This is a genomic window from Aeromonas enterica, from assembly GCF_054052465.1.
On the sequence record NZ_JBSTYL010000006.1, the window covers coordinates 114,262 to 205,621 of the forward strand.

Annotated in this window: 83 protein-coding genes and 3 tRNA genes (1 of these 86 cut by a window edge); 48 read left to right on the plus strand and 38 right to left on the minus strand. The window is 60.8% G+C overall.

The window, feature by feature from the left end; all coding sequences use genetic code 11:
• From cysG to ACW5XD_RS09155, 5 genes are all read right to left on the minus strand, one after another.
• Window positions 1-141 carry the beginning of a siroheme synthase CysG gene (gene cysG, locus ACW5XD_RS09135; protein ID WP_456494628.1) on the minus strand. It extends 1,266 nt beyond the left edge of the window, so the window shows 141 of its 1,407 coding nt (coding positions 1-141); its start codon is at window positions 139-141; its stop codon lies beyond the left edge, outside the window.
• Window positions 142-153: 12 nt separating this feature from the next.
• Window positions 154-966 (minus strand): nitrite transporter NirC, encoded by an 813-nt coding sequence (gene nirC / locus ACW5XD_RS09140; RefSeq protein WP_456494629.1) that lies wholly within the window; start codon window positions 964-966, stop codon window positions 154-156.
• Window positions 967-1,017: 51 nt separating this feature from the next.
• Window positions 1,018-1,335 carry a nitrite reductase small subunit NirD gene (gene nirD, locus ACW5XD_RS09145; protein ID WP_456494698.1) on the minus strand — a complete coding sequence of 106 codons (318 nt, stop codon included), beginning with the start codon at window positions 1,333-1,335 and terminating at the stop codon, window positions 1,018-1,020.
• Entirely contained in the window at window positions 1,335-3,881 is a 2,547-nt protein-coding gene (nirB, locus tag ACW5XD_RS09150) for a nitrite reductase large subunit NirB (RefSeq protein WP_456494630.1), read from the minus strand. The genes nirD and nirB overlap by 1 nt, the downstream gene beginning before the upstream one ends.
• 300 nt (window positions 3,882-4,181) lie before the next feature.
• Window positions 4,182-5,102, minus strand: a complete 921-nt coding sequence (locus ACW5XD_RS09155) for a LysR family transcriptional regulator (protein WP_456494631.1) — start codon at window positions 5,100-5,102, stop codon at window positions 4,182-4,184.
• Between the two features lie 196 nt (window positions 5,103-5,298).
• Here ACW5XD_RS09155 and ACW5XD_RS09160 point away from each other — a divergent pair, with 196 nt between their 5' ends.
• Window positions 5,299-6,687: an MFS transporter gene (locus ACW5XD_RS09160; protein WP_456494632.1), complete on the plus strand. Its 1,389-nt coding sequence runs from the start codon at window positions 5,299-5,301 to the stop codon at window positions 6,685-6,687.
• 70 nt (window positions 6,688-6,757) lie between these two features.
• Here the strand turns inward: ACW5XD_RS09160 and hslU are convergent, their stop codons facing one another.
• From hslU to argS, 4 genes are all read right to left on the minus strand, one after another.
• Entirely contained in the window at window positions 6,758-8,086 is a 1,329-nt protein-coding gene (gene hslU, locus ACW5XD_RS09165; RefSeq protein WP_456494633.1) for an HslU--HslV peptidase ATPase subunit, read from the minus strand.
• A 64-nt stretch (window positions 8,087-8,150) separates the two neighbouring features.
• A complete protein-coding gene (hslV, locus tag ACW5XD_RS09170; protein WP_139406081.1) occupies window positions 8,151-8,684 on the minus strand; it encodes an ATP-dependent protease subunit HslV in 534 nt (177 codons plus the stop codon).
• A gap of 190 nt (window positions 8,685-8,874) precedes the next feature.
• The gene (locus tag ACW5XD_RS09175; protein ID WP_456494634.1) at window positions 8,875-9,693 is read right to left on the minus strand and encodes an SPOR domain-containing protein; all 819 of its coding nucleotides are present in this window, start codon (window positions 9,691-9,693) and stop codon (window positions 8,875-8,877) included.
• 3 nt (window positions 9,694-9,696) lie between these two features.
• Complete coding sequence (argS, locus tag ACW5XD_RS09180) at window positions 9,697-11,442, minus strand: arginine--tRNA ligase (RefSeq protein ID WP_456494635.1); 1,746 nt, start codon at window positions 11,440-11,442, stop codon at window positions 9,697-9,699.
• Between the two features lie 312 nt (window positions 11,443-11,754).
• Here argS and ACW5XD_RS09185 point away from each other — a divergent pair, with 312 nt between their 5' ends.
• The 3 genes from ACW5XD_RS09185 (at window position 11,755) to ACW5XD_RS09195 (ending at window position 13,695) form a co-directional block, all read left to right on the plus strand.
• Window positions 11,755-12,321 carry an LON peptidase substrate-binding domain-containing protein gene (locus tag ACW5XD_RS09185; protein WP_456494636.1) on the plus strand — a complete coding sequence of 189 codons (567 nt, stop codon included), beginning with the start codon at window positions 11,755-11,757 and terminating at the stop codon, window positions 12,319-12,321.
• A gap of 134 nt (window positions 12,322-12,455) precedes the next feature.
• Complete coding sequence (locus tag ACW5XD_RS09190; RefSeq protein ID WP_042035936.1) at window positions 12,456-13,025, plus strand: sigma-70 family RNA polymerase sigma factor; 570 nt, start codon at window positions 12,456-12,458, stop codon at window positions 13,023-13,025.
• Window positions 13,018-13,695 carry a ChrR family anti-sigma-E factor gene (locus tag ACW5XD_RS09195; RefSeq protein ID WP_456494637.1) on the plus strand — a complete coding sequence of 226 codons (678 nt, stop codon included), beginning with the start codon at window positions 13,018-13,020 and terminating at the stop codon, window positions 13,693-13,695. Before ACW5XD_RS09190 ends, ACW5XD_RS09195 begins: the two co-directional genes overlap by 8 nt.
• Before the next feature lie 60 nt (window positions 13,696-13,755).
• On the opposite strand, the gene bacA is transcribed toward ACW5XD_RS09195, so the two are convergent.
• From bacA to galE, 6 genes are all read right to left on the minus strand, one after another.
• Complete coding sequence (gene bacA, locus ACW5XD_RS09200) at window positions 13,756-14,571, minus strand: undecaprenyl-diphosphate phosphatase (protein ID WP_456494638.1); 816 nt, start codon at window positions 14,569-14,571, stop codon at window positions 13,756-13,758.
• A 138-nt stretch (window positions 14,572-14,709) separates the two neighbouring features.
• The gene (locus tag ACW5XD_RS09205) at window positions 14,710-15,711 is read right to left on the minus strand and encodes an aldo/keto reductase (protein WP_456494699.1); all 1,002 of its coding nucleotides are present in this window, start codon (window positions 15,709-15,711) and stop codon (window positions 14,710-14,712) included.
• Between the two features lie 144 nt (window positions 15,712-15,855).
• Window positions 15,856-16,884, minus strand: coding sequence for a galactose-1-epimerase (locus ACW5XD_RS09210; protein ID WP_456494639.1), 1,029 nt, complete (start codon window positions 16,882-16,884; stop codon window positions 15,856-15,858).
• The gene (gene galK, locus ACW5XD_RS09215) at window positions 16,881-18,029 is read right to left on the minus strand and encodes a galactokinase (protein ID WP_456494640.1); all 1,149 of its coding nucleotides are present in this window, start codon (window positions 18,027-18,029) and stop codon (window positions 16,881-16,883) included. The genes ACW5XD_RS09210 and galK overlap by 4 nt, the downstream gene beginning before the upstream one ends.
• Entirely contained in the window at window positions 18,026-19,084 is a 1,059-nt protein-coding gene (locus ACW5XD_RS09220; protein WP_456494641.1) for a UDP-glucose--hexose-1-phosphate uridylyltransferase, read from the minus strand. Before ACW5XD_RS09220 ends, galK begins: the two co-directional genes overlap by 4 nt.
• Before the next feature lie 107 nt (window positions 19,085-19,191).
• Window positions 19,192-20,205 (minus strand): UDP-glucose 4-epimerase GalE, encoded by a 1,014-nt coding sequence (gene galE / locus ACW5XD_RS09225; RefSeq protein ID WP_456494642.1) that lies wholly within the window; start codon window positions 20,203-20,205, stop codon window positions 19,192-19,194.
• Window positions 20,206-20,408: 203 nt separating this feature from the next.
• Between galE and ACW5XD_RS09230 the strand changes: the two genes are divergently transcribed.
• The 6 genes from ACW5XD_RS09230 to ACW5XD_RS09255 all read left to right on the plus strand — a co-directional run bounded on the left by ACW5XD_RS09230 (window position 20,409) and on the right by ACW5XD_RS09255 (window position 30,305).
• Complete coding sequence (locus ACW5XD_RS09230; RefSeq protein ID WP_456494643.1) at window positions 20,409-21,413, plus strand: substrate-binding domain-containing protein; 1,005 nt, start codon at window positions 20,409-20,411, stop codon at window positions 21,411-21,413.
• Window positions 21,414-21,631: 218 nt separating this feature from the next.
• On the plus strand, window positions 21,632-24,697 hold the full coding sequence (locus tag ACW5XD_RS09235) for a beta-galactosidase (protein ID WP_456494644.1): 3,066 nt from the start codon (window positions 21,632-21,634) through the stop codon (window positions 24,695-24,697).
• Window positions 24,698-24,931: 234 nt separating this feature from the next.
• The gene (gene mglB / locus ACW5XD_RS09240) at window positions 24,932-25,918 is read left to right on the plus strand and encodes a galactose/glucose ABC transporter substrate-binding protein MglB (protein ID WP_456494645.1); all 987 of its coding nucleotides are present in this window, start codon (window positions 24,932-24,934) and stop codon (window positions 25,916-25,918) included.
• Between the two features lie 54 nt (window positions 25,919-25,972).
• Window positions 25,973-27,493 carry a galactose/methyl galactoside ABC transporter ATP-binding protein MglA gene (gene mglA / locus ACW5XD_RS09245; RefSeq protein WP_456494646.1) on the plus strand — a complete coding sequence of 507 codons (1,521 nt, stop codon included), beginning with the start codon at window positions 25,973-25,975 and terminating at the stop codon, window positions 27,491-27,493.
• A gap of 16 nt (window positions 27,494-27,509) precedes the next feature.
• Entirely contained in the window at window positions 27,510-28,520 is a 1,011-nt protein-coding gene (gene mglC, locus ACW5XD_RS09250; protein WP_042870254.1) for a galactose/methyl galactoside ABC transporter permease MglC, read from the plus strand.
• A gap of 51 nt (window positions 28,521-28,571) precedes the next feature.
• Window positions 28,572-30,305, plus strand: a complete 1,734-nt coding sequence (locus ACW5XD_RS09255) for a methyl-accepting chemotaxis protein (RefSeq protein ID WP_456494647.1) — start codon at window positions 28,572-28,574, stop codon at window positions 30,303-30,305.
• 600 nt (window positions 30,306-30,905) lie between these two features.
• On the opposite strand, the gene ACW5XD_RS09260 is transcribed toward ACW5XD_RS09255, so the two are convergent.
• From ACW5XD_RS09260 to ACW5XD_RS09270, 3 genes are all read right to left on the minus strand, one after another.
• On the minus strand, window positions 30,906-31,274 hold the full coding sequence (locus ACW5XD_RS09260) for a CopG family transcriptional regulator (protein ID WP_456494648.1): 369 nt from the start codon (window positions 31,272-31,274) through the stop codon (window positions 30,906-30,908).
• 1 nt (window position 31,275) lies between these two features.
• Complete coding sequence (locus ACW5XD_RS09265; RefSeq protein WP_456494649.1) at window positions 31,276-31,923, minus strand: AAA family ATPase; 648 nt, start codon at window positions 31,921-31,923, stop codon at window positions 31,276-31,278.
• A 100-nt stretch (window positions 31,924-32,023) separates the two neighbouring features.
• The gene (locus tag ACW5XD_RS09270; protein ID WP_456494650.1) at window positions 32,024-32,200 is read right to left on the minus strand and encodes a hypothetical protein; all 177 of its coding nucleotides are present in this window, start codon (window positions 32,198-32,200) and stop codon (window positions 32,024-32,026) included.
• A 747-nt stretch (window positions 32,201-32,947) separates the two neighbouring features.
• Between ACW5XD_RS09270 and arcA the strand changes: the two genes are divergently transcribed.
• The 4 genes from arcA to ACW5XD_RS09290 all read left to right on the plus strand — a co-directional run bounded on the left by arcA (window position 32,948) and on the right by ACW5XD_RS09290 (window position 37,769).
• Window positions 32,948-34,168: an arginine deiminase gene (gene arcA, locus ACW5XD_RS09275; protein WP_065403489.1), complete on the plus strand. Its 1,221-nt coding sequence runs from the start codon at window positions 32,948-32,950 to the stop codon at window positions 34,166-34,168.
• 62 nt (window positions 34,169-34,230) lie between these two features.
• Window positions 34,231-35,157: a carbamate kinase gene (gene arcC, locus ACW5XD_RS09280; RefSeq protein ID WP_456494651.1), complete on the plus strand. Its 927-nt coding sequence runs from the start codon at window positions 34,231-34,233 to the stop codon at window positions 35,155-35,157.
• Window positions 35,158-35,235: 78 nt separating this feature from the next.
• On the plus strand, window positions 35,236-36,240 hold the full coding sequence (gene argF / locus ACW5XD_RS09285) for an ornithine carbamoyltransferase (RefSeq protein WP_043142722.1): 1,005 nt from the start codon (window positions 35,236-35,238) through the stop codon (window positions 36,238-36,240).
• Between the two features lie 122 nt (window positions 36,241-36,362).
• Window positions 36,363-37,769, plus strand: a complete 1,407-nt coding sequence (locus ACW5XD_RS09290; RefSeq protein ID WP_042870240.1) for a YfcC family protein — start codon at window positions 36,363-36,365, stop codon at window positions 37,767-37,769.
• Between the two features lie 205 nt (window positions 37,770-37,974).
• Here ACW5XD_RS09290 and ACW5XD_RS09295 read toward each other — a convergent pair whose 3' ends face one another.
• From ACW5XD_RS09295 to ACW5XD_RS09315, 5 genes are all read right to left on the minus strand, one after another.
• Window positions 37,975-38,466, minus strand: a complete 492-nt coding sequence (locus tag ACW5XD_RS09295; RefSeq protein WP_456494652.1) for an arginine repressor — start codon at window positions 38,464-38,466, stop codon at window positions 37,975-37,977.
• A 201-nt stretch (window positions 38,467-38,667) separates the two neighbouring features.
• Window positions 38,668-39,132, minus strand: a complete 465-nt coding sequence (pyrI, locus tag ACW5XD_RS09300; RefSeq protein ID WP_005318436.1) for an aspartate carbamoyltransferase regulatory subunit — start codon at window positions 39,130-39,132, stop codon at window positions 38,668-38,670.
• 17 nt (window positions 39,133-39,149) lie between these two features.
• Complete coding sequence (gene pyrB / locus ACW5XD_RS09305) at window positions 39,150-40,070, minus strand: aspartate carbamoyltransferase (protein WP_165484211.1); 921 nt, start codon at window positions 40,068-40,070, stop codon at window positions 39,150-39,152.
• Entirely contained in the window at window positions 40,051-40,293 is a 243-nt protein-coding gene (locus ACW5XD_RS09310) for a hypothetical protein (RefSeq protein WP_456494653.1), read from the minus strand. The genes pyrB and ACW5XD_RS09310 overlap by 20 nt, the downstream gene beginning before the upstream one ends.
• A gap of 51 nt (window positions 40,294-40,344) precedes the next feature.
• The gene (locus tag ACW5XD_RS09315; RefSeq protein WP_456494654.1) at window positions 40,345-40,887 is read right to left on the minus strand and encodes a hypothetical protein; all 543 of its coding nucleotides are present in this window, start codon (window positions 40,885-40,887) and stop codon (window positions 40,345-40,347) included.
• A gap of 201 nt (window positions 40,888-41,088) precedes the next feature.
• Between ACW5XD_RS09315 and ACW5XD_RS09320 the strand changes: the two genes are divergently transcribed.
• Window positions 41,089-41,165 (plus strand) — tRNA-Trp (locus ACW5XD_RS09320).
• Between the two features lie 319 nt (window positions 41,166-41,484).
• Complete coding sequence (locus ACW5XD_RS09325; protein ID WP_456494655.1) at window positions 41,485-42,855, plus strand: phophatidylserine decarboxylase associated domain-containing protein; 1,371 nt, start codon at window positions 41,485-41,487, stop codon at window positions 42,853-42,855.
• A 53-nt stretch (window positions 42,856-42,908) separates the two neighbouring features.
• On the opposite strand, the gene ACW5XD_RS09330 is transcribed toward ACW5XD_RS09325, so the two are convergent.
• The gene (locus ACW5XD_RS09330; protein ID WP_456494656.1) at window positions 42,909-43,427 is read right to left on the minus strand and encodes a class IV adenylate cyclase; all 519 of its coding nucleotides are present in this window, start codon (window positions 43,425-43,427) and stop codon (window positions 42,909-42,911) included.
• 363 nt (window positions 43,428-43,790) lie between these two features.
• On the opposite strand from ACW5XD_RS09330, the gene ACW5XD_RS09335 reads away from it, so the two are divergent.
• On the plus strand, window positions 43,791-45,680 hold the full coding sequence (locus ACW5XD_RS09335) for a methyl-accepting chemotaxis protein (RefSeq protein WP_456494657.1): 1,890 nt from the start codon (window positions 43,791-43,793) through the stop codon (window positions 45,678-45,680).
• Window positions 45,681-45,740: 60 nt separating this feature from the next.
• Here ACW5XD_RS09335 and ACW5XD_RS09340 read toward each other — a convergent pair whose 3' ends face one another.
• Window positions 45,741-46,253, minus strand: coding sequence for a lipocalin family protein (locus tag ACW5XD_RS09340; RefSeq protein WP_456494658.1), 513 nt, complete (start codon window positions 46,251-46,253; stop codon window positions 45,741-45,743).
• Between the two features lie 18 nt (window positions 46,254-46,271).
• Window positions 46,272-47,174: an AraC family transcriptional regulator gene (locus ACW5XD_RS09345; protein WP_456494659.1), complete on the minus strand. Its 903-nt coding sequence runs from the start codon at window positions 47,172-47,174 to the stop codon at window positions 46,272-46,274.
• Between the two features lie 145 nt (window positions 47,175-47,319).
• Between ACW5XD_RS09345 and yqhD the strand changes: the two genes are divergently transcribed.
• The 8 genes from yqhD (at window position 47,320) to ACW5XD_RS09385 (ending at window position 58,090) form a co-directional block, all read left to right on the plus strand.
• Complete coding sequence (gene yqhD / locus ACW5XD_RS09350) at window positions 47,320-48,483, plus strand: alcohol dehydrogenase (protein WP_456494660.1); 1,164 nt, start codon at window positions 47,320-47,322, stop codon at window positions 48,481-48,483.
• Window positions 48,484-48,979: 496 nt separating this feature from the next.
• Window positions 48,980-50,503: a Re/Si-specific NAD(P)(+) transhydrogenase subunit alpha gene (locus ACW5XD_RS09355; protein ID WP_456494661.1), complete on the plus strand. Its 1,524-nt coding sequence runs from the start codon at window positions 48,980-48,982 to the stop codon at window positions 50,501-50,503.
• An 11-nt stretch (window positions 50,504-50,514) separates the two neighbouring features.
• Window positions 50,515-51,999, plus strand: coding sequence for a Re/Si-specific NAD(P)(+) transhydrogenase subunit beta (pntB, locus tag ACW5XD_RS09360; protein WP_456494662.1), 1,485 nt, complete (start codon window positions 50,515-50,517; stop codon window positions 51,997-51,999).
• A gap of 96 nt (window positions 52,000-52,095) precedes the next feature.
• Window positions 52,096-52,848, plus strand: coding sequence for a substrate-binding periplasmic protein (locus tag ACW5XD_RS09365; protein WP_456494663.1), 753 nt, complete (start codon window positions 52,096-52,098; stop codon window positions 52,846-52,848).
• A gap of 186 nt (window positions 52,849-53,034) precedes the next feature.
• Window positions 53,035-53,703: a helix-turn-helix transcriptional regulator gene (locus tag ACW5XD_RS09370; protein WP_456494664.1), complete on the plus strand. Its 669-nt coding sequence runs from the start codon at window positions 53,035-53,037 to the stop codon at window positions 53,701-53,703.
• Window positions 53,704-53,727: 24 nt separating this feature from the next.
• On the plus strand, window positions 53,728-55,035 hold the full coding sequence (locus ACW5XD_RS09375; protein WP_456494665.1) for an L-cysteine desulfidase family protein: 1,308 nt from the start codon (window positions 53,728-53,730) through the stop codon (window positions 55,033-55,035).
• Between the two features lie 238 nt (window positions 55,036-55,273).
• Window positions 55,274-56,674 (plus strand): L-cystine transporter, encoded by a 1,401-nt coding sequence (locus tag ACW5XD_RS09380; protein WP_456494666.1) that lies wholly within the window; start codon window positions 55,274-55,276, stop codon window positions 56,672-56,674.
• Window positions 56,675-56,761: 87 nt separating this feature from the next.
• On the plus strand, window positions 56,762-58,090 hold the full coding sequence (locus ACW5XD_RS09385; protein WP_456494667.1) for a CoA-disulfide reductase: 1,329 nt from the start codon (window positions 56,762-56,764) through the stop codon (window positions 58,088-58,090).
• 126 nt (window positions 58,091-58,216) lie between these two features.
• Here the strand turns inward: ACW5XD_RS09385 and ACW5XD_RS09390 are convergent, their stop codons facing one another.
• A complete protein-coding gene (locus ACW5XD_RS09390; RefSeq protein WP_456494668.1) occupies window positions 58,217-58,972 on the minus strand; it encodes an outer membrane protein assembly factor BamD in 756 nt (251 codons plus the stop codon).
• 117 nt (window positions 58,973-59,089) lie between these two features.
• Here ACW5XD_RS09390 and rluD point away from each other — a divergent pair, with 117 nt between their 5' ends.
• From rluD to ACW5XD_RS09410, 4 genes are all read left to right on the plus strand, one after another.
• On the plus strand, window positions 59,090-60,070 hold the full coding sequence (gene rluD / locus ACW5XD_RS09395; protein WP_456494669.1) for a 23S rRNA pseudouridine(1911/1915/1917) synthase RluD: 981 nt from the start codon (window positions 59,090-59,092) through the stop codon (window positions 60,068-60,070).
• Between the two features lie 126 nt (window positions 60,071-60,196).
• Window positions 60,197-60,934, plus strand: coding sequence for a peptidoglycan editing factor PgeF (gene pgeF / locus ACW5XD_RS09400; protein ID WP_456494670.1), 738 nt, complete (start codon window positions 60,197-60,199; stop codon window positions 60,932-60,934).
• A gap of 188 nt (window positions 60,935-61,122) precedes the next feature.
• A complete protein-coding gene (clpB, locus tag ACW5XD_RS09405) occupies window positions 61,123-63,696 on the plus strand; it encodes an ATP-dependent chaperone ClpB (RefSeq protein WP_456494671.1) in 2,574 nt (857 codons plus the stop codon).
• 60 nt (window positions 63,697-63,756) lie between these two features.
• A complete protein-coding gene (locus tag ACW5XD_RS09410) occupies window positions 63,757-64,581 on the plus strand; it encodes an MBL fold metallo-hydrolase (protein WP_456494672.1) in 825 nt (274 codons plus the stop codon).
• A gap of 325 nt (window positions 64,582-64,906) precedes the next feature.
• Here ACW5XD_RS09410 and asnA read toward each other — a convergent pair whose 3' ends face one another.
• Window positions 64,907-65,899: an aspartate--ammonia ligase gene (asnA, locus tag ACW5XD_RS09415; protein ID WP_456494673.1), complete on the minus strand. Its 993-nt coding sequence runs from the start codon at window positions 65,897-65,899 to the stop codon at window positions 64,907-64,909.
• A 154-nt stretch (window positions 65,900-66,053) separates the two neighbouring features.
• On the opposite strand from asnA, the gene asnC reads away from it, so the two are divergent.
• Entirely contained in the window at window positions 66,054-66,515 is a 462-nt protein-coding gene (gene asnC, locus ACW5XD_RS09420; RefSeq protein ID WP_042035982.1) for a transcriptional regulator AsnC, read from the plus strand.
• A gap of 104 nt (window positions 66,516-66,619) precedes the next feature.
• Here asnC and ACW5XD_RS09425 read toward each other — a convergent pair whose 3' ends face one another.
• A complete protein-coding gene (locus tag ACW5XD_RS09425; RefSeq protein WP_456494674.1) occupies window positions 66,620-67,384 on the minus strand; it encodes a substrate-binding periplasmic protein in 765 nt (254 codons plus the stop codon).
• Between the two features lie 85 nt (window positions 67,385-67,469).
• On the opposite strand from ACW5XD_RS09425, the gene ACW5XD_RS09430 reads away from it, so the two are divergent.
• Window positions 67,470-68,006, plus strand: coding sequence for a DUF2301 domain-containing membrane protein (locus ACW5XD_RS09430; protein ID WP_456494675.1), 537 nt, complete (start codon window positions 67,470-67,472; stop codon window positions 68,004-68,006).
• Here ACW5XD_RS09430 and ACW5XD_RS09435 read toward each other — a convergent pair.
• A complete protein-coding gene (locus ACW5XD_RS09435) occupies window positions 68,003-68,407 on the minus strand; it encodes a CBS domain-containing protein (RefSeq protein WP_456494676.1) in 405 nt (134 codons plus the stop codon). The genes ACW5XD_RS09430 and ACW5XD_RS09435 overlap by 4 nt on opposite strands.
• A 133-nt stretch (window positions 68,408-68,540) precedes the next feature.
• Between ACW5XD_RS09435 and ACW5XD_RS09440 the strand changes: the two genes are divergently transcribed.
• Entirely contained in the window at window positions 68,541-69,245 is a 705-nt protein-coding gene (locus ACW5XD_RS09440; protein WP_456494677.1) for an SDR family oxidoreductase, read from the plus strand.
• A gap of 4 nt (window positions 69,246-69,249) precedes the next feature.
• On the opposite strand, the gene ACW5XD_RS09445 is transcribed toward ACW5XD_RS09440, so the two are convergent.
• A complete protein-coding gene (locus ACW5XD_RS09445) occupies window positions 69,250-69,765 on the minus strand; it encodes a 2-amino-4-hydroxy-6-hydroxymethyldihydropteridine diphosphokinase (RefSeq protein ID WP_456494678.1) in 516 nt (171 codons plus the stop codon).
• A gap of 131 nt (window positions 69,766-69,896) precedes the next feature.
• On the opposite strand from ACW5XD_RS09445, the gene cydH reads away from it, so the two are divergent.
• From cydH to ACW5XD_RS09465, 4 genes are all read left to right on the plus strand, one after another.
• Window positions 69,897-69,989 carry a cytochrome bd-I oxidase subunit CydH gene (gene cydH / locus ACW5XD_RS09450; RefSeq protein WP_017409791.1) on the plus strand — a complete coding sequence of 31 codons (93 nt, stop codon included), beginning with the start codon at window positions 69,897-69,899 and terminating at the stop codon, window positions 69,987-69,989.
• A 104-nt stretch (window positions 69,990-70,093) separates the two neighbouring features.
• The gene (locus ACW5XD_RS09455; RefSeq protein WP_456494679.1) at window positions 70,094-71,494 is read left to right on the plus strand and encodes a sensor histidine kinase; all 1,401 of its coding nucleotides are present in this window, start codon (window positions 70,094-70,096) and stop codon (window positions 71,492-71,494) included.
• Between the two features lie 8 nt (window positions 71,495-71,502).
• Window positions 71,503-72,018: a hypothetical protein gene (locus tag ACW5XD_RS09460; protein ID WP_456494680.1), complete on the plus strand. Its 516-nt coding sequence runs from the start codon at window positions 71,503-71,505 to the stop codon at window positions 72,016-72,018.
• Window positions 72,015-73,295 (plus strand): sigma 54-interacting transcriptional regulator, encoded by a 1,281-nt coding sequence (locus ACW5XD_RS09465; protein WP_456494681.1) that lies wholly within the window; start codon window positions 72,015-72,017, stop codon window positions 73,293-73,295. Before ACW5XD_RS09460 ends, ACW5XD_RS09465 begins: the two co-directional genes overlap by 4 nt.
• A gap of 55 nt (window positions 73,296-73,350) precedes the next feature.
• Here ACW5XD_RS09465 and ACW5XD_RS09470 read toward each other — a convergent pair whose 3' ends face one another.
• A complete protein-coding gene (locus ACW5XD_RS09470; protein ID WP_456494682.1) occupies window positions 73,351-73,833 on the minus strand; it encodes a DUF1097 domain-containing protein in 483 nt (160 codons plus the stop codon).
• Between the two features lie 372 nt (window positions 73,834-74,205).
• Here ACW5XD_RS09470 and msrP point away from each other — a divergent pair, with 372 nt between their 5' ends.
• Together msrP and ACW5XD_RS09480 are read left to right on the plus strand one after the other, a co-directional pair.
• A complete protein-coding gene (gene msrP / locus ACW5XD_RS09475) occupies window positions 74,206-75,210 on the plus strand; it encodes a protein-methionine-sulfoxide reductase catalytic subunit MsrP (protein WP_456494683.1) in 1,005 nt (334 codons plus the stop codon).
• Window positions 75,201-75,833 (plus strand): protein-methionine-sulfoxide reductase heme-binding subunit MsrQ, encoded by a 633-nt coding sequence (locus tag ACW5XD_RS09480; RefSeq protein WP_456494684.1) that lies wholly within the window; start codon window positions 75,201-75,203, stop codon window positions 75,831-75,833. Before msrP ends, ACW5XD_RS09480 begins: the two co-directional genes overlap by 10 nt.
• 50 nt (window positions 75,834-75,883) lie before the next feature.
• Here the strand turns inward: ACW5XD_RS09480 and ACW5XD_RS09485 are convergent, their stop codons facing one another.
• On the minus strand, window positions 75,884-76,132 hold the full coding sequence (locus tag ACW5XD_RS09485) for a PepSY domain-containing protein (protein ID WP_456494685.1): 249 nt from the start codon (window positions 76,130-76,132) through the stop codon (window positions 75,884-75,886).
• 63 nt (window positions 76,133-76,195) lie between these two features.
• Here ACW5XD_RS09485 and ACW5XD_RS09490 point away from each other — a divergent pair, with 63 nt between their 5' ends.
• The 4 genes from ACW5XD_RS09490 (at window position 76,196) to ACW5XD_RS09505 (ending at window position 79,246) form a co-directional block, all read left to right on the plus strand.
• Entirely contained in the window at window positions 76,196-76,528 is a 333-nt protein-coding gene (locus ACW5XD_RS09490; protein WP_456494686.1) for a PepSY domain-containing protein, read from the plus strand.
• 84 nt (window positions 76,529-76,612) lie between these two features.
• Window positions 76,613-77,269 carry a response regulator transcription factor gene (locus tag ACW5XD_RS09495; protein WP_005318517.1) on the plus strand — a complete coding sequence of 219 codons (657 nt, stop codon included), beginning with the start codon at window positions 76,613-76,615 and terminating at the stop codon, window positions 77,267-77,269.
• A 37-nt stretch (window positions 77,270-77,306) separates the two neighbouring features.
• Window positions 77,307-78,656: a sensor histidine kinase gene (locus ACW5XD_RS09500; protein WP_456494687.1), complete on the plus strand. Its 1,350-nt coding sequence runs from the start codon at window positions 77,307-77,309 to the stop codon at window positions 78,654-78,656.
• 128 nt (window positions 78,657-78,784) lie between these two features.
• Window positions 78,785-79,246, plus strand: coding sequence for a hypothetical protein (locus tag ACW5XD_RS09505; protein ID WP_456494688.1), 462 nt, complete (start codon window positions 78,785-78,787; stop codon window positions 79,244-79,246).
• A gap of 150 nt (window positions 79,247-79,396) precedes the next feature.
• Here the strand turns inward: ACW5XD_RS09505 and torA are convergent, their stop codons facing one another.
• Both torA and ACW5XD_RS09515 read right to left on the minus strand, forming a co-directional pair.
• Complete coding sequence (gene torA / locus ACW5XD_RS09510; protein WP_456494689.1) at window positions 79,397-81,877, minus strand: trimethylamine-N-oxide reductase TorA; 2,481 nt, start codon at window positions 81,875-81,877, stop codon at window positions 79,397-79,399.
• 23 nt (window positions 81,878-81,900) lie between these two features.
• Window positions 81,901-83,031, minus strand: a complete 1,131-nt coding sequence (locus ACW5XD_RS09515) for a NapC/NirT family cytochrome c (protein WP_456494690.1) — start codon at window positions 83,029-83,031, stop codon at window positions 81,901-81,903.
• A gap of 366 nt (window positions 83,032-83,397) precedes the next feature.
• Here ACW5XD_RS09515 and ACW5XD_RS09520 point away from each other — a divergent pair, with 366 nt between their 5' ends.
• Window positions 83,398-85,368: a DNA topoisomerase III gene (locus tag ACW5XD_RS09520; protein ID WP_456494691.1), complete on the plus strand. Its 1,971-nt coding sequence runs from the start codon at window positions 83,398-83,400 to the stop codon at window positions 85,366-85,368.
• A 73-nt stretch (window positions 85,369-85,441) separates the two neighbouring features.
• Here ACW5XD_RS09520 and ACW5XD_RS09525 read toward each other — a convergent pair whose 3' ends face one another.
• Entirely contained in the window at window positions 85,442-86,797 is a 1,356-nt protein-coding gene (locus ACW5XD_RS09525) for a TrkH family potassium uptake protein (RefSeq protein ID WP_456494692.1), read from the minus strand.
• Complete coding sequence (locus ACW5XD_RS09530) at window positions 86,794-87,447, minus strand: potassium channel family protein (protein ID WP_456494693.1); 654 nt, start codon at window positions 87,445-87,447, stop codon at window positions 86,794-86,796. The genes ACW5XD_RS09525 and ACW5XD_RS09530 overlap by 4 nt, the downstream gene beginning before the upstream one ends.
• Before the next feature lie 127 nt (window positions 87,448-87,574).
• Between ACW5XD_RS09530 and murB the strand changes: the two genes are divergently transcribed.
• On the plus strand, window positions 87,575-88,612 hold the full coding sequence (murB, locus tag ACW5XD_RS09535) for a UDP-N-acetylmuramate dehydrogenase (protein ID WP_456494694.1): 1,038 nt from the start codon (window positions 87,575-87,577) through the stop codon (window positions 88,610-88,612).
• The gene (birA, locus tag ACW5XD_RS09540; RefSeq protein ID WP_456494695.1) at window positions 88,609-89,574 is read left to right on the plus strand and encodes a bifunctional biotin--[acetyl-CoA-carboxylase] ligase/biotin operon repressor BirA; all 966 of its coding nucleotides are present in this window, start codon (window positions 88,609-88,611) and stop codon (window positions 89,572-89,574) included. Before murB ends, birA begins: the two co-directional genes overlap by 4 nt.
• A gap of 77 nt (window positions 89,575-89,651) precedes the next feature.
• Here birA and coaA read toward each other — a convergent pair whose 3' ends face one another.
• Window positions 89,652-90,590 (minus strand): type I pantothenate kinase, encoded by a 939-nt coding sequence (coaA, locus tag ACW5XD_RS09545; RefSeq protein WP_043142624.1) that lies wholly within the window; start codon window positions 90,588-90,590, stop codon window positions 89,652-89,654.
• A 261-nt stretch (window positions 90,591-90,851) separates the two neighbouring features.
• On the opposite strand from coaA, the gene ACW5XD_RS09550 reads away from it, so the two are divergent.
• From ACW5XD_RS09550 to ACW5XD_RS09560, 3 genes are all read left to right on the plus strand, one after another.
• Window positions 90,852-90,936 (plus strand) — tRNA-Tyr (locus tag ACW5XD_RS09550).
• Between the two features lie 38 nt (window positions 90,937-90,974).
• Window positions 90,975-91,049: transfer RNA gene (locus ACW5XD_RS09555), tRNA-Gly, on the plus strand.
• A 172-nt stretch (window positions 91,050-91,221) separates the two neighbouring features.
• On the plus strand, window positions 91,222-91,360 hold a 139-nt coding region (locus ACW5XD_RS09560), incomplete at its 3' end, for a GTP-binding protein (protein ID WP_256702863.1).

Below are 91,360 nucleotides of genomic sequence, written 5' to 3' on the forward strand. Positions count from 1 at the left end.
AGGATCGAGCGCGGGAGAGACCACCGTCAGGCGGGCACCGGCGTCCAGCAGCAGGCGCGCCTTGCGCTCTGCGACTTCGCCGCCGCCAACCAGCAGCACGGGTTTGTTGTCGAGTCGGCAAAAGATGGGCAAGTAGTCCATGGGGCCTCCGGATCAGGCGGTTTGGGTCTGGCTGGCAGTAGTGGTGGCGTCGCTCACGGCAACCGGGCGCTCCGCCTTGGGGGTGGCATACCAGTAGCCGAGGCCCATAAAGAGGGCGCCGGAGACGGTGTTGCCCAGCGTCACCCACAGCAGGTTGTGGCCGATGCCGCCCAGGGTGTAGGCGTCTGAGTGAGCGCCGAACCAGGAGAGGGCAAACAGGGTCATGTTGGCGACCGAGTGCTCATAACCGGAGGCGATGAAGGCCAGCAGGCACCACCAGATGGCGATGAACTTGGCGGCACCCTCGGTGCGCAGCGCCATCCAGATGGCGAGGCAGACCAGCCAGTTGCACAGCACGCCCTTCATGAACAGGGTCAGCGCCGGTGCCTGGGTCTTGGCCAGCGCCACCTTGTGGGCCAGGCTGCCCGCGTCCGGCAGCAGGCTGCCGCCGTAGGAGTAGATCAGCGCCACCGCGATGGAACCGAGCAGGTTGCCGGCCCAGGTCTGCGGCAGGATGCGCAGCAGATCGGCCATGGTGATCTTGCCCGTCTTCACCCCGAAGGTGAGGAACATGGTATGGCCGGTGAACAGCTCGGAGCCGGCGATGATCACCAGGGTCAGGGCGATGCCGAAAGTGGCCCCCATCACCAGCGGACGCACGCTGGGATCCACCAGGTTGCCCAGAGTGAAGATGAGGATGATGCCCAAGCCCACATAGGCCCCCGCCATGGCGGAGCTGAGCCAGAAGCCGAGCTTGTCGCTGCGCTCGAAGCGGTTGATGCGGGCCGCGTTGGCGGCGCACTTGTTGATGGTGTCGGTATACATCTTTGTTTCCTTCAAGAGGGCCGCCCGCAGGCAGCCCTGATATGCATGGTGTTAGACGGCGACCCAGACCTGCTGGTCGCGTACTTCAACGGGATAGCTTTGCACCGACATGGCGGCGTTCTCGAGGCAGTGGCCGTCGCGCAGACGGAAGTGCTGCTTCTTGAGCGGGCTGGCAACCCAGAGCTCACCCTCGTGTTCACCTACGATGCCGCGCGACAGCACGTTGGCGGCGAAGAAGGGATCCCGGTTGTCGATGGCGAACACCTCGGCCGCCGCGCTCGGGCGGAACAGGGCGATCTGGCGACCTTCAATGAGTGCGCACACGCCGGTTCCCGGCATGATGTCGTTGAGTTGGCAGGTTAATTTCATCATTTGGTCTCCACCTCGATCTGGTAGACGGGGATGCGCTCGGCCGGGGTGGCTGGTCTGTGCTGGTCGCGCTCGGTGACAAACTGAACGTCCGGGTCACGCTTGTCGCTGTTGATGAAGTGGTTGAAACGCTGTAACGCCTGCTCTTCATTGAGGGTGCGCGACCATTCGCACTCGTAGCTGTCGATGAGGGTCTGGATATCGCGCTCCAGGGTGTCGGCCAGCCCCAGCTTGTCGTCGACGATTACCTCGCGCAGGTAGTCGACCCCGCCCTCCAGGTTGCCGAGCCAGACCGAGGTGCGCTGCAGTTTGTCGGCGCTGGTGACGTAGAACATCATGAAGCGGTCGATCAGCTTGATGAGGGTCTCCCGATCCAGGTCGGAGGCCAGCAGGTCGGCGTGGCGCGGCTTCATGCCGCCGTTGCCGCCCACATAGAGGTTCCAGCCCGCATCGGTGGCGATGATGCCGACGTCCTTGCCCTGAGCTTCCGCACATTCGCGGGTACAGCCGGAGACACCGAACTTCATCTTGTGGGGGGTGCGAATGCCCTTGTAGCGGTTCTCGAGGAAGACCCCGAGGCCAACGCTGTCTTGCACGCCGAAGCGGCACCAGGTGCTGCCGACGCAGGTCTTGGCCATGCGCAGCGCCTTGGCGTAGGCCTGACCGGTCTCGAAGCCCGCCGCCAGCAATTTCCGCCAGATGGCGGGCAGATCGTCCTTCTGGGCCCCGAACAGGCCGATGCGCTGGGCGCCGGTGATCTTGGTGTAGAGCTGGTAGTCGCGGGCCACTTCGGCCACCGCCAGCAGCCCTTCCGGCGTCACTTCGCCACCGGCCATGCGCGGGATGACGGAGTAGCTGCCATCTTTTTGCATGTTGCCGAGGAAGATGTCGTTGGTGTCCTGCAGCTGGGTATTGAGCGGGCTCAGCACATAGTCGTTCCAGCAGGAGGCGAGGATGGAGCCGACGGTCGGTTTGCACACCTCGCAGCCATAGCCGTGTCCGTGCCTGGCCAGCAGCTCGTCGAAGCTCTTGATCCCCTCCACCTTGACCAGATGGAACAGCTCCTGACGGGAGTAGGGGAAGTGGCCACAGAGGTGGTTGTTGACCTCGATGCCCTGCTTCACCAGCTCGGCGTTGAGCACCTGGCTGATGAGCGGCACGCAGCCGCCACAGCCGGTGCCGGCCTTGGTGTGCTGCTTGATGGCGGCCAGCGTGGTGTGACCCTCGGCCACCGCCTGGGCGATGTCGCCCTTGGAGACGTCGAAGCAGGAGCAGATCTGGGCGGTGGACGGCAGGGCATCCACCCCTAGCGTCGGCTTGGCACCGGCGTAGGCGGGCAGGATCAGGGTGTCCGGGTGGCTCGGCAGCGGCATGGCATTGAGCATCAGCTGCAGCAGGTTGCCGTAGTCATCCACATCGCCAACCAGCACGGCGCCGAGCAGGCGACTGTTGTCTTCGCTCACCACGATACGCTTGTAGACGCCGGCCTGATCGTCCTGGAACACATAGCTGTGGCTGCCGGGTGTGCGGCCATGGGCATCGCCGATGGAACCGACGGAGACGCCGAGCAGTTTGAGCTTGGCGCTCATGTCCGCCCCTTTGAAGCGGCTGTCGCCACCGAGCAGGTGGTCGACCGTGATCTGGGCCATCTTGTAGCCGGGGGCCACCAGCCCGAAGAAGCGGCCCTGCCAGGCGGCGCATTCGCCGATGGCATAGATGTCGGGGTCGGAGGTGAGGCAGTGATCGTCGACAGCTACGCCGCCACGCTCGGCGATGGCCAGTTCACAGTAACGACCGAGGGTATCCTGCGGGCGGATGCCGGTGGAGAAGACCACCACGTCCACTTCCAGCTGGCTGCCGTCGGCGAAGGCGAGGCGGTGCTGGGCGTCGCGCCCGCCGTGCATCAGGATCTCGCTGGTGCTCTTGCTGGTGTGCACCTGCACGCCCATGGATTCAATCTTGCGACGCAGCAGCTGGCCACCCTGGCCGTCGAGCTGTTCCGCCATCAATACCGGGGCAAACTCCACCACGTGGGTCTCGAGACCCAGCGCCTTGAGGGCGCCGGCGGCTTCCAGGCCAAGCAGGCCGCCCCCGATCACCACTCCGCTCTTGCCGCTCTTGGCAGCGCTGCGGATGGCCTTCAGATCCTCGATGGTGCGATAGACGAAGCACTCGTGGTGCTGACTGCCCGCAATGGGCGGCACCCAGGGGTAGGAGCCGGTGGCCAGCACCAGCTTGTCGTAGCCGACCACTGTGCCCTTGTTGGAATGCACTTCGCGGGCCGCCCTGTCGATTTTTTTCACCGCTTCGCCGAGCAGCAGGCGGATGCCGTTCTTCTCGTAGAAACCGGGTTTGACGAGGGAGAGATCTTCGCTGGTGTGGTGGGAGAAGTAGGAGGAGAGATGGACACGATCGTAGGCGGGACGCGGTTCTGCACCGAAGACGGTGATCTCGAACCGGTCCGGATCGGCCCGCTCGATCAACTCTTCGATGAAGCGGTGCCCCACCATGCCGTTCCCTATGACGGCCAGCCTGACTTTGCTCATGATTGCCTCTAGTTTGGAGTAATAAAACATCATTCTGGGGCTAGGCTACCCAGTCGCAGGGACGGGGCGATTGATGCAAATCAAGTGTCTATTTATATATCTCCTCAGGGGTAATTCGATACAATTCAAGGCTATATATAAATAGGTATACCAGTGGTGCATTCTGGGTTTTGGCTTTTATGGGGAAAGGGGGGCAAGAGGGGTCGCCCGTCTGGCCAGGCATCATGAAAGAAAACACCTCGGCAGAGGTGCTTTCACAGTGTTGTATCTGGGTAGCGCGTCTGGCTATGGCGGTACAGATCACCGCTCTTTCGGAGTGGCTTGATAGGGGGCGCGGGCGCAGGTTTCGCGGATGAGGGTGCGCAACCAGCGGTGGGCCGGGTCGGCGTCCAGCCGTGGGTGCCAGAGCAGGGCCAGGGTGATCCCGGGCAAGGGGAAGGGCAGGGGCAGGGTCACCAGATCGGCGTGCAGGGAGGCGCAGTGCAGGGCGGGCACGGTGGCCACCAGATCACTGTCCCGCACCAGCGCCAGTGCAGTGGCAAACCCCGGCACCAGAGTGGCGATGGCTCGCTCCAGTTTCAGGGTGGCGAGCGCCTCGTCGACGGGGCCGTGCTCCTGCCCGCGCCGCGACACCAGCACATGGCGGGCGGCGGCATAGCGGACTGCGGTCAGGGGGCCCTCGCACAGTGGATGGCCCGGCCGCACCACGACGACGAAGCGATCCTGGAACAGGGCCTGGGTATGCAGCTCGGGTGCCGTATTGGTGCCGATCACGCCGGTTTCAAAATCCAGCTCACCGCCGCGCAGGGGCTGGCTCTCCTTGTCGGGCTTGGCCATGAAATGCAGCCGCACCCCGGGCGCCTCGGCGGCGAGCCGCGCCAGCAGGGCGGCCCCGACACTCTCCACGAAACCGTCGCTGGATCTGAGACGGAAGGTGCGCACCAGGCTGGCCGGATCTATCTCCTGCTGGGGGCGCAGTACGGCTTCGGCCTCCTGCACCAGCTGGCTGACCCGCTCGCGCAGGGCCAGGGCGCGCGGCGTGGGCACCAGTCCCCGGCCCGCACGTACCAGCAGCGGATCCCCGGTCGTTTCACGCAGGCGGGCCAGCGCCCGGCTCATGGCGGAGGGGCTGAGGCGCAGCCGTCTGGCGGCGCCGGCTACGCTGCCCTCATCGAGCAGCGCATCCAGAGTGATCAGCAGGTTGAAATCGGGGATGCTCATGGTCGTGCCCTCGCCGGTCTGGTATGCGGGGTGATCAGCCGATGGCGATCATATCTGTGTGTTGACTCATTATACGCGAGAATCCATGGCTTCATATGGCGTGCCGTGCAGCTATAAGCTGCATGTCGTGCGTCTTCCGCCGGATCAGCGTCACGGCTAGCCTTGTGGTCATCCTGATTCGCTTGAGGTCACACCCATGTCATTTTCTGTTCCAATCCCGTCTCCCTGGACTCGCCGTGCCGGCTTGCTGGCGCTCGGTTTGGCCACCCTGTTGCCCATGCTGGCGGGGAGCATGGCCAACATGGCGCTGCCCGCGCTGGGACAGGCGTTTGCCGTCCCTTTCGCGAGCCTGCAGTGGGTGCTGGTGGCCTACCTGCTGGGGATCACCTGTCTGACCGTGGTGGCCGGTCGGCTCGGCGACAGGTTTGGCCGGCGCCGCCTGCTGCTCCTGGGGCTTGGGCTATTTGCGCTGGCCTCATTGCTGTGCGCCCTGGCGCCAACCATCGGCTGGCTGATCGCGGCCCGTGCCCTGCAGGGTATCGCTGCGGCCTGCATGCTTTCTCTGGCGCTGGCCATGGTGGGGCAGCTTGTACCTGCGGCGCAGCGTGGTTGGGGCATGGGGCTGCTCGGCTCCCTGTCGGCCTGCGGCACAGCCCTTGGCCCCTCGTTTGGCGGCCTGCTGGTCGGCGGGTTTGGCTGGCAGGCCCCTTTCCTGCTGCTGGTGCCCGTCAGTCTGCTGGCGCTGGGGGCCGGCATGGTCGGCCTGCCATCTGAAGGGGGGTTGCCACAAAGAGAGAGAGTGAGCCTGGTTAGCCTGTCACTGCTGGTGGTGGCATTGCTCTGCTACGGGCTGGCGCTGACTTCGGGGGGCGCTCTGTCGCTGGGGCTGTGGGCGGGGGCGCTGCTTGTCACTGCCTTGTTCATGGGTCGAGAGCGCCGCGCCCAGATCTCTCTGTTGCCGCTGGCACTGCTGGCCGACTCCCGGCTTCGCAATGGCCTGCTCGCCAGTGCACTGGTGGCCAGCGTCATGGTGCTGACCCTGCTGATCGGCCCCTTCTACCTGCACGGCGTATTCGAGCTCGACATGGCGACAGTCGGGCTCATGATCTCGGGCGGACCCTTGCTGGCAGCCTTGACGGGCATGCCTGCCGGCTGGCTGGTGGACCGGCTGGGTGCGCGGCCGGTGGTCTGGCTGGGGCTGATAAGTATGGAAATTGCAGTCCTCGGCCTGGCCGGGGCGGCGGGGCAATTCGGCCCGCTTGGCTATCTGCTGCCCATACTGTTGCTGACCGCAGGTTATGCCCTGTTCCAGACCGCCAACAACAGTGCCGTGGTGGGCGGCGCGAGTGAGCAGACCCGGGGCGCCGTGGCCGGCCTGCTGACCCTGTCGCGCAATTTTGGCCAGTTGACGGGGGTGGCTGGGCTCGGCGGTCTGTTCGCCACTCTGGTGGGAGAGCAGGGCCTGGCCATGGCCAGCGAACTGGTGTTCGGCACCCAGGCCCTCTTTGCCCTGAGCGCCCTGTTGATTGGTACCGCGCTCTGGCTGGTGGGTCGCCGTCGGGAGGGGGCGCTGGCCACGGCATGAACTTGAGCCGGTGCGCATAAAAAAACGCCTCCGCGAAGGGAGGCGTTTCGTGTTCGGGAAGGGGGCGAGCTTACAGAATATAGCGGCTCAGATCCTCGTCCTCGATCAGTGCCCCTAGGTGGGCGTTGACGTAGTCGGCGTCGATGACGAAGGTCTCGCCGGACTTCTCGGAGGCATCGTAGGAGATATCTTCCATCAACCGCTCCATGACGGTGTGCAGGCGGCGGGCACCTATGTTCTCGGTGCGCTCGTTGACCTGCCAGGCCGCTTCGGCCAGACGGCGGATGCCATCCTTGGTGAACTCGATCTTGACTCCTTCGGTGGCCATCAACGCCTGGTACTGATCGGTCAACGAGGCGTTCGGCTCGGTCAGGATCCGCTCGAAGTCATCTGTGGTGAGCGCGGTCAACTCGACCCGGATCGGCAGACGGCCCTGCAGCTCTGGGATCAGATCCGACGGGCGGGCCACCTGGAAGGCGCCGGAGGCGACAAACAGAATGTGGTCGGTCTTGACCATGCCGTGCTTGGTGTTGACGGTGCAGCCTTCCACCAGTGGCAGCAGGTCGCGCTGTACCCCTTCGCGGGAGACGTCGGGGCCGGAGCTCTCGCCCCGCTTGCAGATCTTGTCGATCTCGTCGAGGAAGACGATACCGTTGTTCTCGACTGCGGCGATCGCTTTCTGCTTCAGCTCTTCCGGATTGACCAGACGGGCGGCTTCCTCTTCGATCAGCGCCTTCATGGCCTCTTTGACCTTGATCTTGCGCTTCTTCTTCTGGTTCTGCCCCAGGTTCTGGAACAGCCCCTGCAACTGGCTGGCCATCTCTTCCATGCCCGGCGGGGTCATGATGTCGACGCCCATGGGGCTGGCTGACAGTTCGAGTTCGATCTCCTTGTCATCCAGCTGGCCTTCCCGCAGCTTCTTGCGGAAGATCTGGCGGGTGTTGGAGTTGTCGGCCTTCTCCTCCTCGCCCCAGCTGTTGCGCGGGTTGGGCAGCAGGGCGTCGAGGATGCGCTCTTCGGCGGCTTCCTCGGCGCGGTATTTCATCTTCTCCATCTCGGTCTCGCGCACCAGCTTGATGGCGACGTCGGTCAGATCGCGGATGATGCTGTCCACCTCCTTGCCCACATAGCCCACCTCGGTGAACTTGGTGGCTTCCACCTTGATGAAGGGTGCGTTGGCCAGCTTGGCCAGACGGCGGGCGATCTCGGTCTTGCCGACCCCGGTCGGGCCTATCATCAGGATGTTTTTCGGGGTCACCTCGTGGCGCATCTCTTCATCGAGCTGCATCCGGCGCCAGCGATTGCGCAGAGCGACGGCGACGGCGCGCTTGGCGTCGGCCTGACCAATGATGTGTCGGTCCAGCTCGTGGACGATTTCTCTCGGGGTCATCTCGGACATGATGGAGTTCCTGTATCCGGGGCGGGCAGGGCCCACCCCTTGGAGAATGGGTTACTTGGCTGGCTTATTTAGCCGAATAGTCCAGCACTTCAATGGTGTGGTTGCCATTGGTGAAGACGCAGATGTCGCCCGCAATCTTGAGGGACTTCTCGACGATGGTTTTGGCATCCAGCTCGGTATTTTCCAGCAGGGCGATGGCGGCGGACTGGGCGAAGTTGCCACCCGAGCCGATGGCGATCAGGTCATGCTCCGGCTGCACCACGTCACCATTGCCGGTGATGATGAAGGATTTGTGCTCGTCGGCCACGGCCAGCAAGGCCTCAAGGCGGCGCAGGGCGCGATCGGTGCGCCAGTCTTTGGCCAGCGCCACGGCGGCGCGCTCCAGATTGCCCTGATGGGCCTGCAGTTTGGCTTCGAAGCGCTCGAGCAGGGTGAAGGCATCGGCAGTGCCGCCGGCGAAACCCGCCAGCACCTTGCCGTTATAGAGGCGATGAACCTTGCGGGCATTGCCCTTCATGACGGTATTGCCAAGAGAAACCTGGCCATCGCCACCGATGACGACCTGCCCGTTGCGGCGAACTGAAACTATGGTAGTCACTTTACTTACCTCGCTTGAGCCGAATGACGGCCTGACTGTGCATGGCAAGAAAGATGGGGATGGGCGCGGCGCTTTTCAACCCTGGCGGATTATCCGCCACGGGGCGACCTCTGTTGAGATGCCGTGGCGCAGAAAAGAAAAAGAGCCGGGTTTTCAACCCGGCCCTGCTCACTCATCCGCTGGCGGCAAGTCACCCCTTCTTGGGGATGCAGCCACTGATGCCGGAGCCTTGCAGCTTGCGGTTGGCCGCATCGACGGCCGCCTTGCCGCTGAAGGGGCCCACCATCACCTTGTAGACGGTGCCGTTGGCGCCATTCACCACCTGCAGGCTGGAGGAGAGGCCGGCGCCAAAGGCGATACGTGCCTTGAGCGACTCGGCAGAATCCTGCGAGCGCAGGGCGGCGCACTGCATCATGTAACGACCGCTGTCGGCCGCCGCCGTCTGGGACTTGGCGGCTTCGGCCCGCTCCCGTTCCAACTCGGCCCGCAGTTCACGTTCCATCCGCTCCCGCTCGGCCTTGCGGTCGATCACCTGCTCCTGGGCGCTGGCCACGGGAGCCGGCTTGGCGGGTTGAACCGGTTGCGGCTTGTAGGGCTGAACCTGGCCGATAGGCGTTCCCGGCTGGGGAATGTCGGTCGGCACAGGTTGCGGCAGTTTCTCCGGCTGCAGGGTCAGGGTCTGGGCAGGGGGCGGTGGCAGCACACCCGGTTGGGGTGGCGGCTCCGTGATATCGACCTGCTTGTTTTCCAGCCGTTCGATATAGCTCCACTTCTCCTGCGGCAAGCCGTTGTTCTGCGCCTTGGGCTTGTTGGCCTTGACCTGCTCTTCAATGGTGGGGGCGTCGTTGCCCTTGCCATTGATCATGTAGAGGAAGCCGCCGAACCCGGCCAGCAGCGCCCCGGCCAGCAGGGCCGGGATAACAGGAAAGCGGCGAGGTGCCGCTTTCTTGGTGTTGCGACCACCCGCCCGACGTCGCGGGCGGTTGCCGACATAATCCCGGGTCGCCATCTATTACATGCGCTCCAGGGTGTGGATGCCCAGTACGCCCAGACCCAGCTTGAGTACCTTGGCCGTGGCGGCACACAGTAGCAGACGGCTCTGGCGGGTCGCTTCGTCGACGCCATCCTTGTTGATCGGGCAGGCTTCGTAGAAGGTCATGAAGTTGCCGGACAGCTCGTACAGGTAGGTACAGAGCAGGTGCGGCATGCCTTTATCCGCCACGCCGTTGATCGCGTCGGAGAACTGGATCAGCTTCTGGGCCAGCACCTCTTCGGCCTCTTCGTTCAGGGTTACATTACCGCCAAGAGTCTCGGCATCGATGTTGGCCTTGCGGAAGATGGACTGGATACGGGTGTAGGCGTACTGCAGGTAAGGGGCAGTGTTGCCTTCAAACGACAGCATCATGTCCCAGTCGAAGATGTAGTCGGTGGTGCGGTTCTTGGAGAGATCCGCATACTTCACCGCGCCCATGGCGATGGCGTTGACCACGTTGGCCTTCTCTGCAGCGGAGAGGTCGCTGTTGCGGCTCTCCAGCAGGGCGGCGGCGCGCTCCTCGGCTTCGTTGAGCAGGTCAACCAGCTTGACGGTGCCACCGGAGCGAGTCTTGTAGGGACGGCCATCCTTGCCCAGCATCATGCCGAAGGCGTGGTGCTCGAGGGGCACTGATTCCGGCACATAGCCCGCCTTGCGAGTGATGGTCCAGGCCTGCATCAGGTGCTGGTGCTGACGGGAGTCGATGAAGTACATGACGCGGTCGGCGCCCAGAGTCTCGTAACGATACTTGGCACAGGCGATGTCGGTGGTGGTGTAGAGGAAGCCGCCATCGCTCTTCTGGATGATGACGCCCATGGGCTCGCCATCCTTGTTTTTGAATTCGTCCAGGAAGACGACGGTAGCGCCTTCGCTCTCGACCGCCAGCCCGCGGGCTTTCAGGTCGTCCACGATTTGCGGCAGCATGTCGTTGTACATGGACTCGCCCATGATGTCCTTGTTGGTCAGGGAGACATTCAGGCGGTCGTAGTTGATCTGGTTCTGCTCCATGGTCATGTCGACCAGCTTCTTCCACATGGTGCGGCAGTACTCATCGCCACCCTGCAGCTTGACCACGTAGTTGCGCGCGCGCTCGGCGAAGGCTTCGTCTTCGTCGTAGCAACGCTTGGCCTGGGTATAGAAGGCTTCGAGATCCTTGAGCGCCATGTCGCTGGCGTGCTCGTTGGCCATCTTCTCCAGATAGGCGATCAGCATGCCGAACTGGGTGCCCCAGTCACCTATGTGGTTGGCGCGCACCACCTTGTGGCCGAGGAATTCCAGAGCACGGGCGGCTACGTCACCGAGGACGGTGGAACGGATGTGGTGCACCGCCATCTCTTTGGCTACGTTCGGCGCCGAGTAGTCCACTACCACTGTCTGTGGGGCGGGCAGCTTCACGTTGGCATTGGCGGAGGTCACCATGGCCTCGACTTGGCCGGCCAGCCAGCGCTGGTCGAAGAAGAAGTTGATGAAGCCGGGGCCGGCGATCTCGACCTTGGCGATCAGGTCCGAGGCGGGCAGGTGCTCTATGATGGCAGCGGCCAGCTCACGGGGATTCTTGCGGGCCGGTTTGGCCAGCAGCATGGCCAGGTTGGTGGCCAGGTCACCGTGAGCCTTCTCCTTGCATCGGTCTACTTGCACCCGGGCTTCCAGGTCCGCCGGCAACACGCCTGCTGACTTGAGATTGGCTACCGTTTGTTCAAGTAGATGATGAATATGCTCTTTCATAACTGACCACCAAGGTTGTGCGTCGAAAAATGACTGATATACAAGGGCGTGAATTTTACCCGCATCGGCCCGAGAAAACTATAGGGACGGCCCGCCAGAGTGGGTTGGGCGGATATTTCACTGCATTTGCCGCCATTATCCAGAATATTCAAGGGGATAAATGGTGCTTATCCATTTCTACTGCATATCGAAGCAGCTTGTCCAGGCTATTTCCCCTGATTGTTAACGGTTTTTTTATTCCAACTCGATCTGAATGATCTGCCCTTCTGCGGCGGTCGTATTAGTAGTCATCTTCTAAAGAGGAATATCCCGATGAAACTGGCGCTGTTTCCGCTCTCGGCTCACCTGCTGCCCGGCGGCATCATGCCGCTGCGTATCTTCGAGCCCAGATACCAGCGCATGATCGCCGAGGCGGGAGATCAGGGCTTTGTGCTATGCATGCTTGACCCTCGCCAGCCCGATGCGTTGCGCAACATGTACCCCATCGCCACCCGAGTGCAGATCATCGATTTCGATCAACTGCCGGATGGTCTGCTGGGCATCACGGTGCTCGGCATGGAGCGGGTCAGGATCACCGATCTATGGCAGGAGCCCGACGGGCTGCGGGTGGGCGAAGTGGCGCTGCTGCCACCCTGGCGTGCGGGTCGGCTCAATGCCGATCAGCACTCGCTGGCCAGGGTGTTGCAGGAGGTATTCAACGACTACCCGGAATATGCGGCCCTCTATCAGGATCCCGACTGGGAGGACGCCAGCTGGGTGGCACAGCGCTGGCTGGAGGTGTTGCCCATTCCCGTAGAACAGAAGCAGTGGCTGTTGGCGGCGGATGACAACCAGCCCGCCCTCTCCCTGCTGAGTGGTCTGCTGGTTGCCAGCCATTGAGCGAATATTTTCGGCCCAGCCTTGTGATCCTTTTTTCGCGCCCGGCGTAATGGTGATGACCACAACATTCAAGGCATGGCGCAATGGCATATACTGGCCAACCCCAATCGACTCAGCGCAGGATATCGCCCCCCATGGATAACCCAGATGGCGATCTGAAGTCCCTTCTCATCCGGGTCGCCGAGCAGGCCGACAAGGCAGCCTTTGCCCGCCTGTTTCATCACTTTGCGCCGCGTATCCGCAGCTATGGGCTGCGTCACCTCGGCAGCGAGGCCAACGCCATGGAGCTGGTGCAGGAAACCATGCTGCTGGTGTGGCAGAAGGCTCGCCTCTACCACCCCGAGAAGGGGGCACCGACCACCTGGATCTACACCGTCATGCGCAACCAGAGCTTCGACATGCTGCGCCGCCGCCGCGCCAGCAAGGAGGACCTCTGCGCCGAGGAGTTGTGGCCCATGCTGGAATTCAGGGCGGAAGAGGAGCACCTGAGCGGTGGTGAAGATGCGGTGCTGACCCGTCAGATGGCGCACTACCTTGCCACCCTGCCGGAACCACAACAGCAGGTGGTGCGCGGCATCTATCTGCAGGAGTTCTCCCAGCAGGAGCTGGCCGAGCGACTCGGCGTGCCGCTGGGCACCATCAAATCCCGCCTCAGACTGGCATTACAGAAATTGAAAGAGCAAGTGGAGCAAGGCCATGATTAAAACCCATCCGACTCACGCCATGTTGCGCGCCTTCGCCGCCGACGAGCTGCCCTTGCCGCTGGCCGTCGGCGTCTCTGCCCATTGCGAGCTTTGCCCCGAGTGTGCTGCCAGTCTGCGAGCCTGTGAAGAGGAACTGGCTCGCCAGTATCTGGAGCCGGCAGATAAGCCCGCAGCGATGAACGAGACCATGCCGGTGGAACTTGACGCCATGCTGGCCGGCATACTGCAACAGCCGGTGGCCAGCCCGGCCGAGCTCAGCCAGCCGGTGCGAGCGGCGCCCGAGTTGCAGGTGGCGGGCCAGTCATACCGGTTGCCCAGGGTGCTGGCGCGCCACCATGCCCCCAAATGGCGCCACATCGGCGCCATTCGTCAGCACAGCCTGCCGCTGGACGAGCTGGGGGCCCGCGCCAGCCTGCTCCATATCGAGGCGGGTGGCCGCATTCCCGAGCACACTCATCAGGGCTATGAGTTGACCCTGCTGCTGGCGGGCAATATTCAGGATGGTGATACCTGTTATCAGGCGGGGGATTTCATCTGGCGTGATGCCAGCCACGCCCACAGCCCGCACACGCCGGACGGCTGCCTCTGTTACACGGTGCAGGATGCACCGGTGCAGTTCACCAAGGGGCTGTCGCGGCTGCTCAACGGCATCAGCCATCGTCTCTATTGAAGACGGGCGGCAATAGAAAAAGGGACCGAAAGGTCCCTTTTTGATGGGCGCTCGGCCGGATCAGGCCACAAACACCAGGTAGACGGCGAAGGCCACCACGAAGCGGTAGATGGCGAATGGGATGAAGTCGAGGCGACGGATCAGCGCCAGGAAGGTTTTGATCGCAATCATGGCGACCACGAAGGCGGTGACAAAGCCCACCGCAAACATGGGGAAGTCGGCCAGGGAAAGCAGGTCGCGGCTCTTGTAGAGATCCAGCCCGCTGGCGGCCACCATCATGGGCACCGCCAGAATGAAGGAGAACTCGGCCGCCGCCTGACGGCTAATCCCCATCAGCATGCCGCCGCTGATGGTGGCGCCGGAGCGGGAGAAACCGGGCCACAGCGCCAGGCACTGGAACAGACCTATGCCGAACGCCTGCTGGTAGCTGATGTCATCCAGGGTCTCGGAGCGTACCGCCGGGCGACACTTCTCGGCGATGATCAGCAATATGCCGCCGGCGACCAGGGCATACATCACGGTCTCGGGGCCGAACAGGTTGGCCTTGATCCAGCTGTGGATGGCGAGACCTATGATCACGGCGGGCAGCATGCCGAGGATGATGTGCACCAGAGAGAGAGTGGCGTGTCCCTGCGCCGGTTTTTGGCCAAAGTGGATGCCGATCAGGCCAAACAGGCGGCGCCAGAACACGGCGACCACCGCCAGGATGGAGCCCATCTGGATCACCACTTCGAAGGTGGCAGCCTTGGGGCCGTCGAAGCCAAGCAGGTGGCCGACGATGATCATGTGGCCGGTGGAGGAGACGGGGAGGAACTCGGTCAGGCCCTCCACTATGCCCAGCACAAATGCGACAAACAGGGCGTAAGACTCTGTCATGTTTCAGATCTCTTGATTATTGGTCCGGATGAGGTCAGCCCCGAGCCGAGCCGGGGGCGACCAATGATGGAGGAAAATCGGACGGGCAACCAGTGAATATTGGAGCCTCCCCCTTGCAATGGGGAGGTTGCGAGCGGGTCAGGCCAAGGTTGCTTCTATCTGTCGTTGCAACGTCTCGTCCAGCGGGGCCAGGGCCAGGGCCAGGGCCTCGACCGCGCTCACTATCTGCAGGGGGCTGCTGGCGCCGATCAGGGCGCAACTCACCACGGGATCGCGCAGCACCCACTGCAACGCCAGCTGTGACAACTCCTGCCCTCGCTGTTGTGCCAGGGCGTGCAGGGCCTGGATCCTGGCCAGCTTGTCTGCAGTTATCTGCTCCGGCTTGAGGAAAGGGCTGCCGCTGGCGGCGCGAGAGTCCGCCGGTATGCCAGCCAGATAGCGGTTGCTGAGCAGGCCGCCCGCCAGCGGCGAGAAGGCCACCACTCCCACCCCCTGCTCGCGACAGACCGGGAGGGTCTCGGCTTCGATGTCGCGTTGGAACAGCGAGTATTTGAGCTGATTGACCAGACAGGGTGTGCCGAGTTCGGCCAGCCGGGCTACCGCCTGGGCGGCCAGTCTGGCCGGGTAGTTGGAGAGGCCGACATAGAGCGCCTTGCCCTGACGCACCATGAGCGCCAGCGCTTGGCAGGTCTCCTCCAGCGGGGTGCGGGGATCCGGCCTGTGGTGATAGAAGATGTCCACATAGTCGAGGCCGAGCCGGCGCAGGCTCTGGTGCAGGCTGGCAAACAGGTACTTGGCGCTGCCGCCATCCCCGTAGGGACCGTCCCACATCACATAGCCCGCCTTGCTGGCGATGATCAGCTCGTCTCTGTAGGGGGCCAGACTGCCCTTGAGTACGCGGCCGAAGGTAGTCTCGGCGGAGCCGGGGGGTGGTCCGTAGTTGTTGGCGAGATCAAAGTGGGTGATGCCCAGGTCGAACGCCTGGTGCACCATGGCCTTTACCCTGGCGGGATCGCTCCCCTCGCCGAAGTTGTGCCAGAGCCCGAGCCCTATGCTGGGCAGGCGCAGGCCGTGGCGGCCCACGGGTCGATAGGGCTGGCGCTGATAGCGGTCGGGCGCGGCGAGGTAGTGTTCATCCATGTTCATCAAGACTCCTGGGTCGGTGCGATAACGGGTGTGGTCATGACTTGCGTCGGTGGCGAACGCATCTATCCCTTGCCGGGGGGGCGAGCAGGCTCCTCTGGCAACGGGGGAGCCGGAGGGTGACGCCGCGGCCCCGCCGTTTTAGCTGGCGAAGATGAAACGGTAACGGGTCTGGTGGTGATAGTAGTGCCCAGGCAGCAACCAGGGATTGCCGAGCTCGGGTCGGTTGGGGCTGTCCGGCAACTGCTGCGCCTCCAGGCAGAAGCCGTCGTAATCCCGATGCGGCTGGCCGCTGCGGCTCGGCGTGTTGGCCAGCCAGTTACCGGTGTAGAACTGCAGCGAAGGCTGGTTGGTGTAGACCTCCATCGCCAGCAGCCGATCGCCGGATAGCACTCGTGCGGCCCATGTCTGTTCCGGGCCATCGAGCAGTAAAGCGGGATGATCCTGGCCGTCATGCTGCAGATGATTGAGCAGGAAGGCGTGATCGTACCCTCTGGCCTGCCGTTGCTGGGGATGGCCCAGCCAATCCAGGCCCATGGGATGCGGGGCGCGCAGATCGAAGGGGCCTTCCACCGGCGCAATGGCCAGCGGCAGACCGCTCTCATCGGTTGGCAGAAAGTGATCGGCGTTGAGGCTGATGGTGTGGTCGCGCACATCGCCGCCTCCATCCAGGTTGAAGTAGGCGTGGCTGGTGAGGCTGACCGGGGTCGGCGCATCCGTGCTGGCCCTGAAATCGACCACCAGATCACACTGTTCCAGCCGGTACTCCAGGGTCACCCGCAGGTTGCCGGGAAAGCCCTGATCGCCCGCCTTTGACAGCAGGGCTAGTTTGACTCTGTCTGTCTCCTGCTCCTTGATCTGCCAGCGCAGGCGATGAAAGCCCTCCCGTCCGCCGTGCAGGCAGTGGGGCGCCTGATTGGCATCCAGCGGCCAGTGTTGACCATCGCGAACCAGTTCGGCGCCGCCGATGCGGTTGGCAAACCGCCCGGCGACTGCGCCCAGCCACACCTGCTGTGCAGGATAGGCCTCATCGGCACAGCCCAGCAGCACCTCGCGGTGCTTGCCTGCGACCGGCAGGGTGAGGGAGGTGAGAGTGGCGCCAAAGTCGAGGCCGCGCAGGCGTAGCCCCTCTTCGTTTTCCAGCTCGAACGGGATCATGGCGTTGCTCATATCTTGCCTGCCCCGGCACTGGCGCGGCAGACATAGCTGTCGGCCTTGAGGCCGAAGCGGGCCGGATACTCGGCGTCGACGGCGGCAATCACCTCGGCGACCTGCGCCGGGCGCAGCAGGGCAACCACGCAGCCGCCGAAGCCGCCGCCCGTCATCCGCACACCGCCCTCGCGGCCGAGCCTGGCCTTGATGATCTCCACCAGACCGTCTATGGGGGGCACGGTAATCTCGAAGTCATCGCGCATGGCGGCGTGGGATGCGGCCATCAGTTCGCCGAGGCGCACCAGATCGCCGGACTCCAGCGCATCGGCGGCGGCCAGGGTACGGGTATTGTCGCCCACCACGTGGCGAGCACGGCGGTAGCAGACCTCATCCAGCCCGGCTTTGCCCGCTTCCAGCGCAGCCATGTCGAGGTCGCGCAGCGCCTTGACCCCGTAGTGGCGAGCGGCGGTTTCACACTGCTGACGGCGGGTATTGTATTCGCTGTCCACCAGGCCGCGCCGCACGTTGGAGTTGACGATCAGCACCGCCAGATCGGGGGGCATGGGGATGAGGCGGGTCTGTAGCGAGCGACAGTCGAGCAGCAGGGCATGATCCTGCTTGCCGCTGGCGGAGATCATCTGATCCATGATGCCGCAGTTGCAGCCGACGAACTGGTTCTCCGCCTGCTGGCCGTTAAGCGCGATCTCGGCCTGGCTGATGTCGAGCCCCAGCGCCTCCTTGAAGGCCTGGCCTATGGCCACCTCCAGCGAGGCGGACGACGACAGGCCGGTGCCCTGCGGCACGTTGCCCGAGACCACCAGGTTGAGGCCGCGCAGCGCATGGCCGCGCACCTGCAGGTATTTCACCACACCGCGGATGTAGTCGCTCCAGCGCTGATCGGCATGGTGGGTGATGGGCTGGTTCAGATCGAACAGGTCGCGCTGATTGCCATAATCGGCGGCGATCACGTGCACCAGGCTGTCATCGCGCAGGCCGATGGCGACGCAGGTCTCGTAGTCGATGGCGCAGGGCAGCACGAAGCCGTCGTTGTAGTCGGTGTGCTCGCCGATGAGGTTGACGCGGCCGGGGGCGCGCACCAGCAGGTCGGGTTGCTGCTCAAACTGCTCTGCAAAAACGGCGCTGACGCGTTGGCTGGGGGTCATAGGGCCTCCTCATTGGCTTGGCTGGTCTGGTTGTAGTGAATGGGGCTCAGGGCGCGAAGTCGTTCTGCCGCCTGTTCCGGCGTCAGGTCCCGCTGGGTTTCTGCCAGCATCTCGAAGCCCACCATAAATTTGCGCACTGTGGCGGAGCGCAGCAGGGGGGGATAGAAGTGGGCGTGCAGTTGCCAGGCTTCCGGGCAGTCGGAGTGTGGCGGCGCGAAGTGCCAGCCCATGGAGTAGGGGAAACTGCACTCGAACAGGTTGTCGTAACGGCTGGTGAGCTCCTTGAGCGCCACCGCCAGATCCTGCTGCAGCTCGGGGGTGAGGCCGAGCAGGGAGGGCACATGGGTCTTGGGCAGCAGCAGGGTTTCGAACGGCCAGGCGGCCCAAAAGGGAACGACGGCCAGCCAGTGTGCTGTTTCCACCACGATGCGGGTGCGATCCGCCAGCTCCCGCTCCACGTAGTCCACCAGCAGCGGGCGACCGTGCTCGGTCAGCCAGTCGCGCTGGTGCTGCTCTTCGCGGGCAATCTCGTTGGGCAGAAAGTCACTGCCCCACAGCTGGCCGTGAGGGTGGGGGTTGGAGCAGCCCATGACGGCGCCCTTGTTTTCAAACACCTGCACCCACTCCCACTGGGCTGACAGCTCGGCCACCTGTTCCATCCAGGTGGTGATCACCGCCTCTATGGCGGGCAGCGGCAGCTCGGGCAGTGTCTTGCCGTGATCCGGCGAGAAGCAGATGACCCGGCTGGTGCCGCGGGCGGCCTCCAGTTTCAGCAGGGGATCCTGGTCGCCGCGGGCGGCCGGGGTGTCCTGCATCAGGGCGGCGAAGTCGTTGGTGAAGACGAAAGTGCCCTGATAATCCGGGTTCTGGTCGCCGGTGACGCGCTGGTTGCCCGCGCAGAGGAAGCAATCCGGATCGTGGGACTGGCTCGGTGCCTGACTGACCTTCTCGACCTGGCCCTGCCAGGGGCGCTTGGCTCTGTGGGGGGAGACCAGCACGTATTGACCGGTCAGCGGGTTGAAACGACGGTGGGGGTGATCAACCGGGTTGAACATCATCACTCCTCAAGCTCAATAAAAGGAATTGCGGGCAGTGATGAGGGCGGGGGCGCCTCTCATCTGTGGCCCCTCTCCCGCGACGGGAGAAGGGAGCAAAACGGACATCACGCCTCATACCCCTGGGGGTTGGCGGACTGCCAGCGCCAGCTGTCGGTGCACATGGTTGCGAGATCCCGACTGGCACGCCAGCCCAGCTCGCGCTCTGCCTTGGCGGGATCGGCCCAACACTCGGCGATGTCGCCTGGGCGCCTGGGTTCGATGCGATAGGGCAGCGGCCGACCGGAGGCGGCTTCGAACGCTGCGACCATCTGCAACACGCTCTGGCCCTGACCCGTGCCCAGGTTGTAGACGTGTACGCCCCCCTGCCTGGCGCAATGTTGCAGCGCCTTGACGTGCCCCTCGGCGAGATCCATCACGTGGATATAGTCGCGCACCCCTGTGCCATCGATGGTGGGGTAATCGTTTCCAAAGACGGAGAGCGTGTCGCGGCGGCCGATGGCGACTTGGGTCAGGAAGGGCATCAGATTATTGGGTATGCCCTGGGGATCTTCTCCCAGGGTGCCCGATTCGTGGGCGCCGACCGGGTTGAAGTAGCGCAGCAGCGTCATGCTCCAGTGGGGTTCGGCCCGCTGCAGATCCTCGAGGATCTCCTCGATGATCTGCTTGGATCGCCCGTAGGGATTGGTGGCGCTGCGCGGGAAGTCCTCCCGGATGGGCGTGCTGGCCGGATCGCCATAGACGGTGGCCGACGAGCTGAACACCAGGCTGCTCACCCCGGCGCGTTTCATCGCCTGCAACAGGGTGAGGGTACCGCCCAGATTGTTCTCGTAGTATTCGAGGGGGAGACGGGTGGATTCACCGACCGCCTTGAGGGCGGCGAAGTGGATCACGGCGGCTATCTGTTGCTCACCGAAGATGCGATCCAGCAGGGCCGGATCACGAATGTCCCCCTGATAGAAGAGGGGCTCACGCCCGCTGATGGCGGCGATGCGAGCCAGTACGCCCGCCTTGCTGTTGCAGAGGTTATCCACCACCACGGGTTCCATTCCCGCGGCCTGCAAGGCCAGACAGGTGTGGCTGCCGATGTAGCCGCAGCCGCCGGTGACCAGTACTTTCATCCTCTTCTCCACGCTAAAAAAGCCTGTGAAGGAGTCTAGCCGAGGCTTCGACGGGTAAACTGTGAACTGGTTAACAAATATGTGGAAACGATTACACTTGTTGGCGTGGTCATAAATGCAGCTATGTGGCTTTTTCTCCTGTTATCAGTGACATTGCTCGGTATAATGGCGCCGTCTTGAACCGTGAAATAAGTGAAAACAGCATGAGCACCATCAAGGATGTCGCCCGTTTGGCCAAGGTATCTGTGGCAACGGTTTCACGGGTGATGAACAACTCACCCAAGGCCAGTGCCGCCTCCCGCGAGGTGGTGCAAAAGGCCATGGCCGAGTTGGGCTACACCCCCAATGCCAATGCTCGCGCACTGGTCAGCAGAACCTGTGACACCATGGGGGTGCTGGTGGGTGATGTGGCGGATCCCTTCTTCGGCGCCCTGATCAAGGGGGTCGCGGTGATTGCGGTGGAACAGGGGTTACACCTGTTGATGGGTAATGGTTTTCACAGGGCGCAGCAAGAGCGGGAATCCATCGAGCTGCTGATCGGCAAACGCTGCGAGGCGCTGGTGGTGCACAGCAAGGCGTTGAGCGATGAAGAGCTCATCGACTACGCCTTGCGGGTGCCCGGCATGGTGTTGATCAACCGCGACATCCCGGCCCTGAAGGGGCGCTGTATCGCCCTCAACAACCGGCAGGGTGCCGCCACGGCGACCCGTCATCTGCTGGATCTGGGCCACCGCCACATCGCCTTCCTCAGTTCGGATCACGTCATTGAGGATGCCACCTTGCGGCTGCAGGGTTATCAGGATGCGCTGGCCGAGGCTGGGCTGTTCGCCGATCCCGAGCTGGTGGAGAGCGGCATGCCCAACGAGGAGGGGGGAGAGCGTGCCATGCTCAACCTGCTTGCCAAGGGGCAACCCATCACGGCCGTGGTGGCCTACAACGATGCCATGGCGGCCGGCGCCATCTCTGTGCTGGCCGACAACGGCCTCAAGGTGCCGGAGGAGGTCTCAGTGGTGGGCTTCGATGACATCATCTACGCCAGATACCTGAGACCCAAGCTCTCCACCATGCGCTATCCCATTGAGCTGATGGCAGCCCAGGCAGCCAAGCTGGCGCTGCAGCTGGCGGCGGGTGAGTGCGAGTCGGTGCAGAGCCGTATTTACACGCCGACCCTGATCAATCGTCACTCCGTGGCCCCCGTGCGGGCCTGACCCCCTCCATTCACGCCGATTTCCTCCCCCGGATCGCCGTTTTTCAGGCCTGTGATCCGGGGGCTCGGTCTTTTACCTTCATTTAGCTCATTTTTACCCTGTTTTACTTAACAAAATCAGTGTAATCGTTTACATCTGTGTGAGCGGGATCGCCGATCACCGGGCAAAACTCCCCTACACTGCATACGTTTTCGGCGTTCATGCAGGGAGAGAGAAGAATGCTCAGGGAGATAGTGGCCCGTCAGGATTGGCAGACCCAGGCGATTACATCGGTGAATCGTCTGGCTGCCCATACCCCCTTGTTCAGCTGGCGCAGCGAGGCTGACGCCCGTGCCGATCTCGCTTCGCCGTCCCGCCGGCTGCTGGATGGCGAATGGCGCTTTTCCTTCTTCGAGGCGCCCGAGCGGGTGCCCGATGGCTGGCTGACGCAGGATCTGCCGCAGGCGTGTGCCATCAGGGTGCCGGGCAACTGGCAGCTGGATGCCACCTACCCGGCGTCGCGTCCGCTCACGGACGGCCCTATCTACACCAACATCAAGTATCCCTTCCCCTGCGATCCGCCCAGGGTGCCGGCTGCCAATCCGACCGGCTGCTACTCTCGCGAATTCGAGTTGCCTGCCGACTGGCTGGCCGGCGGCCAGACCCGCATCATCTTCGACGGGGTCGACAGCGCCTTCTACCTGTTCTGCAACGGCAGCTGGGTGGGTTACTCCCAGGACAGCCGGCTGCCTGCCGAATTCGATCTGAGCCCCTTCCTGCAGGCCGGCGGCAACCGGCTGGCTGTGCTGGTGCTGCGCTGGTCAGATGGCTCCTATCTGGAGGATCAGGACATGTGGCGCCTGAGCGGCATCTTCCGCTCCGTCAGTCTGCTGCACAAACCGGCCCGTCATCTGATGGATATCCGGGTTACGCCCGTGCTGGATGTCTGCTATCGGGATGCTCGTCTCAAGATCGAGCTGCAGGCCGCCAACGCAGCGGGCCTGTCGGTGGAGGTCAGCCTCTACGACGGCACAGAGCGGGTGGCCAACCTGCGCCAGCGGCTCGGCACGGCAACCATCGACGAGAAGGGGGCCTATGAGGATCGCAGCGAGTTGTGGCTGGCGGTCACGGCCCCGCGCAAGTGGAGCGCCGAGACCCCTCACCTCTATCGCCTCACCCTGACCCTGCTGGACGAGCAGGGGGAACCCATCGAGAGCGAAGCCTATGACGTGGGCTTTCGGGCGGTGGAGATCCGTGGCGGCCTGCTGCGGGTCAACGGCCAGCCGCTGCTCATTCGCGGTGCCAACCGTCACGAACACGATGCGGCCGGCGGTCATGTGGTGACCCCCGCCGCCATCGAGCAGGATCTGCTGTTGATGAAGCGGCACAACTTCAACGCGGTGCGCTGCTCTCACTACCCCAATCACCCCGAGCTTTACCGGCTGTGCGACCGGCTCGGCCTCTACGTGGTGGATGAGGCGAACCTGGAGACCCACGGCATGACCCCCATGGGGCGACTGGCGCGGGATCCCGCCTGGAGCAACGCCTTCCTGGAGCGGGTGACCCGCATGGTGGCGCGAGACTTCAACCACCCCTCGATCATCATCTGGTCCCTCGGCAACGAGTCGGGCTACGGCCCGGCCCACGATGCCATGTATGGCTGGGTCAAGCGGGCGGATCCGAGCCGTCCGGTGCAGTACGAAGGGGGCGGGGCCGATACCCCGGCCACCGACATCATCTGCCCCATGTATGCCCGTACCCATCAGGACCAGCCCTTCCCGGCGGTGCCCAAGTGGGCGCTGGCCAAGTGGATCGGCCTGCCGGAGGAGACCCGGCCGCTGATCCTCTGTGAATACGCCCACGCCATGGGCAACAGCCTGGGGGGCTATGCCCACTACTGGCAGGCATTTCGTGATCATCCGCAGTTACAGGGTGGTTTCGTCTGGGATTGGGTCGATCAGGGATTGGACAAGCTGACCGATGACGGCCGTCATTTCTGGGCCTATGGCGGTGATTTCGGCGACAGCCCCAACGATCGCCAGTTCTGCTGCAACGGCCTGCTGTTCCCCGACCGCACCCCGCATCCCGCCCTGTTCGAAGCGAAGCGGGCCCAGCAGCCGTTCGTGCTGACGCTGCTTGAGCACCAGCCGCTGACGGTCGAGATCCGCAGCGAATATTTGTTCCGCCCGACGGACAACGAGCGGTTGCAGTGGCGGCTGTGCGAAGACGGGATGGTGGTGAGCCAGGGTGAATGGCCACTCACCCTGGCACCTCAGGGAAGTGTGACGCTGACTCTGCTGGAGCGGTTGCCTGCCTTTGCGCCGGGGACACTCGCCTGGCTGGATCTCGCCATAGTGCAACCTGCAGCCACGGCCTGGTCAGCGGCCGGTCACGAGGTGGCGCGCCAGCAATGCAGGCTGCCTGCGCCTCTGACGCTGCCTGTTGCCCGCCCGCCGGCCACCTTTATCGAGCTGGCGGATGGCTGGCAGATCCGGGCGGCCGCCAGCGAGTGGCGGCTGGACAAGGCCAGCGGCCGCATCCACAGCTGGTGCAAGCTGGGGCGCGAGCAACTGAAAGAGGTCATCGCCGATCACTTTTATCGGGCACCGCTCGATAACGACATCGGTACCAGCGAGGCGGACCACGCCGATCCCAACGCCTGGATCGCTCGCTGGCAGGAGGCCGGGCTCAATGAGTTGCAGCACCGCTGCCTCGAACTGGTAGTGAGCCCTGACCAAGGCGTTGTGACGGTACGTCACGGCTACTTCGTCGGTGAGGATCTCAAGCTGTTGACCTGCTGGCGGCACGAATTCGACCAGGATGGCGCCATGCACCTCGCCATCGAGGTGGAGGTAGCGGCCGACATGCCGTCACTGCCCCGGATCGGCGCCCTGCTCTGGTTGGTTGACGAGGTGGTAGAGGTGAGCTGGTTGGGTCTGGGTCCTCACGAAAACTATCCGGATCGTCTGCTCGGCGCCGATCTCGGCCGCTGGCAGTTGCCGTTGGCTGACCTGTATACCCCTTATGTCTTCCCGACCGACAACGGGCTGCGCTGTGATACCCGTCAACTGCAACTGGGGGAGATCGCTGTCGAAGGGCGGTTCCATTTCAGCGTTAGTCGCTACAGCCAGCAACAACTGGCTCTGGCACGTCACCAGACAGATCTGGTGGCCGAGGGGGGGCTGTATCTCTGCCTTGATGGCTTTCACATGGGGATTGGTGGTGATGACTCCTGGAGTCAGAGCGTGAGACCGGAATATTGGTTGCAGCCGGGAGGCTACTATTGGAACTGTGTTCTACGCTGAATCTGAGCAATTAATTAGTAGTAGAGGGCTGCCATCAGGTCTCTATAACAAGAAAATAATCACAACCGCATGTTTTTTAATGAATTTGTTGCTATGTAACAGAGTGTAAACGTTTTCATTTTGTTGTCATGATCACAGAACGCCATACAACAAACTGATTACATTAGGCTGGCGCCAGTTCAAATGGCGTACAGCATTCCCTACAAAAACAGATAGAGAGATCGGAGCATAACAATGAAAAAAATCACGACCGTTGCCGCCGTACTGATGAGCTTGATGGCAGGAGCCACTGCCCATGCCGAAACCCGTTTGGGGGTGACCGTTTACAAGTATGACGACAACTTCATGGCGGTTGTACGCAAGGCTATCGAGAAGGAAGCTGCGGCGAACCCTGGGGTGGAGCTGTTGATGAATGACTCCCAGAATGACCAGTCCAAGCAAAACGATCAGGTCGATGTGTTGCTGGCCAAGGGGGTGAAAGCTCTGGCAATCAACCTGGTTGACCCGGCAGCCGCCCCTGTCGTGATCGAGAAGGCCCGTGGTGAAGATGTGCCCGTGGTGTTCTACAACAAGGAACCGAGTGCTGCCGATCTGGCCAGTTATGACAAGGCCTACTACGTGGGTACCGACTCCAAGGAGTCAGGCATCATTCAGGGTCAGCTGATCGCCAAGCACTGGAAAGCCAACCCGGCCTGGGATCTGAACAAAGATGGCGTCATCCAGTTCGTGTTGCTCAAGGGTGAGCCGGGTCATCCGGATGCGGAAGCCCGCACCACCTATGTCATCAAGACCCTGAACGAGGGTGGCATCAAGACCCAGCAACTGCACATGGATACCGGTATGTGGGATACCGCCATGGCGAAAGACAAGATGGACGCCTGGATCTCCGGTCCCAACGCCAACAAGATCGAAGTGGTCATCGCCAACAACGACGGCATGGCAATGGGTGCTGTCGAGTCACTGAAGGCTCAGGGCAAGACCGCCATCCCGGTATTCGGTGTGGATGCGCTGCCCGAGGCGCTTGCCATGGTCAAGAGCGGCGCCATGGCCGGTACCGTGCTGAACGATGCGGCCAACCAGGCGAAAGCCACTTTCGAGCTGACCAAGAACTTGGGTGAAGGTAAGCCGGCTGGTGAAGGCACCAAGTGGAATATCGTCAACAAGGTCGTGCGTGTTGCTTACGTGGGTGTAGATAAAGACAACCTGTCCAAATTCGAGTAATTCCCTCCTCCAGGGCAAGGGAGATCCCCTTGCCCTTTTTTTCAACCAGATGTGATGGCTGATATGACAACACAGCAACAATCAGAATGGCTGTTGGAGATGATTGACGTCAGTAAGAGCTTTCCCGGCGTCAAGGCACTCGATAATGTCAATTTACGGGTCCGTCCTCATTCTGTGCATGCGTTGATGGGCGAGAACGGGGCGGGGAAATCCACCCTGCTCAAGTGCCTGTTCGGCATCTACGAGAAGGATCAGGGCAAGATCTTCTTCAAGGGGCAGGAGATCAATTTTACCTCCTCCAAAGAGGCGCTGGAAAATGGCGTCTCCATGGTGCACCAGGAGCTGAACCTGGTGTTGCAACGCACCGTAATGGATAACATGTGGCTCGGTCGCTATCCCACCAAGGGCTGGTTCATCGACCACTGCAAGATGTATGACGACACCAAGCATATCTTCGACGAACTGGATATCGATATAGATCCCAGGGTCAAGGTGGGCACGCTCTCTGTGTCCCAGATGCAGATGATCGAGATCGCCAAGGCGTTCTCCTACGATGCCAAGATCGTCATCATGGATGAGCCGACCTCCTCTCTGACCGAGAAAGAGGTCAATCATCTCTTCAAGATCATCAACAAGCTGAAAGAGAAGGGCTGCGGCATCGTCTACATCTCCCACAAGATGGAAGAGATCTTCCAGCTGTGTGACGAGATCACCATATTGCGGGATGGCCAGTGGGTGGCAACCCAGCCGCTCAAGGGCATGACCATGGATCAGATCATCGGCATGATGGTTGGCCGTGAACTGACCCAGCGCTTCCCTGAAAAAACCAACCAGCCAAAAGAGGTCATCCTCGAGGTTGAGCATCTGACGGCCAAGAACCAGCCCTCCATTCAGGACATCACCTTCGATCTGCACAAGGGGGAGATCCTCGGCATCGCCGGTCTGGTGGGCGCCAAGCGGACCGATATCGTCGAGACCCTGTTCGGGATTCGCGACCGCAACGAGGGCTCCATCAAGCTCCATGGCAAAGAGGTGGCCAACCACAACGCTCACGAAGCCATTCGCAACGGTTTCGCGTTGGTGACGGAAGAGCGCCGCTCCACCGGTATCTACTCTCGTCTCGATATCGCGTTCAACTCCCTGATCGCTAATATGGACAGCTACAAAGGCTCGATGGGGCTGCTCAGCGACAACAAGATGAAGAGTGATACACAGTGGGTCATCGACTCCATGCGGGTCAAGACGCCGACCCAGCAGACCCAGATCGGCTCGCTGTCCGGTGGTAACCAACAGAAGGTGATCATCGGCCGCTGGTTGCTGACTCAGCCGGAGATCCTGATGCTGGACGAGCCGACCCGCGGGATTGACGTGGGGGCCAAGTTCGAGATCTACCAGCTTATTCTGGAGCTGGCCAAGAAGGACAAGGGCATCATCATCATCTCCTCAGAGATGCCGGAATTGCTGGGGATCACGGATCGCATCATGGTCATGAGCAATGGCCGGGTCGCCGGGATCGTCAATACCAAAGAAACTGACCAGAGCGAGATACTGCGCCTGGCATCTCTGTACCTTTAGAGACAGGAAGACATTTATGGAGTCGGCTAAAAATTTCAATCTGATGCAGGCGCTCAAAGAGAACGGCATCTATGTGGTGTTGCTGGTGTTGCTCATGATCATAGTGATCAAGGAGCCCTCCTTCCTGAGCCTCACCAACTTCAGCAACATACTGACCCAGTCTTCGGTGCGGGTCATCATAGCGTTGGGGGTGGCAGGCATCATCATCACTCAGGGTACGGATTTGTCGGCCGGCCGTCAGGTCGGTCTGGCGGCACTGATTGCCGCTACCATGTTGCAGGCGCTGACCAACGTCAACAAGGTGTTCCCAAGTCTGGGGGAGGTGCCCATTCCCGTGGTGATCCTGCTGGTATGTGCCGTGGGAGCTCTGATAGGCCTGGTCAACGGCCTTATTGTGGCTTATCTGAACGTAACCCCGTTCATTACCACCCTGGGCACCATGATCATCGTCTACGGCATCAACTCCCTCTATTTTGATTCCGTGGGTGCCTCGCCGGTGGCCGGTTTTGACCCTCGCTTCTCGAGCTTCGCTCAGGGCTTTATCAAGCTGGGAGGGTTCAAGCTATCCTACCTCACCTTCTATGCTGCCATCGCCAGCGTCTTTGTCTGGGTGCTGTGGAACAAGACCCGTTTTGGCAAGAACATCTTCGCCATCGGCGGCAACCCCGAAGCGGCCAAGGTTTCTGGCGTCAATGTGGCGGTCAACCTGGTGATGATCTATGCCCTGGCGGGTGTCTTCTACGCCTTCGGCGGTATGCTGGAAGCGGGCCGCATTGGCAGTGCCACCAACAACCTGGGTTTCATGTATGAGCTGGATGCCATCGCGGCCTGCGTGGTTGGCGGTGTCTCGTTTGCCGGTGGCGTGGGTACGGTTGCCGGGGTGATCACGGGTGTGCTTATTTTCACCCTGATCAACTACGGTCTGACCTATATTGGAGTCAGCCCGTATTGGCAGTTCATCATCAAGGGCGGCATCATCATACTGGCGGTGGCCCTGGACTCCATGAAGTACGCCAAGAAGAAATAACGATTGGCAGAGAGGGCTGGCCATGCCGGCCCTCTCTTCTGGAGGGATCCCATGCCATTCAAGGTCAAGATTTACGTCTTGCTGCTGCTGGCCATCTTGGTCACCATCGGCACCGCATGGCTCAGTGTGAATCACTTCATCAGTGGCTACATTCGCACTCAGGCCACCCAGAACATCAACGAGCAGATAGCCTTGGTCAAAGAGAAGCTGGCGGGGGACATCAATCAGAAAATCCTGTTGGCGGCCAATCTCAACTTCGGGGTAACCAACGTCAAGAAGACTCTCGAAGAGACAGGATTTCACAACATCGTCAAAGTGATCGGCGACATGGCGTTCGACGTGAGCGGCGTCATCAACGACACGGCCAGGGTCGATGCGCTGCGCAAACTGATCCCTGAAGCCAACAACCGGATCACCGTCAGCCCGCTGCAGCAGGTGGATGGCAAACCCGTCATCTCCATTCTGGTGCCGCGAGGGGCCGACTCTGCCTACCTTTATTACCTCGACATGAGCGAGTTCAAGAACCTGCTGGAGAAGGTAAGCGGGGAAGGCCGTTACTTCTCGCTTGCCGACAATCAGGGCAATGTGCTCTACAGCAGCAAGCCACAGGGGGAGAGCGAATCACGCCCCAACCAGCTGGATATTCGCGGTAGCAACTGGGTACTGACCGGCTACATAGATCTTGACTACATCCGTACCATGACCCAGGCGCTCAATAGCCAGATCGTCATGGCCCTGCTGGCGGTAGCCGTGCTGGTATTGTTGTTGGCCATGCTGGCGCTCAATGTCGCCTATCGTCCCATCCTCTCGCTGCGGGATCTGGTGCTGGAACTCTCCCGTGGCAGCGGCGACCTGACCCGCCGCCTGACAGTGACGAGCAAGGATGATCTTGGCCAGATATCGGCCGGTATCAACTGCTTTATCGAGCGTCTGCAAGAGATGATGGGGGAGGTGCGCGAGGCCAGTGGCCAGCTCAATACCGGTATCGAGGGGCTGGCCAGCCAGACTGGGGCTGCGCAGTCCCTGCTGGCGGATCATGTGCGTGAGACCGAGCAGGTGGTGACGGCCATCAACGAGATGAGCCGCACCGCCGTCTCCGTGTCGGAAAGTGCTGCCAGCACGGCCCAGCTGACTGGTCAGAGCCAGCAGCTGGCAAGCCAGTCACGCCAGGTGGTTGATCAGGCCATGGCTAGCGTGATGGCATTGGTGGACGAGGTGGAGGAGACAGCCCGCTCCATCGAAGCCATGCAACAGGATGTGCAGCAGATTGGCTCAGTGCTTGGGGTGATCGGCAGCATTGCCGAACAGACCAACCTGCTGGCGCTCAATGCCGCTATCGAGGCGGCTCGCGCCGGTGAACAGGGACGCGGTTTCGCTGTGGTGGCCGACGAGGTCCGCTCGCTAGCGGCTCGCACCCAGAAGAGTACCGCCGAGATCCAGACCATGCTGGCCAGTCTGCAGCGAGGCACCCGCACAGTAGTGGAGGCCATGAGCAACACCAAGCAGAGCTGCCAGGGCGCCGCCGAGAACACCACCAAGGTCAACGAATCGTTGGATCTGATGGCAGGCGAGGTGGTGGAGATCAACGATCTCATCAGCCATATCGCCACGGCGGCGGAGCAGCAGAGTGCGGTAGCGGAAGAGATTAACCGCAACATGAGCGCCATCGCCGAGGTGATTCGTCAGCTGACGCACAATGGAAAAGAGACAGTAACCAGCGCTGCTTCGATGCAGCAGACCTATCACAGGCTGAGGGAAATCGTAGGGCACTTCCGCTTGGAGTAACGGCATCTGGAGTGTGGCCCAGATAAAAAAGCCAAAAAGATGGGGGCGACTTGCGTCGCCCCCGATAGTCTTATCGCTCATGTCCTTGAACGAAGTTGCTCCCTGCAATCCCTGACTATACCTCTTCCTTTAGGTTTCCCCTTCCCAATCCTTTGGGGTGTCCTTTAGCCATCATGGCCTGACGAGTCATCCGTTCCCGTCGCACTTTCTCCATCCTGGGAGGTGTCCTTTACCACATCCTGTGGTGAGTCCATTTGCCCAACCCTGGCAGCCAGTCTTCCTGACCGACTTCATTGCGTCCGTGCATGAGTAACTATAAGGATTTCGCAGGGGACGACAATGACAGCATGAAAAACGTTTTTATGTATCTCGTTACACAAGAAACTTGTTGCGATTTTTATCATTTAAAATCATATGGTTGAGTGTTTTAAATTCAAATTATTTGATCCTATCTTCCGACTATCGCGGGATCTTTTCAGGTTCCTGGCTTACAGGATCAGTGGCTAATATCTCACACACCATTTAACTCGGGTTCAGAAAAGGAGGCAGAGGCAGATGGGTGGTTGCCGGAAAGGTGAGAATGACTACCAATATGGTGGGTCAGCTGCGTTCCTGCAGCCGTTCATAGATGGTTTGACGCTCTTCCGGGCTCAGTGAAGAGAAATAGTGGGTAAACAGACGCAGCAACAGGGATTTGTTCATGCCATCCTGCTGGGTCAGGCTGCCGAGCTCGTCGATGGCGACAGTGCTCAGGGAAAAGGTAGCTTTTTTATAGCTGGGCTTCAGGTATTCACCGCTCTCGATAAAGGCGAGTGCCGTCAGGGCTTCGTCCCGATGCAGGTTCAGCTCAAGACTGACCACCTTGGGTTTTCCCTTGGCATAGAAGTCCGCATCCTCGATGAACTCGTCGATAGTGAACTTCTTCTGATGATGCAGATTGTGTTTTTTCTTCAGATCGGCAAGGCCCATCTCACACCTCCAACTCCAAAAACTCCTTGGCGATGGCCCGGATTTCCTCGGCCGACTTGCCATCGGGTTCGATCTCCATGACGGAAAGGCCTTTCTCTTCGCTGTCGTCATAGACATTGCGACCATAAGTGATGGCATTCAGTACATCGACCCCGAACGAGGCGCACACCTCCTTGGCCTCCAGGATCCGTTTTACCTGGTTGGGCAGGGCCGGGCATTGGGTCAGCACAACGGCTGCCCGCAGGCTGGGATTGACCATCTTGCAGGTGGTGATGAGATCTTCCATGTGCGGCAGGGTCTTGAGATCGCGGCGTTTGGGCCGAAGCGGTATCAGGCCATGGGTGGCCACCGCCATGGTGGAGCGTAGCGCCCGGTTGTCCTGGCCGCCACAGTCAACGATGACGTAGTCATAGCGGTTCTTCAGGCTGAGCAGGTCGTTGCGAATATTACCGTAGAGCTGAACGCAGTTTATCTGGGGCAGATCCGGGTTGTCGTTGCGTTCCTGGATCCAGTCCGAAGTGGTGCGCTGCGGATCACAATCGACCAGCAGCACTTCGCCATGAAACCGGGTTCTGAGGTAAACCGCCAGATTCTGGGCAAGACAACTCTTGCCGCTCCCTCCCTTCTCACCGCCGACCAACAGGATCATGACTATCTCCTATCCCTATGAAAAATAGCTGCCTTGAGTATAGGAGGGGGTTGAAGCATGACAAGCCAAGAGGAGGTGACCTCCTCTTGGGCTCTCACTTTCAGTAGTGCTGGCTGCCGCCGTACCACTGGCACACGTACTCGGGGACCAGCATCTGGGGGGCCTGGTCGACATGGCAGACTACCATGGGTATGGCGGGGGCTCCCTCAGCGCTGACCAGCGATGGGGTCATGGGCAGGATCAGGGCGGTGAACAGGAACAGTGACTTGATCTTCATGGCTATCTCCTTGGTGACAGAACACGGCGTGATCTGGATCACTTTCTGAGTTAAGCCGAGCCGGCCTGCGACGCAAGGTTATGAAATAAATTCAACGAATGAAAAAAGTTTGAAAAGAGGGTGCGGCGGGACCGCCGAGAAATACATGACCAAGATGCGGGCTTTGTGCATATCCATATAACAGGCATGTTGCTGACAACTTGTACCGTGGGCTTGTGCAGGCGGGTTTGGCACAATGCCATGATCTGGGACAAGAAGCAGATTATTCAGCACCTCGCCTGCTTATGACTATTTATCTCGGTGTCCATCCCTTAAAAACCAGTGAAAAATTCAGTTTCATGCATATTAAATTCAAATGACGTGGCTTTGTTTTATATCGCATTGAAAATGATGGTTTTTTGTTTTTTGATATCTCCCTCGGTAGATATGCAGCGTGAATGAAATAGGATGAAATATGAAATAAAATCGTGGATTAATGCGTTTTAATGCATTGTTGCTGAATGAGAGATTGTCAGTTCTGTTACCCTCATCAAAGAATAAACCGTGATTCTATTCAGTTCAGAGTGAATGTGATCAATGTCTAAGTTTATCGTGATTGGCAGGTCTAACCTCGGTCTCGAAAGGCAAGGGCAGGATAGAACACAAGCTGAGTACCCTACATAAAGAATATCCCGCCTTAGCCACGAGCATGAATAGAAGGAATCTATTCAATCACTCGCAGGGACCACTGCTAGACGGAATATAATCATGAGCAAATTTTATGTAGGTTCTGAAGTTGGCCAATTGCGCCGTGTCATGTTGCACCGCCCCAACCTCAGTCTGAAGCGTCTGACCCCTTCCAACTGCCAGGACCTGCTATTTGATGATGTCCTGTCGGTTGAACGCGCCGGTCAGGAGCATGACAAATTCGCTCAGGTACTGCGCGATCAGAATGTCGAAGTTTTCCTGCTGACCAACCTGCTGGCCGAGACTCTGGATGTGCCGGAAGCCAAAACCTGGCTGCTGCAACATCAGGTGTCCGATTATCGCCTCGGTTCTTCCCTTGCCAACGACGTGCGCTGCTTCCTGGCTGACATGCCGCACCGCGAACTGGCCCGCATTCTCTCCGGTGGTCTGACTTACTCTGAGATGCCTTACAGCGGCGTCAACATGGTAGTTGGCATGCATGCCCCGACCGATTTCATCATAGAACCGCTGCCCAACCACCTCTTCACCCGTGACACCTCCTGCTGGGTTTATGGTGGCGTCTCCATCAACCCCATGGCCAAGGCCGCCCGTCGCCGCGAAACCAATCATGTGAAGGCCATCTACCGCTGGCACCCGCAGTTTGCCGGTCAGGACTTCATCAAGTACTTCGGTGACGAGGATCGTGACTACGACAACTCCACCATCGAAGGGGGTGATGTCCTGGTTATCGGCCGCGGCGCCGTGCTCATCGGCATGTCCGAGCGCACCACGCCGCAAGGGGTCGAGCACTTGGCTCGCGGCCTGTTCAAACACGGTCAGGCCAAACAGGTCATCGCCATGCAACTGCCGAAACACCGCAGCTGCATGCACCTGGATACCGTCATGACCCACATGGATATAGATACCTTCTCCGTCTATCCGGAAGTCATCCGCAAGGATGTGAACTGCTGGAGTCTGACTCCGGGCGGTGCAACCGGCATGAACATCAAGGAAGAGGGTTACTTCGTGACCGCCATCGAGAAGGCGCTGGGAGTGGATCAGCTCAAGCTCATCACCACCGGCGGTGACAGCTTCGAAGCCGAACGCGAACAGTGGAACGATGCCAACAACGTGCTGACAGTGCGTCCTGGCGTGGTGGTGGGTTATGAGCGCAATACCTACACCAACGAGAAATATGACAAGGCCGGTATCACAGTTCTCTCCATTCCGGGTGAAGAACTGGGTCGTGGCCGCGGCGGCGCCCGCTGCATGAGCTGCCCGATGGAACGTGACGGCATCTAACAAGACGGCGTGGCGCCGGCAGAGGCTGGCGCCACAGATACCAAGACTCGAGATCAACACTCATGAAAAAACCAACTGTCGTCGTCGCCCTGGGTGGCAATGCCCTGCTCCGTCGTGGCGAACCCCTTGAAGCTGATATTCAGCGCAAGAACATCGCCACCGCCGCCAAGACCATCGCCCTGATCGCTCAGGAATACAACGTGGTGCTGGTGCACGGCAACGGCCCGCAAGTCGGCCTGCTGGCCCTGCAAAACAGCGCCTATACCAAGGTCGCTCCCTATCCGCTGGATGTGCTGGGTGCCGAGTCTCAGGGCATGATCGGCTACATGCTGATCCAGGAGCTCAAAAACCTGATGCCGAGTCGCAACGTCACCGCGCTGCTGACCCAGGTGCAGGTCGATCCCAAGGATCCGGCGTTTGCCAATCCGACCAAATTTATCGGTCCCGTCTATGACGAAGCCGAAGCTCGCATCCTGGCCGAAGAGAAGCGCTGGGTGGTCAAGGCCGACGGCAAGTTCTTCCGCCGCGTGGTGCCGTCTCCGTTGCCCCAGCGCATCGTCGAAGGCGATGCCATCGAAACCCTGATAGCCCAGGGACACCTCATCATCTGTACCGGTGGTGGTGGCATTCCTGTGACCTGGGATGGCCAGTGCCTGACCGGTATCGAAGCCGTCATCGACAAGGACATGTCTGCCGCCTACCTGGCCAAGCAGATCAAGGCCGATGCCCTGCTGATCCTGACCGACGCCGATGCCGTCTACCTGGATTGGGGCAAACCGACCCAGCACCCGCTGCGAGTCACCAGCCCGGCCGAACTGGCTGGCGTCAAGTTCGACGCAGGCTCCATGGGGCCCAAGGTCGAAGCGTCCTGCGAATTCGTCAAGGCGACCGGCGGCATGGTCGGGATCGGTTCTCTGGAAGATGGCCTGGCCATCCTCAAGGGCGAAGCCGGCACCAATATCGTTGCCACCCGTACCGTGAATGCGTAATTACCGAAATCTGTACTGAGAATGCGTAGTCAACACTACTGCCCAAATTGGTCTGAACAAATATAGAGAGAACTCATCATGGCTTTTAATCTGCGTAACCGTAACTTCCTGAAACTGCTGGATTTCACCCCGCGCGAAATCCAATACATGATCGACCTGGCCATTGACCTGAAGAAAGCCAAATACGGTGGCTATGAGCGCAAGCATCTGGTCGGCAAGAACATCGCCCTGATTTTCGAGAAGACCTCCACCCGTACCCGTTGTGCGTTTGAAGTGGCGGCCTTCGACCAGGGCGCTCAAGTCTCCTATCTCGGCCCAAGTGGTTCCCAGATCGGTCACAAGGAGTCAATGAAGGACACCGCTCGTGTACTTGGCCGCATGTATGACGGCATCGAATACCGTGGCTACGGTCAGGAGATCGTGGAAGAGCTGGGTGCCTATGCCGGTGTCCCTGTCTGGAACGGCCTGACCAACGAATTCCACCCAACCCAGATCCTGGCCGACTTCATGACCATGCTGGAACACGGCAAGGGCAAGCGTCTGGATCAAATCAAGTTCGCCTACCTGGGTGATGCCCGCAACAACATGGGCAACTCCCTGATGGTCGGCGCCGCCAAGATGGGCATGGACATCCGTCTGGTCGCACCGAAAGCCTTCTGGCCGGAAGAAGCGCTGGTTGCCAAGTGCCGCCTGATCGCCGAAGAGACCGGCGCGCGCATCACTCTGACTGAAGATGTGAAAGAGGGCGTGCTGGGTACCGACTTCCTCTATACCGACGTCTGGGTCTCCATGGGCGAAGCGAAAGAAGCCTGGGATCAACGGGTGAAACTGATGACCCCGTACCAGATCAACATGGATGTCATCAACGCCACCAAGAACCCGGATGTGAAGTTCATGCACTGCCTGCCGGCGTTCCACAACGATGAGACCACCATGGGCAAGGAAGTGGCCGACAAATATGGGATGAAAGGTCTGGAAGTAACCGAGGACGTGTTCGAATCCGAGCACAGCATCGTGTTTGACGAGGCCGAAAACCGGATGCACACCATCAAGGCAGTGATGGTTGCTACGCTGGGCGACTAAGGTCGCAGTAGTGGTGCCGGGGGGCAACCCCCGGCTTTTCGACCATGTAACAGCGGCATAATACCTCTAACCCTACGACCCGCAGCTTGCATGGATACCACACCACAGAAGGAAGCTGGACCATGACCAAATTCAAGTTCCCATCAGCCTACACCATACTGTTTGTGCTGATCGCCTTGGTGGCCGCCCTGAGCTGGGTAGTGCCAGCCGGCAAATACGACATGATCATGAACGACGCCCTCGGCAAGGAAGTGCCGGTGGCCGGAACCTACAAGCTGGTAGAGGGGAATCCCCAGGGGATAGTCGACGTGCTGCTGGCACCCATCGATGGCCTCTACAACCATGACACCTATCAGGCAGGCGCTATCGACGTCTCCCTGTTTATCCTGATCATCGGTGGTTTTCTTGGCATTGTGACCAAGACTGGCGCCATCGATGCCGGTATTGAACGCGTGACCGACCGCCTGCGCGGCCGTGAAGAGTGGATGATCCCGATCCTGATGGCGTTGTTTGCCGCCGGGGGCACCATCTACGGGATGGCGGAAGAGTCGCTGCCTTTCTATACCCTGCTGGTTCCCGTGATGATGGCCGCTCGCTTCGACCCCGTGGTCGCCGCCGCGACCGTGTTGCTGGGCGCTGGTATCGGTACCCTGGGCTCGACCATCAACCCGTTTGCGACCGTGATCGCCGCCAACGCCGCCGGCATCTCCTTCACCGACGGTATCTGGCTGCGCGTCGCCATGCTGATTGCAGGCTGGCTGCTGTGCGTGGCCTACGTCATGCGTTATGCCAAGATGGTGCGCAACGACCCCAGCAAATCCCTGGTGGCTGACAAGTGGGAAGAGAACCGTGCCCATTTCCTCGGCAACAAGAGCGACCAGATGCTGGAGTTCACCCTGACCCGTAAAATCGTGTTGGGTATCTTCGTCGCCGCCTTCGCCGTGATGATCTACGGGGTGGCCGTGCTCGGCTGGTGGATGGCGCAGATCTCCGGCGTCTTCCTGGCCGCTGCCATCATAGTCGGCGTCATCTCCCGCATGAGCGAAGAGGAGTTGACCTCCAACTTCATCGATGGTGCCCGTGACCTGCTCGGTGTGGCCCTCATCATAGGTATCGCCCGCGGTATAGTAGTGGTAATGGACAACGGCATGATCACTCACACCATTTTGCACAGCGCAGAAGGGATCGTGACCGGCCTCTCCACCGTGGTGTTCATCAACGTGATGTTCGTGCTGGAGCTGGTGCTCTCCTTCCTGGTGCCGTCCTCCTCCGGTCTGGCCGTGCTGACCATGCCGATCATGGCGCCGCTGGCCGACTTCGCCAACGTGGGTCGCGAGCTGGTGGTGACCGCTTACCAGTCCGCCTCCGGTCTGGTGAACCTGGTGACACCGACCTCCGCCGTGGTCATGGGTGGCCTGGCGATTGCCAAGGTGCCTTATGTACGCTGGCTGAAGTGGGTCGCGCCGCTGCTCGGCATTTTGACAGTGCTGATCGTGGTCTGTCTGAGCCTGGGTGCAGTGCTGGCATAACAGGTGTAAAGACGACATGAAACGGGAGCCAGTGGCTCCCGTTTTTTATGGCGAGGCGCGGCGCCTTGCACCGCGGGATCTCCCTTGTTCAACCGGGAGGAAACTCCACAGGGCAAAGGGGGCAGGCAACAGGGAGCAGGAAGGCAGAGCGTGAGGCAACAAAAAGGCGACCCTGGGGTCGCCTTGTGCATTCAGGAAAGGAGCGTCAACGCGCCTGTTCCAGGGTACGCACCACGGCCGCGTGGGTCAGGCGGGTGCGGCTGATGTGGCGCGGCGCGACCAGCACCACGTCGTTGCCGGCGACGGCGCCCATGATCTCGGGATTGGCGTTGCGATCCAGCAGGCGGGCCACCACGGTGGCGGCGCCCGGGGTGGTGTGGATCAACACCATCTGCTGGTTGTGCACCACCTCGCGCACCATGTCGTGGATGGAGCGGGTACTGCCTGCGGGCTCCAGCTGCTCATCCACCAGGGTGTAGACCTTCTTGCCGTTGGCATTCTGGGCCTTGGCCACGCCGAGGCGGCGCAACAGACGGGAGATGGTGGACTGGCTGATGTCGGCAAAGCCGCGCTCCGCCAGCTCGCGGCGGATCTCCTCCTGGGTGCTGTAGCAGTGCTGGCCGATGATCTGGCGACAGGCATCCAGCTGGGCCAGATCGGGCTCTTGTTCAACGGGACGACTGAGGGTTTTGACCACGGCGATTTCCTTTGACTGTGACCGAAGGCTATCGCTCGAAATCTGCCATCAATGCCTTTTAATAGCTAAAAGTTCTGATGGAAAGGAGTGAGGCAGGGAATGAGCGATGTTTAGCCTTTATAGGATGGCAAATTATAGCTAAACGGAAAATCTGTGATGTGACAGGGGTCAAAAATGGGCCCCACAGGGCCCATTCAGATATCAGTAACGTTCGCTGACGATGTCCTGGGTGAAGGACTTCTCGCAGTATTTGCACTTCATACGCACTACGCCTTTCACCTCCCGCACCCGGAAGTAGCTGTCTACCGGCTCGTTGTGGGAGATGCAGTTGGAGTTGGGGCAGTGGAACACGCCCGTGATGAACTCCGGCAGTTCCAGCTGGTGCTTCTTCACCACGGCGAAGTCTTCGATGATGTTGACGGTCGCCTTGGGGGCGAACAGGGCCAGCTGGTTGGCCTGCTCCGCGGTCAGGCGGGTGTTCTCTATCTTGATGAGATCCTTCTTGCCCAGCGCGCCGGATTTCAGGTTGAAACCGACGGTGATTCGCTCCTGGGTCTCGATCAGCTGGAACAGCTTGAGGATCTTGATGCCCTGGCCGGCGGGGACGTGGTCGATGACGGAGCCGTGACGGATGGCTTCGACTTGCAGTTGATTCTTCTCGGACATGATATTCCCCTTTTCCCTTAGACGGTTTCGTTCAGTACCAGAGCCAGCAGTGCCTGGCGCGCGTAGACCCCGTTTTCCGCCTGCTGGAAGTAGTAGGCGTGGGGAGTCTTGTCGACCGCTACATCGATCTCGTCGACGCGGGGCAGGGGGTGCAGGATCTTCATGGTGGGCTTGGCCCCTTCCAGGGTGGCCAGCTCCAGCACGAACTTGGCGGCCATGTGCTTGTACTCAGTCTCGTCGAAGCGCTCTTTCTGGACCCGGGTCATGTAGAGGATGTCGAGTTCAGGCATCACCTCTTCCATGGTCTCGTGCACGCTGAACCGTATGCCCTTCTCTTCCAGCTCTTCGCAGATATAGTCCGGCATCGCCAGTGCTTCCGGGGAGATGAAGAAGAAGCGGCAGTTGAACAGGCTCAGGGCTTGGGCCAGAGAGTGGACGGTGCGGCCGTACTTGAGGTCGCCGACGAAGGCGACGTTGAGGCCATCGAGCTTGCCTTGCGTCTCATGGATGGAGAAGAGGTCGAGCAGGGTCTGGGTCGGATGCTGGTTGGAACCGTCACCGCCGTTGATGACAGGCACCCGGGAGAATTCGGAGGCGAGGCGGGCGGCGCCCTCTTTCGGGTGACGCATCACCACGGCATCCGAGTAGGAGCCGATGATCTTGATGGAGTCGGCCAGGGTCTCGCCCTTCTTGGCGCTGGTGTTGCCACCGTCGGCGAAGCCGATGATGTTGCCACCCAGGCGCTGAACCGCGGTCTCGAACGAGAGGCGGGTGCGGGTGGACGCTTCGAAGAAGCAGCTGGCAACCAGCTTGTCTTTCAACAGGCGGGTGTCGGGCTCGGCCTTCAACCGCTGTGCGGTTGCGACCACCAGTTCCATGTCGGGCCGGGTCAGGTCCGAAATGGAGATGACATGTTTCTTATAAAGTGGATTGGTCATCGTCTGCATTCCCTTTGACATCAATGAAGGTTTTTCGGGCACAAAAAAAAGCCCCTGAAACAGGGGCTTTTTTTAAAAATAACTGGGGATCTGTGGGTCGGGAACCGGAAACAACGGGGCCGCTCTGGTGCGCTCCACCCGTCTGCAAGGCTGTTTTATAAATCAAAAACTGCATCGTCTCGTCTCGACCTTTTTCAAAACCGGACAGATTATAGAGTCGCATTTTGAATTGTCAAAAATTTATTTCAAAGGCAAGATTTGCGCAGGAAAACGTTTAAGTGTCGTGAACGGGTCGGCAAACCCACACGCTGTGTTCCGCTTGCAGGGGCAGGGTATCTTCGGCCATGCAGCGCAGATAGGCGAGTCTGTGGTGTCCTTCCAGCAGGCAATAGGGTTGCGGCAGCGGCTGTCCGTCCGGGTAGCGGCTATCCGGCGCGGGGGCCAGCACTATGATGGGTTCGGACCAGGTGCCCTGGGTCAGCATGTATTCGCCGAGCCAGGATCGACGCACGTAACGATTGTGGCGCAGCATCTCGCCCCAGCGGTCGATCACCTCCATGTGGCGGGAGCCGGTCTGCTCAATGATCCTGGCGGTGGGCCAAGCCTCGCACTCGAACTGGTGACGGGCCAGGTCGAGAAAGCTCCAGTTGGACTCAAAACCGCGCCAATGGCGATAAATCCATTGGGAAAGCACGCTATGGGGAATGAAGGGCACCCGCGGGGCGACCCGGTCGAGATAGTCGGGCAGGGACTCCGTCTTGCGTTCATCCCTGAAGTTGAGCGGTGCCAGTTGCTGGAGCAAGCGGTAATTGAGCATGAGTAGCCTCCCGGATCCAGACTTAACCCTACCCCCATTTATGTGGCTTTCCTACCCTGACAAGGCTGTAAATACAGCAAGTTACCCCGTCAGGTTGCGCAAATTATCGAGAGTTGCTCGTCATTTGTGCAATCAAATCGAAAGTGAGAAAAAAGCCTTTACCTTTGAACCCGGCTTTGTATAATTCGCCTCGTTTGTTGCAGGGGCGTAGTTCCAATTGGTAGAACAGCGGTCTCCAAAACCGATGGTTGCGGGTTCGAGTCCTGCCGCCCCTGCCATTTTCAGAAAAGCCAGCTCATTGAGCTGGCTTTTCGCATTTCTGCGTTCCCGCTTTTTCCTCCTGTCACGCCTGCTCCGACAGTTGCCGTTTTTCGTCGGCGTCAGCCCATTCCCGGCTCCTCTTTCTCTTCGGATCCCGCACTGCCCCTGACCGCTAGTCGCTATTGCGCCAATTCGCCCTGTCGTTTCTGGCAATCGTGCTTCACGGGCCCGTGTGCTACACCACATGGGCGGTGTCATTGCGTGCTGATGGCAAGCCGATAGCCAATGCTCAAGCCGTGGATTGTGGGCGTGAACATCACTTGAGGAGATAGACTCATGAACAAGGCAGTTGAAACCCGACTGAACAAGTCTCGCCCCGGCGGCTGGGTGCCACAGGATAGTGCCCATATCGAGCGCTGGATCCGGCGGATCAAGTACTACGTGACCCAGCAGCCGCGTGCGCTGGTGCCTCCCATCGCCGAGCTGCGGGATCTGGTCAACGCCGATCCTTCGCTGCATGCCCAGGCCGAGGCCATGTTCAAGGAGGCCTGGCGCCACAAGCACCTGACCCCGCTCGGTCAAGTCGAGGTGCGATCCTTCGAGGAGTTTCTGGGGCTGCTCAACGGCATCATGACCACGGCCCCCGAGGCGTATCAGGATATCCCGACGGATGAGCCGTCCGGCCTCATAGGCTTTCCTATCAATGCCCTGCTCGACTGGCCCATGGCGACCCAGTCCGGTTATCACTTCTTCGCCAACGTCCTGATCAACCAGCAGTTCAAGAAGATCCTCGATTACTGGGCGCAGTTTCTGCAAAGCCCGGCTTCGCGCTACGTGTTGAACGAGCCGGTCAGCCGGCTGGATCAGGAGACACTGGTGGTGCCCTGGCTCGGCAAGCTGGCCAAGAGCGAGATGGTCAAGGTGGCGACCGGCGCCCTGGGTGAGGGGCCCAACCCCACGCCAGCCAGCTTCGAGACCATCTTCCAGTGCGATCCGGCGGCCGAGTATGATGGCTTCGGCAGCTGGGATGGGTTCTTCACCCGCACCTTCCGCCCGGGGGTGCGGCCTGTCTCGGCGCCGGAGGATGACAACATCATCGTCAACGCCTGCGAGTCGGCACCGTTGCAGGTGAAAAAAGAGGTGAGCCGCAGCGATCAGTTCTGGCTCAAGGGTCAGCCCTATTCACTGGACAACATGCTCGATTTCGACGATCTGGCGCCTCGTTTCGAAGGTGGCACTGTGTATCAGGCCTTCCTCAGCGCTCTCAGCTATCACCGCTGGCACAGCCCGGTGAGCGGCACCATTCGCAAGGTGCGCGTGGTCAACGGCACCTACTATCTAGAGAACCAGTTCGAGGGATTTGGCGACCCGCAGGGGGCGGATCCCAGCGCCCCCAACAACTCGCAACCCTTCCTCACCTCGGTGGCGACCCGGGCGCTGATCTTCATCGAAGCCGACAATCCCAAAATCGGGCTGATGTGCGTGGTGCCTGTGGGCATGGCCGAGGTGTCGAGCTGCGACATCACGGTACGGGCGGGGGACAGAGTGAAGAAGGGGGATCAGCTCGGCATGTTCCACTTCGGCGGCTCGACCCACTGCCTGCTGTTCCGCCCAGGGGTCAAGCTGGAGTTCGAGTTTTACGGCCAGACCCCGAGCCTGGATGCCGGCAACATGCGGCTCAATACCACCATAGCACGGGTGAAATAAGGATCATTTAATGGAAACAGGCCGCCTGCGGGGGCCTGTTTGTTATCGTAAGGTCAGGCCCGCGTCTTTGCCAACAGGTCCATATAAGCACCTTCGATCAACTGGGAGGGCTCCACACCAAGGTGCGCCATAATGTCATGAGCCTCCTGTATCCCCGCATCGAGCAGTTCGTTATCCTCCAACACTACCTCCAGCTCGAGAAAGTGACCGAGCCCCTCGACCAGATCGAGATGGACCCGTGTTCTGCCGACTAGAAACAGGGTGCGCGTCTTGCGCACCCTACCTATCTGGCCACAGGCCAGGCTGAGGGTCTCCCGCAGGCTGGCCGGCTCGTTCGTCGGAGTGACGTGATAGAAGCTCTCCTTGGGGCCTTGCCGATCGGCACGGCGGTAGAAGATGAGCTGGCCGGAAGAGGGCGACAGGGGGCGCAGTTTGAGGCGGCCTGACTCGCAGCGAAAGAAAGTATCATCCTGTGCTATCTCTACGGGACCCTGACTGGCGATGGCGGCCACCTTGGGGAAGAGTGTGTCGACCCGTGCGATCCTGGCTTTGATCTCGATATTTCGGGGCATGGTATGAGGGTCTCCTTAAGTACGATGGGTGTACCAACCTACTACAGATTGAGCTCGCCAGCGCCACCAAGATACGGCTCAATACCGCTATAGCCCGGGTGCGCTAGCTCGTTTTTCGGCGGGTTGAATGCACGCTGGCCACCTCCTTGGAGGCGGCCTTTTTTACAGCGGTGGAGGGGGCATCAGTCGGGGTTTTGGGGGGATTTTCCCATGCTGGATGGCAAGGGGCATTGCCAGGGTTTACTTACTGATTCATTTAAAATCAACGGATTGAAATTCATGGATCGGGATTTTCTGTCGATATAGTCCACACAGGGCGTGCAGCTTTGTTTGACGCCATTGAGACAGCCATAAGGATATCCCATGAATCTCTCCCTTCGCGGCAAGTTGTTGGCCACCAGTCTTGGCGTGGTCCTGATCACGGTCTGCCTGCTGGGCATAACCGCCTTCTATACCCTGAAAAACCAGACCCTGAGCGCTATCGACAGCGAGGCGCGCAACTACGCCAGCGCCTACGCGGAGGGGATAGGCAAATGGATGCAGGACAGGCGCGAGAGCCTGACCGCGCAGGTTGATGTGATCGCCAGCCACCCGACCGCCGAACTGGTGCCCCATCTGCAGCAGACCCTGCGCTCCGGTGGCTTCGGGCTGGCCTACTACGGCTCGGAGGAGGGGGTGATGACCCGCAACGACCCCTCCCTCAACAAGGGCAATTATGACCCGCGCGAGCGGCCCTGGTATCAGGACGCGGTCAAGGCGGGCAAGCTCATCATCACCGAACCCTATGTCAGCGTGACCATGCAGCAATTGGTGGTGACCCTGGCCGAGCCCGTGATGCAGCAGGGCCGGCTGGTCGGAGTGGTCGGTGCCAACCTGGCGCTGGAACAGCTCATCAAGGATGTGCTGGCGATGCGGGTACAGGGGGATGGCTATGCCATGCTGCTGGACAAGAGCGGCCTCATCGTCGCCCACCCGGACAAGGCGCTGGCGCTCAAGAAGAGCCAGGATCTGGCGCCTGAGCTGGATGCCGGCCGACTGGTGAGCATGAGCCAGCAGGGCGGTCTGCAGCTGGTGCAGATCGGCGGACGGGATGCCCAGATGCTGGTGTTGCCCATACCCAACACCGACTGGCTGCTGGCCATGGTGATGCATGAGGATGTGCTGATGGCGCCGCTGCAGAGCCTGCTGTGGGAGCTGTCACTCATCAGTGCCGGCCTGATCCTGGTATTCGGTCTGGTGCTGACCAGCACCTTCAAGTTCCTGTTCCAGGATCTGGGGCGGGTGGCCGGGGCCTTGCACGACATCGCCCACGGCGAGGGGGATCTCACGGTCCACATCAATACCCGCAGCAAGGACGAAGTGGGCCAGCTGGCCGAGAGCTTCAACCAGTTCGTGGCGCGGCTGCACGGCATCGTCAGCCGCCTGCGTGACGTGACCCTGGAGCTGACGGCCCAGTCCCGTACCCAGGCAGCCGGAGCCCAGGCCCGCAGCCAACAGGTGCGCCAGCAGCAGGACGAGATCGTCATGGTGGCGACCGCGGTGACCGAGATGGCCTCCGCCACTCAGGAGATCGCCGGCAACGCCGAGTTTGCCGCTACCACCTCCGGCGATGCGGTCAAGCTGGCCGTCGCCGGTCAGTCCCAGGTCGGTCAGAGTCAGCGCAGCATTACCGGGCTGGCGGACGAGGTGGCCGATGCAAGCCAGATCATTGTGGAGCTGGATGCCCACGCCCAGAAGATCAGCGGCATTCTGGCTACCATCAGCGGCATCGCCGAGCAGACCAATCTGCTGGCGCTCAACGCCGCCATCGAGGCGGCCCGGGCCGGTGAGCAGGGGCGCGGCTTTGCCGTGGTGGCGGACGAGGTGCGGGTGCTGTCGCGCCGTACCCACGACTCCACCGACGAGATCCAGCAGATGATAGAGACGCTGCAGCAGACCACTCGTCGCGCTGTGGGGGGCATGGAGACCAGCCGTCAGCTGGCGGGCACCAGCGTGGAGGATGCGGAAGCCGCCAACCTGAGCCTTGGCCGGATCAATCAGGCCATAGGTTCCATCAGCGATATGGCGACCCAGATAGCGGCGGCGGCGGAGGAGCAGACCTCGGTCACCAGCGAGATCAGCCGCAACACCGAGAACATACGCCACGTCTCCCAGGAGCTGGCCGAGCAGGCCAATCAGGAGGCCGCCCAGGCCGCCGAGCTCAAGGCGCTGACCGAGCGGCTGGAGCAGGAGATAGGTCGCTTCCGGCTCTGATCATCCCCATTCCACCAACAAAAGGGCAGCCCGCAGGCTGCCCTTTGCTATTTCTGGCGCTTATCCCGGCTGCTTGACCCAAATCAGCTGGTCGGTGGCAAAGCCCAGCCCTCTGGCCTTGGCGATCAGCGCATCCACCTTGGCTTTTGGCGGATTGGGGGAGCGTGAGAGGATCCAGAGGTAGTCGTAGTTGTAGCTGGTCACCAGCGAGAGCTGGTAGTCGGGGTCCAGATCGATGACGTTGTAGCCGCCGTAGAAGGGGCCGAAAAAGCTCACCTTGAGGCGCGCCTCGGTAGGCTTGCCGACGAAATAGGCCTTGCCCTCGGCCTCGCGCCAGCTGCCATCGCTCTGTTTGCCGCGATTGATCACCCTGACGCCGCCATCGTCACGCAGGCTGTAGCTGGCGCTCACCTGTTCCAGCCCCCGCTCGAAGCTGTGGTCGAGGCGGGCTATTTCGTACCAGGTGCCGAGGTAGCGATCGAGCTGGAAGCCGGTGACGGGGCGTATGCCCTCGGCCACACCGGTACAGGCCGTCAGCAGCAGGGCGGTGAGCAGGCAAAGCAGTGAACGCATAAGTAAATCCCTCTTTGGTTATCCTTCGATGATGCGCAGCTGGCCATCCCGGAAGCGGGAGGTCTGATCCGTCGGCGTGCTGCCGAAGAAGCGCTTGTACTCCCGGCTGAACTGGGAGTTGCTCTCGTAACCGACCCTGGCCGCCGCGGCGCCGGCCTTGATGCCGTCGTGCATCATCATGATGCGCGCCTTGTGCAGGCGAAACGACTTGATGTACTGCAGCGGCGTGGTGGCCGTGACCGCCTTGAAGTGGTGGTGGAAGGCGGAGACGCTCATGTTCACCTCCCGCGCCAGCTCCTCCATGGTGAGGTTGTCGGCGAAGCGCGACTCTATCATACGCAGCACCCGGGCGATCTGGCCCACATGGTTGTGACGGTTGGCCAGCACCTGCAGCGCCGGGCCGCCACCCTCGTGCAGGGCATAGAACAGCATCTCCCGCACCGTTTGCGGTCCCAGCACCCGGGCGTGATGGGGCTTGTCCATCAGGTCGATCAACCGCTCGGCGGCGCAGAACATGGCTTCCGACAGGGGCACTGAGTGCACGCCGCTCTTCTGCGGGGCCGGGGCCGGCAGGGCGTCGCCCAGCTCCAGCAAGAGTGCCTGCAGGGTGACCAGGTCGATCTCGAGGGAGAAGCCGATGAGGGGCTGCTCGGGGGAGGCGAAACACTCGCACTCGCACGGCAGTGGCAGCGTCATCAGCAGGTAGTGGTTGGGATCGTAGCGAAACACCTGATCCGCCAGATAGCCCACCTTGTGCCCCTGCAATATCACTATCATCCGTGGCTGGTAGAGCACAGGGGTGCGACCGTGGTACTCGGTGGTGTAGATGAGATTCACCTGCTCCACCGGAGAGGGGGTGATGCCGGGGGCTGTGACGTGACGAGTCAGCTTGGCGGCGAGGTCGGCGTAGCGGCTCTGCATTGTCTCTCTTTTGTTCTGGTCATGGTCTATTTGTAGAAATAGGCAAGAATAAAGCAGGATGTTGCCTTGATGGTAGAGGCTGTCTGGAGAAAAATGCAATCACATTTTGCGGCCAGACCGCTCGAAACATAAAAAGGCAATGTCGATGAACAATTTTACCCTGCATACCCCGACCAAGATCCTGTTCGGCAAGGGCCAGGTTGCCCAGCTGCGTGAACAGCTCCATCCCGACGCCCGCATCCTGATCACCTATGGCGGTGGCAGCGTGGTGCGCAGCGGCCTGTTGGCGCAGATCCGCAGCGAGCTGGCTGGCATGACACTGTTCGAGTTCGGCGGCATCGAGCCCAACCCTGCTTACGAAACCCTGATGGGCGCCGTTGAGCTGGCCCGTGCCGAGCGGGTCGACTTCCTGTTGGCCGTTGGCGGCGGCTCCGTGCTCGATGGCACCAAGTTTATCGCCGCTGCCGCGCACTACGATCTGGCCAAAGAGCCCTGGCACATACTCGAGACCGTCGGCAACGAGGTGCGCTCCGCCATTCCGCTCGGCGCCGTGCTGACCCTGCCGGCCACAGGCTCAGAGATGAACATGGGAGCCGTGGTGACCCGTCGCAGCACGGGTGACAAGGTGCACTTCTTCTCGCCCTTCGTGATGCCGCGCTTCGCCGTGCTGGATCCCGTGCTCACCTACACGCTGCCGGCCCGCCAGGTGGCGAATGGCGTGGTGGATGCCTTCATCCACATTCTGGAGCAGTACCTCACCTATCCGGTCAATGCCAAGGTGCAGGATCGCTTCGCCGAAGGCCTGCTGCTGACCCTGATCGAGGAGGGCCCCAAGGCGCTGCTGGAGCCGGAAAACTACGAGGTGCGTGCCAACATCATGTGGAGCGCCACCATGGCCCTCAACGGTTTAATCGGGGCCGGTGTGCCGCAGGATTGGGCGACCCACATGCTGGGTCACGAGCTGACCGCCCTGCATGGCCTCGACCACGCCCAGACACTGGCGGCGGTGCTGCCCGCTCTGTTGCAGGCCAAGCGCAAACAGAAGCATGCCAAGCTGCTGCAATATGCAGAGCGGGTGTGGGGTCTGCACAGTGGCAGCGAGGCGGAGCGCATTGATGACGCCATTGCGGCTACCCGCGACTTCTTCGAGCGGATGGGGGTCAAGACCCGACTGCGCGACTATGGCCTGAGCGATCTGGGTATCGATACCCTTATCGGCAAGCTGGCGGAGCACGGCATGACCCGTCTGGGTGAGCACGGCGATATCGATTTGGTGCAGAGCCAGCATATTTATGAAGCGGCCTGGTAAGGGACGCCAATCGGCGCCACGATTGAATTATCGGGGCCGTCTCCCGCCATCTGGCGGCTGGACGGCCCCGCTTTTGTTGGGAAAATGTTACTTTTCGGCGTTTCAATACGAGAAGTGAGACGAAAGCGGATTTCGTAAGAACAAAAAACGCTAAGATAGAGGGCCGGTAAAACATTTTTTTTGACTGGTTGGATCACTTTTTTCAGCCGTTTTTACTGGTATAAGCCTCTAATTTGGTTTGTTTTTTTTAATCGTAGCCAAGGATGGGCTGAATTCTGTACGCGCCCCGCCGGGACTGCGGTTGTAATAAAACTCCAAAATTTGATACTAATCACCTTCGCGCCTGAAAAGCGGGGGCCTGGCCATGACAGGAGGTTGAGGTAAAGCCTACTGATTTTCATAACAAAGGGCCCGTGACCTGCACTTTGGTCATGTCTTGTTTCGCCAGAAATGCGACACTGGGCAGCGATTGTTTATTAACCATCAGGGAATAGTCATGCAGATTGGAATACCGAGAGAGAGTCTCGCCGGTGAGACCCGGGTCGCAGCGACCCCGGCCACCGTTGAGCAGCTGAAAAAGCTCGGCTTCGAGGTCGCCATCGAGGCCGGTGCCGGCCAGCTGGCCAGCTTCGATGATGCCGCCTTCGAGGCTGCCGGTGCCAGCGTGGTACCGAGCGTCTGGCAAGCCGACCTTATCTTCAAGGTCAATGCGCCGACCGATGCCGAGATCGCACAAATTAAAGATGGTGCCACTCTGGTGAGCTTCATCTGGCCTGCCCAGAACCCTGAGCTGGTCAAGAAGCTGTCCGAGCGCAACATCAATGTGATGGCAATGGACATGGTGCCGCGGATCTCCCGTGCCCAGTCCCTCGACGCCCTCTCCTCCATGGCCAACATCGGCGGTTATCGCGCCGTGGTCGAAGCCGCGCACCAGTTCGGTCGCTTCTTCACCGGTCAGATCACCGCCGCCGGCAAGGTTCCACCTGCCAAGGTTCTGGTGATCGGTGCCGGCGTGGCCGGCCTGGCTGCCATCGGTACTGCCGGTTCCCTCGGCGCCATCGTGCGGGCGTTCGATACCCGTCTGGAAGTAGCCGAGCAGATCGAGTCCATGGGGGGGGAATTCCTCAAGCTGGACTTCGGTAGCGAAGATGGCGCTTCCAGTGATGGTTATGCCAAGGTCATGTCCGATGAGTTCATTGCGGCCGAGATGGCGCTGTTTGCCCAGCAGGCCAAGGAAGTGGACATCATCATCACTACCGCCCTGATCCCGGGTCGTCCTGCTCCCAAGCTGATCACCAAAGAGATGGTGGACAGCATGAAGCCGGGTTCCGTGATCGTGGATCTGGCGGCGGCCACCGGCGGCAACTGTGAATACACCAAGCCGACCGAGTTGTTCGTGACTCCCAACGGCGTCAAGGTGATCGGTTACACCGATCTGCCGGGTCGTCTGCCTGCCCAATCCTCCCAGCTCTACGGTACCAACCTGGTCAACCTGATGAAGCTGATGTGCAAGGAGAAGGACGGCAACGTCGCCATCAACTTCGAAGACGTGGTGCAGCGCAACATGACGGTGATCCAGGCCGGTGAAGTCACCTTCCCGCCGCCCGCTATCGCCGTCTCAGCCGCGCCGCAGAAGCCCGCAGCAGCCCCAATCAAGAAGGCCGAGGCGAAGCAGCCGTCCAACAAGAAGTTCGTGTTTGGTGCCCTCGGCATCGCCGCCTTCGGTTGGGTCGCGGCCGTGGCGCCTGCCGCCTTCCTCTCTCACTTCACCGTATTCATCCTGGCCTGCGTGGTCGGTTACTACGTGGTGTGGAACGTCTCTCACGCCCTGCATACGCCGCTGATGTCGGTCACCAATGCCATCTCCGGCATTATCGTGGTCGGTGCCCTGCTGCAAATCGGGCAAGGGTCGACTTTGGTCACCGCATTGGCCTTTATTGCCGTGCTGATTGCCAGTATCAACATCTTCGGTGGCTTCACAGTCACTCAGCGCATGCTGAAGATGTTCCGTAAGGATTAAGGGGGTTTAACGTGTCTCAAGGACTGGTAACAGCATCCTATATCGTTGCCGCCGTGCTCTTCATCCTCAGTCTCGCGGGACTGTCGAAGCAAGAAACGGCCAAGCATGGCAACTTGTTCGGTATCGCGGGTATGGCCATCGCCCTGCTCGCCACCGTCTTCAACCCGGAAACCAGTGGCGTGCACTGGATCATCCTGGCCATGGTCATCGGTGGTTCCATCGGTGTGCGGCTGGCACTCAAGGTCGAGATGACCGAGATGCCCGAGCTGGTCGCCGTGCTGCACAGCTTCGTGGGCATGGCGGCGGTGCTGGTGGGCTTCAACAGCTTCATCGATCTGCACCCGTCAGCTCCCGCCGAGGTGGTGGTTTCCGTCGGTTCCAATCTGGATGCGACTCTGGCTGCTGCCCGGGCGGCGTTCGAACAGGCGGCCAGTGTCGCTCAGGTCGAGTCCCTCTCCGGCGCCATGCTGAACATCCATCTGGTCGAGATTTTCCTGGGCGTCTTCATCGGTGCCGTGACCTTCACCGGTTCCGTGGTTGCCTTCGGCAAGCTGCGTGGTCTCATCTCTTCCAAGCCGCTGATGCTGCCGCATCGTCACAAGCTGAACCTGCTGGCCGTGGTGGCCTCGCTGGTACTGATGATCTCCTTCGTCAATGCCGGTGGCTCCACCTTCGCCCTGCTGGTGATGACCCTGATCGCGTTCGCCTTCGGCTGGCATCTGGTAGCCTCCATCGGTGGTGCCGACATGCCGGTCGTGGTCTCCATGCTGAACTCCTACTCCGGTTGGGCGGCGGCGGCGGCGGGCTTCATGCTCTCCAACGACCTGCTGATCGTGGTCGGGGCCCTGGTGGGTTCCTCCGGTGCGATTCTGTCTTACATCATGTGCAAGGCAATGAACCGCTCCTTCATCTCGGTGATCGCCGGTGGCTTCGGCTCCGACGGCGTGGCTTCCACGGCCGACCAGGAGATGGGCGAATACCGCGAGACCAACGCCGAGGAAGTGGCTGACCTGCTGAAGAACGCCAGCTCCGTCATCATCACCCCGGGCTACGGCATGGCAGTGGCGCAGGCCCAGTACCCGGTGGCTGAAATCACCCAGAAGCTGCGCGATCGCGGCGTCAAGGTGCGCTTCGGTATCCACCCGGTTGCCGGTCGTCTGCCTGGTCACATGAACGTGCTGCTGGCGGAAGCCAAGGTCCCTTACGATATCGTGCTGGAAATGGACGAGATCAACGAGGACTTCAACGATACCGATGTGGTATTGGTGATCGGTGCCAACGACACCGTCAACCCAGCCGCCATGGAAGATCCGGGCAGCCCCATCGCCGGCATGCCGGTGCTGGAAGTGTGGAAGGCGCAGAACGTCATCGGCTTCAAGCGTTCCATGAACACTGGCTATGCCGGTGTCCAGAATCCGCTGTTCTTCAAGGAGAACACCCAGATGCTGTTTGGCGATGCCAAGGCCAGCGTCGAAGCGATCCTGAAAGCGCTGTAAGCGTGGTTCAGGAAAGACAAAAGGGGGCTTCGGCCTCCTTTTTTATTACTTACTTTTTGGTATATCCTCAGCCCATGCATCGATGGAGAGAACGGCATGGTATGGCGTAAAGGATGGATCCTGCTCTGTCTCTGGTGGGGTTGGGCAGTACAGGCGCATGAAGAGCCGAGCCTGACCCTGTTGACCGAGCTGTGGCCGCCCTATGTGATGCGGCTAGATGATGGCAGCCTGGGTGGCGCCGATCTGGAGCTGGCTCGTACCGTGCTCAAGCGCATGGGCTACCGAACCATGGTCAAGATGCTGCCCTGGAAGCGGGTGCTGCAGGAGGCCAGGTTCCAGCGCGGCGATGCCATCGTCGACATCTTCTTCGAAGAGCGGCGACTGGAGTGGCTGCACTATCCGGATGAACCCCTCTCCCAGAGCGGCGAAGTGCTCTTCTTCCCCTTCAGCAAACCCATCGACTACCAGACCCTGGAGAGCCTCAAGGGGCTGCGCATCGGCATCCAGGCTGATTACGCCTATGGCGACCCCTTCCTGACCTCCTCCCTGTTCACCCGGGTACCCATGACCGGGGAGAGCAACATGATCAAGCAGTTGCACCTGATGATGGCCGGACGGCTCGATGCCGTGGTGATGAACCAGATGGTGGGCCGCTACCTGCTCAAGGGGCAGGGGCTGCAGGATCAGGTCGGTCACAGCGAAAAACTGGTGAGCGACAGCAACCGCAACTTTCTCGCTTTTACCCACAAACCCGGCAACGAGCGGCTGGCGTATCAATTCTCCCTCGCCCTCAAGGCCTTCAAACAGACCCCCGAGTATCAGGCCCTGCTGACCCGCTACGGACTTTGAACAGGGACGACCAGCTCCCGTTGTTGACTCCAATGACCCCCGTTCAGACCCTGCCGTTGTGCGCCCGTTCACAATCTGTGGCGCTTTGCCGCCAGTTGGGCATAATGCCTGCGAAAAAGCGATGAGACTCAACTTTATTTGAGTTGGCTTGCTTTATAGTTACCCCGAGTTGACTGGATGACCCCTATGATGCAGGCCACCCCATTACGCCAAACCAGTGCGCTGACCGATGAAGAGCGCCATCTGATCGCCAGCTTCGAACCCGCCGTGGAGGCGCTCTCCGCTCTGTTCGGCCCGGGTTGTGAAGTGGTGCTGCACGCCTTCGACAGCCTGCACGCCTCCGTCATCAAGATCGCCAACGGCCATATCACAGGCCGGGAGGAGGGGGCGCCCGTCACCGACTTCGCCCTCAACAAGCTGCAGAGTGCGGCAGGCAGTCAGTGGAGCAGTTACTTCTCTCGCACCCGTGAGGGGGCGCTGCTCAAGTCCTCCTCCATCACCATCAGCAACCGGGAGGGTAAACCCGTCGGCATGCTGTGCGTGAACTTCAGCCTGGATACGCCGCTCGGCGCTCTGCTCGATACTTTCTCGCTGCCCGCCGAGCCGGCGCCGCTCAACAACGAGACCTTCGCCAGCTCGGTGGACGATCTGGTGGCCCAGGTGATCGACAAAGTGGATCAGGATGCCAGCCTCGGCAGCAGCGTGCGCAACAAGGCGATCGTGCACCGTCTCTACGACATGGGCATCTTCGAGATCAAGGACGCGGCCCAGCTGGTGGCCGAGATGCTCGGCATCTCCCGCCATACCGTCTATCTGCATATCCGCAACCGCAAAGCGGATCTGACCGAACAATAAGAGCCGCCCCTGGGCGACATGAACATGAGAAACATCGCAATGAAAGCACAATGGACCGATTTTATTACCCTGCTCAAGCGTGAAGTGGTGCCGGCCCTGGGCTGCACCGAGCCCATGTCGGTGGCACTGGCGGCGGCCAACTGCCGCAGGCTGCTGGGGCGGGATCCGACCCGCGTCAGCGTCTGGGTCAGCGGCAACCTGTTCAAGAATGGCATGGGGGTCGGTGTCCCCGGCACCGGCATGATAGGGCTGCCGGTGGCGGCGGCCGTCGGTTTCACGGGGGGCAATCCGGATGCGGGGCTGGAGGTGCTCAATGCCCTGACCCCGGCCCAGGTGGAGGCCGCCAAGGCACTGCTGCCCATTATCAAGGTGGACGTGAAAGATGTGGCTGACGTGCTCTATGCCGAGGTGCTGGCCGAGGCAGAGGGCCACAGCGCCCGGGTGGTGATCTGTACCGACCACACCCGCATTGTCTTGATGGAGCTGGACGGCGAGGTGTTGATGGAGCAGGCCAGCGCCCCCGGCGTGCAGATCCAGCCCGCCAAATCCGGCAAGCCCGCCATGACGTTGCGCGAGATAGTGGCGTTTGCGCTGGAGGTGCCGCTGGCGGAGATCGACTTCATTCGCGCCGCCGCCACCATGAACCAGGCGCTGGCGGATGAAGGGCTGCAGGGCTATGGCCTGCAGATCGGCAAGATCCTGACCGAGCAGGTGGAGCGCAAGCTGCTCTCCGACGATCTGATGACGCTGGCCATGCGACTCTCCTCGGCCGCTTCCGATGCACGGATGGACGGCGCCATGCTGCCCGCCATGTCCAACTCGGGCTCCGGCAATCAGGGCATAGCCGCCACCATGCCGGTGGTCGCCGCAGCCCGCTTCCTCAAGGCAAGCGACGAGCAGCTGACCCGGGCGCTGGTGATGAGCCATCTGGTGGCCATCTACATCAAGACTCATCAGAACAAACTGTCGGCCCTCTGCGCCGCCAGCACGGCCGCCATGGGGTCGGGGGCCGCCATCACCTGGCTGCTGGGCGGCCAGTTCGAGCAAATTAGTCACTGCATCAACAACATGATCGGCGACGTTTCCGGTATCATTTGCGACGGCGCGGGTAGCGCCTGTTCCATGAAGGTCTCTACCTCCACCTCGGCGGCGGTCAAATCGTCGCTGATGGCCATCAACAACCTGCACGTGCCCCAGAGCGAAGGCATAGTCTCCGACGACGTGGACGAGACCATCGCCAACCTGGGCCGCCTCTCCAAACTGGGGATGCTGGATACCGATATCGAGATCATCAACATCATGCGGGCCAAGCAACAGGGCAAGGCCCAGTGATGCAAGGGGTGGCGCAAGCCACCCTCTGTTTTTCTGCCTGCTGACGCCACTCCGGCTACTGGGTGTCCGATGCGGTTGATATCAGGGTTGCGCCGGCCAGGCGCTGCCCGGTTTTGTGTCACCCCGGTTGCACCGGGGGGCAAGTCGCCACGATGCGGCACGTTTCAGGGAGGAGTGTGCGTACAGGACACTCGTCCGTATACCTCGGGCCCGCCCGACTATTTTGGGGAATATCGTCATGACTCTTAGCGTTATAGGTAATCTGGCCATCCTGGTCATGTTGCTGCTGTTTCTCTATCGGTTGCAGCAAACCCACGTCAGCTTCACCCGCCGGGTCTTCTCCGGGCTGGGGCTGGGCATCCTGTTCGGCGCCGCCTTGCAACTGCTGTATGGCGCTGGCTCCAGTGTGCTGGTGCAGACCGGTGACTATCTGGATATCGTCGGCAGCGGCTATGTGAAACTGCTGCAGATGATCATCACCCCGCTCATCATGGTTTCCATCATCGGCGCCATCCTCAAGCTCAACGGCGGTACCGCCCTTGGCAAGATCAGCGCCATGACCATTGGCGTGCTGATCTTCACCACCATGATCGCCGCCGGGGCGGGCATTTTGATGTCCAACCTGTTTGGCCTGACTGCCGAAGGGCTCACCGCCGGCGCCGCCGAGACCGCCAGGGGCACCGCGCTGCAGACCACCCTCGGCAGTGTCGAGAGCATGTCTTTTGCCAAGATGGTGCTGGAGTTCATCCCGGCCAACCCCTTCCTCGACATGACGGGTGCGCGCAAGACCTCCACCATCGCCGTGGTGATCTTCTCCATCTTCATCGGCCTGTCGGCTACCGGCATCGCCCGCAAGAAACCCGAGATCTTCGAGAGCTTCGGCCGCTTCATGCAGGTGGCGCACGTCATCGTGATGCGGATGGTGACTCTGGTGCTGCGCTTCACTCCCTATGGCGTGCTGGCGCTGATGACCAAGGTGGTGTCCGGTTCCAACTACGCCGACATCCTCAACCTGCTCAGCTTCGTCATGGCCTCTTACGGCGCCATCGCTATCATGTTTGTGGTGCACCTGCTGCTGGTGAGCCTGGTGGGCATCAACCCGGCCCGCTATCTGAAGAAGATCATGCCGGTGCTGGCGTTTGCCTTCACCTCCCGTACCAGTGCGGGTTCCATCCCGATGAACGTGCAGACCCAGACCAAGGCGCTCGGCATTCCGGAAGGGATTGCCAACTTCGCCGCCTCGTTCGGTTCGACCATCGGCCAGAACGGCTGCGCCGGCATCTATCCGGCCATGCTGGCGGTGATGATCGCGCCGACGGTTGGGGTCAACCCCATGGACCCGAGCTTCATCATGACCCTGATCGCCATCATCACCGTCAGCTCCTTCGGGGTGGCCGGTATTGGTGGCGGCGCCACCTTCGCCGCACTGATCGTGCTCTCCGCGCTGGACTTCCCGGTAGCGCTGGCGGGCCTGCTCATCTCCATCGAGCCGCTGATCGACATGGGCCGCACCGCGCTGAACGTTTCCGGCTCCATCACGGCCGGCACTGTTACCAGCCGCTTGCTGGGGGAGACCGACATGGCGGTGTTCAACAGCGAGCACGAGGTGTGTCTGGACGGCGAAGAGTCCACCATCTGATCCGCTTGCCAGGGGAGGGGCCAGCCCCTGCCCGTCTATCGACAGAAGGGAGGGCATGCCCTCCCTTCGCCATTGAAAGGAGAGAGTATGAGAATCCTGATCATAGGTGGCGAAGCCGCCGGCATGAGTGCGGCAGCCAAGGCGCGCCGGCTGGCCAAGGATGCCGACATTGTGGTGTACGAGGCCTCCGAGGTGATCTCCTTCGGTGCCTGCGGCCTGCCCTACTTCGTCGGCGATGAGTTTCAGGAGCCGGGCTACATGGCCGAGTTCACCCCCGAGCAGTTCGCCGCCAAGGGGATCGAGGTCAAGACCGGCCATCGGGTGCTGAGTCTGGATGCCGCCGCTCAAACGCTCAAAGTCGAGCACAACGGCGATACCTTCACCGATCACTACGATCGGCTGATGATAGCCACCGGTGCCCGTGAAGTGATGCCTCCCATCCCCGGTCTGCAGCAGCAGGGGGTGTTCGGCCTGCGGCGCATGGCCGACGGGCTGGCGCTGAAAGAGGCGGTGCAGGACAAGCGCAACACCCGCGCCCTGGTGATCGGCTCCGGCTTCATCGGGCTTGAGGTGGTCGAGGCCCTGGTGCATCAGGGTAAAGAGGTGCGGCTCATCGAGCTGGCGGAGCGGGTTATCCCGGAGGCGTTTGACAGCGAAATCACCCTGCATATCGAGACCGAACTGCGCGAGCAGGGGGTCTCCCTCCATCTTGGCGAGCGAGTTGAAGCGCTGCTGGGGGATGGCAGGGTGACCGGTGTGCGTACCAGCCATGGCGAGTACGAGGCCGATATAGTGGTGGTCTGCACCGGGGTCAAGCCCAACACCGAGTTCCTGGCCGACACCGGCATCAAACGGCTGGCCAATGGCGCCATCGAGGTGGACCGACAGGGCCGCAGCTCGCTGGCCAACGTCTGGTCTGCCGGCGACTGCGCCAGCGTCTGGCACAGCGTGAAGCAGCAGCAGGTCTATGTGCCGCTCGCTACCATTGCCAACAAGCTGGGGCGCATGGTGGGCGAGAACCTGGCCGGGGCTGAACAGGTGTTCCCGGGCACGTTAGGTTCTGCGGCGCTCAAGGTGCTGGGGCTGGAGGCGGGCCGCACCGGTCTCAGTGAGCAAGAAGCCAAGGCGATGGGTATCGATTACCGCACCGTCGTCATCAAGGACAAGTGCCACACCAACTACTGCCCAGGCCAGTCCGACATCCACGTCAAGCTGGTCTATGAGGCGGGCAGCAAGCGACTGCTGGGTGGCCAGATCCTGGGTCGCAAGGGGGCTGTCCACCGCATAGATGCGCTGGCGGTCGCCATCACCATGGGGGTGACTACCGAGCAGCTCGGCATGCTGGACTTTGCTTACGCCCCGCCCTTCTCCCGCACCTGGGATGTGCTCAACGTGGCGGGCAATGTGGCCAAATAGCTGACTGAAGATGGCGGCGCATACACGGCGCCGTCATGCCAGTTGCACTCTGCAGGTAAATTGCAGACATAAAAAAACCGATGCCTGGGCATCGGTTTTTTGTTGCGACCGGTTTGGCCATTGAACTCAGCTGCGGCCGAGACGGTTGTCCGGGTAGTTCTTGGCCAGCACTTCGCGGGCATGCTGGGCCAGGGCCGGCATCTTCAGTGTGTCGTAAGACTCGACCATGATCTCCAGCGCCTTCTCGGTTTCGGCCGTATCGGGATAGGTCTCGACAACCAGTTTGGCCCGGTTGGCGGCGGCGACCAGAGCATCACGCTTCACGTAGTACTCGGCAACGCTCAGGTCGTAGCGGGCAAGGCGGTTCTTCAGGCCGATCATGCGAGCACGGGCATCGGCGGCATAGACGCTGTTGGGATAATTCTGCAACAGCGTCTTGAAGTCCTGGAAGGCCTGACGGGCATAAGAGGGGTCTTTATCGTCCCGATTGATGCCCAGAAAGTCCTGGAAGAAGTTGTAATCGCCGGCCATGTTGGTCAGGCCGCGCATGTAGAACACATAATCGATATTTTTATGCGCCGGATTGAGGCGGATAAAACGGTCGATATTGGCGATCGCCTGGGCGGTATCGTCCTGTTTGTAGTAGGCGTAAATGAGATCGAGCTGAACCTGGTTGGAGTAGGCGCCGAAAGGATAGCGCGAGTCCAATGCTTCCAGTAACTCGATAGCATTCAGGTAGTTACCGGCATCCAGCTTGAGGCGTGCTTTCTGGTACAGGGTCTCCGGCGGTTCGTCGGGGACCTTGGGTTTGGTGCTGGAACAGCCCGTGATCAAGGTAGCAACCAAGGCGAGCGACATCAGCAGGTGAGACTTCTTTCCCATCAACAACATCCGGTCCATTTCCACGAAATTGGCAAAGTATCCGTTATGCTTGGCTAAAAGAAAAGCTAGAATACCCGGATTATTTCGAATTGATACCCCCCGCTCAAGAGACCATACATGAGCCAGCATATTGAACTGACAGGCGAATTTCAGGATCACCAATTCGGGCAGCGACTCGACCAGGCCCTGGCCGAATTGTTTCCAGACTACTCCCGAACACGCATCAAGGAGTGGATATTACAGGACAGAGTGACCCTGGATGGTCAGGTTGCGAACACCCCGCGCGAGAAGGTAATGGCCGGGCAACAGGTGCATGTAGATGTCGAGCTGGAAGATGACACCCGCTGGGATGCTCAGGACATAGCACTCAACATCGTCTACGAAGATGAACACATTCTGGTGATCGACAAGCCGGCCGGTCTGGTGGTTCACCCGGGTGCAGGCACGCCGGATGGCACCATACTCAACGCCCTGCTGCACCGCTATCCCGGCATTGCCGAGGTGCCCCGTGCCGGTATCGTGCACCGTCTGGACAAAGACACCACAGGTCTGATGGTGGTTGCCAAGACCATTCCGGCTCAGACCCATCTGGTGGAAGCGCTGCAGGCACGCCAGATCACCCGTGAGTACGAGGCCATCGCCATCGGTCACATGACCGCAGGCGGCACGGTTGATGCCCCCATCGGTCGTCATCCGACCCAGCGGACCCACATGGCTGTCATACCCAATGGCCGTCCCTCCGTGACCCACTACCGGGTTCATGAGAAGTTCCGTGGTCACACCCGTCTGCGTCTGCGTCTGGAAACCGGTCGTACCCACCAGATCCGTGTCCACATGGCTCACATCAAGCATCCGCTGGTGGGTGACCCGGCCTACGGTGGCCGTCTGCGCCTGCTGCGCAATGCGACCCCGGAGCTGACCCAGATGCTGCGCAGCTTCAATCGTCAGGCACTGCATGCGACCATGCTGCAATTGGCGCATCCCATCACGGGTGAAGTGATGCAGTGGCACTCCGAGACGCCGCAGGACATGGTGGATCTGATGGAAGTGCTGCGCGCTGATACCCTGGCCAATCCGGATGATTTAGTCTGGAATTGATGTACAAGGCGGGACTGCGACGGATCCTGCCGTAGCCCTGCCCTTGAACCAGGTCTGAAACGGGGCTCCTTGACTGGCAACAGCGAAGGAGCCCCGTTTTTATATGAATAATGAAAGGAGCCACAGATGAAATGGATCGAACCCGACTGGCCGGCACCGGCTCGCGTCAGGGCCCTGTCGACCACCCGGGATGGCGGTGAGAGTGAAGGGGTCTTCGCCGGTCTCAATCTGGGCGCCCATGTGGGGGACGCGCTGGTGTGGGTCGAGGCCAATCGTGCCCGCCTGCAGCAGGCGGCGAATATTCCCGGCCCCCTCAACTGGCTCAATCAGGTGCACGGTACCGTCGTTCATCCGGTCAGCAGCCATTATGAGCGGGCGCCGGATGCCGATGCCGCCTGCGCCCATGAGCTGGATCTGGCCTGCATCGTGATGACGGCCGACTGTCTGCCGGTGCTCTTCTGCGATCGAGCAGGTACCGTGGTTGCTGCCGCCCATGCTGGCTGGCGCGGGTTGCAGGGTGGCGTGTTGGAGGCGAGCATCGCGGCCATGGGTTGCGATCCTCGCTATCTTCTCGCCTGGCTTGGCCCGGCCATAGGCCCCACGGCATTTGAGGTGGGGGGCGAGGTGCGCGACGCCTTTATGGCGGAGCAGGCCGACGCCGTTGCTGCCTTTATGCCTTCCCCCAACGAGGGCAAGTGGCTGGCGGATATCTACCAGCTGGCCCGGCTGCGGCTGGCCCGCGCCGGCGTCACCGCCGTCTATGGCGGCGAATACTGCACCTTCAGCGACAGCGAGCGGTTCTACTCCTATCGCCGAGACGGCCAGACCGGCCGCATGGCGTCGCTGATCTGGCTGGCCGATTAGCCAGGGTATCGTGATGCAATCCCCGCCCTGTGCGCCAAAACAGAGTGGGGATCCTGCCTACTTGCATTTTTGCAGAAAAAATAACCAGACCCAGCCCTTGAAATAGCCCGTACGGGCCGCATCTTTCTTGTCAGAAAGTTATGTTGTTTGCCGCATGAGCGGCGTCTGTCTTGAAAGGGAGGAGTGCAATGCGCCTCGATCGCCTGACCAGCAAATTCCAGATTGCTATTTCCGATGCCCAGTCTTTGGCACTGGGTCGTGACCACCAATTTATTGAACCCGTCCACCTGATGACCGCCCTGGTCAATCAGGATGGTGGCTCCATTCGTCCACTGCTCACCCTGACCGGGATGGATATCAATGCCCTGCGCTCTCGCCTTGGCGAAGAGCTGGACCGGCTGCCCAAGGTGAGCGGCGTGGAGGGCGATGTGCAGCTCTCCAATGGCCTGGGCCGCCTGCTCAACGTCTGCGACAAGCTGGCCCAGCAACGCAAGGATCAGTTCATCTCGTCCGAGCTGTTCGTGCTGGCCGCCCTCGACGAGAAGGGCAACCTGGGTGAGCTGCTGCGTGCCCAGGGCCTGACCAAGGAAAAACTCGAAGCCGCCATCGACAAGGTTCGTGGCGGCCGCAAGGTAGAGGATGCTAACGCCGAGGAGAACCGCCAGGCGCTGGAGAAATACACCATCGATCTGACCGAGCGGGCCGAGATCGGCAAGCTGGATCCGGTGATCGGTCGCGATGAAGAGATCCGCCGCACCATCCAGGTGCTGCAACGTCGTACCAAGAACAACCCCGTGCTGATCGGGGCCCCCGGCGTCGGCAAGACCGCCATCGTCGAAGGGTTGGCTCAGCGCATCATCAACGGCGAAGTGCCGGAAGGGCTCAAGAACAAGCGGGTGCTCTCCCTGGATATGGGCGCCCTGGTGGCCGGTGCCAAGTACCGTGGCGAGTTTGAGGAGCGACTGAAAGCCGTACTCAACGATCTGGCCAAGGAGGAGGGCAACGTCATCCTCTTCATCGACGAGTTGCACACCATGGTTGGCGCCGGCAAGGGCGAAGGGGCCATGGATGCGGGCAACATGCTCAAACCCGCGCTGGCCCGCGGTGACCTGCACTGCGTCGGTGCCACCACGCTGGATGAGTATCGCCAGTACATCGAGAAGGATGCGGCCCTCGAGCGTCGTTTCCAGAAGGTGCTGGTGGAGGAGCCGAGCGTGGAAGACACCATCGCCATCCTGCGCGGCCTGAAGGAGCGTTATGAACTGCACCACCACGTGCAGATCACTGATCCGGCGATCGTGGCGGCGGCCCAGCTGTCGCACCGTTACATCGCCGACCGTCAGTTGCCGGACAAGGCCATCGACCTCATTGACGAGGCTGCCGCCAGCATACGGTTGCAGATCGACTCCAAACCCGAGTCCCTCGATCGGCTGGAGCGACGCATCATCCAGCTCAAGCTGGAGCAGCAGGCGCTGATGAAGGAGGATGATGACGCCAGCCGCAAGCGGTTGGATCTCATCAATCAGGAAATCGGCGAGAAGGATCGGGAATACAACGAGTTGGAAGAGGTGTGGAAAGCCGAGAAGGCTGCCCTCGCGGGTACCCAGCACATCAAGGCTGCGCTGGAGCAGGCCCGTCAGGATCTCGACGTGGCGCGTCGCGCCGGCGATCTCGGTCGCATGTCCGAGCTGCAATATGGCCGCATTCCCGAGTTGGAGAAACAGCTGGATCTCGCTACCCAGGCCGAGATGCAGGAGACCAGCCTGCTGCGCAACCGGGTCACGGACGTGGAGATAGCCGATGTGCTGGCCCGTGCAACCGGTATTCCGGTGGCCCGCATGCTGGAAGGGGAGCGTGACAAGCTGCTGCGGATGGAAGAGCAGTTGCACAGCCGGGTGATTGGTCAGGAGGAAGCGGTTGAAGCCGTCTCCAACGCCATTCGCCGCTCTCGTGCCGGGCTCTCGGATCCGAATCGCCCGATCGGCTCCTTCCTGTTCCTCGGTCCCACCGGGGTGGGCAAGACCGAGCTGTGCAAGGCGCTGGCGGAGTTCCTGTTCGATACCCAGGACGCCATGGTGCGGATCGACATGTCCGAGTTCATGGAAAAACACAGCGTGGCCCGTCTGGTGGGTGCACCTCCGGGCTACGTGGGCTATGAGGAGGGGGGGTATTTGACCGAGGCGGTACGCCGTCGCCCCTACTCGGTGATCCTGCTCGATGAAGTGGAGAAGGCGCACCCTGATGTGTTCAATATCCTGTTGCAGGTGCTGGACGATGGCCGCCTGACCGATGGTCAGGGCCGCACCGTCGATTTTCGCAACTCGGTGGTGATCATGACCTCCAACCTGGGGTCGGATCTGATCCAGGAGCACCACTCCGAGAAGGATTACGACGAGATGAAGGCCATGTTGATGGAGGTGCTGACCCGCAGTTTCCGGCCCGAGTTCATCAACCGGATCGACGATACTGTGGTGTTCCACCCGCTCGGCGAGGAACACATCAAGTCCATCGCCCGCATCCAGCTCAAGAGCCTGATGGGCCGCCTGGAGGATCAGGGTTACGAGGTGGAGGTCAGCGAGGCGCTGCTCGAGAAGCTGGTGCACGCCGGGTTCGATCCCGTCTACGGGGCACGGCCCCTCAAGCGGGCGATCCAGCACAAGGTGGAGAACCCGCTGGCGCAGGCGCTGCTCTCCGGCCGTATCGTTCCTGGCAAGAAATTGCTGCTGGGGGCCGACAGCAACGGCCTCACCATGACCCAGTAATGGGATTGTCGATGAAAAACGCAGGCCTCGTGCCTGCGTTTTGTTTTCAGGGGAAGCGAGATGCTGAAGTTTTCCGTGCTGGTGGATGATGACGTTCATCTGCCTGGCTGTCTGCCCGAGCGAGGGTTGGCGCTGCTGCTGGAGTGTGACGGCCTCAAGGTGCTGTTCGACAGTGGCCGTGGCCGGGCGCTGTGCCACAACGCCGCCGTGATGGGGATCGATCTCGCCTCCCTCTCCCACGTGGTGCTCTCTCACGGTCATTATGATCATGTGGGCGGTATTGGTTCGCTACCCCTCTACTCACCAGCTATTCCTCTGATAGCCTGCCCGGATGTCTTTCATGAGCGTGGCTATTTCCTGCCGCTGCCATTTCGTCGCTGCAACCTCTATCGACTCTCGGGTAATCTTGAGCCGGAGACGCTGGTGGCCAGAGGGCTGCAGCCCCGCTGCTCTGCCGAGCCGGTATGGCTGTCCGATCGGTTGGTTTTTCTGGGGAGTATCCTGCGGCGCGACAAGGCGGTGCCTTCCCTGCTTGGCTACATACTGCGTGGCGGGCGAATAGAGAAGGATGCCATATCGGATGATTCGGCGCTGGCCTACAAGAGCCCGCGTGGGCTCATCATCTTCATCGGCTGCGGCCACTCCGGGGTCGAGAACATAGTGCAACGGGCCAGGGAGGTGTGCGGTGATGAGCGCGTGCATGCCGTCATCGGTGGTCTGCACCTGAAGTTTTCCGGCCCGCAGCGGGCTGCGGCGCTGGGCATGTATCTGCAACAGGAGGGGGTGGAGAGCCTCTTCGCCTGCCATTGCACCGGCAAGCGAAAGGTGGTGCTGCCACGGCAGACCAACATAGGTGCAGGATTCACATATGTATTCCCGCCATAAAAAAGCGGCAATCCGAAGATTGCCGAGAGGAATGTAGTGACGCGACCAGACGTGGGTTGAGCGGGTCGCAGGGGCAAGCCCCGGTTTCGCAGAGGGTCAGGATGACTCTCTCCTTACAGCATGCCCGTGATGCGCTCTCTCATCCCGGGCGGCCACACACCTGTCAGGCCTGACCCGCGTGCCACTGCTCGCAGGCCAGACCCATTGAATTGCTTACAGCATGCCCGGTACGGCGGCCTTCATCTCTGAGGACCAGACGCCAACCTGTGCCTGCGGGTCGATATGCTCCTTTGCGGCGACATGAGATGACCAAGCGCTCATGTGTTTACAGCATGCCCGGTACGGCGGCCTTCATCTCAGAGGACCAGACGCCAACCTGTACCTGACCGATATGTTCCTTTTGCAACAACAACATGGCCAGGCGGGATTGGCCTATGCCGCCGCCTATGGTCTGCGGCATGCGCGCGGCCAGCAGATCCTGGTGCCAGTCGTATTGCAGGCGATCTTCATCGCCGGTGATGGCGAGCTGGCGGCGCAGGGCCTCGGCGTCCACCCGGATGCCCATGGAGGAGATCTCGAAACTGTCTTCCAGCACAGGGTTCCACACCATGATGTCACCGTTCAGGCCGGCCAGACCCAGCTCGCTGTGGCTGCTCCAGTCGTCATAGTCAGGGGCACGCACATCGTGGCGCTCGCCGTGGGAGAGGGCCCCGCCGATGCCGATGAGGAAGACGGCACCCAGCTCCTTGGCGATGGCGCGTTCGCGCCCCTTGGCGTCGAGATCCGGGTAACGGGTCAGCAGTGCTTCGCTGTGCAGGAACTGGATCTCGTTTGGCAGGAAAGGGGTCAGCGCGTGTTCGGCGCAGACCGCGCGCTCGGTGGCCTTAATGGCGGCCCAGATGCCGCGCACCGTCTCCTGCAGATAGGCCAGATCGCGGCGCTCGCTCGGCATCACCTTCTCCCAGTCCCATTGATCCACGTAGACGGAGTGGATGGGGGTGAGGCGGTCTTCATCCGGACGCAGCGCCTTCATGTGGGTGTATATCCCTTCACCCGGGCCGAAGCCGAAGCGACCCAGAGTCTGGCGCTTCCACTTGGCCAGTGAATGCACCACTTCGTAACTGTGCTCCGGCAGGGTTTTCACTTTGACCTGCACCGCATTCTCGTGGCCAGAGAGGTTGTCTTGAGTGCCATCACCGACCCGGCTCAGAATGGGAGCTTGCACCTCCATCAGGCCCAGTTGCTGGGCAAGTTGGCGGGAGAACATCTCTTTGACAAAGCTGATCTGTTGCTGGCTGCGAATGTAGTGCTGTTTCATGCTGAATTCCTGTTTCAAACCCCGTTGGATGTGGTGATTCTTCAACAGATTGCCTACTAAATTCAATATTCGATAATAGAAATAGGCTTTGTGTGTTTTTTTCTTCAAAATAAACCCGTTATTAATAAGGTATCGTTAACGGGAGTGCAAAAAAGTGTCGGAAAATTATCGGATCGATAATCTCGATCAGGCCATCCTCACCGCCCTGATGGACAATGCGCGGATCCCTTACGCCGAGTTGGCCAAACAGCTGGCGGTCAGCCCGGGCACCATTCATGTGCGGGTGGAGAAGATGAAGCAGGCGGGAATCATCGAGGGTACCCGTGTGCAGGTGAATGCGAAGAAGCTGGGCTATGACGTCTGCTGCTTCATCGGCATCAACCTCAAGAGCGCCAAGGATTACCCCTCGGCGCTGGCCAAGCTGCAGGCGCTGGACGAGGTAGTGGAAGCCTATTACACCACGGGCCACTACAGCATCTTCATGAAGGTGATGACCCGCTCCATCGACGAGTTGCAGACAGTGCTGATCCACAAGATCCAGACCATAGACGAGATCCAGTCCACTGAAACCCTGATTTCACTGCAAAACCCGATATTGCGAGACGTTAAGCCCTGAGGTCTGTTGCGTGGGGAGGGGGGCGCGAGATCCATTTCACATGCGAAACTCTGATTCCACTGCAGAATCCGATATTGAGAGACGTGAAGCCCTGATCGCCGGGATCAGGGTTCAATATACGGGATGCCGTACTTGTCGTAGATAGCCTTGAGTTGGCCATCCCGCTTCATGTGCAACAGCTCGGCATCGTAGGCCGCCATCAGAGCCGGGGTGCCGGCATTGGCCCTGGCCTTGGTCCAGACGGTGTAGTAGGGGCTGGCCTTGAGCGGTTTGGGCAGGTAGTCGAGCTTGCCCTCCAGTCCTTCCTCCTTGATCTGGGCGAAGGCGGTGACCAGCGGCATGGGCACCACATCGATACGTCCGGCGATCAGCTTGCGCAGTTGCAGCTGGTTGATCGGGATTTCCTGAAAGTGATAGGCCGGATCAGCCAGGGCCGCCGTCAGCTCAGGGGTGTAGGAAAAGTCTCTGGTGACGCCGATGCGCCAGGGTTTGAGATCGCTCAGGCTGTCGTAACGGATCTTCAGCATGTCGGCCTTGCGCACGAAGAAATGCCAGCTGTGACGAAGATGGGCCTGCTGCGGGTAGAGCAGATAGCGCTCCCGCTCCGGCTTGTAGGAGTGGGTCATCACCAGGTCGTACACGCCGGTTTCTGCATTGCGGGTGAGGCGGGCGCCCGAGTCGGTCAGCTCGATCCTGATGGGGATCTTGAGCTTGTCGAAGATGGCGGTGAGCACATCCACGTCCAGGCCATGGGGGATTCCCCCTGCATCAAGATACTTCAGCGGTGGCTCCAGCGTGCCTCCTACGACCAGTTCTTTGGCCTGGAGCCAGAAGGGAAGCAGCAGGCAGAGCAGAATGAATCTTCGCAAACCACATCTCCTGCACTGAATAGGGAACCGCCCACGGGCATAATTCAAGTATATTGGCCCGGATATTCAACAGAGACGACCCCGGATGGCAAATCCTGAAATCGAAAGTGAACTGGACGGTATCGACAGGTTATCCGTCTGCCTCTATCGCCTTGGCCTGAGTCTGGCAGCTTTATTGCTTCTATGTCGAGGGGCCAGCCTGCTGATTGGGCAGGATTTTTTACCGCCGGCAATCTGGCTGGTGGGCATGGTGGTGGCGAGCGGGGTGTGCGGGCTCTGTTTGCATATCTATGACAAGCGTATTCGCTTCATCTTGCAGGTGACGGCCTGGGGTGGCCTGATGCTGAGCGCCAGCGGGGCGCCGGACGTGCTGGTGCTGGGGGCTGCGCTGGCCACGCTTTCCGGTCTGGCGTTCAAGGAGCAGTTCTGTTTCGCCATTCCTGGCATCAAGGCGGTGCCCCTGTTGCTGCCGCTGTTATGGGGGCTGGAGTGGGCCCGGCTAGGCTGGGCCGCCGCACCGGTTGCCCTCGCGTGCGGCCTGCTGCTCTGCCTGCTCAGCCTGGCCAAGTGGCGGATGCCCCTGCACTTTGATATCGGTGACAAGGAGCGCTACCAGCGCTAGGTCTGCTGGCAGCCCTTCATCTGTCGGTTGAGAGCCTGCATCACCTGATGGCGGCTGATGATGCCGATCACCTTGTCCCCTTGCAGTACCGGATAGATCTTGGGCTTGGCCTCGCTCATCTGGCGCGCCAGGTCCAGAATGCTGTCGTCCGGGGCGACCGAGAGCGGCGTGTGGCTCATCAGATCTTCCACCCGGGTACGGGTGTCACAGTGATAGCTGCCGGTGAGCAGGCTGGGTATGCAATCCTGCTCGGAGAGAAAACCGATCAGCCGCTTCTGCTCGTCCAGCACCGGCAGGCCGCTCAGCCCTGAGTGGTGCAGTTTGTCCAGCGCCTCGGCCAAAGCGAGTTGCGGGGTGAGGGAGTGGGTCAGGCGGCTCATGTGATCGCGGATTTGCAGCATGTAAGTGGCTCCAAAGGGGGAAAGTGGTGTCACTATGTCCGCTGGACGGCGGACGGGGCCAATGGCTTGTGCCGTGGAGATTGATAGGCACGGCCCTGCCACGGGTCGGCAAGCAATGACAAAAGGAGAGGTTATGCGTGCATTGGTGACAGGGTGTGGCCGCCGGCTCGGCTTCTATCTGTGCGAGCAGCTGGTGGCTGCGGGCTGGCAGGTGACGGGCAGTTATCGCAGCGAGCGGCCCGAGCTGGCCAGACTGGCGGCGCTCGGGGTCGAGTTGGTGCAGGCGGATTTCGCTCGTGAAGAGGAGGTCGGCAGACTGATCGAGAAACTGGCCGCCCATCAGGATCTGGCGCTGGTGATCCACAACGCCTCGGCCTTCGAGCCCCAGGCGGCGGATCCGGCGGTGCAACTGGCCCAGTTCGAGCAGTTTTATCGCGTGCACATGGCGGCACCCTTCCAGCTCAACCGGGCGTTGGCACCCCAGCTGGCAGGTAATCCCAACGCCAGTATCATCCACATCACCGACATCTACATTCACGCCCCGGCCCCCCAGTTTGCCAGCTATGTGGCCACCAAGGCGGGGGCTCACTCCCTTGCCATGAGTTTTGCCCGTGAACTGGCACCCGCTATCCGGGTCAACACCATAGAGCCGGGCCCCATACTGTTTCTCGACGAGCATGACGACGCGTGGCGCCAGCAGGTGCTGGCGAAAACGCCACTGGCGAGGGAAGGGGGGCTGGAGCCTATCTGGCAGGCGGTGCAACTGCTGGTGAAGAACGACTACATGACCGGAGCCAGCATCCGGGTTGATGGCGGCCGCAGCCTGGCCGTCATCTAGGTCCTTAACGCAAGGTGGTGGTGGCCGCCGTCATGTCCCGGTGCAGGGCGATGGGGGCCAGCCCCACCTGCTGTTCCTCGATCACCTTGCCCGTCATCAGCCGGGTGTGCAGCGGCAGCGTCACCTTGTGGTCATGCACCTCCCCTTCTCCATAAAGTTCGGCCAGCAGTTCATTGAGATAGGCATCGACCGGGATGGCGGCGAAGTGATTCGTCGGACAGCTGGCCAGGATGTCGATGTCCAGCGGACGGTCGAGTACCTTGCAATGTGGATTGCTGCGATCCCGGCCGTGGGCCAGTTCCATATCGATGAAATATGCTTTGAGCTGCTGTGGCGCCAGCATGCTCTCGGCGACGAACAGGCAGTTGAGGAAATCGTGGCTGGAGTGTATCCCGACCGGCTTGGTCTGGATCACCGAGCTCAGCTGCAGGTGGCCGAAGTGGGAGAGCAACTCGCTAACTGCCTGGCTGACGTGATGATGGGGGTCAAGATTTGATCCAATGCTACACAGATAGAACATGTTCACCAGTCCTTGGATAGGGCTCATCTGAAATTGTATACACAGCTCACGGTTATCAGGGTAACTATGCATTAGCATCAACTAATCTGTTGTGATCAGACTCTATCATCTTGGCAAGAAAGGAGGTTTGCATGAGTGTGGAACTGAAGTGGGCACTGTTGACCGCATCCGGCGCGTTGGCGATGATCTTGATTATCTGTGTGGCATCCGTCGGTCTGGCGTGAACCTCATCCCTGATTTGCAGCATGAACCGGCCTCCTGGCCGGTTTTGTTTTTTTGGGGAGTGCAGATATGCTGACCCACCCGTGATGAATCGAGACAGCTCAAGATGACCAAGGTACGTCCACGCTCCCTGTTGCAAGTGGTATTGATGGGCTTTGTCCTGGTATTGATGCCGCTGGGCGGCATGATCTGGCACGACAGCCAGGCCCTTGAACACCTCAGTCAACTGACCAGCGATGAGCTGGAACGGGCGGTGCGCGATACCCGACGAGCGACGCTGCTGACTACCCAGGCCATCGATCTGGAACGAACTCTTCGTCGTTATGCCGTGCTGGGGGACGAACGCATTCTGGCCAGCTACCAGCAGCAGCTGGCGAGCTATCGCAGCCTGCTCGCCGACCATCAGATCTCGATCCCGGATGCCGAGGCTTACACGGGTCTCGAGCAGGCGCTGACCTGGCTCGACAGCCTGCAGGATCTGACTCGTGCCAAAGCTGAGTCGACCAGTCCGAAATTTGATGAATTCAATCATGTGAATCAGCAGCTTGAGATAATTACCCGCAGCCAGGTTGACGAGCACGTGAGCCGGGTGCGGGCCACCATCGCCGATCTGATGACGGAGATCTGGTGGGTCAGCGGTTTCGTGGCCGTGCTCAGCCTGCTGATGGTATTGCTGTTCACCTATCTGATCATTCACCCTGTACGTCAGATTGAGTCGCGGATCTTGAGCCTGGGTGCTGGTGTGGAGCCGGACAAACGCCCGGTGGACGGGCCAGCCGAACTGGTGTTGTTGGGGGAGCGGATCGGCTGGTTGCACGACAAGTTGAAGGAGCTGGAGCAGCAGAAATATCAGTTCCTGCGTCATGTCTCCCACGAGTTGAAAACCCCGCTGGCGGTGCTGCGGGAGGGGGCAGACCTGCTTTCAGAGCAGCTTGTAGGGCCGCTGACCCCGGATCAGCAGGAGATCTGCCAGATGCTGGAGGAGAACAGTCGCAGGTTGCAGACTCTGATCGAACGCCTGCTCGATTTCAACCGCCTCAGCCAGCAGGAGGTGTTCAGCTTGACCCCGGTGGCGCTGGCGCCCCTGTTGTCAGAATTATCTGCCGAGTACCGGCTGGCGCTGGAATCCAAACAAATCAGTGTACACTTGCCGACCGATCCAATCAGGCTGCAGGCTGAGCCGTATCGTTTACGGCTAATCCTAGATAATCTGTTTTCCAATGCGGTCAGTTATGGCGCCAAGGGGGGGCAGATCTGGGTCCGCGCCGGGCAGGATGCCAATGGCGGCTGGTTGGAGGTGGCCAATGAAGGGCCCGCCATTCCGGTGGCCGAGCGAGAACGGATCTTCGAGCCGTTCGAGCAGGGCAGCATAGTGCGGCAAGGTTTGTTGAAGGGCTCCGGTATGGGGCTCTCCATCGCTCGCGAGTCGGCGATGAGTCTTGGCGGCGAGTTGGTATTGGTTGAAGATGAACAGGCTGATGTCTGTTTCCGGTTGACGTTGAAGTGAAGCTTAAGATGAAACTATGTGTTGTTCCGGTATTGATGATGGGCCTGCTCACAGGCTGTTCTCTGTTGCCAGTGCGTGAACCGGTGGCGTCGTCAGATCACGCCCTCGCCAAGCGGATGGAGTTTGCCAACAAGGAGATGCAGGTGCGCCTGCAGTACTCGGACTGGTTGCTCGCCAGCCACGCCCAGCAGCGGGTGCAGGAGCGTCAGCGCCTCAAGGGGGCGACCGACATCGAGAGCCGGGTCAGTTTGGCCATGGTCAACACCCACCCGTCTGAATCGGTGGCAAATCGCCGGGCCGGGCTGGACAAACTCAAGAGCCTGCTGCCCGAGCTGGGATTGGATGCCCAGGCCTTCCTGCGCAGCTGGATCGCCCTCGGCGAGGAGTTGTTGTTGCGCGACAGCCGACGGGACGATCAGAGCCAGGAGGTGCAGCGTTTGCGCCGCCAGATAGAGCAGCTCTCCGCCATCGATGAACAGCTCAATCAGCGCAAGTTGAACGGCAATGGCGAGGCGCTGAAATGAGTCGCATCCTGCTGGTCGATGACGATGTCAGCCTGCTCAAACTGATGAGCATGCGCCTGCGCAGCCAGGGCTACGAGGTGGATACCGCCGATAGCGCCGAAGGGGCGTTGGACCGGCTGCGTCAGCAACGAGCCGACCTGGTGCTGAGTGATCTGCGCATGACCGGCATGGACGGGCTGGCGCTATTCGAGCGTATCCAGTCCCAGTGGCTGGGGCTGCCGGTCATCATCATGACTGCTCACGGCACCATACCGGACGCCATTCAGGCCACCCGTTCCGGGGTGTTCAGTTTTCTTACCAAGCCCATCGACAAGGATGAGCTGTTCGCCACCATAGAACATGCGCTGAGCCTGACGCGCCCAAAGCAGCAACAGGAGTGGCAATCTCTGATCCTGACTCGCAACCCGCAGATGGAGCAGTTGCTGATCCAGGCCAACAGCATCGCCGGCATGGAAGTGCCTGTGCTGATCATGGGTCCGTCCGGTTCCGGCAAGGGGGTGATGACCCAGGCGCTGCATCAGGCCAGCAGTCGTCGTGACAAGCCGCTGCACGCCATCAACTGTGCGGCCCTGCCGTGGCCGGCACTGGACCTGCAGTTGTTCGGCGAGGACGGTCAATCCGGTCTGTTCGAGCAGGCCAAGGGGGCGACCCTGTTTCTCGATGAAATCGGGGATCTGTCGGAGTCCTTGCAGGCCAAGCTGCTGCAGGTGCTACAGGAGTATGGGCAGGGGACCCCGGAGGTGAGGGTCATCAGCTCCAGCCACCAGGATCTGGTGGCGGCGATGGAGGAGGGACGCTTTCGGGAGGATCTTTTCTATCGCCTCAACGTGGCGAACATCACATTGCCCCCCCTTAGCGCCCGCAGCGAAGACATCCCGCTGCTGGCCAGACAGGCACTGGACGAATACCGCAGCCGGCACGGCGACTGCGCCGCCCTTGGCTTCTCGCCGGAGGCTCTGGCCTTGCTGGCGGCCGCGGGTTGGCCCGGCAACGTGCGCCAGCTTTACAGCGTAGTGGAACAGTTGGCCAGCCTCTGCTGCAGCCCGGTGATCGGTGCCGCCATGGTGGAGTCCGCCCTGAGCGGTGGCAGCGGTGGCATCCCCTCGTTCAACGAGGCGCGGGCCGAGTTCGAGAAGGAGTATCTGATCCGCCTGCTGCGCACCACTGAGGGCAACGTAACACTGGCGGCCAACATGGCGGGCAGAAATCGTACCGACTTTTACAAGTTATTGAATCGGCACGGTATAGAGGCAGCAAACTTCAAGTCGAAGGGATGAGTCGGAGTGTATAGATCTGGGTTCCGGCGAAGGATTATCCGCCAGTGAACGCCACTCAGGCCGGATCGACCACGGCGGTGGCGGCTTGGGCTTTCTGGGTTTTCTGGGAGAGCCAGAGGCCGCTCGCCTTCATCAGATAACCAAACAGCGCGCCAATCACCAGAGAAGGCAGTATCAGTCGCCACTCTCCCGCCGCCCCGAAGGTGGCGCAGCAACCGGCGAAGGTGCCGGGAATGTAACCGAGCCACTGCTGTTTGGCCTGCACGCACATCAGGGTTGCGACCACTCCCGTCATCATGTAGCCCGCCACACCGGCCCCCCACCAGGCATCCCCATGGATCAGCAGCAGGGCCCACAACATGCCGCTGACATTGCACAGCATGGTCTGCAGCAGTGCCTTGTAGCCACCACTGGAGGCGAAGTAGCTGGTACAGCCGAGGAAGCCGACCCAGGAGATGAGGCCGAGGGCGACGGCGACCCAGCCCCAGAAGGCGGAGAGGATCCCGGTCGTGATGGCGATGGCGATCAATGGGCTCATGGTGTGACTCTTCAGTAGTGACATCTGGAAAAGGGGGGAGCCTACCCCTCGCAGGAGGGGCGGCAAGCAGGGGCGGAATTGTGTGTGATCTTCATCACTCATTTCAACTCAGGAATACGCTTGCGCTCGCGAAAAAAATTCATTGGTGGTGCTTTTGACCCTGCGCCATAGTTAGAGGCCCTGTCCTGCTCATGGAGTGAGTCTGATGGTGCCAAATGTGATCGTTCCTCTGCTGGTATTCGTAGTCCTGTTCCTGGTCGGTACCATGGCCAAGGCCCTGCCCCTGCACCAGCTCATGTAAATTGGTGTGAAATAAAACTTGGCCGGGGCGGGTCTTATGGTTGTCACCCTCATAGCCCCGGGAGTTTTTCCATGTTGATCAAGTACCACTCTTCCCATCATCCCGCCGAACAGGATGTCACCCCGGAGGCTGTCTATCAGGATCGTCGTCTCATCCTGAAGGGACTCGGGCTGGGGGCTGCCACCCTGGCGTTTCCCACTCAGGCGGGTGTGCTTGATCTCTTCTCCGCCGACAAGCCGACTCCTGCCGCCGCAACCAGGCCACTCAACATCCGTGCCGCCGCTCGCCCAGAAGGAGTGATTATCACCCCGGAGGAGAAGGCCACCACCCACAACAACTTCTATGAGCTGGGCACCGACAAGGGGGATCCGGCTCGCAACGGTCACACCCTTAAACCCGAGCCCTGGCAGTTGCGGGTGGAGGGGGAGGTGGCCAAACCCTTCACCCTGGATGTGTGGGATCTCATCAACAAGAACACGCTCGAGGAGCGGATCTACCGGCTGCGCTGTGTGGAAGCGTGGTCCATGGTGTTGCCCTGGAGCGGTATCTCGCTGGCGGAACTCATTCGCCGTGCCGAGCCCAACAGTCGCGCCAAGTTCGTGGCCTTCGAAACCCTCTATGACCCCGAACAGCTGCCGGGACAGGCGTCCCGCTCCCTCGGTGGCGGCATCGATTATCCCTACGTGGAGGGGTTGCGCATCGACGAGGCGATGAACTCGCTCTCCTTCCTGGCGATGGGCCTCTACGGCAAGACGCTGCCCGCCCAGAACGGGGCCCCCATCCGGCTGGTGGTGCCCTGGAAGTACGGCTTCAAGAGCATCAAGAGCATAGTTTCCATCCGGCTGGTGGAAGAGATGCCACCGACTACCTGGAATCTGCTGGCATCGAACGAATATGGCTTCTACGCCAACGTCAATCCACAGGTGGATCACCCGCGCTGGAGCCAGGCCAGCGAACGCTTCATCGGCGAGGGGGGCATCTTTGGCGCCAAGCGTCAGCCGACCCTGATGTTCAATGGTTACGCCGACGAGGTGGCTTCACTCTATCAGGGGATGGATCTGAGAAAATGGTATTGAGATTGACGTCGACACATATCAAGGGCTTGCGGGCCATGGTGCATCTGGGCTCCCTCGGCTTTCTGCTCTGGCTGGCATACGCCCTGCCAGCCGGATTGCTGGGAGGGGATCCGGTACAGGGGCTGACCCACTATCTCGGCAAGGGAGCGTTGCACCTGCTGCTGCTCACCCTGCTGGTGTCACCGCTGGCCAAACGCTGGCGTCAGGGGCAGCTCATCAAGCTGCGCCGTCCCCTCGGGCTCTGGTGCGCGGCTTGGGCCGGGTTGCACTTTATGGTCTGGCTGGGGCTGGATCTGCAGTTCGACTGGGGCTTGATTGGCGGCGAGCTGGTGAAGCGCAGCTACATAGTGGTGGGGGCGCTGGCGCTCTTGCTGCTGGTGGCGCTGAGCCTGACCTCGATCCCGGCTCTGCTGCGGGTCATGGGGCCGGCCTGGCAGAAGCTGCACAACTGGATCTATGCCGTCGCCCTGCTGGTGCCTGTGCACTACTGGTGGTCGGTGAAGAGTGGCTGGCAGGAGCCGCTCATCTATTTGCTGCTGGCTTGTGCCTTGCTGTGGCCACGACGGGACAAGTTCCTTCGCCCTTGGCGGCAGCGTCTGCACCAGAAACTGAAAGAGGCGTGACTCATCGCTCGCTTATCCAGTCGCGCAGCGTACCGCATAGCAAAAGAGGCCTAGTCGGCCTCTTTTTTGGTGATGTCGCCCGTATAGGCATCGACCAGCAGCTGTACTCGCTGCGCTTGGGCATCCAGGGTTTCTACCTCGAATTTATCCCCTTCCAGCTGCACTTCCCGAATGTCGTGATACCCTTGGGCCAACAGCAACTTGACCAGCGCCGGCATGTCGAGACGTGCCTGGGCCGCCCAGCCAAGGGTGGAAAAGAGGCAAAAGATCAGCAGGAGACTGCGTGGGATCATATTCATTCCGGATTCATGGCTGGCAGACTATAAACGGCATTATGTTAGGTTTTTGGAGATGAATCATCCATGAATAGAGCCCTGTCTCTGCTTGGGTTGCTGTTGCCCGTGATGGTGCAGGCGACCACGCCGAACGAGGCCTTGCTGCAACAGGCGGTCAGCGAGGGTCGGATCAGGCCCTTTCATGAGGTGATGGAGGTGGCCTCCCGCCTGCCGGTGCGCGTGCTGCGCGTCGATCTGGGGGAAGAAGATGGCGTCTGGTTGTATGAGCTCAAGCTTATTGACAGCGAGAACAGTGTCATCAAGGTGGGCTATCGTGCCGACAATCTGGAAATGGTGTGGCTCAAGGGTCATCATCTGGAGCGGTTGTTCGAGCCTCGCCCTCCGCAGGAAGAAGAGTGACCCCGCTGGGCGCCCGGGCAGCCATTGCTACTCGACCCACCCTCTCCGCTGACGCAAGTGTAACCCTGCTTTGGATACCCATTTATGCGCATTCTGATAGTTGAAGATGAGAAGACTCTGGCGGGCCAGCTGGCAGAACAGCTGCGCTTGTCAGGCTTCGTGACCGATCTCTGCCACGATGGCAACGAGGCCGGTTTTCTCGGCGAGACCGAGCCCTATGACGCCATCATTCTGGATCTCGGCCTGCCCGGTCGCGATGGCCTGAGCGTGCTGAAAGAGTGGCGCAGCAAGGGGATAGATACCCCGGTGCTGGTGCTGACCGCCCGTGGCCAGCTGCACGAGAAGATTGAAGGGCTCAATGCCGGGGCCGACGACTACCTCACCAAACCGTTTCAGGTGGCCGAGCTGGTGGCGCGGGTGCAGGCGCTGGTTCGCCGGGCGGCGGGCAATGCCAGCTCGATCCTGGAGATAGGCGGAGTGCGGCTCGACATGGCGGCCTCCCAAGTGTGGTACGAAGGCACACCCATCAAGCTCACCGCCCACGAGTTCCGGGTGCTGGGTTACCTGATGCAGCACAGGGGCAAGGTGGTATCGCGCAGCGAACTTATCGACCACATCTATGCCCAGGACTTTGATCGCGACTCCAATACCGTCGAAGTGTTCATCGGCCGGATCCGCAAGAAGACCCACGCCGATCTGATTGAGACTGTACGGGGCCTCGGATACCGGATCAACGAATGAGACAGGCCTTGATGCAACTGTTGCCAGGGCGCACTGAATGAGGCTGGTACGGACCCTGCGGGGGCGGTTGGTGGTCATAGCCCTGGTCTGGTGCGGCCTGTTTCTGTTCGCCACCGGTTTCAGCCTGCAGACCATGATGCGCAACTACTGGCAGGAGGCCGAGGCCGATGGCCTGCGACTGCAGCTCTATGATTTGCTCTCCCGGCTTGAGATCCAGCCAGACGGTCTGCCCATCGTCACCGAGCCCATGGCCGACCCTCGCTTTCGCCAACCCTATTCCGGCTACTACTGGCAGCTGGAGCTGGGGGATGCCGTGGTCAACCGTTCCCGCTCCCTGTGGGATGTGCACCTCAGCGTCCACGGCCTGAAGTCGGCGTTTGGCGATCCCGACCTGTTCGTTGGCAAGGGGCCCAACAAGGAGCCCCTGTTAATCATGACTCGTGCCGTGCTGCTGCCTGGTTCGGATCGGGTGTTTACTCTGGTGATGGCCAAGGACAGCAGTGCCCTGACCCAGACCCTGAAGAAGACCCGGCTCAGCCTGTTCCTCGGTCTCGGCTTTGCCGCAACTGGCCTGGTGCTGGGCTTCATGTTCCAGATCGTCTATGGTCTGCGCCCGCTGCATTTGTTGCGCCGTGAACTGGGACGGGTGCATCAGGGTCATCAGGAGGGGTTCCGGCTGCGTTATCCGCTGGAGATCCAGCCGCTGGTGGAGGACATCAACCGCCTGCTGCACCATTACAGCGAGCTGTTGCAACGGGCCCGCTCCCACACTGGTAATCTGGCCCACGCCCTCAAGACGCCGCTCAGTATCATGCGCAATCAGGTGGCCCAGTTGTCAGCCGAGGATCAGGCCGCCATCGGCGAGCAGCTCGACCAGATCCAGCGCCACATCGACTATCACCTCGGCAAGGCACGGGTGACGGGGGCAGCCAAGATCCTCGGGGTCTCGACCCCGGTGCGGGCGCGGGTGGAGTACATCTGCCGCGCCTTCTCCCGCCTCTATCCGGGCAAGGAGGTGGATCTGCAGGTGCCCGCCAATCTGGCGGTCGGGGTGGAGGAACAGGACTTCGACGAGATGGTGGGAAATCTGCTGGAAAATGCTTTCAAGTGGTCGGCCGGTCAGCTGCGCATCTCCAGTGCCGAGCTGGGGGGCTGGATCACCCTGCGCATCGAGGATGACGGCCCCGGTATGAGCGAGGATCAGATCGCCAAGGCGGTGCTGCGTGGGGTACGCCTCGACGAGAAGGTGCCGGGTTCTGGGCTCGGCCTCAACATAGTTTCCGATCTGGCCGAGGCTTACAGAGGCAATCTCATCATGGGCCGGGCGGAATTGGGCGGTCTGGCGGCGTCTCTGTCATTGCCCAAGGTGGCCAGGGTAGAGAGCTAGGTATTCAAGCCTTGTCATGAGGCGGATGGAAGTGGGACGGTCCGTTCCCTGTCACCGCTCAAGGTGGCAAGGGGAGCAGGCCAAGCATAAAATAAGACACACTTGTTCAAGCCTGAGGAAGGGTAGCAATGACAGACGATCCATGGGCACTATGTCATCTTGATGACTCGTTCGATTCCTCTGTGTTGGGGGTCAAGGGGGCTCAGCTCCAGTGGTTCGAGGACAGAGAGAGCCTGATCGAATTTCTGCTGGAAGATTTCATCGATCTGCTGGCCGATGTGGGTGAGCTGGACGAAGACGAAATCGCCAGCGCCCGCGAGCGCTTCACCTTGCTGGTAGAGCAGATCAGAGACGATCGCGGTCTGGTGGATGCGCTCAACGATCTCGCTTCCGGCCTGCGCCGCATTGCCTGGCTGGGGCCGCTCTCCGAGCTGGCCGAGGTCAGCGACGACTTCGCCGCCGGCCTGCGCCGCTATTTCTGGACCCAATATGACGGTGATGAAGATGATCCGGATGCCTGGGTGCCGGAAGAGCTTTGGCCCCAGCTGGTGGAATGTGCGGAAGAGTACATGCAAGAAGGTGACTTCTGAGTCACTTTGTCCATGCTCCGGCCGCTGAGCGGGTGGCGTGTGCGGAAGAGTACATGCAGGAAGGGGATTTCTGAGTCACCACTGCCACAGCAAATGGACAGCAATAAAAAACGGCGCCTGATGGCGCCGTTTTTGTTGGTCGAGACTGATTCAGCCGTTGGTCGGTACCGCGTGGGCGGTGTTGGCCAGCGCGGGGCCTGTGTACTTCTCGATCTGCAGTTGGGCCATGTGGCCGCAGTTGCCCTGTGCCAGGCTGGAGGTGCCTTCGTCGAAGGTGAGGCAGTTGACGTTGCCGTTCTTGCAAATGCTGCCTGCTTCGCCCGGCTTGGCAGGGTCGAACCAGGCCCCTTCGCAGATCCGCACCACTCCCTGACGTACATCCTCGGAGAGCAGCGCCCCCACCAAAATCTGGCCGCGCTCGTTGAAGGCGCGAACCAAATCTCCCTGCGCGATGCCGCGCGCCTTGGCATCCACAGGATGGATCATGATCGCCTCGCGATCGGCGATGGCGAACTTGTCCCGCAGCGGGGTGTTGTCGAGCTGGGAGTGCAGCCGCTGGGTCGGGTGCGAGGTGTTGAGCGACAGCGGATAACGTGCCGCTCCTTCACTCTTGACCCACTCCTTGGGCTCATACCACTTGGGATGGCCGGCGCAGTCGGCATAGCCCATCCCTGCCACCGTGTTGGAGAAGATCTCGATCTTGCCGGACGGGGTACCGAGCGGGTTGAGCAGCGGGTTCTCGCGAAAATCGGCGTGACGGATCCACTGGCGGTTTGCCTCGGGGATCGGGAAGCGGATGTAGTTGTTGGACTCCCAGAACATGTTGAACGGCGGCAGCGCCACGCGGGCACCGCGGGCCTGCGCCGCCATGCCGTCGTACATCTGTTTGAGCCACAACATCTCGTCCTTCCCTTCGGTGTACTGATCCTGCACGCCCAGCTTGGCGGCGATGGCACTGAAAATATCGAAGTCGTTGCGTGACTCGTGCTGGGGCGGCACGCACTGGTGCATCGGGAACACATAGCGCTGGGAGTAGTCGCCGCCCATCTCCAGATCGTTGCGCTCGTAGCTGGTGGTGGCCGGCAGCACGATATCGGCGTGCTTGGCGGTGGCGGTCCAGTAAGGCTCGTGGACGATCACGGTCTGCGGCTTGCGCCACGCCTGCAGCAGATTGTTGGTGTCCTGATGGTGGTGGAAGGGGTTGCCGCCCGCCACGTAGACCAGCTTGATGTCCGGATAGGTCACCTTGCGACCATTGAAGTCGATGGTCTTGCCCGGGTTGGCGAGACAGTCGGCGATGCGTGCCACCGGGATCGGTGCCGGACTGCTCTTCGGTGCGTTGCCGGCGGAGATACCCGCCAGAATCCCCCCCTTGGCGGTGGGACTGCCGCCGGAGGAGTAGTGATAGCTGAAGCCGTAGCCGCCGCCCGGCAGGCCGATCTGGCCCAACATGGAAGCCAGGGTCACCAGCATCCAGTTCGGCTGTTCGCCATGCTGCTGACGTTGCATGCCCCAACCGGCCATGATCATGGTGCGCTTGGCCGCCATGTCGAGGGCCAGCTGGCGAATCACCTTGGCATCGACGCCGCAGACGCTGCTCGCCCACTCGGCGCTCTTCGGCTGACCGTCATCCTTGCCCAGCAGGTAGGCGAGGAACTTGTCGAAGCCGACGGTGTAGCGATCAAGGAAGGCCTGGTCGTGCTTCTGCTCGGTATACAGGGTGTGAGCTACCCCCAGCATCATGGCCACGTCGGTATAGGCGTTCGGGGCAATCCACTCGGCCCCGGCCAGCTTGGCGGTCTCGTTGTAAACGGGGTCGATGCTGATGATGCGGGTGCCCTTCTCCTTCAGTGCCTGGAAGCCGGCCTGACCCTCGTGGTCTGGCATGTTCCAGCTGTTCTTCAGGGTGACCTGGGCGTTGACCCCCCACAGCACCACCAGTTCGGCGTGCTCGACCACGTTGGGCCAGGCGGTCTGCTGCTCATACACCTCGATGGAGCCCATCACGTGGGACATGATCACCTGGGCTGCGCCGGTAGAGTAGTCACCGGCATAGCCGGTGAAGCCGCCGGAGAGGTTCATCAGGCGGTGCAGCAGGGTGCGGCTGTTGTGGAACATGCCGACGCTTTTCCAGCCATAGGAACCGGCATGAATCGCCTGCGGGCCAAAGTCGCTCTGCACCCGGCCTATCTCGCCGGCCACCAGTTCGATCGCCTTGTCCCAGCTCACCCGCACCCATTCGTCGGCGCCGCGCAGCTCGGGTTTGGCGCCCGGGCCGTGTTCCAGCCAGCTCTTGCGCACCATGGGGTACTTGATGCGGTTCTTGGCGTGCACCTGATAGGGGGCCATGTCGATGAGATCGTTCGGCGCCGGATCATCGGCCACCGGCTGGACGCGCACCATGCGACCATCCTCGACGATCGCCTCGAAGGCACCCCAGTGGGCGCCGGTCAGAATGCCTTTCTGGGCCGGGACCAGAGTCGGGAACTGGCTCAATGCGGTGCTGATGGCCTGTGCCAGCGCACTTTTGGGGAAAATGCCGCCGAGCAGGGGCAGGGCCGCGCAGGCGCCGAGTCCCTTGAGCAGATTGCGGCGGGACAGATTGGTCTTCTTGTCGTTGAAAAAAGTCATAACGGTTTTCCTCTGTTCCAGCCTTAGTGTGCCGCGTTCATGTCACTGGCATGCTTCTGGACATACTGGGTCAGCATGCGAGCCTGTTCCGGGGTCAGGGAGGTACGAGATTCCATCCCCTTGATGACACCGATCCACTGGTTGGCATTGAAGTGATCCAGCGCGGTGAGGCCGTGGCAGCCGGTACAGTTGTTGGACATCAGGGTGGAGGCGTATTGCCACAGCTTGCCCTGATCGCCGATGAGCTGGGTCTGGTCTACCCAGGCGGTCAGCTTGACCTGATGCCAAGTGAGGTTGGTGGCGTTGTCGGTTTCGCTCTGGCCAGTGACCAGCGCCTTCTTGGCTGCATCGCCGACCAGTACGCTGAGGATCCGTTTGCCCGGCGCGGCATAGAACACTTCGCTCACCCCGTCCTGTTGCCAGCCTTCGATCTGCACCTGGGCGCGACCATTCTCGTTGGCCAGTACTTCCACCTTGGTGGAGGGCATCAGGGTGCCTTCGTCCGTCTTGGCGGCGGCATCGAGGAACAGCGGGGTGGTGGCGATGGCGTAGCGGGTGGTGACGTTGGCCGGGGTCTGGGCCGCAGCCTGCGCCAGCTCGCTCGCGCCGGCAGCAGCCAGGCCGCTCATGTCAGGCATGATGTGGGCGACACCGCGGTGGCAGTCGATACAGGTCTGGCCCTCCTTGATAGCGACCGGGTGTTCGGCACGGGCATTGGGACGCTGGGCCAGAATGTCCATCGCCGTATAGCTGTGGCAGCTGCGGCAGGTAGCCGAGTCGTTGGCCTTGAGCTCGTCCCAGACGGATTGGGCCATCCGCAGCTTATGCGATTCGTATTTTTCCGGGGTGTCGAGGGTGCCGATCGCCTCGTGATAGATATCCTTCACGGCGCGGATCTTGGTCCACAGATAGGCGCTGGGTTCATTGGGGATGTGGCAGTCTGCACACTCGGCCCGGATGCCTTTCACGTTCTGGAAGTGAACGCTGCCCTGATACTCGGCGAGTGGGGTCTGCATGGAGTGACAGGAGACGCAGAACTCGGTAGAGCTGGTTTTATGCATCACTGTCACTGTGACACCCAGTGCCGCGACACCCAGCAGGGCCCCGAGCAGCAGGAGCCAGAACCAGGTCTTTCTCAATAATTTTCCAAGCATGGCGGCGTTTTCCTACGATCAAATATTACCAATATAGTAGTAGTCAGAGGGAGGTAGCAGCTTGACCTTCATCATGATTTTTATTTCGAAAAATTACTTTTAATTAAGATATTATTTTTGTTTTATCTTTTTTTTTGAATTTAATTTAATGTCATGCCTTTTCTCATCTCATTCTCACTCGTTCGGATCAGTTTTCATTAGATGACCCGCATGAGCATCCTGAAGGGTAGTAGCATCCTTGCTCCCGAGTCGTACCGCTGATCGACAGCGTGCCCGTGATCACCGAATCTGCGGGTGGCCGGGCTTGGGCTTTGCAAAAGGCTCGGTATATACTGTTCGCATATACAGTATCCAGGTGTGTTTGCCATGCGACTCTTTATCGCCGAGAAGCCCAGTCTGGGCCGCGCCATTGCCGATGTGTTGCCCAAGCCCCACAAGAAGGGGGAGGGCTTCATCGAGACTGCCCAGGGGGACGTGGTGACCTGGTGCATCGGTCATCTGCTGGAGCAGGCCGAGCCCGATGCCTACGACGCCGCCTTCAAGCAGTGGCGGATGGAGCAACTGCCCATCATCCCCGCCCAGTGGCAACTGGTGGCCAAGCCCAAGACCAAAACCCAGCTCACCGTCATCAAGCGGCTGATCAAGCAGGCCGACTGCGTGGTGAATGCGGGTGACCCTGACAGGGAAGGGCAACTGCTGGTGGACGAGGTGATCGATTTTCTCGGCTACCCCAAGACCAGGCCAGTACAGCGCTGCCTCATCAGCGACCTCAACCCGCCGGCGGTGCGCCGTGCCCTCGACAAGCTCAGAGACAACAAGGAGTTCGTGCCGCTGGCGGTGTCGGCGCTGGCCCGCAGCCGCGCCGACTGGCTCTATGGCATCAACATGACCCGCGCCTACACCCTGCTCGGTCGCAAGGGCGGCTGCAGCGATCTGCTGTCGGTCGGCCGGGTGCAAACTCCGCTGCTGGGGCTGGTGGTGCGGCGGGATCTGGAGATAGAAGCTTTCGTGCCCAAGCCCTTTTACGAGGTGCTGGCCCATGTGGTGACTGAAGGTAACGAGCGCTTCAGTGCCAAGTGGCTGCCTTCCGAGGCCTGCCTGCCCTGGCAGGATGAGGAGGGGAGGGTGCTCAACCGGGCGCTGGCGGAGAAAGTGGTCAGTCGAATCAATGGCCAACCTGCATCGGTGGAAGAGGTCGAGGAGCAGGCCCGCAAGCAGACGGCGCCGCTGCCCTACAACCTCTCCAGCCTGCAGATCGATGCCGCCAAGCGTTTTGGCATGGATGCCAAGCGGGTGTTGGATGTCTGCCAGGGGCTTTACGAGCGCCACAAGCTCATCACTTATCCCAGATCCGACAGCCGTCACCTGCCGAGCGATCACTTTAACCGCGCTGGCCAGGTACGGGATGCCATCGCCGCGACCGCGCCGGCGCTCGCCAGAGCGGTGAGCGAGGCGGACGGCAAGATCCGCAGCAAGGCGTGGAACGACAGCAAGGTGGATGCCCACCACGCCATCATCCCCACCGAAAAGAGCGGCAACGAGACCAGCCTCAGCGGCGATGAGGCCAAAATCTACGGTCTGGTGGCGCGCCAATACCTGCTGCAGTTCTATCCACCGTTCGAGTACAACGACAGCAAGGTGCTGCTGCGTATCGCGGGCGGTCTGTTCCAGGCCAAGGCGCGGCGGATCCTCAAGGCCGGCTGGAAGGCCCTGCTGGGGGTGGAAGAGGATGACGACGAAGAGAAAGCCGGTACCCTGCCCGCCCTGAAAGAGGGGGAGCAACTGCTGTGCGAGCGCGGCGAGCTGCTGGAGAAGATGACCCAGGCGCCCAAGTCGTTCACCGATGCCACCCTGCTGGCCGCCATGACTGGCATAGCCCGCTACGTGCAGGATCCCGAGATCCGCAAGACACTGCGTGAGACCGACGGCCTCGGCACCGAGGCGACCCGGGCGGGGATCATCGATCTGCTGTTCAAGCGCCGTTTTCTGGTGCGCCAGGGCAAGAGCATCAAGGGCACACCCACCGGACGGGCGTTGATCCTGGCGCTGCCTGCCACAGCTACCACTCCGGACATGACGGCCCTGTGGGAGCAGAGCCTGGGCCAGATTGCCGAACGGCACGCCAGCTACCAGCAATTTATGGGGCCGCTGACGGATCAGTTGAACGCCTTGATAGAGGGTGCCAGGCAGGACTCTGGCGCCAGTTTCAGCGCTTTGCCCAAGGCAGCGCCGGGGGCCAGCAAGCAGCGCTTCACCCGCCGCAAGAGCAGCGCGGGGACGGTGGGTACAGCTCGCAAGAGTGCGGGCAAGCGGCCAGCCAAAGCCAAGGTGGCCTGAGCGGTTGAGCAGGGTGTCTATACCGAGCAAGAGAAAGGGGCCATGATGGCCCCTTTCTCTTGCTGATGCGGGCTCAACCCGTATAGACCCCCTCTTCCGGGTACTTGATACGGGTCTCGCTCGGGCGTGCCAGCATGAAAGCCAGGGTCAGCGGGCCGAGACGACCGCAGATCATCACCAGCACCAGAATGAGCTTGCCCGGCTCGCTCAGACCGGCGGTGATGCCGGTGGATAATCCCACAGTGGCAAACGCCGATATGGTCTCGAACATGATCTTGTCGAAGGATTGCTGCTCCGTGAGCATAAGCAGAAACATGGCCAGCATCAGCACCATGGTGCTGACGATGATGATGGCCAGCGAGCGGGTCACTATCTGGGGCGACAGGGTCCGGCCAAAGGCGGTGACGTGGGGTCGCTTGGTCAGGAATGCCCTGGTCGCCAGCAGCACAACCGCAAAGGTGGTCACCTTGATACCGCCACCAGTAGAGGTGGCACCAGCGCCGATAAACATCAGCATCATCATGAACAGCAAGGAAGCCGGTACCATCTGACCCACGTCGATGGAGTTGAAACCCGCAGTCCGCGTACTGGTGGACTGGAAGAAGGCTGCCAGCCATTGGCCGCCGAGGGAGGCCTTGCCGAGGGTGCCCGGGTTGTTGTGCTCCAGTAGCCAGAACATCAGGGTGCCCAGCAGCAGCAGGGTCGGCGTCATGATCAGCATCAGCTTGCTGTGCAACTTCAGCTTGCGCCAGCGGCGGTTGCGCACCAGATCGACGATGACGGTGAAGCCAATCCCCCCCAGGATGATCAACGCCGCTATGGTCAGGCTGATGATGGGGTCGTCTCGGTAGTCCATGAGATTGTTCGCGAACAGCGAGAAACCGGCGTTGTTGAAGGCCGATACCGCGTGGAAGAAGCTGACATAGAGGCCGCGCTCCCAACCCATCTCGGGCACCCAGCGTATGGCCATCAGGCCGGTGCCAATCAGCTGGGCGATAAAGGCGAACAGCACGATGCGTTTCACCAGTTGGATGATGTTGACCGAGCCCTCCTGGCCCAGTGCCTCCTTGGCCAGCACCTGCTGGCGCAGACCGACTCGTTTGCTGAACATGGCGATCAGCAGCAGCGTCATGGTCATCTGGCCCAGGCCACCAATCTCCATCAGCATCAGCAGGAAGATTTGCCCCTGCAGGGTGAAGGCGGTGCCGGTATCCACCACCCCAAGGCCGGTTACGCTGATGGCCGAGGTGGCGGTGAACAAAGCGTTGACGAAGGTGACCTCGCCATTGTGGCTGGAGGGTTGCACCAGAAACAGGGTACCGACCAGTAATATGATCAGGAAACTGCCCAGGATCAGCTTTGCCTCGCTCCAGCGGGACTCATCGTCCCGGTGCAGGGCGAAGGCGTAGCTGCTACGCCAGCGTGTCATAAGGTTTCCAGCCAGTGGTCGATGGCGTGCTTGTTGCCCGCCAGGATCAGGATGTCACCCAGTTGCAACTCCATCTTGCCGGTCAGCACGTTGTGCAGCACCTGGCCACGCTTGATGGCCAGCAGTTGCAGATCTGTCTGTTGCAGCAGGTGCAGCTCGGCCAGGGTGCGGCCATTTTGCGGCAGACCTATGACGAACTCGGTCAACACCATGTCGTGACCCAGCTCCAGATAGTCGAACAGCCGGTTGTCCAGCATGCTCTGGGCGACCCGACGGCCCATGTCCCACTCGGGGTTGATCACCTTGTCTGCACCGACCTTTTGCAGGATCTTGGCGTGGAACTTGTCGCGCGCCTTGACCCAGACCTTTTTTACCCCGGCTTCTTTCAGCACCAGCGTGGTGAGTATGCTGGTCTCGAGGTTGTCGCCTATGGCGACGAAGACGATGTCGAAATTGGCCAGCCCCAGTTCGGCCACCGTGGCCTCATCGGTCGCATCGGCGACGATGACATGGTTGCAGAGGGTGGCGATCTGGCGAGTCTTGCTCTCGTCGATATCAATCGCCAGCACCTCGGCATCCTGCCGTTGCAGCTCTTCGCACAGGGCGCTGCCAAACAGTCCCAGGCCGATGACGGCAAATTGGTTGTTCATGAGTACTTCCTCAACAGTCGGAGCCGCATACTCTACTCCAGCGGATCGAGTCCGAAAAGAGGGTCGCATTTTTCGTCCGGCGGCAATATAAGGTAGACTGCCCGCTTGCCATTGTCGGGACACGCAGATGAAACTCACCCCTCACGCCTCCTTGTTGACGCTCAACACCCTTGCCCTCGATGCCCATTGCCTCTGGCTGGCGGAGGTGGAGCAGGTCGACGACCTGCAGCAACTCGTGACCAACCCTGAACTGACCGATCTGCCGCGCCTGGTGCTGGGTGGCGGCAGCAATGTGCTGTTTTGCAATGATTTTGCCGGTCTGGTTGTGCTCAACCGTTTGAAGGGCATCCAGCTGCAGGATGAAGGGGATCACTGGTTGCTGCACGTGGCGGCCGGGGAGGAGTGGCATCAACTGGTGTGTCACGCCTTGCAACAGGGCTGGTTCGGCCTGGAGAACCTGGCCCTGATCCCGGGCACGGTCGGCGCTGCGCCTGTGCAGAATATCGGCGCCTACGGAGTCGAGCTGGCCAGATTCTGTGCCTATGTCGAGGCGTTCAACTGGCAGAGTGGCCAGTTGGAACGCATCACTGCCGACGATTGTCACTTCGGCTACCGCGACAGCATTTTCAAGCACGCCTGTCAGGATTCTCATTTTATCACCGCCGTTGGCCTGCGCCTGCCCAAAGCCTGGACGCCGGTGCTGGGTTACGGCCCGCTGGCGGCGCTCGGGGACGCGCCCACCGCACAGGCGATCTTCGATACCGTCTGCGCCACCCGCCAGGCCAAGCTGCCGGATCCCGCCGTGCTCGGCAACGCGGGCAGCTTCTTCAAAAATCCGGTGGTGTCCGCTGCACTGGCCGAGTCGCTCAAACAGCGCTATCCGCAGATGCCCTGCTATCCTGCCGGGGAAGGACAGGCCAAGCTGGCTGCAGGCTGGCTGATCGATCAGTGCGGCCTCAAGGGCTTTGCCATCGGCCGCGCCGCCGTCCATCAGGAGCAGGCGCTGGTGCTGGTCAATCTGGGGGGGGCCAGTGCCATGGAGCTCATCGCCCTGGCGGCCCACGTGCGCGACAGCGTGGAGCAGAAATTCGGAGTGGTGCTGGAGCACGAGGTGCGCTTCATGGGCCTGACCGGTGAGACCTGGCTCGATGAGGTACTGGCATGACGCTGACTCCCACCAGGCAGACGCTGATCACCCTGCTCAGCGATGGTCAGTTCCACTCCGGCGAGCAGCTTGGCGAGCAACTCGGCATCAGTCGTGCGGCCGTGAGCAAGCACATGGCCGCCCTCAAGGAGCTGGGTCTGGATCTGTTCAGTCTGACCGGCAAGGGCTATCGGCTGGCGGTGCCCATGGCGTTGTACGATCAGGTGCAGTTGCAGGCGCTGGCTCCCATGGCGCCGGTGCACTGCTTCCCGGTGATCGATTCTACCAACCAGTACCTGCTGGAGCGGGTCAACCAGCTGCAGTCCGGCGAGAGCTGTCTGGCCGAGTGCCAGACAGCGGGGCGCGGTCGCCGTGGCAAGCTTTGGGTCTCCCCCTTTGGCTGCCAGCTGATCCTCAGCATGTACTGGCGGCTCGAACAGGGCATGGCGGCAGCCATGGGCCTGAGTCTGGCGGTCGGAGTGGCCGTGGTGCAGGCGCTGGAGTCGCTCGGTTATCCGGGCGTGGAGTTGAAGTGGCCGAACGATCTCTATTATCAGGGCCGCAAGCTGGCGGGCATTCTGGTGGAGATGAGCGGTAGCGCCGGTGCCAGCTGCAACCTGGTGATCGGGGTAGGCCTCAATCTGGCGATGCCGGCCCGGGAGGGGGAACGGATCGATCAGGCCTGGTCCGAGCTGCGCCACATACAGCCGGAACTGGTGGAGCGCAACCTGCTGGCCGCCCGCATGCTCGAGCACCTGCAACAAGCCCTGCTGACCTTCGAGCAGAGCGGCCTGGCCAGCTTTGTCGACGACTGGAACCGGCTCGATCACTTCGCTGGCCGGCCGGTGCGGCTCCTGATGGGGGAGCAGGAGATCCGCGGCGTGGCTCGCGGCATAGACGATCGCGGCGCCCTGCGCCTGGAGACAGGTGAAGGGACAAGATTCTATCTGGGGGGCGAAATCTCCCTGCGCCGGGGCGACTGAGTCCTTGTCACTGCGACAACAATGAAAGAGGGGGCCTGCGGGCCCCCTCTTCGTTCAGATACTGTGTGCCTCGGTCATCACTTGCGCAGCTTGATCTGCTCGATGGCGTGCTCGTGGCCCTTGGTCAGGATCAGGTTGGCCCGTTCCCGGGTCGGCAGGATGTTTTCCTGCAGATTCAGATAGTTGATGTCTTGCCATATGGTGTTGGCAATCTTGCTGGCTTCACTCTCCGCCAGTTTGGCGTAGTGATGGAAGTAGGAGTCGGGATCCGAGAAGGCGCCGCTGCGGAACTTGAGGAAGCGCTCGACATACCAGGTACGCAGCAACTCGGCCTCGGCATCCACATAAATGGAGAAGTCGACAAAATCCGACACGAAGACCCGATGGGGTTCCTGCGGGTAATCCATGCCGCTTTGCAGCACATTGAGCCCTTCCAGGATCAATATGTCAGGCTGTTCCACCACCTTCTTCTCATCGGGGATGATGTCGTAGATGAGGTGGGAGTAGACGGGGGCCTCGACCTTCTCGTGGCCGGCCCGGATGTTGGCGACAAACTCCACCAGATGACGGATGTCGTAGGATTCCGGAAAGCCCTTGCGACGCATCAGGCCGCGCTCTTCCAGCACTTGGTTGGGATAGAGGAAGCCATCCGTGGTGACCAGCTCCACCCTTGGGTGTTCGGGCCAGCGTTCCAGCAGTGCCTGCATGATACGGGCCGTGGTGCTCTTTCCCCCCGCTACGCTGCCGGCAATGCTGATGATGTAGGTGCCCTTGCCGCGGGACTGGCCGAGGAACTGTTCCAGCACCCGGCTGCGGCGCTGCTTGGCCTTGACGTAGAGATTGAGCAGGCGGGAGAGGGGCAGATAGATCTCTTCTACTTCCTGCAATGACACCTTCTCGTTGATCCCGCGCAGGGTCTGCAGATCGTGTTCGGTCAGGGTCAGGGGGACAGCATCGCGCAATAACGCCCATTGTTCGCGGGTGAATTGCAGATAGGGGTTATGCTCTGTCGTCATGGTGTCATCACTGTTTCTTGGGCAGGGCGACCATACACCAAGGGGTGGGGAGCGACAAGAGACGTGGCGGATTCGAGCAGAGAGTGAGTCCTTTTTTGCATACTTCCCGGCAATAATGCACATTTTGCAAGGTGCAATGGTTGCATCCCCAAAATCCTTACAATAAAATGCGCGACGCTTGGATGTCTGTCGCCTATTTGCCCGGCAAAAGCGACAAAACAACGGGTGCAAGCAGAATTACCGTTGTGGCATTTATGCATCGGAGGGGTTCCCGAGCGGCCAAAGGGATCAGACTGTAAATCTGACGGCTCTGCCTTCGAAGGTTCGAATCCTTCTCCCTCCACCATATTTCTCTGCGGTTTGAGTTCTTTGGGTTAGAGAAATGCGGGCATCGTATAATGGCTATTACCTCAGCCTTCCAAGCTGATGATGCGGGTTCGATTCCCGCTGCCCGCTCCAAGATGCTGATATGGCTCAGACGATACCAAGAGTCACACCTCCGGGTGAGTTCGGCAATCGAACCTGGCTGTCAGCACCGTTCTCTCTTCCCCACCAGATTCAAATCCATCATATAAACTGTTCTGTGGTTAGCTTGCCACCGCGTACTCAGCGTTAGTTTAGAGGGACGATCATGTCTAAAGAAAAATTTGAGCGTAATAAACCGCACGTTAACGTGGGTACCATCGGCCACGTTGACCACGGTAAAACCACCCTGACCGCCGCCATCACCAACGTGCTGGCCAAGCACTTCGGTGGTAAAGCTTTCGCCT

Excerpts from the sequence above, each read along its gene's own strand:
- nirC (WP_456494629.1), bottom strand. The coding sequence starts at position 966 with ATGTATACCGACACCATCAACAAGTGCGCCGCCAACGCGGCCCGCATC.
- nirD (WP_456494698.1), bottom strand. The coding sequence starts at position 1,335 with ATGAAATTAACCTGCCAACTCAACGACATCATGCCGGGAACCGGCGTG.
- nirB (WP_456494630.1), bottom strand. The coding sequence starts at position 3,881 with ATGAGCAAAGTCAGGCTGGCCGTCATAGGGAACGGCATGGTGGGGCAC.
- ACW5XD_RS09155 (WP_456494631.1), bottom strand. The coding sequence starts at position 5,102 with ATGAGCATCCCCGATTTCAACCTGCTGATCACTCTGGATGCGCTGCTC.
- ACW5XD_RS09160 (WP_456494632.1), top strand. The coding sequence starts at position 5,299 with ATGTCATTTTCTGTTCCAATCCCGTCTCCCTGGACTCGCCGTGCCGGC.
- hslU (WP_456494633.1), bottom strand. The coding sequence starts at position 8,086 with ATGTCCGAGATGACCCCGAGAGAAATCGTCCACGAGCTGGACCGACAC.
- ACW5XD_RS09175 (WP_456494634.1), bottom strand. The coding sequence starts at position 9,693 with ATGGCGACCCGGGATTATGTCGGCAACCGCCCGCGACGTCGGGCGGGT.
- argS (WP_456494635.1), bottom strand. The coding sequence starts at position 11,442 with ATGAAAGAGCATATTCATCATCTACTTGAACAAACGGTAGCCAATCTC.
- ACW5XD_RS09185 (WP_456494636.1), top strand. The coding sequence starts at position 11,755 with ATGAAACTGGCGCTGTTTCCGCTCTCGGCTCACCTGCTGCCCGGCGGC.
- ACW5XD_RS09190 (WP_042035936.1), top strand. The coding sequence starts at position 12,456 with ATGGATAACCCAGATGGCGATCTGAAGTCCCTTCTCATCCGGGTCGCC.
- ACW5XD_RS09195 (WP_456494637.1), top strand. The coding sequence starts at position 13,018 with ATGATTAAAACCCATCCGACTCACGCCATGTTGCGCGCCTTCGCCGCC.
- bacA (WP_456494638.1), bottom strand. The coding sequence starts at position 14,571 with ATGACAGAGTCTTACGCCCTGTTTGTCGCATTTGTGCTGGGCATAGTG.
- ACW5XD_RS09205 (WP_456494699.1), bottom strand. The coding sequence starts at position 15,711 with ATGGATGAACACTACCTCGCCGCGCCCGACCGCTATCAGCGCCAGCCC.
- ACW5XD_RS09210 (WP_456494639.1), bottom strand. The coding sequence starts at position 16,884 with ATGAGCAACGCCATGATCCCGTTCGAGCTGGAAAACGAAGAGGGGCTA.
- galK (WP_456494640.1), bottom strand. The coding sequence starts at position 18,029 with ATGACCCCCAGCCAACGCGTCAGCGCCGTTTTTGCAGAGCAGTTTGAG.
- ACW5XD_RS09220 (WP_456494641.1), bottom strand. The coding sequence starts at position 19,084 with ATGTTCAACCCGGTTGATCACCCCCACCGTCGTTTCAACCCGCTGACC.
- galE (WP_456494642.1), bottom strand. The coding sequence starts at position 20,205 with ATGAAAGTACTGGTCACCGGCGGCTGCGGCTACATCGGCAGCCACACC.
- ACW5XD_RS09230 (WP_456494643.1), top strand. The coding sequence starts at position 20,409 with ATGAGCACCATCAAGGATGTCGCCCGTTTGGCCAAGGTATCTGTGGCA.
- ACW5XD_RS09235 (WP_456494644.1), top strand. The coding sequence starts at position 21,632 with ATGCTCAGGGAGATAGTGGCCCGTCAGGATTGGCAGACCCAGGCGATT.
- mglB (WP_456494645.1), top strand. The coding sequence starts at position 24,932 with ATGAAAAAAATCACGACCGTTGCCGCCGTACTGATGAGCTTGATGGCA.
- mglA (WP_456494646.1), top strand. The coding sequence starts at position 25,973 with ATGGCTGATATGACAACACAGCAACAATCAGAATGGCTGTTGGAGATG.
- mglC (WP_042870254.1), top strand. The coding sequence starts at position 27,510 with ATGGAGTCGGCTAAAAATTTCAATCTGATGCAGGCGCTCAAAGAGAAC.
- ACW5XD_RS09255 (WP_456494647.1), top strand. The coding sequence starts at position 28,572 with ATGCCATTCAAGGTCAAGATTTACGTCTTGCTGCTGCTGGCCATCTTG.
- ACW5XD_RS09260 (WP_456494648.1), bottom strand. The coding sequence starts at position 31,274 with ATGGGCCTTGCCGATCTGAAGAAAAAACACAATCTGCATCATCAGAAG.
- ACW5XD_RS09265 (WP_456494649.1), bottom strand. The coding sequence starts at position 31,923 with ATGATCCTGTTGGTCGGCGGTGAGAAGGGAGGGAGCGGCAAGAGTTGT.
- ACW5XD_RS09270 (WP_456494650.1), bottom strand. The coding sequence starts at position 32,200 with ATGAAGATCAAGTCACTGTTCCTGTTCACCGCCCTGATCCTGCCCATG.
- arcA (WP_065403489.1), top strand. The coding sequence starts at position 32,948 with ATGAGCAAATTTTATGTAGGTTCTGAAGTTGGCCAATTGCGCCGTGTC.
- arcC (WP_456494651.1), top strand. The coding sequence starts at position 34,231 with ATGAAAAAACCAACTGTCGTCGTCGCCCTGGGTGGCAATGCCCTGCTC.
- argF (WP_043142722.1), top strand. The coding sequence starts at position 35,236 with ATGGCTTTTAATCTGCGTAACCGTAACTTCCTGAAACTGCTGGATTTC.
- ACW5XD_RS09290 (WP_042870240.1), top strand. The coding sequence starts at position 36,363 with ATGACCAAATTCAAGTTCCCATCAGCCTACACCATACTGTTTGTGCTG.
- pyrI (WP_005318436.1), bottom strand. The coding sequence starts at position 39,132 with ATGTCCGAGAAGAATCAACTGCAAGTCGAAGCCATCCGTCACGGCTCC.
- pyrB (WP_165484211.1), bottom strand. The coding sequence starts at position 40,070 with ATGACCAATCCACTTTATAAGAAACATGTCATCTCCATTTCGGACCTG.
- ACW5XD_RS09310 (WP_456494653.1), bottom strand. The coding sequence starts at position 40,293 with ATGCGACTCTATAATCTGTCCGGTTTTGAAAAAGGTCGAGACGAGACG.
- ACW5XD_RS09315 (WP_456494654.1), bottom strand. The coding sequence starts at position 40,887 with ATGCTCAATTACCGCTTGCTCCAGCAACTGGCACCGCTCAACTTCAGG.
- ACW5XD_RS09325 (WP_456494655.1), top strand. The coding sequence starts at position 41,485 with ATGAACAAGGCAGTTGAAACCCGACTGAACAAGTCTCGCCCCGGCGGC.
- ACW5XD_RS09330 (WP_456494656.1), bottom strand. The coding sequence starts at position 43,427 with ATGCCCCGAAATATCGAGATCAAAGCCAGGATCGCACGGGTCGACACA.
- ACW5XD_RS09335 (WP_456494657.1), top strand. The coding sequence starts at position 43,791 with ATGAATCTCTCCCTTCGCGGCAAGTTGTTGGCCACCAGTCTTGGCGTG.
- ACW5XD_RS09340 (WP_456494658.1), bottom strand. The coding sequence starts at position 46,253 with ATGCGTTCACTGCTTTGCCTGCTCACCGCCCTGCTGCTGACGGCCTGT.
- ACW5XD_RS09345 (WP_456494659.1), bottom strand. The coding sequence starts at position 47,174 with ATGCAGAGCCGCTACGCCGACCTCGCCGCCAAGCTGACTCGTCACGTC.
- yqhD (WP_456494660.1), top strand. The coding sequence starts at position 47,320 with ATGAACAATTTTACCCTGCATACCCCGACCAAGATCCTGTTCGGCAAG.
- ACW5XD_RS09355 (WP_456494661.1), top strand. The coding sequence starts at position 48,980 with ATGCAGATTGGAATACCGAGAGAGAGTCTCGCCGGTGAGACCCGGGTC.
- ACW5XD_RS09365 (WP_456494663.1), top strand. The coding sequence starts at position 52,096 with ATGGTATGGCGTAAAGGATGGATCCTGCTCTGTCTCTGGTGGGGTTGG.
- ACW5XD_RS09370 (WP_456494664.1), top strand. The coding sequence starts at position 53,035 with ATGATGCAGGCCACCCCATTACGCCAAACCAGTGCGCTGACCGATGAA.
- ACW5XD_RS09375 (WP_456494665.1), top strand. The coding sequence starts at position 53,728 with ATGAGAAACATCGCAATGAAAGCACAATGGACCGATTTTATTACCCTG.
- ACW5XD_RS09380 (WP_456494666.1), top strand. The coding sequence starts at position 55,274 with ATGACTCTTAGCGTTATAGGTAATCTGGCCATCCTGGTCATGTTGCTG.
- ACW5XD_RS09385 (WP_456494667.1), top strand. The coding sequence starts at position 56,762 with ATGAGAATCCTGATCATAGGTGGCGAAGCCGCCGGCATGAGTGCGGCA.
- ACW5XD_RS09390 (WP_456494668.1), bottom strand. The coding sequence starts at position 58,972 with ATGGGAAAGAAGTCTCACCTGCTGATGTCGCTCGCCTTGGTTGCTACC.
- rluD (WP_456494669.1), top strand. The coding sequence starts at position 59,090 with ATGAGCCAGCATATTGAACTGACAGGCGAATTTCAGGATCACCAATTC.
- pgeF (WP_456494670.1), top strand. The coding sequence starts at position 60,197 with ATGAAATGGATCGAACCCGACTGGCCGGCACCGGCTCGCGTCAGGGCC.
- clpB (WP_456494671.1), top strand. The coding sequence starts at position 61,123 with ATGCGCCTCGATCGCCTGACCAGCAAATTCCAGATTGCTATTTCCGAT.
- ACW5XD_RS09410 (WP_456494672.1), top strand. The coding sequence starts at position 63,757 with ATGCTGAAGTTTTCCGTGCTGGTGGATGATGACGTTCATCTGCCTGGC.
- asnA (WP_456494673.1), bottom strand. The coding sequence starts at position 65,899 with ATGAAACAGCACTACATTCGCAGCCAGCAACAGATCAGCTTTGTCAAA.
- ACW5XD_RS09430 (WP_456494675.1), top strand. The coding sequence starts at position 67,470 with ATGGCAAATCCTGAAATCGAAAGTGAACTGGACGGTATCGACAGGTTA.
- ACW5XD_RS09435 (WP_456494676.1), bottom strand. The coding sequence starts at position 68,407 with ATGCTGCAAATCCGCGATCACATGAGCCGCCTGACCCACTCCCTCACC.
- ACW5XD_RS09440 (WP_456494677.1), top strand. The coding sequence starts at position 68,541 with ATGCGTGCATTGGTGACAGGGTGTGGCCGCCGGCTCGGCTTCTATCTG.
- ACW5XD_RS09445 (WP_456494678.1), bottom strand. The coding sequence starts at position 69,765 with ATGTTCTATCTGTGTAGCATTGGATCAAATCTTGACCCCCATCATCAC.
- cydH (WP_017409791.1), top strand. The coding sequence starts at position 69,897 with ATGAGTGTGGAACTGAAGTGGGCACTGTTGACCGCATCCGGCGCGTTG.
- ACW5XD_RS09455 (WP_456494679.1), top strand. The coding sequence starts at position 70,094 with ATGACCAAGGTACGTCCACGCTCCCTGTTGCAAGTGGTATTGATGGGC.
- ACW5XD_RS09460 (WP_456494680.1), top strand. The coding sequence starts at position 71,503 with ATGAAACTATGTGTTGTTCCGGTATTGATGATGGGCCTGCTCACAGGC.
- ACW5XD_RS09465 (WP_456494681.1), top strand. The coding sequence starts at position 72,015 with ATGAGTCGCATCCTGCTGGTCGATGACGATGTCAGCCTGCTCAAACTG.
- ACW5XD_RS09470 (WP_456494682.1), bottom strand. The coding sequence starts at position 73,833 with ATGAGCCCATTGATCGCCATCGCCATCACGACCGGGATCCTCTCCGCC.
- msrP (WP_456494683.1), top strand. The coding sequence starts at position 74,206 with ATGTTGATCAAGTACCACTCTTCCCATCATCCCGCCGAACAGGATGTC.
- ACW5XD_RS09480 (WP_456494684.1), top strand. The coding sequence starts at position 75,201 with ATGGTATTGAGATTGACGTCGACACATATCAAGGGCTTGCGGGCCATG.
- ACW5XD_RS09485 (WP_456494685.1), bottom strand. The coding sequence starts at position 76,132 with ATGAATATGATCCCACGCAGTCTCCTGCTGATCTTTTGCCTCTTTTCC.
- ACW5XD_RS09490 (WP_456494686.1), top strand. The coding sequence starts at position 76,196 with ATGAATAGAGCCCTGTCTCTGCTTGGGTTGCTGTTGCCCGTGATGGTG.
- ACW5XD_RS09495 (WP_005318517.1), top strand. The coding sequence starts at position 76,613 with ATGCGCATTCTGATAGTTGAAGATGAGAAGACTCTGGCGGGCCAGCTG.
- ACW5XD_RS09500 (WP_456494687.1), top strand. The coding sequence starts at position 77,307 with ATGAGGCTGGTACGGACCCTGCGGGGGCGGTTGGTGGTCATAGCCCTG.
- ACW5XD_RS09505 (WP_456494688.1), top strand. The coding sequence starts at position 78,785 with ATGACAGACGATCCATGGGCACTATGTCATCTTGATGACTCGTTCGAT.
- torA (WP_456494689.1), bottom strand. The coding sequence starts at position 81,877 with ATGACTTTTTTCAACGACAAGAAGACCAATCTGTCCCGCCGCAATCTG.
- ACW5XD_RS09515 (WP_456494690.1), bottom strand. The coding sequence starts at position 83,031 with ATGCTTGGAAAATTATTGAGAAAGACCTGGTTCTGGCTCCTGCTGCTC.
- ACW5XD_RS09520 (WP_456494691.1), top strand. The coding sequence starts at position 83,398 with ATGCGACTCTTTATCGCCGAGAAGCCCAGTCTGGGCCGCGCCATTGCC.
- ACW5XD_RS09525 (WP_456494692.1), bottom strand. The coding sequence starts at position 86,797 with ATGACACGCTGGCGTAGCAGCTACGCCTTCGCCCTGCACCGGGACGAT.
- ACW5XD_RS09530 (WP_456494693.1), bottom strand. The coding sequence starts at position 87,447 with ATGAACAACCAATTTGCCGTCATCGGCCTGGGACTGTTTGGCAGCGCC.
- murB (WP_456494694.1), top strand. The coding sequence starts at position 87,575 with ATGAAACTCACCCCTCACGCCTCCTTGTTGACGCTCAACACCCTTGCC.
- birA (WP_456494695.1), top strand. The coding sequence starts at position 88,609 with ATGACGCTGACTCCCACCAGGCAGACGCTGATCACCCTGCTCAGCGAT.
- coaA (WP_043142624.1), bottom strand. The coding sequence starts at position 90,590 with ATGACGACAGAGCATAACCCCTATCTGCAATTCACCCGCGAACAATGG.